Source organism: Variovorax endophyticus, assembly GCF_025376855.1.
GTDB lineage: Bacteria > Pseudomonadota > Gammaproteobacteria > Burkholderiales > Burkholderiaceae_C > Variovorax.
Genome location: NZ_JAHUTH010000024.1, coordinates 1 through 111,641 on the forward strand (window position 1 = coordinate 1; position 111,641 = coordinate 111,641).

108 protein-coding genes, 1 tRNA gene and 1 riboswitch (1 of these 110 running past the window's edge) are annotated in these 111,641 nt (G+C 69.8%); of the genes, 52 read left to right on the forward strand and 57 right to left on the reverse strand.

Annotated features, from left to right (window positions below):
• Positions 1-316: 316 nt before the first annotated feature.
• From KV106_RS27120 to KV106_RS27150, 7 genes are read left to right on the forward strand one after another with little or no spacing between them, the layout of a single operon-like run.
• The gene (locus KV106_RS27120) at positions 317-2,095 is read left to right on the forward strand and encodes a nitrite/sulfite reductase (RefSeq protein WP_261213735.1); all 1,779 of its coding nucleotides are present in this window, start codon (positions 317-319) and stop codon (positions 2,093-2,095) included.
• Positions 2,092-2,487 (forward strand): DUF934 domain-containing protein, encoded by a 396-nt coding sequence (locus KV106_RS27125; protein ID WP_057596678.1) that lies wholly within the window; start codon positions 2,092-2,094, stop codon positions 2,485-2,487. Before KV106_RS27120 ends, KV106_RS27125 begins: the two co-directional genes overlap by 4 nt.
• Positions 2,488-2,514: 27 nt before the next feature.
• Positions 2,515-3,135: a phosphoadenosine phosphosulfate reductase domain-containing protein gene (locus tag KV106_RS27130; protein WP_261213737.1), complete on the forward strand. Its 621-nt coding sequence runs from the start codon at positions 2,515-2,517 to the stop codon at positions 3,133-3,135.
• A gap of 40 nt (positions 3,136-3,175) precedes the next feature.
• On the forward strand, positions 3,176-4,117 hold the full coding sequence (gene cysD / locus KV106_RS27135) for a sulfate adenylyltransferase subunit CysD (RefSeq protein WP_057596676.1): 942 nt from the start codon (positions 3,176-3,178) through the stop codon (positions 4,115-4,117).
• Positions 4,117-5,457 carry a sulfate adenylyltransferase subunit 1 gene (locus KV106_RS27140; RefSeq protein WP_261213741.1) on the forward strand — a complete coding sequence of 447 codons (1,341 nt, stop codon included), beginning with the start codon at positions 4,117-4,119 and terminating at the stop codon, positions 5,455-5,457. The genes cysD and KV106_RS27140 overlap by 1 nt, the downstream gene beginning before the upstream one ends.
• Positions 5,458-5,499: 42 nt before the next feature.
• Entirely contained in the window at positions 5,500-5,829 is a 330-nt protein-coding gene (gene fdxA, locus KV106_RS27145; RefSeq protein WP_057596674.1) for a ferredoxin FdxA, read from the forward strand.
• The gene (locus KV106_RS27150) at positions 5,787-6,857 is read left to right on the forward strand and encodes an NAD(P)/FAD-dependent oxidoreductase (protein ID WP_261213744.1); all 1,071 of its coding nucleotides are present in this window, start codon (positions 5,787-5,789) and stop codon (positions 6,855-6,857) included. The genes fdxA and KV106_RS27150 overlap by 43 nt, the downstream gene beginning before the upstream one ends.
• Before the next feature lie 7 nt (positions 6,858-6,864).
• On the opposite strand, the gene KV106_RS27155 is transcribed toward KV106_RS27150, so the two are convergent.
• Positions 6,865-8,169 (reverse strand): aspartate aminotransferase family protein, encoded by a 1,305-nt coding sequence (locus KV106_RS27155; protein WP_261213746.1) that lies wholly within the window; start codon positions 8,167-8,169, stop codon positions 6,865-6,867.
• Positions 8,170-8,290: 121 nt separating this feature from the next.
• Between KV106_RS27155 and KV106_RS27160 the strand changes: the two genes are divergently transcribed.
• Positions 8,291-9,040: a TetR/AcrR family transcriptional regulator gene (locus tag KV106_RS27160; protein ID WP_261213747.1), complete on the forward strand. Its 750-nt coding sequence runs from the start codon at positions 8,291-8,293 to the stop codon at positions 9,038-9,040.
• Here KV106_RS27160 and KV106_RS27165 read toward each other — a convergent pair.
• Positions 9,027-9,971, reverse strand: a complete 945-nt coding sequence (locus tag KV106_RS27165; protein WP_208509285.1) for a LysR family transcriptional regulator — start codon at positions 9,969-9,971, stop codon at positions 9,027-9,029. The two genes, KV106_RS27160 and KV106_RS27165, sit on opposite strands and share 14 nt — an antisense overlap.
• 85 nt (positions 9,972-10,056) lie before the next feature.
• Here KV106_RS27165 and KV106_RS27170 point away from each other — a divergent pair, with 85 nt between their 5' ends.
• Genes KV106_RS27170 through KV106_RS27180 form a run of 3 tightly spaced genes read left to right on the forward strand, consistent with a single transcriptional unit; the run spans position 10,057 to position 13,252 of the window.
• On the forward strand, positions 10,057-11,058 hold the full coding sequence (locus tag KV106_RS27170) for a Bug family tripartite tricarboxylate transporter substrate binding protein (RefSeq protein ID WP_261213749.1): 1,002 nt from the start codon (positions 10,057-10,059) through the stop codon (positions 11,056-11,058).
• The gene (locus tag KV106_RS27175; RefSeq protein WP_261213751.1) at positions 11,055-12,281 is read left to right on the forward strand and encodes an aromatic ring-hydroxylating dioxygenase subunit alpha; all 1,227 of its coding nucleotides are present in this window, start codon (positions 11,055-11,057) and stop codon (positions 12,279-12,281) included. The genes KV106_RS27170 and KV106_RS27175 overlap by 4 nt, the downstream gene beginning before the upstream one ends.
• Entirely contained in the window at positions 12,278-13,252 is a 975-nt protein-coding gene (locus KV106_RS27180) for a PDR/VanB family oxidoreductase (RefSeq protein ID WP_261213753.1), read from the forward strand. The genes KV106_RS27175 and KV106_RS27180 overlap by 4 nt, the downstream gene beginning before the upstream one ends.
• On the opposite strand, the gene KV106_RS27185 is transcribed toward KV106_RS27180, so the two are convergent.
• Positions 13,249-15,117, reverse strand: a complete 1,869-nt coding sequence (locus KV106_RS27185; protein ID WP_261213754.1) for an adenylate/guanylate cyclase domain-containing protein — start codon at positions 15,115-15,117, stop codon at positions 13,249-13,251. The genes KV106_RS27180 and KV106_RS27185 overlap by 4 nt on opposite strands.
• A 164-nt stretch (positions 15,118-15,281) precedes the next feature.
• Positions 15,282-15,384: riboswitch (TPP riboswitch) on the forward strand.
• Positions 15,385-15,460: 76 nt separating this feature from the next.
• On the opposite strand from KV106_RS27185, the gene KV106_RS27190 reads away from it, so the two are divergent.
• Positions 15,461-16,801 carry a purine-cytosine permease family protein gene (locus KV106_RS27190; protein WP_261213755.1) on the forward strand — a complete coding sequence of 447 codons (1,341 nt, stop codon included), beginning with the start codon at positions 15,461-15,463 and terminating at the stop codon, positions 16,799-16,801.
• On the opposite strand, the gene thiD is transcribed toward KV106_RS27190, so the two are convergent.
• The gene (gene thiD / locus KV106_RS27195; RefSeq protein WP_261213756.1) at positions 16,740-17,594 is read right to left on the reverse strand and encodes a bifunctional hydroxymethylpyrimidine kinase/phosphomethylpyrimidine kinase; all 855 of its coding nucleotides are present in this window, start codon (positions 17,592-17,594) and stop codon (positions 16,740-16,742) included. The two genes, KV106_RS27190 and thiD, sit on opposite strands and share 62 nt — an antisense overlap.
• A 44-nt stretch (positions 17,595-17,638) precedes the next feature.
• On the opposite strand from thiD, the gene KV106_RS27200 reads away from it, so the two are divergent.
• From KV106_RS27200 to KV106_RS27235, 8 genes are all read left to right on the forward strand, one after another.
• Positions 17,639-18,724 carry an FAD-dependent oxidoreductase gene (locus KV106_RS27200; RefSeq protein WP_057596682.1) on the forward strand — a complete coding sequence of 362 codons (1,086 nt, stop codon included), beginning with the start codon at positions 17,639-17,641 and terminating at the stop codon, positions 18,722-18,724.
• A complete protein-coding gene (gene thiS / locus KV106_RS27205) occupies positions 18,721-18,927 on the forward strand; it encodes a sulfur carrier protein ThiS (protein WP_261213757.1) in 207 nt (68 codons plus the stop codon). The genes KV106_RS27200 and thiS overlap by 4 nt, the downstream gene beginning before the upstream one ends.
• Positions 18,928-18,950: 23 nt before the next feature.
• Positions 18,951-19,766: a thiazole synthase gene (locus KV106_RS27210; protein ID WP_093341443.1), complete on the forward strand. Its 816-nt coding sequence runs from the start codon at positions 18,951-18,953 to the stop codon at positions 19,764-19,766.
• Positions 19,767-19,774: 8 nt separating this feature from the next.
• Positions 19,775-20,731, forward strand: a complete 957-nt coding sequence (gene thiE / locus KV106_RS27215) for a thiamine phosphate synthase (RefSeq protein WP_261213758.1) — start codon at positions 19,775-19,777, stop codon at positions 20,729-20,731.
• Between the two features lie 11 nt (positions 20,732-20,742).
• Positions 20,743-22,881 carry a TonB-dependent siderophore receptor gene (locus KV106_RS27220; RefSeq protein ID WP_261213759.1) on the forward strand — a complete coding sequence of 713 codons (2,139 nt, stop codon included), beginning with the start codon at positions 20,743-20,745 and terminating at the stop codon, positions 22,879-22,881.
• 68 nt (positions 22,882-22,949) lie between these two features.
• Positions 22,950-23,025 (forward strand) — tRNA-Asn (locus KV106_RS27225).
• 366 nt (positions 23,026-23,391) lie between these two features.
• Positions 23,392-23,661 carry a hypothetical protein gene (locus tag KV106_RS27230; RefSeq protein WP_057596661.1) on the forward strand — a complete coding sequence of 90 codons (270 nt, stop codon included), beginning with the start codon at positions 23,392-23,394 and terminating at the stop codon, positions 23,659-23,661.
• A 58-nt stretch (positions 23,662-23,719) separates the two neighbouring features.
• Complete coding sequence (locus KV106_RS27235) at positions 23,720-23,944, forward strand: hypothetical protein (RefSeq protein ID WP_057596660.1); 225 nt, start codon at positions 23,720-23,722, stop codon at positions 23,942-23,944.
• A 134-nt stretch (positions 23,945-24,078) separates the two neighbouring features.
• Here the strand turns inward: KV106_RS27235 and KV106_RS27240 are convergent, their stop codons facing one another.
• Entirely contained in the window at positions 24,079-24,312 is a 234-nt protein-coding gene (locus KV106_RS27240) for a hypothetical protein (protein ID WP_057598089.1), read from the reverse strand.
• 564 nt (positions 24,313-24,876) lie between these two features.
• Here KV106_RS27240 and KV106_RS27245 point away from each other — a divergent pair.
• Complete coding sequence (locus KV106_RS27245; protein ID WP_057592465.1) at positions 24,877-25,767, forward strand: peptidoglycan-binding protein; 891 nt, start codon at positions 24,877-24,879, stop codon at positions 25,765-25,767.
• A gap of 62 nt (positions 25,768-25,829) precedes the next feature.
• Here KV106_RS27245 and KV106_RS27250 read toward each other — a convergent pair whose 3' ends face one another.
• Complete coding sequence (locus KV106_RS27250) at positions 25,830-26,234, reverse strand: GFA family protein (protein ID WP_057592466.1); 405 nt, start codon at positions 26,232-26,234, stop codon at positions 25,830-25,832.
• A gap of 95 nt (positions 26,235-26,329) precedes the next feature.
• Between KV106_RS27250 and KV106_RS27255 the strand changes: the two genes are divergently transcribed.
• The 3 genes from KV106_RS27255 (at position 26,330) to KV106_RS27265 (ending at position 30,035) form a co-directional block, all read left to right on the forward strand.
• Positions 26,330-27,292, forward strand: a complete 963-nt coding sequence (locus KV106_RS27255) for a helix-turn-helix transcriptional regulator (protein ID WP_261213767.1) — start codon at positions 26,330-26,332, stop codon at positions 27,290-27,292.
• A gap of 99 nt (positions 27,293-27,391) precedes the next feature.
• The gene (locus KV106_RS27260; RefSeq protein ID WP_057592468.1) at positions 27,392-28,144 is read left to right on the forward strand and encodes a response regulator transcription factor; all 753 of its coding nucleotides are present in this window, start codon (positions 27,392-27,394) and stop codon (positions 28,142-28,144) included.
• Positions 28,145-28,208: 64 nt separating this feature from the next.
• On the forward strand, positions 28,209-30,035 hold the full coding sequence (locus KV106_RS27265) for a sensor histidine kinase (protein ID WP_261213770.1): 1,827 nt from the start codon (positions 28,209-28,211) through the stop codon (positions 30,033-30,035).
• 15 nt (positions 30,036-30,050) lie between these two features.
• On the opposite strand, the gene KV106_RS27270 is transcribed toward KV106_RS27265, so the two are convergent.
• The 5 genes from KV106_RS27270 to KV106_RS27290 all read right to left on the reverse strand — a co-directional run bounded on the left by KV106_RS27270 (position 30,051) and on the right by KV106_RS27290 (position 34,858).
• A complete protein-coding gene (locus KV106_RS27270; protein WP_057592470.1) occupies positions 30,051-30,407 on the reverse strand; it encodes a hypothetical protein in 357 nt (118 codons plus the stop codon).
• 34 nt (positions 30,408-30,441) lie between these two features.
• Positions 30,442-31,917 carry a DegQ family serine endoprotease gene (locus KV106_RS27275; RefSeq protein WP_261213774.1) on the reverse strand — a complete coding sequence of 492 codons (1,476 nt, stop codon included), beginning with the start codon at positions 31,915-31,917 and terminating at the stop codon, positions 30,442-30,444.
• Positions 31,918-32,017: 100 nt separating this feature from the next.
• Entirely contained in the window at positions 32,018-33,367 is a 1,350-nt protein-coding gene (locus tag KV106_RS27280) for an ATP-binding protein (RefSeq protein WP_261213776.1), read from the reverse strand.
• 5 nt (positions 33,368-33,372) lie between these two features.
• Positions 33,373-34,032, reverse strand: coding sequence for a response regulator (locus KV106_RS27285; protein ID WP_057592472.1), 660 nt, complete (start codon positions 34,030-34,032; stop codon positions 33,373-33,375).
• Between the two features lie 55 nt (positions 34,033-34,087).
• Positions 34,088-34,858 (reverse strand): IclR family transcriptional regulator domain-containing protein, encoded by a 771-nt coding sequence (locus tag KV106_RS27290; protein WP_057592473.1) that lies wholly within the window; start codon positions 34,856-34,858, stop codon positions 34,088-34,090.
• Positions 34,859-34,988: 130 nt separating this feature from the next.
• On the opposite strand from KV106_RS27290, the gene pobA reads away from it, so the two are divergent.
• Entirely contained in the window at positions 34,989-36,170 is a 1,182-nt protein-coding gene (gene pobA, locus KV106_RS27295) for a 4-hydroxybenzoate 3-monooxygenase (protein ID WP_261213778.1), read from the forward strand.
• Here the strand turns inward: pobA and KV106_RS27300 are convergent.
• The 3 genes from KV106_RS27300 to KV106_RS27310 are packed head-to-tail and all read right to left on the reverse strand — an operon-like array spanning position 36,140 to position 39,882.
• Positions 36,140-36,568: an SRPBCC family protein gene (locus KV106_RS27300; RefSeq protein WP_057592475.1), complete on the reverse strand. Its 429-nt coding sequence runs from the start codon at positions 36,566-36,568 to the stop codon at positions 36,140-36,142. The genes pobA and KV106_RS27300 overlap by 31 nt on opposite strands.
• Positions 36,569-36,617: 49 nt before the next feature.
• The gene (locus KV106_RS27305) at positions 36,618-37,535 is read right to left on the reverse strand and encodes a helix-turn-helix transcriptional regulator (RefSeq protein WP_261213780.1); all 918 of its coding nucleotides are present in this window, start codon (positions 37,533-37,535) and stop codon (positions 36,618-36,620) included.
• Positions 37,536-37,572: 37 nt separating this feature from the next.
• On the reverse strand, positions 37,573-39,882 hold the full coding sequence (locus KV106_RS27310; RefSeq protein ID WP_261213782.1) for a xanthine dehydrogenase family protein molybdopterin-binding subunit: 2,310 nt from the start codon (positions 39,880-39,882) through the stop codon (positions 37,573-37,575).
• A 258-nt stretch (positions 39,883-40,140) separates the two neighbouring features.
• On the opposite strand from KV106_RS27310, the gene aat reads away from it, so the two are divergent.
• Genes aat through KV106_RS27325 form a run of 3 tightly spaced genes read left to right on the forward strand, consistent with a single transcriptional unit; the run spans position 40,141 to position 42,512 of the window.
• Positions 40,141-40,896, forward strand: coding sequence for a leucyl/phenylalanyl-tRNA--protein transferase (gene aat / locus KV106_RS27315; RefSeq protein ID WP_261213784.1), 756 nt, complete (start codon positions 40,141-40,143; stop codon positions 40,894-40,896).
• On the forward strand, positions 40,893-41,642 hold the full coding sequence (locus KV106_RS27320; protein ID WP_203205672.1) for an arginyltransferase: 750 nt from the start codon (positions 40,893-40,895) through the stop codon (positions 41,640-41,642). The genes aat and KV106_RS27320 overlap by 4 nt, the downstream gene beginning before the upstream one ends.
• A gap of 30 nt (positions 41,643-41,672) precedes the next feature.
• Positions 41,673-42,512 carry an IclR family transcriptional regulator gene (locus KV106_RS27325; protein WP_057592480.1) on the forward strand — a complete coding sequence of 280 codons (840 nt, stop codon included), beginning with the start codon at positions 41,673-41,675 and terminating at the stop codon, positions 42,510-42,512.
• Between the two features lie 97 nt (positions 42,513-42,609).
• On the opposite strand, the gene KV106_RS27330 is transcribed toward KV106_RS27325, so the two are convergent.
• The 7 genes from KV106_RS27330 to KV106_RS27360 all read right to left on the reverse strand — a co-directional run bounded on the left by KV106_RS27330 (position 42,610) and on the right by KV106_RS27360 (position 52,009).
• Complete coding sequence (locus KV106_RS27330; RefSeq protein WP_261213788.1) at positions 42,610-43,785, reverse strand: serine hydrolase; 1,176 nt, start codon at positions 43,783-43,785, stop codon at positions 42,610-42,612.
• 117 nt (positions 43,786-43,902) lie between these two features.
• Positions 43,903-45,441 (reverse strand): 2-isopropylmalate synthase, encoded by a 1,539-nt coding sequence (locus KV106_RS27335; protein WP_057592482.1) that lies wholly within the window; start codon positions 45,439-45,441, stop codon positions 43,903-43,905.
• Between the two features lie 50 nt (positions 45,442-45,491).
• Positions 45,492-47,198, reverse strand: a complete 1,707-nt coding sequence (gene leuA / locus KV106_RS27340; RefSeq protein ID WP_261213790.1) for a 2-isopropylmalate synthase — start codon at positions 47,196-47,198, stop codon at positions 45,492-45,494.
• 224 nt (positions 47,199-47,422) lie between these two features.
• Positions 47,423-48,247 (reverse strand): CDP-diacylglycerol--serine O-phosphatidyltransferase, encoded by an 825-nt coding sequence (gene pssA, locus KV106_RS27345; RefSeq protein WP_057592484.1) that lies wholly within the window; start codon positions 48,245-48,247, stop codon positions 47,423-47,425.
• A gap of 181 nt (positions 48,248-48,428) precedes the next feature.
• Positions 48,429-49,445, reverse strand: a complete 1,017-nt coding sequence (ilvC, locus tag KV106_RS27350) for a ketol-acid reductoisomerase (protein ID WP_057592485.1) — start codon at positions 49,443-49,445, stop codon at positions 48,429-48,431.
• A gap of 146 nt (positions 49,446-49,591) precedes the next feature.
• Entirely contained in the window at positions 49,592-50,083 is a 492-nt protein-coding gene (gene ilvN, locus KV106_RS27355; protein ID WP_012747479.1) for an acetolactate synthase small subunit, read from the reverse strand.
• Between the two features lie 141 nt (positions 50,084-50,224).
• Entirely contained in the window at positions 50,225-52,009 is a 1,785-nt protein-coding gene (locus KV106_RS27360) for an acetolactate synthase 3 catalytic subunit (protein WP_261213797.1), read from the reverse strand.
• A gap of 296 nt (positions 52,010-52,305) precedes the next feature.
• Between KV106_RS27360 and KV106_RS27365 the strand changes: the two genes are divergently transcribed.
• From KV106_RS27365 to KV106_RS27390, 6 genes are all read left to right on the forward strand, one after another.
• Positions 52,306-52,872, forward strand: a complete 567-nt coding sequence (locus tag KV106_RS27365; protein WP_057592487.1) for an RNA polymerase sigma factor — start codon at positions 52,306-52,308, stop codon at positions 52,870-52,872.
• On the forward strand, positions 52,869-53,297 hold the full coding sequence (locus KV106_RS27370; RefSeq protein ID WP_261213800.1) for a DUF3619 family protein: 429 nt from the start codon (positions 52,869-52,871) through the stop codon (positions 53,295-53,297). The genes KV106_RS27365 and KV106_RS27370 overlap by 4 nt, the downstream gene beginning before the upstream one ends.
• Before the next feature lie 138 nt (positions 53,298-53,435).
• A complete protein-coding gene (locus KV106_RS27375) occupies positions 53,436-54,320 on the forward strand; it encodes a DUF3106 domain-containing protein (RefSeq protein ID WP_261213802.1) in 885 nt (294 codons plus the stop codon).
• 12 nt (positions 54,321-54,332) lie between these two features.
• Positions 54,333-54,896, forward strand: coding sequence for an RDD family protein (locus KV106_RS27380; RefSeq protein ID WP_057592490.1), 564 nt, complete (start codon positions 54,333-54,335; stop codon positions 54,894-54,896).
• A complete protein-coding gene (locus KV106_RS27385) occupies positions 54,893-55,300 on the forward strand; it encodes a diacylglycerol kinase (protein WP_057592491.1) in 408 nt (135 codons plus the stop codon). Before KV106_RS27380 ends, KV106_RS27385 begins: the two co-directional genes overlap by 4 nt.
• Positions 55,301-55,331: 31 nt before the next feature.
• Positions 55,332-55,922, forward strand: coding sequence for an LOG family protein (locus KV106_RS27390; protein WP_057592492.1), 591 nt, complete (start codon positions 55,332-55,334; stop codon positions 55,920-55,922).
• 44 nt (positions 55,923-55,966) lie between these two features.
• Here the strand turns inward: KV106_RS27390 and KV106_RS27395 are convergent, their stop codons facing one another.
• Together KV106_RS27395 and KV106_RS27400 are read right to left on the reverse strand one after the other, a co-directional pair.
• Complete coding sequence (locus tag KV106_RS27395; protein WP_013540975.1) at positions 55,967-56,305, reverse strand: P-II family nitrogen regulator; 339 nt, start codon at positions 56,303-56,305, stop codon at positions 55,967-55,969.
• Entirely contained in the window at positions 56,302-57,993 is a 1,692-nt protein-coding gene (locus tag KV106_RS27400; protein ID WP_261213815.1) for an NAD+ synthase, read from the reverse strand. Before KV106_RS27400 ends, KV106_RS27395 begins: the two co-directional genes overlap by 4 nt.
• A gap of 19 nt (positions 57,994-58,012) precedes the next feature.
• Here KV106_RS27400 and KV106_RS27405 point away from each other — a divergent pair, with 19 nt between their 5' ends.
• The 3 genes from KV106_RS27405 (at position 58,013) to KV106_RS27415 (ending at position 60,807) form a co-directional block, all read left to right on the forward strand.
• Complete coding sequence (locus tag KV106_RS27405) at positions 58,013-59,179, forward strand: GNAT family N-acetyltransferase (protein ID WP_261213817.1); 1,167 nt, start codon at positions 58,013-58,015, stop codon at positions 59,177-59,179.
• Between the two features lie 85 nt (positions 59,180-59,264).
• Positions 59,265-60,017 (forward strand): hypothetical protein, encoded by a 753-nt coding sequence (locus tag KV106_RS27410; protein ID WP_261213819.1) that lies wholly within the window; start codon positions 59,265-59,267, stop codon positions 60,015-60,017.
• 121 nt (positions 60,018-60,138) lie between these two features.
• Positions 60,139-60,807 carry a lysozyme inhibitor LprI family protein gene (locus tag KV106_RS27415; protein WP_261213820.1) on the forward strand — a complete coding sequence of 223 codons (669 nt, stop codon included), beginning with the start codon at positions 60,139-60,141 and terminating at the stop codon, positions 60,805-60,807.
• A gap of 33 nt (positions 60,808-60,840) precedes the next feature.
• On the opposite strand, the gene ppa is transcribed toward KV106_RS27415, so the two are convergent.
• A complete protein-coding gene (ppa, locus tag KV106_RS27420; RefSeq protein ID WP_057592497.1) occupies positions 60,841-61,368 on the reverse strand; it encodes an inorganic diphosphatase in 528 nt (175 codons plus the stop codon).
• A gap of 263 nt (positions 61,369-61,631) precedes the next feature.
• Between ppa and KV106_RS27425 the strand changes: the two genes are divergently transcribed.
• From KV106_RS27425 to KV106_RS27445, 5 genes are all read left to right on the forward strand, one after another.
• A complete protein-coding gene (locus tag KV106_RS27425) occupies positions 61,632-64,136 on the forward strand; it encodes a sodium-translocating pyrophosphatase (protein WP_261213822.1) in 2,505 nt (834 codons plus the stop codon).
• Positions 64,137-64,309: 173 nt separating this feature from the next.
• Complete coding sequence (locus KV106_RS27430; RefSeq protein WP_261213824.1) at positions 64,310-65,749, forward strand: TolC family protein; 1,440 nt, start codon at positions 64,310-64,312, stop codon at positions 65,747-65,749.
• Positions 65,750-66,736 carry an HlyD family secretion protein gene (locus KV106_RS27435; RefSeq protein WP_409976565.1) on the forward strand — a complete coding sequence of 329 codons (987 nt, stop codon included), beginning with the start codon at positions 65,750-65,752 and terminating at the stop codon, positions 66,734-66,736.
• 3 nt (positions 66,737-66,739) lie between these two features.
• Positions 66,740-67,924, forward strand: a complete 1,185-nt coding sequence (locus KV106_RS27440) for an ABC transporter permease (RefSeq protein ID WP_261213829.1) — start codon at positions 66,740-66,742, stop codon at positions 67,922-67,924.
• Complete coding sequence (locus KV106_RS27445) at positions 67,924-69,072, forward strand: ABC transporter permease (protein WP_261213830.1); 1,149 nt, start codon at positions 67,924-67,926, stop codon at positions 69,070-69,072. Before KV106_RS27440 ends, KV106_RS27445 begins: the two co-directional genes overlap by 1 nt.
• On the opposite strand, the gene KV106_RS27450 is transcribed toward KV106_RS27445, so the two are convergent.
• Positions 69,069-69,695, reverse strand: coding sequence for a TetR/AcrR family transcriptional regulator (locus KV106_RS27450; protein WP_261213832.1), 627 nt, complete (start codon positions 69,693-69,695; stop codon positions 69,069-69,071). The two genes, KV106_RS27445 and KV106_RS27450, sit on opposite strands and share 4 nt — an antisense overlap.
• A 129-nt stretch (positions 69,696-69,824) precedes the next feature.
• On the opposite strand from KV106_RS27450, the gene KV106_RS27455 reads away from it, so the two are divergent.
• Complete coding sequence (locus tag KV106_RS27455) at positions 69,825-70,676, forward strand: metal-dependent hydrolase (RefSeq protein ID WP_261213834.1); 852 nt, start codon at positions 69,825-69,827, stop codon at positions 70,674-70,676.
• Between the two features lie 10 nt (positions 70,677-70,686).
• Here KV106_RS27455 and KV106_RS27460 read toward each other — a convergent pair whose 3' ends face one another.
• The 8 genes from KV106_RS27460 to KV106_RS27495 all read right to left on the reverse strand — a co-directional run bounded on the left by KV106_RS27460 (position 70,687) and on the right by KV106_RS27495 (position 78,303).
• Positions 70,687-71,274, reverse strand: coding sequence for a hypothetical protein (locus KV106_RS27460; RefSeq protein ID WP_057592504.1), 588 nt, complete (start codon positions 71,272-71,274; stop codon positions 70,687-70,689).
• A 256-nt stretch (positions 71,275-71,530) separates the two neighbouring features.
• A complete protein-coding gene (locus tag KV106_RS27465; RefSeq protein WP_057592505.1) occupies positions 71,531-71,791 on the reverse strand; it encodes a hypothetical protein in 261 nt (86 codons plus the stop codon).
• On the reverse strand, positions 71,778-72,149 hold the full coding sequence (locus KV106_RS27470) for a hypothetical protein (protein ID WP_057592506.1): 372 nt from the start codon (positions 72,147-72,149) through the stop codon (positions 71,778-71,780). The genes KV106_RS27465 and KV106_RS27470 overlap by 14 nt, the downstream gene beginning before the upstream one ends.
• A 17-nt stretch (positions 72,150-72,166) precedes the next feature.
• Complete coding sequence (locus KV106_RS27475) at positions 72,167-73,102, reverse strand: DUF6999 family protein (RefSeq protein WP_261213836.1); 936 nt, start codon at positions 73,100-73,102, stop codon at positions 72,167-72,169.
• Positions 73,089-75,005 carry an iron-containing redox enzyme family protein gene (locus KV106_RS27480; RefSeq protein WP_261213838.1) on the reverse strand — a complete coding sequence of 639 codons (1,917 nt, stop codon included), beginning with the start codon at positions 75,003-75,005 and terminating at the stop codon, positions 73,089-73,091. The genes KV106_RS27475 and KV106_RS27480 overlap by 14 nt, the downstream gene beginning before the upstream one ends.
• A 3-nt stretch (positions 75,006-75,008) precedes the next feature.
• Positions 75,009-75,932 (reverse strand): fatty acid desaturase, encoded by a 924-nt coding sequence (locus KV106_RS27485; RefSeq protein WP_261213840.1) that lies wholly within the window; start codon positions 75,930-75,932, stop codon positions 75,009-75,011.
• Positions 75,916-76,710 (reverse strand): sterol desaturase family protein, encoded by a 795-nt coding sequence (locus KV106_RS27490; protein WP_261213842.1) that lies wholly within the window; start codon positions 76,708-76,710, stop codon positions 75,916-75,918. The genes KV106_RS27485 and KV106_RS27490 overlap by 17 nt, the downstream gene beginning before the upstream one ends.
• A gap of 9 nt (positions 76,711-76,719) precedes the next feature.
• Positions 76,720-78,303: a phospholipase D family protein gene (locus KV106_RS27495; RefSeq protein ID WP_261213845.1), complete on the reverse strand. Its 1,584-nt coding sequence runs from the start codon at positions 78,301-78,303 to the stop codon at positions 76,720-76,722.
• Between the two features lie 166 nt (positions 78,304-78,469).
• Here KV106_RS27495 and KV106_RS27500 point away from each other — a divergent pair, with 166 nt between their 5' ends.
• Both KV106_RS27500 and KV106_RS27505 read left to right on the forward strand, forming a co-directional pair.
• Positions 78,470-79,033 (forward strand): peroxiredoxin, encoded by a 564-nt coding sequence (locus KV106_RS27500; RefSeq protein WP_261213847.1) that lies wholly within the window; start codon positions 78,470-78,472, stop codon positions 79,031-79,033.
• 42 nt (positions 79,034-79,075) lie between these two features.
• Positions 79,076-80,509 (forward strand): aldehyde dehydrogenase family protein, encoded by a 1,434-nt coding sequence (locus tag KV106_RS27505; protein ID WP_261213849.1) that lies wholly within the window; start codon positions 79,076-79,078, stop codon positions 80,507-80,509.
• A gap of 75 nt (positions 80,510-80,584) precedes the next feature.
• On the opposite strand, the gene KV106_RS27510 is transcribed toward KV106_RS27505, so the two are convergent.
• Positions 80,585-81,475, reverse strand: a complete 891-nt coding sequence (locus KV106_RS27510; RefSeq protein ID WP_261213920.1) for a ZIP family metal transporter — start codon at positions 81,473-81,475, stop codon at positions 80,585-80,587.
• 38 nt (positions 81,476-81,513) lie between these two features.
• Entirely contained in the window at positions 81,514-82,164 is a 651-nt protein-coding gene (locus KV106_RS27515) for a superoxide dismutase (protein ID WP_057592514.1), read from the reverse strand.
• A gap of 186 nt (positions 82,165-82,350) precedes the next feature.
• Between KV106_RS27515 and KV106_RS27520 the strand changes: the two genes are divergently transcribed.
• From KV106_RS27520 to moeA, 3 genes are all read left to right on the forward strand, one after another.
• The gene (locus KV106_RS27520) at positions 82,351-83,058 is read left to right on the forward strand and encodes a hypothetical protein (RefSeq protein ID WP_261213851.1); all 708 of its coding nucleotides are present in this window, start codon (positions 82,351-82,353) and stop codon (positions 83,056-83,058) included.
• 113 nt (positions 83,059-83,171) lie between these two features.
• A complete protein-coding gene (moaA, locus tag KV106_RS27525) occupies positions 83,172-84,317 on the forward strand; it encodes a GTP 3',8-cyclase MoaA (protein ID WP_261213853.1) in 1,146 nt (381 codons plus the stop codon).
• Positions 84,318-84,325: 8 nt separating this feature from the next.
• Positions 84,326-85,639, forward strand: a complete 1,314-nt coding sequence (gene moeA / locus KV106_RS27530) for a molybdopterin molybdotransferase MoeA (RefSeq protein WP_261213921.1) — start codon at positions 84,326-84,328, stop codon at positions 85,637-85,639.
• A 7-nt stretch (positions 85,640-85,646) separates the two neighbouring features.
• Here the strand turns inward: moeA and KV106_RS27535 are convergent, their stop codons facing one another.
• Genes KV106_RS27535 through KV106_RS27545 form a run of 3 tightly spaced genes read right to left on the reverse strand, consistent with a single transcriptional unit; the run spans position 85,647 to position 89,158 of the window.
• Complete coding sequence (locus KV106_RS27535; protein WP_261213855.1) at positions 85,647-86,624, reverse strand: Bug family tripartite tricarboxylate transporter substrate binding protein; 978 nt, start codon at positions 86,622-86,624, stop codon at positions 85,647-85,649.
• A gap of 43 nt (positions 86,625-86,667) precedes the next feature.
• Positions 86,668-87,921: a DUF1254 domain-containing protein gene (locus KV106_RS27540; protein ID WP_261213857.1), complete on the reverse strand. Its 1,254-nt coding sequence runs from the start codon at positions 87,919-87,921 to the stop codon at positions 86,668-86,670.
• Between the two features lie 25 nt (positions 87,922-87,946).
• Positions 87,947-89,158, reverse strand: coding sequence for a CaiB/BaiF CoA transferase family protein (locus KV106_RS27545; RefSeq protein ID WP_261213859.1), 1,212 nt, complete (start codon positions 89,156-89,158; stop codon positions 87,947-87,949).
• A 96-nt stretch (positions 89,159-89,254) separates the two neighbouring features.
• Here KV106_RS27545 and KV106_RS27550 point away from each other — a divergent pair, with 96 nt between their 5' ends.
• A complete protein-coding gene (locus KV106_RS27550) occupies positions 89,255-90,238 on the forward strand; it encodes a LysR family transcriptional regulator (RefSeq protein ID WP_261213861.1) in 984 nt (327 codons plus the stop codon).
• A gap of 6 nt (positions 90,239-90,244) precedes the next feature.
• Here KV106_RS27550 and KV106_RS27555 read toward each other — a convergent pair whose 3' ends face one another.
• The 12 genes from KV106_RS27555 to KV106_RS27610 all read right to left on the reverse strand — a co-directional run bounded on the left by KV106_RS27555 (position 90,245) and on the right by KV106_RS27610 (position 101,763).
• Entirely contained in the window at positions 90,245-91,234 is a 990-nt protein-coding gene (locus KV106_RS27555) for an acetamidase/formamidase family protein (protein WP_057592521.1), read from the reverse strand.
• A gap of 25 nt (positions 91,235-91,259) precedes the next feature.
• The gene (locus KV106_RS27560) at positions 91,260-91,973 is read right to left on the reverse strand and encodes an ABC transporter ATP-binding protein (protein WP_261213864.1); all 714 of its coding nucleotides are present in this window, start codon (positions 91,971-91,973) and stop codon (positions 91,260-91,262) included.
• Positions 91,960-92,688 carry an ABC transporter ATP-binding protein gene (locus tag KV106_RS27565; RefSeq protein ID WP_261213865.1) on the reverse strand — a complete coding sequence of 243 codons (729 nt, stop codon included), beginning with the start codon at positions 92,686-92,688 and terminating at the stop codon, positions 91,960-91,962. Before KV106_RS27565 ends, KV106_RS27560 begins: the two co-directional genes overlap by 14 nt.
• The gene (locus KV106_RS27570) at positions 92,685-93,779 is read right to left on the reverse strand and encodes a branched-chain amino acid ABC transporter permease (RefSeq protein WP_261213866.1); all 1,095 of its coding nucleotides are present in this window, start codon (positions 93,777-93,779) and stop codon (positions 92,685-92,687) included. Before KV106_RS27570 ends, KV106_RS27565 begins: the two co-directional genes overlap by 4 nt.
• A gap of 33 nt (positions 93,780-93,812) precedes the next feature.
• Positions 93,813-94,679: an ABC transporter permease subunit gene (locus tag KV106_RS27575; RefSeq protein WP_261213868.1), complete on the reverse strand. Its 867-nt coding sequence runs from the start codon at positions 94,677-94,679 to the stop codon at positions 93,813-93,815.
• 38 nt (positions 94,680-94,717) lie between these two features.
• The gene (locus KV106_RS27580; protein ID WP_057592525.1) at positions 94,718-95,941 is read right to left on the reverse strand and encodes an urea ABC transporter substrate-binding protein; all 1,224 of its coding nucleotides are present in this window, start codon (positions 95,939-95,941) and stop codon (positions 94,718-94,720) included.
• 65 nt (positions 95,942-96,006) lie between these two features.
• A complete protein-coding gene (locus KV106_RS27585) occupies positions 96,007-97,407 on the reverse strand; it encodes an amidase (RefSeq protein ID WP_261213870.1) in 1,401 nt (466 codons plus the stop codon).
• Positions 97,408-97,558: 151 nt separating this feature from the next.
• Positions 97,559-98,971 (reverse strand): amidase, encoded by a 1,413-nt coding sequence (locus tag KV106_RS27590; RefSeq protein WP_261213872.1) that lies wholly within the window; start codon positions 98,969-98,971, stop codon positions 97,559-97,561.
• Positions 98,972-99,032: 61 nt separating this feature from the next.
• Positions 99,033-99,272 carry a hypothetical protein gene (locus KV106_RS27595; RefSeq protein WP_093341346.1) on the reverse strand — a complete coding sequence of 80 codons (240 nt, stop codon included), beginning with the start codon at positions 99,270-99,272 and terminating at the stop codon, positions 99,033-99,035.
• 124 nt (positions 99,273-99,396) lie between these two features.
• Positions 99,397-100,332, reverse strand: a complete 936-nt coding sequence (locus KV106_RS27600; protein WP_261213875.1) for an AraC-like ligand-binding domain-containing protein — start codon at positions 100,330-100,332, stop codon at positions 99,397-99,399.
• 156 nt (positions 100,333-100,488) lie between these two features.
• The gene (rnhA, locus tag KV106_RS27605; RefSeq protein ID WP_057594204.1) at positions 100,489-100,938 is read right to left on the reverse strand and encodes a ribonuclease HI; all 450 of its coding nucleotides are present in this window, start codon (positions 100,936-100,938) and stop codon (positions 100,489-100,491) included.
• A gap of 39 nt (positions 100,939-100,977) precedes the next feature.
• Entirely contained in the window at positions 100,978-101,763 is a 786-nt protein-coding gene (locus KV106_RS27610; RefSeq protein ID WP_261213878.1) for a class I SAM-dependent methyltransferase, read from the reverse strand.
• On the opposite strand from KV106_RS27610, the gene gloB reads away from it, so the two are divergent.
• From gloB to KV106_RS27625, 3 genes are all read left to right on the forward strand, one after another.
• The gene (gene gloB, locus KV106_RS27615; RefSeq protein WP_093341338.1) at positions 101,762-102,541 is read left to right on the forward strand and encodes a hydroxyacylglutathione hydrolase; all 780 of its coding nucleotides are present in this window, start codon (positions 101,762-101,764) and stop codon (positions 102,539-102,541) included. The two genes, KV106_RS27610 and gloB, sit on opposite strands and share 2 nt — an antisense overlap.
• Positions 102,538-104,124 carry a transglycosylase SLT domain-containing protein gene (locus KV106_RS27620; RefSeq protein WP_261213879.1) on the forward strand — a complete coding sequence of 529 codons (1,587 nt, stop codon included), beginning with the start codon at positions 102,538-102,540 and terminating at the stop codon, positions 104,122-104,124. Before gloB ends, KV106_RS27620 begins: the two co-directional genes overlap by 4 nt.
• A gap of 82 nt (positions 104,125-104,206) precedes the next feature.
• Complete coding sequence (locus KV106_RS27625) at positions 104,207-105,973, forward strand: monovalent cation:proton antiporter-2 (CPA2) family protein (RefSeq protein WP_057594208.1); 1,767 nt, start codon at positions 104,207-104,209, stop codon at positions 105,971-105,973.
• 35 nt (positions 105,974-106,008) lie between these two features.
• Here the strand turns inward: KV106_RS27625 and KV106_RS27630 are convergent, their stop codons facing one another.
• The 7 genes from KV106_RS27630 to dnaX all read right to left on the reverse strand — a co-directional run.
• A complete protein-coding gene (locus tag KV106_RS27630; RefSeq protein WP_057594209.1) occupies positions 106,009-106,848 on the reverse strand; it encodes an ABC transporter permease in 840 nt (279 codons plus the stop codon).
• Entirely contained in the window at positions 106,845-107,660 is an 816-nt protein-coding gene (locus KV106_RS27635) for an ABC transporter ATP-binding protein (RefSeq protein WP_057594210.1), read from the reverse strand. The genes KV106_RS27630 and KV106_RS27635 overlap by 4 nt, the downstream gene beginning before the upstream one ends.
• A gap of 74 nt (positions 107,661-107,734) precedes the next feature.
• Entirely contained in the window at positions 107,735-108,769 is a 1,035-nt protein-coding gene (locus tag KV106_RS27640; protein ID WP_057594211.1) for an ABC transporter substrate-binding protein, read from the reverse strand.
• Positions 108,770-108,929: 160 nt separating this feature from the next.
• Positions 108,930-109,322, reverse strand: coding sequence for an MAPEG family protein (locus KV106_RS27645; RefSeq protein WP_261213881.1), 393 nt, complete (start codon positions 109,320-109,322; stop codon positions 108,930-108,932).
• A 49-nt stretch (positions 109,323-109,371) separates the two neighbouring features.
• On the reverse strand, positions 109,372-109,962 hold the full coding sequence (gene recR / locus KV106_RS27650) for a recombination mediator RecR (protein WP_057594213.1): 591 nt from the start codon (positions 109,960-109,962) through the stop codon (positions 109,372-109,374).
• Positions 109,963-109,986: 24 nt separating this feature from the next.
• Positions 109,987-110,319, reverse strand: a complete 333-nt coding sequence (locus tag KV106_RS27655; protein WP_007836669.1) for a YbaB/EbfC family nucleoid-associated protein — start codon at positions 110,317-110,319, stop codon at positions 109,987-109,989.
• 124 nt (positions 110,320-110,443) lie between these two features.
• Positions 110,444-111,641: the 3' portion of a DNA polymerase III subunit gamma/tau gene (gene dnaX / locus KV106_RS27660; RefSeq protein ID WP_261213890.1), read on the reverse strand. It continues 662 nt past the right edge of the window; only the last 1,198 of its 1,860 coding nucleotides appear in the window; the start codon falls outside the window, past its right edge; the stop codon is at positions 110,444-110,446.

Here is a 111,641-nt window from a genome sequence, read left to right on the forward strand (position 1 = left end):
GTTACTTTCTTTTGGCGAAGCAAAAGAAAGTGACTCGCCCGCCGGGGCGAGACCCGGTCAACAGCCTAAAAACAGAACACAACCCCAACCCAAGCCCCACCCCAAAGGCTTCCTAAAATCACCCCTCCCCCCGTACCCGCCCTTATCCAGAATAAGCATCCAACCGCCCGCAAACCCGCATGAACACTGGCGAATAAGCTTATCCGCATAAGGCGCGAACCAAAAAATAGTTTGGTTCCATAAGGCACGCTTTCAGAATCCCGGCTTCTTGCTGGCGCGCTGGACGCACCGCACTTCAAGACAAGACTCACGCACGATGTACCAATACACAGACTTCGACCGCCAGTTCGTTCATCAACGAGCCGCCCAATTCCGCGACCAGCTCGAGCGCTGGCAAAAGGGCCGCCTCCACGAAGACGAGTTCCGTCCCCTGCGCCTGCAGAACGGCTGGTACGTGCAGCGCTACGCCCCGATGCTGCGCGTGGCCGTGCCCTACGGCGAACTCTCGAGCCGCCAGCTGCGCGTGCTCGCGAAGATCGCCCGCGAGTACGACGAGCCCGAGGCCGAGGTCTACAAGAAGGCCATCGAGACCCAGGGCCAGCTCGGCAGCCAGAAGCTGCCCACCCACTACGCCCACTTCTCGACCCGCCAGAACGTCCAGTTCAACTGGATTCCGCTCGCCAAGTCGGCCGACGTGATGGACCTGCTGGCCTCGGTCGACATGCACGGCATCCAGACCAGCGGCAACTGCATCCGCAACATCACCAGCGACGAACGCGCCGGCATCGCGATCGACGAGGTGGCCGATCCGCGCCCCTACGCCGAAATCATGCGCCAGTGGAGCACGCTGCATCCCGAGTTCGCGTTCCTGCCGCGCAAGTTCAAGATCGCGATCACGGGCGCCGACGAGGACCGCGCGGCCACGGGCTGGCACGACGTGGGCCTGAAGCTGGTGAAGAACGAGGCCGGCGCGATCGGCTTCCGCGTGCAGGTGGGCGGCGGCATGGGCCGCACGCCGATCGTGGGCACGGTGCTGCGCGAGTTCCTGCCGTGGCAGCAGATCATGAACTACCTCGAGGCCGTGATCCGGGTCTACAACCGCTATGGCCGCCGCGACAACATCTACAAGGCGCGCATCAAGATCCTGGTGAAGGCCGAAGGCCAGCGCTACATCGACGACGTCGATGCCGAGTACAAGCAGATCCTCGAGCACGACGGCGCGCCGCACACCATCACGCAGGCGGAGTTCGACCGCGTGGCCGCCTCCTTCGTGCCGCCGGAACTGGCCACCCGCGTGCTGCAGAGCGCCGAGAAGACCGACGCCGAGCTGCGCGCCCATGCCGCCGACGACGTGCAGTTCGCTCGCTGGCTCGCGCGCAACGTGGCGCCGCACAAGAACCCGGCCCTGCGCGCGGTCACGCTGTCGTTCAAGCGCCTGAAGCAGGCGCCCGGCGATGCCTCGGCCGACCAGCTCGACACGCTCGCGCAACTGGCCGACCGCTTCTCGGCCGGCGAAGCCCGCGTGACGCACGACCAGAACGTGGTGCTGCCCTGGGTGCATGCCGAAGACCTGCATGCGCTGTGGCTCGCCGCCCGCGCGGCCGGCTTCGCGAGCGCCAACGTGCACCTCTTGACCGACATGATCGCCTGCCCCGGCGGCGACTTCTGCGCGCTGGCCAATGCGCGCTCGATCCCGATCGCCGAGGCGATCACCGAGCGCTACCAGGACCTCGACGAGCTCGACGACATCGGCGAGATCGACCTGCACATCAGCGGCTGCATCAACTCCTGCGGTCACCACCACAGCGGCCACATCGGCATCCTGGGCGTCGACAAGGACGGCAAGGAGTGGTACCAGGTCACGCTCGGCGGCTCCGACGGCTCGGCCCTCAGCGGCGCGCCGCAGGCCGGCAAGGTGGTCGGCCCCTCGTTCTCGGCGGCCGAAGTGCCGGGCGTGATCGAGGCCGTGCTCACGACCTACCGCGACACCCGCGAGAACGGCGAGAACTTCATCGACACGCTGCGCCGCGTGGGACCCGACCCGTTCAAGGCCGCGGCCAACGGTGCGCGGTTCAAGGTGGAGGAAGCAGCATGAACAAGACCCTGAACATCCTGGCGGCCGAGGAGCACGTGGACGACGGCGACCCGAAGGTGCTGCAACTGGCGAACGACGCCGATCCGCTCGCGATCGAGGTCTGCCTGTCGGACATCGAACGCATCGACCTGCACTTCCCGAAGTTCACCGACGGCCGCGCCTACAGCCAGGCCTTCCTGCTGCGTCGCCGCCTGGGCTTCAAGGGCGACATCCGCGCCACCGGCGACGTGCTGATCGACCAGCTGGTGCAGATGGAACGCACCGGCTTCTCGAGCGCCGTGCTCAAGGAAGGCGTGGACGCCTCCGACGCGCAGCGCCAGTTCGACCGCTTCTCGGCCTTCTACCAGGGCGACGCGGTGCAGACCGCGCCGCACTTCGCGGCCGGCAATTGAGTACCTCCTGCAAAGCCTGATTCATCCATGAGCATCGACCTCGCACGCATCAACACCGAACTCGGCCGCAACGCCGAAGGCCTGGTGGACTGGGCCATCGGCCTGGGCCAGAACGCGATCGTCACCACCAATTTCCGGCCCTTCGAGGCCGTGATCCTGCACATGGTGACGCGCGCCAAGCGCGACGTGCCGGTGATCTGGATGGACAACGGCTACAACACCGAGGCCACCTACCGCTTCGCCGACGACGTGACGAAGCAGCTGGGCCTGGACCTGCACATCTACCTGCCGCGCCGCTCGCGCGCGCACCGCGAGGCGGTCGACGGCCCGACGCCGGCGCTCGACGATCCGCGCCACGCCGCCTTCACCGAGGAAGTGAAGCTCGAGCCCTTCGCACGCGCCCTGCGCGAGACGGCGCCCAAGGTCTGGTTCACCGCGCTGCGCGCCACCGACACGGCCGTGCGCGCGCAGATGGAGCCGGTCAGCATCAACCCCGACGGGCTGATCAAGGTCGCGCCGCTCTTGCACTGGTCGTCCAAGGACCTCTACGCCTACTGCGAGGCGCACGGCCTGCCGAACAACTTCGACTACGTGGACCCGACCAAGGGCGAGGACAACCGCGAATGCGGCCTGCACCTCTCGCATTGAACGCACGCTCCACGACACTGAACCTCCAGCGCCCCACCCGATGAACGCCCGTACCGAATCCGAACTGCTGCTGCCGCCGGCGCACCTGTCCAACACGCACCTCGATGCGCTGGAAGAAGAAACCATCTTCATCCTGCGCGAAGTGGCCGCGGCCTTCGAGCGCCCCGCGCTGCTGTTCTCTGGCGGCAAGGATTCGCTGGTGCTGCTGAAGTGCGCCGAGAAGGCTTTCGGCGTCGGCCGCCTGCCCTATCCGCTGCTGATGATCGACACCGGCCACAACTTCCCCGAAGTGACCGACTACCGCGACCGGCGCGCGAAGGAACTGGGCGCCGAGCTGATCGTGCGCAGCGTCGAGGACTCGATGAAGCGCGGCACGGTGCGCCTCGCGCACCCGGGCGAATCGCGCAATGCGCACCAGTCGGTGACGCTGCTCGAGGCGATCGAGGAATTCCGCTTCGACGCGCTGATCGGCGGCGCGCGCCGCGACGAGGAGAAGGCCCGCGCCAAGGAGCGCATCTTCTCGCACCGCGACAGCTTCGGCCAATGGCAGCCCAAGGACCAGCGCCCCGAGCTCTGGACCCTGTTCAACACCCGCCTGGCACCGGGCGAGCACTTCCGCGTGTTCCCGATCTCGAACTGGACCGAACTCGACGTCTGGCAGTACATCGAGCGCGAGCACGTCGGCCTGCCCTCGATCTACTACACGCACAAGCGCGAGGTGGTCGAGCGCCGCGGCCTGCTGGTGCCGGTGACCGAACTGACCCCGCCGCGCGACGGCGAAACCGTGCAGGTGCGCGACGTGCGCTTCCGCACCGTGGGCGACATCACGACCACCTGCCCGGTCGAGAGCCTCGCGGCCGACGCGGGCGACGTGGTGCTCGAAACGCTGTCGGTCGACGTCAGCGAACGCGGCGCCACCCGGATGGACGACATGACCTCCGAAGCTTCGATGGAAAAACGCAAGAAAGACGGTTACTTCTGATGAGCGCGACGACCACTGCAATCCCTGTCACCGCCGATGTCCAGGGCGACACCGGCACCGCGCTGCGCTTCATCACCTGCGGCTCGGTCGACGACGGCAAGAGCACGCTGATCGGCCGCCTGCTGGTCGACAGCAAGACCGTGCTGCAGGACCAGCTCGCTGGCGTGCAGCGCGGCGGCGAGACCGACCTCGCGCTGCTGACCGACGGCCTGTCGGCCGAGCGCGAGCAAGGCATCACGATCGACGTGGCCTACCGCTACTTCTCGACCGCCAGGCGCAAGTTCATCATCGGCGACGCGCCGGGCCACGAGCAGTACACGCGCAACATGGTGACGGCCGCCTCGGCCGCCGACGCCGCCGTGGTGCTGGTCGATGCCACCAAGCTGGCCTGGGCTGCCGAGGTGGAGGACGGCACCGTGGTCAAGCGCGAGCTGCTGCCGCAGACGCGCCGCCACACGCTGCTGACGCACCTGCTGCGCGTGCAGTCGATCGTGTTCGCGGTCAACAAGCTCGACGCCATCGCCGATGCCGGCCTGGCCTTCGAACGCATCTCGGCCGCGCTCAACGCCTTCGCCGAAGCCGCGGGCGTGCAGGTGGCCGCGATCGTGCCGATCTCGGCGCTCAAGGGCTGGAACGTGGCCACGCGCCATGCCGACTGGGTCGGCTACGAGGGCCCGAGCCTGCTCGAGCTGCTCGAACAGCTGCCGGTGACGGCGCAGGACGAATCGGTGCCCTTCGCCTTCCCGGTGCAGTGGGTCGAGAAGTTCTCGTCCTCGGCCGACACCTCGCAGGGCCGCCGCGTGTTCTGGGGCCGCGTGGCCTCGGGCCATGTCGAGCCGGGCCAGCGCGTGACCGTGCTGCCGAGCAACCAGACCGCCACCGTGGCCCAGGTGCTGAGCCACGCGCGCCAGCCGAAGACCGTGCATGCGGGCCACAGCGCCGGCATCGTGCTCGACCGCGAGGTCGACGTGTCGCGCGGCGACTGGCTGCTGGCACCCGAGGCCTTCGAGCCGGTGCGCGAGATCACCGCCACCGTGGCCTGGCTCGACGACGAGCCGCTGGTCGCGGGCCGCGTCTACTGGGCGCTGCAGGGGCATCGCTGGGTCAAGGCCAAGGTCGCGCGCATCGTCGACCGGGTCAACATCACGACGCTCGAATCCGAGCCGGCGACCCAGCTCGAGGCCAATGCCATCGGCGACGTGGTGCTCGCGCTGCAGCAGCCACTGGCGGTGCTGCCGTTCACGCGCTCGCGCGCGCTGGGCTCGCTGGTGCTGGTCGATACGGCCTCGCATCGCACTTCCGCGGCCGTCCTCGTGCAGCCGAATGCCGCAAAGGCCTAAAATCAAGGGTTTTTCCCGACCACAGAACGCATACAACGCCAAATGACCCACGTCGTCTCCGAAGCCTGCATCCGTTGCAAATACACCGACTGCGTGGACGTTTGCCCCGTCGACTGCTTCCGCGAAGGTCCCAACATGCTGGTGATCGACCCGGACGAATGCATCGACTGCGCGGTCTGCATTCCCGAGTGCCCGGCCAACGCCATCTTCGCCGAGGAAGACCTGCCGGCCGACCAGATCGCCTTCATCAAGCTCAATGCCGAGCTGGCCCAGGCCGACGGCTGGAAGAGCATCACCAAGCGCAAGCCCGCCCTGCCCGACGCCGACGAGTGGAAGGACAAGACGGGCAAGATCTCGGAGCTGGTGCGCTGATCCCCTCCCCCGCCCCGATCGAGACCGACGCCCTGATCATCGGCGCCGGCCCGGTGGGGCTGTTCCAGGCCTTCCAGCTCGGCCTGCTCGAGATCTCCTGCCACATCGTCGATGCGCTGCCCGCCGCGGGCGGCCAGTGCGTGGCGCTGTACGGTCACAAGCCGATCTACGACATTCCCGGCACCCCGGTGACCAGCGGGCGCGAGCTCGCGCAGTCGCTGCTGGCGCAGGTGGCACCGTTCGAGCCGGTCTTCCATTTCGGCGAGCAGGTCGCCACGCTCGAACGCCAGGCCGACCAGCGGCTGCTGCTGGGCACCTCGGCCGGCCGCCACTTCCTCGCGAAGACGGTGTTCATCGCGGCCGGCGTCGGCGCCTTCGTGCCCAAGCGCATCGCGCTGGAAGACATCGGCCGCTTCGAGGGCGAGTCGCTGTTCTATCACCCCGACTCGCTCGACCGCTTCGCGGGCCAGGCCGTGGTGGTCAATGGCGGCGACGACACGGCGCTCGAGACTGCGATCGCGCTGACCGCCATCGCCAGGCAGGTCACGCTGGTGCATCGGCGCGACGGCTTCCAGGCCGACGAGGCCACGGTGGCCGCGATGCGCGCGCTGGTGGCCGAGGGCCGGCTGGGCTTCCGGGTCGGCCAGCCCAGCGGCTTCGACGGCCACGTGCTGCGCATCGCCACGCCCGATGCCAGCACGGTCGAGCTGCCGCTCGATGCGCTGGTCGCCTGCCTCGGCATCTCGCCGCGCCTCGGGCCGATCGCCGACTGGGGCTTCGAGCTCGAGCGCAAGCAGGTGCCGGTCGACACCGAGAAGTACCAGACGCGCGAAGCGGGCGTGTTCGCGGTCGGCGACATCAACACCTACCCGGGCAAGAAGAAGCTGATCGTCTGCGGCTTCCACGAGGCCACGCTGGCCGCCTGGGGCGCCGCGGCCCTGGTGTTCCCCGGCAAGGCGATCCCGCTGCAGTACACGACCACCAGCACCCGGCTGCACGAGCTGCTGGGCGTGGCCGGCAAGGCCTGAGCCGCGCTCAGCCCAGCGCGGGCAGCAGCGCGCGGTACTCGGCGATGAAGCCGCCGATGGCGGCCACGTAGCGCTCGATGTCGGCGTCCCCGAGCGGCAGCGACAGCACCACGAAGCCGCGCGGCGAGGTGTAGATGCCCGCGTTCAGCAGGTGGAAGAACAGCAGCTGGCGCAGCCGCCCGTCGACCGCCGCGAGGTCGGCCACGCGCCGCACCTCGCCCTGCAGGAAATGCGCATTCATCAGCGAGCCCACGCCCGTGAACTGCAGCGCCACGCCCTCCTTCGCGCCCAGCGCATTGAGCCGCGCGCGCATCGCCTCGCCGCGCTCGGCCAGCGCGCCGGCCGCCTCGGGCGTGAAGAGCCGGGTCAGGCCCGCCTGGCCTGCCGCCATGGTCATCACGTTGTTGTTGAAGGTGCCCGAGTGCGCGAGCGCGCCGGTGCGCGGGTCGAACTGCGCCATCACGTCGGCGCGGCCGCCGAAGGCGCCGAAGGACATGCCGCCGCCGATGTACTTGCCAAGGGTCGTGAGGTCGGCGCGGATGCCCAGCTGGTTGGCCAGCCCGCGCGGGCCCAGCCGCGAGGTCATGACCTCGTCGAAGATCAGCAGCGCGCCGGCCGCCGTGGCCGCCTCGCGCAACGCCCGCAGGAAATCGGCCTGCCCCGGTATGCAGCCGGCCGCGCCCTGCATCGGCTCGACCAGCACGGCCGCGATCTCCGAGGCCTGCTCGGCGATGCGGGCGCGCGCCGTCTCGGCGTCGTTGTAGGGCAGCACGAGGAAGTCGAAGGGCACGGTGGTGGGCAAGGGCTTGTCGCCGAAGCCCAGCACGCCGCCGTGGTAGCCGCCCGAGAACACCACGATGCGGCGCCGGCCCGTGAAGTGCAGCGCGGCCGTGAGCGCCATCAGGTTGGCCTCGGTGCCCGAGTTGGTGAAGCGCAGTCGCTCGATCTGCGGGAAGCGATCGCGGATGGTCCGCGCCAGCCGGCCCTCGAGCAGGTTGTGGCCCGTCAGGTTGACACCGCCCTGCATCGCCTCGATCACCGCCTCGCGGATCTCCGGGGCCGAGTGGCCGTAGACGCCAGCCGTGTACTCGGCGATGAAGTCGGCATAGCGGTGGCCGTCGGCATCCCATAGCGCCGCCCCCTCGCCGCGCGCGATGGTCAGCGGGAACGGCGCGTAGAACAGCACCGAGCGCGTGTTGCCGCCGGGCATGGACTCGGCATTGGCCTCGAACTGGCGCCGGCTGGCGGGGTTGGCCTCGGTGAAGCGGCGGTGCGCCTCGGCCAGGGCATGGTCGATGGGGGCAAGGGTCATGGCGGCTCCTGGAAAGGGTTGGACGGCTGGAATTGGCGCTTGGCTCAGTATTAATTGTTCGATGCTCAATTTTTCGATGTTTATACAATCAATTCACCGACCGAACAATGGCACCCACCCGATGACCACCGCGCGCAAGAAAGCCGCTCCCCCGCCCCGCACCGCCGGCCGACCCGCGGGCGGCGCCGCGCTGACCAAGGGCCGGATCGCCGAGGTCGCGCTGGCGCTGATCGACGAGGCCGGCCTCGGCGCCTTCAGCCTGCGCGAGGTGGCGGCACGGCTCGGCGTCTACCCGGCCACGGTGCACTGGCACGTGAGCTCGCGCGAGGCGCTGCTGGCCGAGGTCGCGGCCACGGTCATGGCCGACGTGGCGCCGCCCGCCGATGCCGCGCCGCCGGGCTGGCAGGCCTGGATCGCCGAACTGTTCCGCCGCTGCCGCGCGGCCGTGCGGCGCCATCCCAACGTCGCGCAGCTGCTGGGTGCGCAGCTGGTGTCCAACGGCAGCCTGCCGACCGCGCTGGTCGAGGGCGTGCTCACGGCGCTGACCGAGGCCGGCTTCGAGGGCGAGCCGCTGCGCGAGGCCTACAACTGCACGATCGCGGCGATGCTGGGCTTCCTCACGATGGAGTTCTCGCCGCTGCCCTCGGACAACACGCAGACCTGGGCCGAGGAGCTGCGCGAGCGCGTCCACACCATCCGCCCGCTCGACCACCCGGTGCTCTCGCGCAACCTGCCGCTCCTGGCCAACCGCGCCTTCATCGTGCGCTGGGACAACGGCAGCACGGTGCCGCTGGACAGCAGCTTCGAGCGCCACGTCCAGATGACCATCGACGGCCTCGAGGCCTTCGCGCGGCGCGTCAGGCCGACGTAGGCACGGGCATCGGCACCGCATCGGCCTCGCGCCCGATGCGCAGCAGCGCGTCCTTGAGCCACAGCACGCCGGCGTCGGAATTCGAGCGCCGGTTCCAGCACACGACCGAACGGTAGCCCTGCAGCTCGAAGGGCAGCGGATGCACCGCGAGCAGCGCGTCGAAGCGCGCGGCCACGCGCAGCGGCATCACCGCCACGTGGTCGGTCTGCGCCAGCAGGTCGACGATCTGGCCGAAGCTGGTCATGGCCACGCTCATGCTGCGCTGGCGGCCCTGGCGCGCGAGCACCTGGTCGATCAGGTCGTCGAGCGCCGAGCTGCCATAGCCCAGGAACACGTGCGGCGCGGCGCAGAAGTCGTCGAGCGAGGCGGCCTCGCCCAGGGTCGGATGGCCGCGGCGCACCGCGACCACGTAGCGGTCCTCGTAGAGCAGCGCCGATTCGCAGTCGCTCGGCGGCTGCAGCCGCGGCAGCACGGCGACATCGAAATCGCCCTTGCGCAGCCGCTCGGTCAGCGTGAGGAAGGAGCTGGTCTCCCAGTACAGCCGCACGCGCGAACCGCAGGCCACGAGCTCGTTGGCCAGCCGCGGCAGCAGCAGGTGGCTCGCGTAGTCGCCGCCCGAAATGCGGAAGATGCGCTGCGAATGCTCGGGCTGGAAGCGGTCGTCGGGCTCGAGCATGGCCGACAGGTCGGCCAGCACACGCTCGACCTGGCCCGCGAGCGCCGTGGCGCGCGCGGTGGGCTGCACGCCGTGCGCGGTGCGCGTGAACAGCGGGTCGTCGAAGGTCTCGCGCAGCCGGTTGAGCGAGGCGCTCACCGCGGGCTGGCTCAGGAACAGGCGCGTCGCCGCGCGCGACACGCTGCGCTCACGCATCAGCGCATCGAAGGTCCGCAGCATGCCGACGTCGAGGCTGCGGATATCACGTCGGGCCATATCTCATATCCAAAGCTTCGAATTGCCCGGGGCACGGGCGGTACTTATCGTCGGGTCCACAAGTACAGCACGACCTGGAGACACGATGAATCCGTTGCGACCCCAGCCGACGCGCCGACGCGCGCTCGGCCTTCTCGGCGCCGTCATGGCCGGCGCCGCCGGCCCGGCCTTCGCGCAGGCGAGTCCGCCCAACTTCCCGACCCGCGTGGTGCGCATCATCCCCTTCGGCTCGGGCGGCGGGCCGATGGACTCGATCGCGCGCATCTACGCCGAGAAGCTCAAGGCGCGCTGGAACCAGCCGGTGATCGTCGAGCCCCGGCCCGGCGCCAGTGGCACCATCGCCGCCGATGCGGTCGCCAAGGCGGCGCCCGACGGCTACACGGTGCTGCTGACGCTGCCGCTCACGCACATCAACAACGTGGTGCTGCAGCCGCGCCTGCCCTACGACCCGGTGAAGGACTTCGAGCCGCTGTCGCAGCTCGCGACCGGCGGGCCGATGCTGATCGCGCGCGCCTCGGCGCCGTTCTCGAACGTGCGCGAGTTCGTCGCCTACGCCAAGGCGCACCGCGGCATCAGCTACGGCACCTGGGGCAACGGCTCGAACGCCCACCTGTTCGGCGAGCTGCTCGCGCGCCAGGCCGGCATCGACCTGATCCACGTGCCCTACAAGGCCGAGGCGGCCGCGCACAACGACCTGTTCGGCGAGGCGCTGGGCGTGGCCTGGGCCAACCCGGCCACCGCGCGCGGGCTGGCCCAGGCCGGCCGCATCAAGGTGCTGGGCATCACCGGAAGGCGCCGCGTGCGCTCGATGCCCGAGGTGCCGACCTTCGCCGAGCAGGGCTTCGCGGGCTTCGACCTCGACAGCTGGATCGGCGTCTACGCGCCCGCGAAGACGCCGCAGCCGGTGCTCGACGAATGGGTCGCCGCGCTGCAGGCGGTCACGCGCCAGCCCGACGTGCAGGAGCGGCTGGCCGGCTACGGCTTCGAGCCGCTGGGCAGCACGCCGGCCGAGTTCCGCGCCGGCCAGAAAGCCGATTTCCCCCGTGTCGCGGACCTGATCAAGGCCGCAGGAGTCACCCCCGAATGAGCACCGTCCTTCCCTCCTCCTCTTCCACGGCCGAATGGCAGCCGGTCGCCATCGACACCGGCACCGCCTACGGCCGCAAGCCGCCGAGCCACAAGGCCGAGCTGACCGAGGTCGGCGCCGGCACGCCGATGGGCGAGCTGCTGCGGCGCTACTGGCATCCGATCGGGCTGGCCGCCGATGCCAGCGACACGCCGCGCCAGGTGCGCGTGCTCGGCGAGGACCTGATCCTGTTCCGCGACAAGACCGGCCGGCCCGGCCTGGTGCACTGGCGCTGCGCCCACCGCGGCGCCTCGCTCTACTACGGCCGCGTGGAGGAAGGCGGCATCCGCTGCTGCTACCACGGCTGGATGTTCGACGTGCAGGGCCACTGCGTCGACCAGCCCTGCGAGCCCGAGAACGGCGCGCGCACGCGCGGACGCGTGCGCCAGCCCTGGTACCCGGTCGAGGAGCGCTACGGCCTGGTCTGGGCCTACCTCGGCCCGGCCGAGAAGAAGCCGGTGCTGCCGCGCTACGACTGCCTGGAGGTGCTCGACGAGGGCGAGACGCTCGAGGCCGACGACAACAGCATCGGCGGCGGCGGGCCGCGGATCATTCCCTGCAACTGGCTGCAGCACTACGAGAACGTGGCCGACCCCTTCCACGTGCCGGTGCTGCACGGCAGCTTCAGCGGCACCCAATTCGTGGCGCTGATGGGCCAGATGCCCGAGGTGAACTTCGAGAGCACCGAGACCGGCGTGATGATCACCTCGATCCGCCGGCTCGAGGACGGCCGCGTGTTCCGCCGCGTGGCCGGGCCGGTGCTGCCGACCCTGCGCGTGGTGCCGAACCCGCGCGTGGCGGCCTATGGCCGGGTCGAGTCGATCGGCTGGGTGCTGCCGATCGACGACCACAGCTTCCGCATCTACACCGTGGGCCGGGTGAAGCAGCCCGGCGATCTCGCGCGGGTGCGCTCGCGCCTCAACGGCAAGCTGTGGGAGGAGCTCAGCGAGGAGGAGCACCGCCGCTTTCCCGGCGACTACGAAGCACAGGTGAGCCAGGGCGCGATCACCGCGCATTCGGAGGAGCACCTGGCGAGTTCCGACCGCGGCATCGTGATGCTGCGCCGGCTGCTGCAGCGCCAGCTCGACGCGCTGCGCGAGGGCCGCGACCCGGCCGGCGTGAGCTTCGACGCCGACGCGCCGCCGGTGCGCTTCGAGGCCGGCAACTTCCTGCAGGGCGAATGAGCGCGGCCGTCGAACGCATCGCGGTGCGCGTCGCGCGCAAGACGATCGAGGCCGAGGGCATCGCGGGCTTCCGGCTCGAGGCGGCCGGCGGCGGCGCGCTGCCGCCCTTCGAGGCCGGCGCGCACATCGAGGTGCTGCTGCCCGGCGGCCTGGTGCGGCCCTACTCGCTGTGCAACCCGCCCGCGCGGGCGCCCGGCCACTACGAGATCGGCGTGCTGCGCGAGGCGGCATCGCGCGGCGGCTCGCGCGCGCTGCACGAGGCGGTGGCCGAAGGCACGCTGCTGCAGGTCGGCGCGCCGCGTAATCTGTTCGCGCTCGATGAAGGGTCCGATCACAGCCTGCTGCTGGCCGGCGGCATCGGCATCACGCCGCTGCTCGCGATGGCGCACCGGCTCGCGGCGCTCGGCCGCGATTTCGCGCTGCACTGCTGCAGCCGCAGCGCGGCGCGCGCGGCCTACCGCGAGCGGCTGCGGGCGGCGGCCTTCGCCGACCGGGTGTTCTTCCACGACGACGACGGCCCGCCCGCGCAGCGCATCGACCTGGCCGCCACCATCGGCGCACCGGCGCCTGGGCGCCAGCTCTACGTCTGCGGGCCGAAGGGCTTCATCGAAGCGGTGCGCGCCACGGCCCGCGCGCGCGGCTGGCCCGAGGGGCGCGTGCATTTCGAATGCTTCGCGGGCACGCTGCCGCCCGTCGAAGAGGCCGGCAGCTTCGAGGTGCAGCTGCGCAGCAGCGGCCGCGTGGTGCGCGTGCCGGCCGCGCTCAGCGTGGTGGACGCGCTCGCGGCCGAGGGCATCGAGATCCCGGTGTCCTGCGCCCAGGGCGTCTGCGGCACCTGCCTCACGCGCGTGCTCGAGGGCGAGGTCGCGCACCACGACCTGTTTCGCACGCCCGCCGAGCAGGCGGCCAACGACCAGTTCCTGCCCTGCTGCTCGCGCGCGCGCTCGCCACGGCTGGTGCTCGATCTCTAGGGTGCCTCTTTCTCCTCGAGCAGTTCGTGGAGCACCATGCGCGTCTGCCGGCCGCGCAGCGCCACCTGCTCCTCGATGCGGCGCGTGGGCAGCCGCCCCGCGAGCCCCGCATGGGTGGTGTCGGACATCAGCGTGCGCGTGCCCAGCTCCTTGTTGCTGCCCTCGATGCGGCTCGCGGCGTTGATCACGTCGCCGAGCGCGGTGTAGGAGAGCCGGTCGCTGGACCCGAGCACGCCGGCGATCACCACCCCGGTATGCATGCCGATGCGCGTGTGGAAGGGCTGCAGCCCCTCGGCCCGCCAGCGGCGATTGAGCTCGGCCATCTCGGCATGCAGCTCGAGCGCCGCGAGGCAGGCGCGGTACTCCGCATCGGGCAATTCGAGCGGCGCGCCCCACAGCACCATGATGCCGTCGCCCATGTACTTGTCGACCACGCCGCCATGGCGCGCGAACACGCGCTGCGCGAGGTTGAAGTACTCGGTGAGCTGGCGCACCAGCAGGTCGGCCGGCAGCGATTCGGCGATGCTCGTGAAGCCCTCGACGTCGGTGAACATCGCCGTGATGCGGCGCGGCGAACCACCGGGCGCCAGCGCGTGGCCCTCGGCCACGAGCTGGCGGATCAGGTGCACCGGCACGAACTTGCTGAAGGCCCGCAGGCTGCGCGCGGAATCGTCGAGCGCCTGGTTCAGGTGCTGGATCTCGAGCACGCGGCTTGGCTGCTGCGGCAGGTCGTCGAGCTCGAGCCGGCCGATGCGGCGCGCGGTCTGCGACAGGTTCTCGATCGGCGCGGTCACCAGCTTCGACAGCCGCAGCGAGATGAAGAGCGCGAAGGCCAGGAAGGCCAGGGTCAGCAGCAGGCCCCAGCGCACCAGGCGCTCGAGGCCGGCGAGCAGCTCGGCCTCGGGCTCCCAGCTGATCAGTTCCCAGCCCGTGGGGCCGATGCGCGAGGACTCGACCCGGTAGCGCTCGCCCGCATGGGTGACCACGAAGCTCTCGTCCTCGACGTTCTCCGAGATGCCGTGCGCCAGCATGTGGGCATGCACCGCGCCGAGCACGCCGCCCTCGGGCAGGCGCAGTTCGCGCACCGGATCGGGATGGTCGCTGCGCGCCAGCACATGGTGGTCGTCGCTCAGCAGCACGCTCTGGCCCGGGCCGCGGCTGCCGAACTGGCGCACCAGCGTCGACAGGTGGCCCAGCGACAGGTGGCCGACCACCACCAGCGACTGCAGGTGCCGCCCTTCCCCGTCGAGCCGCTCGGCCGGCTGGGCGTAGCTCACGCCGAGCTCCTCGCCGTCGTCGAAACGGAACGGCGGCGTCCACACCGGCGCCTTCCGTGCCAGCGCCTCGCGGTACCAGGCGCGCTCGGTGGCGTCGTGGTCGCTGCGGAAGGATTCGATGCGCGTGGTCGCGAAGCGCTGGCGCGGATCGCCGCCCTCGATGTCGACCGAGCGCTTGTATGCCCAGGTCTCGGTGCTGAAGGCCGGATCGCGCACCACCTGGCGGATCGCCGACACCGGGTAGCGCTCGGCCATCAGCAGATGACCGTCGTCGCTGGCCACGCCGAGGCTGTCGAGCTCGGTCGCTTCCTCGAGCAGGGTCCACAGCATCTCGGCACTGCGCTCGCCGTCCTCGCCCAGCGGATGCAGGCTCGGCGAATCGCCGACGGCATGCACCACCGCCTGGGTCTTGGCGAGGAAGGCCAGCACGTTGTCCTCGACGCGGTCATGGCTCACCTTGTGCGCCGACTCGCCGACGCGCGACACCAGCCGCTGCGCGCCCCAGTAGCCGAGCGCCACCAGCAGCAGCGACTGGACCAGCGCGACGGCGCAGACGATGGTGCCGACGTCGACCCGGAAGCGCCTCATGCGCGTGGCGGCCGAGGCTTTGGCGGCGGAATCCGTGGAGCCCGGGGGCGGCGTTGCTTCTGTCATGCATTCCCTTTCGGCGCGTTCGGAGCGCCTGCATTTGTTGTGGCGCGGATTGTCTTCGGCCGCGCGCATAGCCCCCACGGCCCGGCGGGACTAAAATGGCGCTTCGCTAGGGGTGTTGGGTCGGCTTGCCGACCCGGCTGAGAAAGTCCCTTTGAACCTGATTGAGGTAATCCTCGCGCAGGGAAGCTGGTCCGGCGGCCTGTCACGTTCTCTCGCGTGCCAGCCGCGCCGCTGGAGCCTCGCCCACCTGCCAAACCTTTTGCCCGGAGCAAAACGGATGGCACACGACGACACATCGAATCCTCTCGCCAACGAGGCGCTGACGCCGCTGCCGGCGTCGCAGCGCGTCTTCCGCTGGCACGACCATGCCTCGCTCTGGTTCAGCCTGGGCGTGGGCCTGCTGGTGATGCAGATCGGCGCCTACCTGGTGCCGGCGGTGGGCACGCGCGACGCGGCGATCGCGATCGCGCTGGGTTCCTGCCTCGGCGCCGCGCTGCTGGCCTGGACCGCGCGCCTGGGCTGCGAGAGCGGCCTGGCCAGCGCGGGCCTGATGCATGCCACCTACGGCAGCGCCTTCGCGCGGCTGCCGGTGCTGCTCAACATCGTGCAGCTGGTGGGCTGGACCACCTTCGAGCTGGTGATCATGCGCGAGGGCACGCAGGCCATCGGCCAGTCGGTGGCCGGGCCGTGGCTGGGCAGCGCCTGGGGCGGCGTGGCGGCCACGCTGCTGTGGGGCGCGGTGCTGCTGGCGCTGCTCGCGGGCTCGATGGTGAAGCTGGTGCGGCGCTTCGTGAGCCGCTTCGGGCTGCCACTGGTGGTGCTGTCGCTGCTGTGGCTCAGCTGGCAGTTCGCAACCCAGTTGCATGCCAAGGGCTTCGACGCCTTCTGGTCGCGCCCGGGCGACGGCAGCATGGGCATGTTCGGCGCCCTCGACCTCGTGATCGCGATGCCGGTGTCGTGGCTGCCACTGGTGGCCGACTATGCGCGGCACGGCAAGCGCAGCGCGGGCGGGCTGGGCAGTGCCTTCAGCGGCACCTGGATCGGCTATGCGCTGGCCAACATCTGGTGCTATGCGCTGGGCGTGATGGTGGTCAGCGTGGCCGAGCCCGGCACCAGCCTGGTCACGGCGCTGCTGCTGGCGCAGGGCGGGCTGGTGGCGCTGGGCCTGATCCTGATCGACGAGCTCGACAACGCCTATGGCGACGTCTATTCGGGCTCGGTCTCCACCCACAGCCTGCTGCCGCGCTGGAGCGTGAAGCGCTGGGGCCTGCTGCTGGCCGTGCTGTGCATCGCGCTCGCGCTGGTGCTGCCGATGCACACGCTCGAGCCCTTCCTGCTGCTGCTGAGCTCGGTGTTCGTGCCGCTCTACGGCGTGATCCTCGGGCGGCTGGGCGGCGGCCGCGCGGTGGCGCCGGCCGGCGCGCGCCCCAAGGTCGACCTGGCGGCGGCGCTGATCTGGATCGCGGGCATCGCGGCCTACCACGCGCTCGCGAAATGGGCGCCGCAGTTCGGCTCGGCGCTGCCGACGCTGGCGCTGACCTTCGTGCTGGCCTGGCTCAGCCGGCCGAAGCCCGCAGCGGCAGGCGCTGCGTCGGCACTGGCGCAAAGCCGTGGTTGAGCGGGCCATGACCGGCGCCGACCTGCACATCGACAGCGGCCGCCATCGCGCCGAGGATGTAGGCGCGCGCGCGCTCCACCGCCTCGGGCAGCGCCGCGCCCAGTGCCAGGTGCGCGGCGATGGCCGACGACAGCGTGCAGCCGGTGCCGTGCAGGTTGCGGCTCTCGATGCGGCGCGAGGCCAGGCGCGTGCGCTCGCCACTGGATTGCAGCAGCACGTCGACCACCTCGCTGCCCGGCAGGTGGCCGCCCTTGAGCAGCACGGCGCGCGCGCCGAGCGCCAGCAGCTCGTCGGCCGCGCCGTCGAGCGCGCCGATGCCGTCGATCGCATGGCCGATCAGCAGGGCCGCCTCGTCGAGGTTGGGCGTGATCACCGCGGCGCGCGGGAACAGTTCGCGCACCAGCACCTGCACCGTCTCGGCCGCGATCAGGCGGTCGCCGCTGGTGGCGACCATCACGGGGTCGAGCACCACGTTCGGCAGGCGGTAGTGGTCGATGGCCCATGCCACGACCTCGACCACCTCGGGCGCATGCAGCATGCCGAGCTTGACCGCGTCGACGCCGATGTCCTCGACCACGGCCTGGATCTGCGCCTTGAGGAAGGCCGGCGGCACGCCGTGGATGCCTGTAACGCCAAGCGTGTTCTGCGCGGTGAGCGCGGTGATGGCCGTCATGCCGTAGCAGCCGAGGGCCGCGAAGGTCTTGAGATCGGCCTGGATGCCGGCACCGCCGCCGCTGTCGGAGCCGGCGATCGAGAGCACGCGCGCATAGCGCTGGGTGGGTCCTTGGGTCATGCCGAAAATTATCGACGCGATTCGAAGGTGCAAGGAGCATGGCGATGAAGCTGCCCTTCCGATCGGTGGCGATCCTCGGCGCGGGCCTCATGGGCCGGCTGATGGCCGTGACGCTCGCGCGGGCCGGCTGCCGCGTCGACCTCCACGAGGCCGGCAGTGCCGAGGCCGAAGGCGCGGCGGCGCGCGTGGCCGCGGCCATGCTCGCGCCGCTGGCCGAGTCGGCGGTGGCGCCGGTGCCGCTGGTGCGCATGGGCCACCATGCGCTGTCGCGCTGGCCCGAGCTGCTCGCGCCGCTGGCGCGGCCGGTGTTCTTCCAGCGCGAAGGCACGCTGGTGCTGTGGCACCGGCAGGATGCGAACGAGGCCGCGCGGCTCGCGCGCGTGCTGGCCCACACCGGCACGCAGGTGCCCGAGTTGGCGCCGATGCGCACGCTCGATGGCGCGGGCATCGAGGCGCTCGAGCCCTCGCTGGGCCGGCGTTTCGCCAGCGGCCTGTTCCTGCCCGGCGAAGGCCAGCTCGACAATCGCGCGCTGCTGGCCGCGCTGCTCGCGACGCTGCAGGCCGACGACAAGGTTACGCTGCACTGGCAATCGCCGCGCGCGCCCGAGGACTTCGCGCCCGGCTCGCCGGGCCAGCCCGACTGGCTGATCGACTGCCGTGGCCTCGGCGCCCGGCCGCAATGGAACGCGCTGCGCGGCGTGCGCGGCGAGGTGATCCGCGTGCATGCGCCCGACGTGACGCTGGCGCGGCCCACGCGGCTCGTGCATCCACGCTATCCGCTCTACATCGCGCCCAAGCCCGAAGGCCTGTTCGTGATCGGCGCGACCGAGATCGAATCGGACGACATGTCGCCCGCGAGCGTGCGCTCCACGCTCGAGCTGCTCAGTGCCGCCTACGCAGTGCACAGCGGCTTCGCCGAGGCGCGCATCGTCGAGATCGCGACGCAGTGCCGCCCCACCCTGCCCGACAACCTGCCCGCGCTGCGTCAGCCGCGGCCGCGCGTGCTGCAGATCAACGGCCTGTACCGCCACGGTTTCATGATCGCGCCCGCGCTGCTCGACGCCGCGATGGAGTGGCTCGCGCAGGGCCGCTCGCCGCTCGCGCAAGGCTTCGGCCTGGAGACCCCATGACGACGATGAACATCCTGATCAACGACAAGCCCTTCGCGCTGCCCGAGCACGCCACGCTGACCGACGCACTCGCCGCGCTGAATGCCACGCTGCCCTTCGCGGTGGCCGTGAACCGCGAGTTCGTGCCGCGCTCGGCCTATGCCACGCGCGCGCTGCGGCCCGACGACCGCGTCGAAGTGATCCGCCCCGTGACGGGCGGCTGAACGCATTGATGGAGACAAGACCGATGACCACGACCCCGAACGATCCGCTGGTGCTCTACGGCGAGACCTTCCACAGCCGCCTGCTGCTGGGCACCGCGCGCTACCCCTCGCCCGACCTGCTCGAGGCCGCCGTGAAGCGCGCGAAGCCCGCGATGCTCACGGCCTCGCTGCGGCGCCAGACCGCGAACCAGGGCTCGGGCAACAGCGAGCTCGGCAACGGCTTCTGGGAACTGCTGCGCCGGCTCGAGGTGCCGGTGCTGCCCAACACCGCGGGCTGCCACAGCGTGCAGGAAGTGGTCGCCACCGCGCAGATGGCGCGCGAGCTGTTCGACACGCCGTGGATCAAGCTCGAGCTGATCGGCGACGACTACACGCTGCAGCCCGACACGCTGAACCTGGTCGATGCCGCCTCGCAGCTGATCCGCGACGGCTTCAAGGTGCTGCCCTACTGCACGGAGGACCTGGTGCTGTGCCAGCGGCTGGTCGACGTCGGCTGCCAGGCCGTGATGCCCTGGGCCGCGCCGATCGGCACCGGCCGCGGGCCGGTCAACCCCTATGCGCTGCAGGTGCTGCGCGACCGGCTCGAGGTGCCGATGCTGGTCGACGCCGGACTGGGCCTGCCCTCGCATGCCTGCCAGGTGATGGAGTGGGGCTTCGACGGCGTGCTGCTGAACACCGCCGTCGCGCTCGCGCAGGACCCGGTCGCGATGGCCGGTGCCTTCGCCGATGCGGTGCAGGCCGGCCGGGCCGCGCGCCGTGCCGGCGCCATGGCCGCGCAGGATGCGGCGCAGGCGAGCACGCCGGTGCTGGGCACGCCGTTCTGGCATCACGCGGGATGAGCGACACCATGAACGACAGCCTTCACCTGGACCGCGCGCGCGTCGCGCAGGAGATCGTCGCGGCGCATGGCCTGCGCTTCGGCGCCGCCACCTCGGCCCCCGCGGCCGCGATCGCCTACAGCGCCGACGACGCCATCTACCGCGGCGCGCGACAGGCCTGCGGCGCGCTCGGCTTCATCGACATCGACGCCGAATGCATCGCACGCGCCTGGCGCGCGCAGAGCGAGCGCCTCGGCGGCTTCGATGCGCAGCGCTGGCCCGACGCGCCCGCCGATTTCGGCCTGCGCGAATTTCCGCCGGCGGCGCGCGACAATGCCTTCGCGCCCTGCCCCGAGCAGCTCGGCCTCTATGCCGTGCTGCCCGATGCCGCCTGGGTCGGCCGCATGGCGCGCGCGGGCGTGCCGACGGTGCAGCTGCGCTTCAAGTCCGAGGACGCGGCGGCCGTGGCGCGCGAAGTTCACGCGGCCGTGGCGGCCGTGCAAGGTACCGACGCGCTGCTGTTCATCAACGACCACTGGCGCGTGGCGATCGAGGCGCGCGCCTACGGCGTGCACCTGGGCCAGGAAGACCTCGATGCGCTCGCGCCCGAGGAGCTGCAACGGATCCGCGCCGCCGGCCTGCGCCTGGGCGTCAGCACGCACGGCTATGCCGAGATGGTGCGCGCCGACGCGGTCGGCCCCAGCTACATCGCGATGGGTGCGGTCTACCCGACCACGCTCAAGAAGATGGCGACCGCGCCGCAAGGCGTGGCGCGTCTCGCGGCCTACGCGCGCTTGCTGCGCGGCTATCCGCAGGTGGGCATCGGCGGCATCGACGCGCTGCGCCTGCCCGAGGTGCTCGCCACCGGCGTCGGCTCCGTCGCCGTGGTGCGCGCGCTGGTCGCCGCCGAGGACCCCGAGGGCACGGCCGCGCAATGGATGGCAGCGATCGACGCCCACCGCACCGCATCGGCTGCGAAGCCCTGAACACCGACCGAATGACGCATCCTTCTCTTCTTCTTTCCCGCACCCCCGTCGCCTGCGCGATGGCCGCGCTGCTCGCTGCTCACGGTGCCTTCGCCCAGGCACAGGACACCACCGCGCTGCCGGCCGTGACCGTGAACCCCGCCACGCTCGCGCCGCCGGCCGAGATCAGCGGCTTCGGCGACGTGCCACTGCGCGAGCTGCCGCTGTCGGCCACCGTGATCGACAGCAACCAGCTGCGCGCGAGCGGTGCGCGCCGCCTCGCGGACCTCACGCAGTTCGATGCCTCGGTAACCGATGCCTACAACTCGGCCGGCTACTGGGACTACCTCACGGTGCGCGGCTTCGTGCTCGACAACCGCTTCAACTACCGGCGCGAGGGCCTGCCGATCAGCGCCGAGACCTCGATCCCGCTCGACAACAAGGAGCGCGTCGAGATCCTGCGCGGCACCAGCGGCATCCAGGCCGGCACCAGCGCGCCGGGCGGGCTCGTCAACTACGTGGTCAAGCGGCCGACCGAGCACGACCTGCGCGCGGTGCGCATCGAGACCACCAGCCGCGGCAGCCTGCTCGGCGCTGTCGACCTCGGCGGGCGCTTCGGCGCGCAGCGCGAGTTCGGCTACCGGATCAACGTCGCGGCCGAGAACCTCAAGCCGCTGGTGCACGACCTCGACGGCAACCGCAACCTGTTCTCGCTCGCGGCCGACTGGCGCATCACGCGCGACTCGGTGCTCGAGTTCGAGATCGAGAAGAGCCGCAAGACGCAGCCGAGCCAGAATGGCTACAGCCTGCTGGGTGCCCGGCTGCCGGCGCCGGTCGATCCGCGCATCAACCTCAACAACCAGCCCTGGTCGCAGCCTTCGGAATTCGATGCGCTGACCGGTACCTTGCGCTTCAGCCAGGCCATCGACGGCGACTGGCGCTGGAGCGCGCAGCTCGGCCGGCAACGGCTGCGCACCGACGACCGCCTGGCCTATGCCTTCGGCTGCAACGCCGAGGAGAGCTACGACCGTTACTGCAGCGACGGCACCCTCGACGTCTACGATTTCCGCAGCGAGAACGAGCGCCGCACGCAGACCGCGGGCAGCCTCAACCTCAAGGGCAACGTGATGACCGGCAGCGTGCGGCACGAGCTCGGCATCGGCCTGCTGCAAAGCCGCGTGCGCAACCGCTTCCAGAACCAGGCCTACAACTACGCGGGCACCGGCAACATCTGGGCGACCTCCTTCGTGCCGCCGGCGCCCGACGCCACCACGCCGCAGACCAACCGCGACGAGCGCTCGACCGAGCTCACCCTGCAGGACGCGATTCGCTGGAACGAGCGCTTCACCACCTGGGTCGGCGTGCGCCACACGCGGCTCGACCGCAGCAGCATCGGCAACGACGGCTCGAACCCGACCGGCTACAAGCAAAACGTAACCACGCCGTGGGTGGCCGTGAGCTACGTGTTGCGGCCCGAGCTGCTGGCCTATGCGAGCTGGGGCAAGGGCGTGGAGTCGCAGGTGGTGCCGAACCGTCTCCAATACAGCAATGCCGGGCAGGCGCTCGCGGCGCTCGCCTCGCGCCAATGGGAGCTGGGCCTCAAGGGCGGCAACGAGGCCTTCAACTGGCAGCTCGCGTGGTTCGACATCTCGCGGCCGCTGACCAACCTCGATGCCTGCGGCGAATCGTGCACGGTGCGCAACGACGGCCGCGCCGTGCATCGCGGACTCGAGGCCGGTGCGCAATGGAACCAGGGACCGTGGCGCCTCGGCGGCAGCGTGTCGGTCATCGACGCGAAGCGCCGCGGCAGCACGGCCGATCCCGCGCTCAACGGACAGTCGCCGACCAACGTGCCCAAGCAGGTGCTGCGCGCGCAGCTCGCCTACCGCGTGCCCGCGGTGGCGGGCCTCGAGATCGCGGGACAGCTGTCGTACGAAGGCCAACGCAACGTGCTGCCCGACGGTTCGATCCGTCTGCCGTCGTGGACGCGCCTCGATGCGGTGCTGCGCTACGACACCAAGCTCAACGGCGTGAACACCAGCTGGTCGCTGGCCGTCGACAACGTCTTCGATCGCCGCTACTGGAAGGAATCGCCCTACCAGTTCAGCCACGTCTACCTGTTCCCGGGCGCGCCGCGCACGCTGCGACTGGGCGTAAGCATCGCGCTCTGAACTTTTTTAGCGAAAAGTTGCGTCGGTTTGCCAGACCCTCAAAAACGACGCTATAATCTGAGGCTTGTTCCTCGATAGCTCAGTCGGTAGAGCGCCGGACTGTTAATCCGTAGGTCCCTGGTTCGAGCCCAGGTCGAGGAGCCAAAAACAAGCCGCAAGGCTACTGGATGCCCCGCTACTCACAAGGTAGCGGGACATTTTCCTTTGTGCTCGCGCATCGACCTGCAAACGCGTGCCGAAGAACGAATGCGGCAACACGATCGATGGCCGATCGTACGCATCGCATCCGCTCTTTCTTCATCGCCCGCATGCAGCGCGAAGACGACGCGATCGACGAATCGCGCGGACAAAAAAAAGCCCGGCATCGGACCGGGCTCAAGCCTTCTTGCAGTCAAGCATCAAAGGGACGGGCAACCCGTCAAGGAGAATGGAAAGTGGTGCGCCGCGCGCCTGCCATGGGCCGTAGTTTACTGTATATTTGTACAGTTCTCTCAACCCAGGAGTACCGCCATGCCCCGCATCGAACAACCGGTGGTCGTGCCCAACTACGCGCTGACCGACGCCCTCGCCTGGATCTCGAAATTCGCCCATGCCTGGAAGGCGATCGAGCCCGCGCCCGCCACGCTCAGCATCGACGGCTTCATCATCTGGGGACCGGTGCTCTACGAGAAGCACAGCGCCGAAGATCCGGTGCAGCTCGCGGCAAGACTGTTCGGCAGCTCGGGCCCCTACTTCAGATACCTGTACCCGGGTGCGGCGGCCGCGGCCAACCAGGGATGAGGCGCTCGGCGCACGGGTGCATGCCTTGGAAGACGCGGGAATGTCGGAGAATCGTGCGATGAACTGGCATGCACCGTCCCTCCTGGCCCTCCTGTCGATCCCCTGCGCGCTGGCCATCGCCGGCTGCTCGACGCCCCCGAACGAAGTGATGCAGTTCCGCGAAGGCGTTCTGCGCGCCACCACCTACACGCAGGCGCAGATCTACTGCGACAACAAGAGCCAGAGCCCGCGCTGGCTCGGCAAGGCACCGGCCGAGAGCGGCGTGCTGTTTCGCTGCGAATGACGATGCGATGAGACGGGCCGCGCGCTGAACCGCGGCATCGCGAAGACCAGGCGTCATCGGGCTCGCGTCCACACCCGATCCACCCAGGCCGGCAGGCATCGCGCTTGCCGGCCTTTCGTTTTCCGGCCGTTCGATCAGTGCGCCGTCACGCCGCCGCCAGTCGCATCGCGGCGGGTCTTCGCGTTGTCGATGGTCGCGCTGACCGAGCTGGTGTTGATGGCCAGCGCCACGAGCACGGAGCCGACGAAGGCCGGGTCGGTCGAGCCGCTGAATTCCGCCGCGCCCGCGATCGCCAGGGCCTGCTGCACCTGCTGGCGCGTGAGTTCGGCTGCCGCTTCTCCAACGACGTTCTTCTTGGTGGTTGCCATCTGAAAACTCCTGATTCTGGAAGTGAGGAAAAAAGCAAAACAACGCCAGCCGACTGCGAGCCGCGTGAGATCCATCACGCGCCACAACCCTCCGCCAACGATGAAATGTTAACTGGGCGTCAAAAATAAGATGAAGGTTTTCACTCGAAGCGCTCGGTGAGAGCACCGTCGTCGCGCTCATCTTTTCTGAAGATTTCCGGATGGATAATCGCGCCTCGCTACGCCGGCCGGCGCGTCGCGCAAGCCCCCGGGCCTTGCCGTTCGCGCAGCGCACCAGGCGGCGCGTTTCGAAGATGGGCCACCTTCCAAGAGCCCCCGTTCGAGCCGAGGTCGAGGAGCCGTTTTCCATCCCAGGCCATGCCGGACTCCGCACCGCGGACGACGCGCATGCGCACATGACTTTCGACACTGGCGTACCGGGTGACCGGTCCGTATCGTCGCGCGGTCGCTTGCGACGCGGTATCGAATCGGGAGCTCGTATTGGCCACGCGGTCCCACCTTCGGCTGTTCGATAGGGGCGCCTGCCGCGCGGGCGCCGTGTTGTTTCACTTGATAGATCGGGACATGGCTTTTTCCAAACTTTCTCTCGCAAGCGCACTGGCCGGCCTGCTGGCCCTCTCGGGTTGCCAGACCATGGACATGCAGATGGGCAGCCAATCGGCCAAGACCGTGGCCACGGGCAGCGCGGCCGGCGCCGCCACCTCGGGCGAAAGCAGCGCGCTCGAGCGCTGCGACTCGCCGCTGGGCACCGTCTCGCTGATCGAGAACGTGAATGCCGGCTGGTACACGGTGCTGACCGGCGAATACAAGCTGCCGCCCACCGCCAACCTGCTGCGCCTGCTGGTGCAGCAATCGAACTGCTTCGTGGTGGTCGAGCGCGGCGCGGCCGGCATGAACGCGATGACGCGCGAGCGCGCGCTGCAGCAGTCGGGCGAGATGCGTGGCGGCAGCAACTTCGGCCGCGGCCAGATGGTCGCGTCGGACTACGGCCTGTCGCCCGAGATCGTGTTCAGCAACAGCGACGCGGGCGGCCTCGGCGGCGCGCTCGGCGGACTGGTCGGCGGTGGCCGTGGCCGTGCGATCGCGAACCTGGGCGCGAACCTGCAGACCAAGGAAGCCTCGGCGCTGCTGACCCTGATCGACAACCGCTCGGGCGTGCAGGTCGCGGCGGCGGAAGGCAGCGCCTCGAAGACCGACTTCGGCGGCTTCGCCGACCTCGCCGGCGGCCGCGCGGCCGGTGGCATCGGCGGCTACACGCGCACCCCGCAAGGCAAGGTGATCGCGGCGGCTTTCATGGACGCCTTCAACCAGATGGTCCGTTCGCTGCGCAACTACAAGGCGCAGACCGTGCGCGGCCAGGGCCTGGGTGGCGGTGGCCGCCTCGGCGTGGATGGCGGCGCGGCACCGTCGCAGACCTATGTGCCGGCCGAGCAGCCGGCGCGTCGCCGCAAGTAAGCGCGGCGAGAGACGAGCAGCCCCGCCGCCGCCAGGCCGCGGGGCTTTTTATCGCCCGTCTTTCAGAGATGCCGCGTCTCGGCGGGCGGGTTGAACCAGTTGTTGTTGCGCCCGTCCATGTACATCACGGGCGCGGCCACCAGTTCGTCGGGCGTGGCGTCGTCGAGGCAGCTGACATTGATGCTGACGTACTTGCCACCGACCTCGGCCACGTCGCCGCGGCCGAAGGGCCGCACGCCGCAATGGCGGCAGAACAGGTGGTGCGTGCTGTACGAGCCGAACTGGTAGCTCGACAGCTCCTCCTCGCCACTGACCATCCGGAAGGCCTCGGGCCGCACGATCGCCCCCCAGTTGCGCGCCTTGGCGCAGATCGAGCAGTTGCAGCGGCCGGTGCCGGCCGCGAGATCGATGTCGGCCTGGAAGCGAACCTTGCCGCAGTGGCAGCTGCCGTTGTAGGTCTTGAGCATGGGCTTTTCTCCTGGGGTCTGAGGTGTTGGAAGGCCCGAAGACTAAGGTCCATTGCGGACAGATCCTGTCCTCGATCGCAGGCATCATCGTTTCCATGCTCTCCGCCTCCGCCCGCCTCATCCGCCTGTTGTCGCTGTTCCAGCCCCAGCGCGCCTGGACCGGCGCCGAGCTCGCGCGCCGCCTCGAGATCACCGAGCGCACCCTGCGCCGCGACGTCGACCGGCTGCGCAGCCTCGGCTACACGGTCGATTCCACCTCGGGCGTCGCCGGCGGCTACCGACTGGGCGCGGGCAACAGCCTGCCGCCGCTCCTGCTCGAGGACGAGGAAGCGATCGCGGTGGCGGTCGGCCTGGGCGTGGGCCCGGCCTCCAGCGACGGCGGCAACGACATCGAGAACGCCTCGATGCGCGCGCTGGCCAAGCTCGAGCAGCTGATGCCGCCGCGACTGCGCCGCCGGCTCGACAAGCTGCGCGCCACCGTGGTGCCGGTGCTGCAGAAGCGCTCGGACATCCGGCTCAAGGCGGTGTCGCTGTTCGCCGAGGCCTGCGCCGACCGCGCGCTGCTGCGCTTCGGCTACCGCGACCACCACGAGGTCGTCAGCAGCCGCCGCGTGGAGCCGCACCGCGTGGTACAGACCGGCCAGCGCTGGTACCTGCTGGCCTGGGACACGGACCGCGAGGACTGGCGCACCTTCCGGCTCGACCGCATCGTCGATCCCGAGCCCACCGGCGCGCGCTTCACGCCGCGGCGGCTGCCGCACGGCGACATCGCGGCCTACATGCAGCACGCGCTGCAGATCTCGCCCTACCTGCACCATGCGCGCGTGCTGGTGCATGCGCCCGTGGCCGCGCTCGACGGCCAGTTGTCGTGGGTCGGCGGCGTGCCCGAGGCCGTGGCGCCCGACCGCACGCGCATCCAGACCGCGGCCAATTCGCTCGATGCGCTGGCGGTCTGGCTCGGCTGCCTGGGGCACGACTTCGAGGTCGAGTCGCCGCCCGAGCTCGGCGCGCACCTGCAGCGCGTGGCGTCGAGGCTGGCGCGCATGTCGGCCGCCTGAACGCGCGACCCGCGCCCCTCCCACGTATATAGGATGGGCACGGCGCGCGCCGGCCCCTACGCTGCGGGTCCGCCCACCCGAGGACCGCAGCCCCGCGCCATGGCCATCGACACCGCAGCCGCTCCCCTTCTCTCGACCACGCAGGTCGCGCTGGTCGAGGACGACACCGGCATGCGCGAGCGCCTCGCCCGCGTGATCGATGCCGACCCCTCGCTGACCCTGGCCCATTGCGCCTCGACCGCAACCGAGCTGCTGGCTTGGCTCGAGGACAACCCGGTCGACGTGCTGCTGGTCGACCTGGGCCTGCCCGACATCCCGGGGCTGCAGGTCATCGACCGCTGCCGCGGCATGCAGCCCGCCTGCGCGGTGATGGTGCTGTCGATCTTCGGCGACGAAGCCAACATGCTGCGCGCCTTCGAGGCCGGCGCCAGCGGCTACCTGCTCAAGGACGGCACCGAGCGCGACCTCGCGGCCCACATCCGCCACCTGCGCGCGGGCGGCTCGCCGATGTCGCCGGTGATCGCGCGGCAGCTGCTGCGCCGCTGGCAGGCCCGCACCGACGCCCCCGTGCCTGCCGGCGCCGCCGCGCTGGTCGGGCTGGCCCAGGACACGATCGGCTCGGCCATGGCATCCTCGGCACTCCCTCGCACGCCGCCGGTGCGGCTGTCGCCGCGCGAATCGGAGGTGCTGGACCTCGTCTCCCGTGGTTTCACCTATGCCGAAGTCGGCGCGCGGATGGGAGTCTCGGCTTCGACCGTTCAAACCCATATCCGCAATATCTACGGCAAGCTGGATGTCCACAACAAGTCCGAAGCCGTGTTCGAGGCGCGCAACCTGGGCTGGCTGCCCTGAGCAGCCTGCCGCCGCCTCTTCTTCCGATCTGCGCTTCCTGTTCGCCCTGGTCGCCGCGCTGCTGTTGATCGCAGGCCCGGCCATCGCCAGCAGCACCGCCACGCCCTACACCGTCACCAGCGCCGAGGCCCGCCTCGAACCCGACGGCCTGCCCGCCGAGGAACGCCAAGTGCAGTTGCCGTTCCGCTGGGACCATGCCTTTCCGGGCCGCGGCGGCAAGGCCACCTACCGCATCGCCCTTCCCGCCGCGGCGGCGCCCGCGAGCGAACCGGCCGCGCTGCTGTTCGCGGGCGTGGGCAACCAGGTCGCAATCGAGTTCAACGGCACGCCGCTCGCGGGCTTCGGCACGCTCGGCGATCCGTCCTACGACACCAAGGGCACGCCCTTCGTGCCGGTGGCCGCGTCGCTGCAGCGCACCGGCGCCGCGCAGGAACTGGTGATCCGCACCACCGTGCAACGCCAGCGCGGCGCGGCTTTGGCCACCCTGCAGTACGGCACCGAGCGCGAGCTGCTGCCGCGCTACCGCGGCTACCAGCGCTGGCGCCACACCTCAGTGATCGTCAACGCGGCCGTCCTCGCGCTGATGGGCTGCCTGTCGGGCGCGCTCTGGCTGCGCCAGCGCCATGCGCTCTACGGCTGCTTCGCGCTCGCCGCGCTCTCGGGCCTGCCGCACAACATCGACCGGGTGCGGCCCGACATGAACCTGCCCTGGCCGCTCTGGGGCGTGGTGGTCGCGGTCTGCTATGCGCTGCACATCGGGCTCATCACGCGCTTCGTGCTGCTGGCGCTGCAGCGCGGTTCGGTGGGGCTGGTGCGCGCGCTCTACGCGGCTATGGGTATCGCGATGGCGAGCGCCATCGCGGCCTTCGCGCTGGCCTGGCCGGCGCTGTGGACCGCCGGGCTGGTGCTGCTGAACCTCACCGGCGTGGCCTGCCTGCCGGTGGTGGCGCGCAGCGCCTGGGTGGAGCGCCGACCGATCGCCATGGTGCTGCTGCTGGCGGGCGTGCTCGCGATCCTCGCGGGCATGTACGACCTGCTGCTGATGCGCATGGGCTTCTTCGGTGGCTCCGACACCTCGCAGACGCCGCGCGCGATGTTCTTCTTCGTGCTGATCCTCGCGGGCCTGGTGGTCGACCGCTACAGCCGCACCGTGGCCGACTACGGCGCGCTCAACGCCACCCTGGCCGAGCGGGTGGCCGAGCGCGAGGGACAGCTGCGCGTGGCCTTCGACGCGCTGCGGCTGCAGCAGCAGGAACAGGCCGTGCTGCTCGAGCGCCAGCGCATCATGCGCGAGATCCACGACGGCGTCGGCTCGCAGCTCGTGGGCCTGCTCAACGTCGTGACCCAGCCCGCGCCCGACCGCGCCGTGGTCGAGGAGCACGTGAAGCTCGCGCTCGACGAGATGCGCATGGCGGTCGACTCGCTGCAGCCCACGCACGACGACCTCGCGACCGTGCTCGCCACCCTGCGCTACCGGCTGCAGCCGCGGCTGGACGCGGCCGGCATCGCGCTCGAGTGGGACGTGGGCGTGATACCGCCGGTGGCGCCGTTCTCGGCCCAGGCCGCGCTGCAGTTGCAGCGCATCCTGCTCGAGGCCTTCACCAACGTGCTCAAGCACGCGCGCGCGACGCGCATCGTGCTGCATGCGCGCTGGCAGGCCGAGGCGCAGCCCCCGCACGTGCGCATCGTGCTGACGGACGACGGCATCGGCCCGCGGCCCGCGGACGCCGCGCCGAAGGCCACGGGGCATGGCCTCGCGAACATGCGGGCGCGCGCGCTGAGCATCGGCGCGCGGCTGGTGATAGAGCCGGCCGAGGCGCGGGAGAACGCCGCCGGCGGCACGCGCATCACGCTCGAGTGGCCGGGCGCGCTCGACTGCCCGCGGCACTGAACGCGGCCACCGGGTTCAGCGCAGCGCGAAGGTCAGCGCCACGGCACCGAGCGCCAGCAGCGCCAGGCCCGCGATGAACACCACCTCGCCCCAGGCCTCGAGTCGCGCGCCCGAGCGCCGCATGCGCATCGAGATGAACGACAGCAACGCGCTGGCCAGGAAGACCAGCGCGTCGACCGCGAGCAGCCGATCGATCACCAGCCGCAGATCGTCGCGCGGACCGAGGTGCCCGATGGACATCACGGTCATGCACACGCCGATCATGGTGGCGGAGGTCGGCAGGATGTGGGCCGACAGCCCGTTGGCGGCGCTGTCGGCAGGGTCGAGGTGCTCGGCCTGCGGGGCCGAAGACCGTCGGTGCGGCGGCTTCATCGGTCGTCGCGCGTCGGGGTCCGGCCCGGGGCGGTCAGCCGATGCGCACCGGCACGAAGATCTTGTCGTCGCCGCGCTGGATCAGCAGCGCCACCGACTTGTCGGCCTTCGCGACCACCTCGCGCACCTGCTCCACGGTCTTGGCGGGCGTGCCGTTGATCGCCAGCAGCACGTCGCCGGCCTGCACGCCGGCCATCGCCGACGGGCCGGCCGCGTCCTCGATCAGCAGGCCGGTCTCGACCGCGGCCTCGCGCTTCTCGTCGGGCTGCAGCGGCCGCAGCGCCAGGCCCAGCTTGCCCTGGCCGGTGGCCTTGTCGGCCTTCGCCACCTGGGCCGGCTTGTCGCTGGCATCGCCGAGCTTCGCCGTCAGCTCCTGGCGTTCGCCCTGGCGCCACACCTCGAGCGTGACCTTGGTGCCGGGCGCCTGCTGGCCGATCACCGCGGGCAGGTCGCCCGAGGACACGATGGGCTGGTCGCCGACCTTGCGGATCACGTCGCCGGCCTTCAGGCCCGCCTTGTCGCCGGGGCCGCCCTTCTCGATGTTCGAGACCAGCGCGCCCTCGGGCTTGTCGAGCTTGAAGGAATCGGCGAAGGCCTGGTTCACTTCCTGTACCGCCACGCCGAGGCGGCCATGCACGGCCTTGCCGGTGGCGACGATCTGGTCCTTGACCTGCACCGCCACGTCGATCGGGATCGAGAACGACACGCCCTGGTAGCCGCCGCTGCGGCTGTAGATCTGCGAGTTGATGCCGACCACCTCGCCGCGCGTGTTGAGCAGCGGGCCGCCCGAGTTGCCGGGGTTCACGGCCACGTCGGTCTGGATGAAGGGCACGTAGCTGTCGTCGGGCAGCGTGCGGCCCTTGGCGCTGACCACGCCGGCCGTCACGGTGTTCTCGAAGCCGAAGGGCGAGCCGATGGCCAGCACCCATTCGCCGACCTTCAGGTCCTTGGTGTTGCCCAGCGCGAGCACCGGCAGGTTCTTGGCGTCGATCTTGAGCACCGCGATGTCGGTCTTGGCATCGGCGCCGAGCACCTTGGCGCGGTACTCGCGGCGGTCGGTGAGCTTGACGGTGACTTCCTTCGCGTCCTTCACCACGTGGGCGTTCGTCAGGATGATGCCGTTGGCATCGACGATGAAGCCCGAGCCCTGGGCGCGCACCGGCACGTCGCGCTGCTGCTGGCCGCGCGGGTTCATCTGCCCCTGGAAGCGGCGGAAGAACTGGAACATCGGGTCATCGGGATCGATGCCCTGGATCTGCGCGGCCTGCTCGTCGTCCGAGGCCTTCATGGTGCCGGTGACGCTGATGTTGACCACGGCCGCGCCGTCGCGCGCGGTGATGGTCGAGAAGTCGGGCAGCGTGACCATGGCGGCCGGTGCGGTCGCGGTGGCGTTGGTGGGCGTGCCCACGGCGCGCGCGCTGGTGTAGGCGCCGGCGCCGACGGCGCCGATCACGCCCGCGGTGGCCAGGGCCAGGACCAGGGCACGGGGCGAAGTCAGTCGGGTGTTCATGGATCGGTTCCTTTCATTGCGTCGTGACGCTGATGCGATGGAAGGAATGTCGTTGCGCTGACTTAAGCGCCGCTTAAAGGGAAATTCCGGCGACGCCCCCTCAGGCCCGCGTCGGAAAGCGCACCACCACGCGCAGCCCGCCCAGGCTCGGCGAGGCATCGAGCGCCACGCTCGCGCCATGCAGCTCGGCGATCGACTTGACGATCGAGAGGCCGAGTCCGCTGCCCGGCGCCTGCGGCTCGCCCGAGCGGTAGAAGCGGTCGAGCACGCGCTCGCGCTCGGTGGGCGGCAGGCCCGGGCCGCTGTCGTCGACGCTGAGCTCGACCGCGTCGTCCAGGCGCGCGATCGCGATGTCGACGCGGCCTTCCTCGGGCGTGTACTTCACGGCGTTCTCGAGCAGGTTGCGCAGCAGCATGCGCAGCGCCTCGGACTGACCCTTCACCGTGGCGCCCTCGTCGGCGCGCGCGATGCCGATGTCGATGCGCCGCGCCTGGGCCGCGGCCACGGCGTCCGACACGGCCAGCCGCGCCACCTCCGCGAGTGCCACCGGCTCGGGCGGCGCGCCCGCGGCCATGCTGGCCTCGTGGCGCGCGAGCGCGAGCATCTGCTCGACCAGCCGCGTCGCGCGGTCGATGCCCGCCACCAATCGGCCGATGGCGAGCTCGCGCGCGCCGTCGTCGCTGGCGCGCTGCAGGCCCTGCACCTGCAGCTTGAGTGCGGCCAGCGGCGAGCGCAGCTCGTGCGCCGCGTCGGCCACGAAGTGCTTCTGCGCCTCGAAGGCCTGCCGCACGCGGTCGAACAGCAGGTTGAGCTCCTGCACCAGCGGCCGTACCTCGTCGGGCAGCTTCTCCTCGCTCACGGGCGAGAGATCGTCGGCCTGGCGCGAGGCCACCTGGGTGCGCACGCGCGCCACCGGCGCGAGCGAGCGGCTCACCACCCACCACACGACCAGCATCAGCAGCGGCGCCATCAGCGCCACCGGCGCGACGGTGCGCAGCGCCAGGGTGCCGGCCATGTGCTGGCGCGCCGCCATGTCCTGCGCCACCTGGATCACCAGCCCGCGCGTCTGCATCGAGAACACGCGGTAGGTGGTGCCGCGCGCGCGCACGTCGGCGAAGCCCAGTACCGCGAGCTGCGGCAGCGCGGCCTGGTCGGCCGACTCGAAGATGCGCACGCCGTCGGCGGTCCAGACCTGCACCACGAAATCGAAGTTCTGCTCGGCGCCGCCGAGGCCGCCCACCGCCGCGCTGGGCGGCAGGCCCGCGCGCAGCGACAGCGCCATCTGCTGCATGTGGTAGTCGAAGATCTCGTCGGCCTCCTTGAGCACGGTGCGGTAGGCCACCAGCGCCTGCGCGCCGGCCGCCAGCACGATGGCCGCGAGCAGAAACCACAAGAGGCGCGCGCGCAGCGAGCCGGTCATGCGCGCGATCAGTCCCATCACGCCGCTCATGCCGCTCACGCCTTCGGCACCATGTAGCCAACGCCGCGCACGTTGCGGATCAGCTCCGCGCCGAGCTTCTTGCGCAGGCCGTGCACGTAGACCTCGACCGCGTTGCTGCTGATCTCGTCCTTCCAGCTGTAGAGCTTCTCCTCGAGCTGCGCGCGCGAGAGCACCATGCCGGGCCGCGCCAGCAGCGGCTCGAGCACGGCCCATTCGCGCGCCGACAGCACCACGGGCTGGCCGGCCACGCTGACCTCGCGGGTGGCGGGATTGATGCTCACGCCCATGTGTTCGTAGACCGGCTCGGCGCGCCCGGCCGCGCGGCGCAGCAGCGCGCGGATGCGCGCCAGCAGCTCGTCGAGGTCGTAGGGCTTGAGCACGTAGTCGTCGGCGCCGGCATCCAGGCCCTCGATGCGCTGCTGGATCGAGTCGCGCGCGGTGGCGATCAGCACCGGCATGCGCTGCTTGCGCGCACGCAGGTTGCGCAGCACCTCCAGGCCGTCGCGGCGCGGCACGCCGAGGTCGAGCAGCACCAGGTCGTAGTCCTGGGTGCGCAGCGCCGACTCGGCGCTATCGCCGTCCTTGACCCAGTCGACCGCGTACTGCTCGGCCCGCAGCAGGTCGAGCACGGCTTCGCCGATCATCACGTCGTCTTCGAGGAGCAGCAGTCGCATGGCGGGTTCCTGGAGTTCTGGTTTCGAGGTTCGAGGCGGCCGGATCGGGCGAAGTTCAAAGCAGCGCGCGCACCTCGCGCGCGGCCTCGAACAGCAGCGGCAGCATGTCGCGCCGCACGGCCTCCTCCTGGTAGCGCGCGCCCGACAGCACCACGTTGAGCGCGGCCACCGTGTGGCCCTGCATGTCGCGCAACGGCACGGCCAGCGCCTGCACGCCGAGCTCGTGCTCCTCGCTCGCGAAGCAATGGTCTTCCTTGCGCGCGCGCGTCACCAGCTGGCGCAGCGCGCGCGCCTGGGTGGTGGTCTGCGGCGTGAGTCGCGCCAGGTGGCGGCCCGTGAGCCAGCGCGTGAACTCGGCCGGCGGCAGCGCGGCCAGCAGCACGCGGCCGGTGGAGGTGGCATGGGCCGGCAGCCGCGCGCCCAGGTGCAGGCCGTAGGCCAGCACGCGCGTGGGCGTGCCGTAGCTGCCGCTGCGCGCCACGATCACCACCTCCTCGCCGTCGAGCACCACGGCCGAGAAGGATTCGCCGGTCTGCGCCGCGAGCCGGTTCAGCGTGGGCTGCAGCGCGCGCGGCAGGCGCGACGAGGCCAGGTAGCTGCCCGAGAAGCGCAGCACCTTGGGCGCCATCCAGAAGTAGCTGCCGTCGGTCTCGAGATAGCCCAGGTGCGCCAGGGTCAGCAGGTGCCGGCGCGCCGCGGCGCGCGTGAGGCCGGCGCGTTCGGCCGCCAGGGTGGCGTTGAGGCGCTGGCGCTCGGTGTCGAAACTTTCGAGCACCGCCATTCCCTTGGCGATGCCCTCGATGAAGTCGGCTCTGGCGATGGTCATGAGTGAGGCGAAGCGGGAAGTTGCGCGATCATCGCGCAGCCATTCGCATGATCGCACACAGCCGCATCGCCCGGCATGCCAGGGCGGCGCGCGCGCCCTACGCTTCGCGGAACTTCTCGGAGACAACGACATGCGCACCCAGGTAGCGATCATCGGCGCCGGCCCGGCCGGCCTTCTGCTCGGCCAGCTTCTGTTCAAGGCCGGCATCGACAACGTCATCGTCGAACGCCAGAGCGGCGACTACGTGCTCGGGCGCATCCGCGCGGGCGTGCTCGAGCAGGTCACGATGGACCTGCTGGAGCGTGCCGGCGTCGACGCCCGCGCCAAGGCCGAGGGCCTGCCGCACGGGGGCATCGAGCTGCTGTTCAAGGGCGCGCGCCACCGCATCGACATGCACGGCCTCACGGGCGGCAAGCAGGTCACGGTGTACGGCCAGACCGAGGTGACGCGCGACCTGATGGAAGCGCGCGCGGCCGAGGGCCTGGCCACCGTCTACAGCGCGGCCAACGTGAGCCTGCACGACTTCGATTCACGCTCGCCGCGCGTGCGCTACGAGAAGGACGGCCAGACGCACGAGATCGAGTGCGACTTCATCGCCGGCTGCGACGGCTACCACGGCGTGAGCCGCGCGAGCGTGCCGGCCGATGCGATCCAGACCTACGAGAAGGTCTACCCCTTCGGCTGGCTCGGGGTACTGGCCGACGTGCCGCCGGTGTCGCACGAGCTGATCTACGCCAACACCGAGCGCGGCTTCGCGCTGTGCAGCATGCGCAGCGCCACGCGCAGCCGCTACTACGTGCAGGTGCCGACCGAGGAACGGGTGGAGAACTGGAGCGACGAGGCCTTCTGGAACGAGCTGCGCGCGCGCCTCGACCCGGAAGCGCGCGAGCGGCTGGTGACCGGCCCCTCGCTCGAGAAGAGCATCGCGCCGCTGCGCAGCTTCGTGGCCGAGCCGATGCGCTTCGGTTCGCTGTTCCTGGCCGGCGACGCGGCGCACATCGTGCCGCCGACCGGCGCCAAGGGGCTGAACCTCGCGACCGCCGACGTGGGCTACCTGTCGCGCGCCTTCGAGATCTTCTACCGCGAGCGCTCGGCCTCGGCGCTCGACCGCTATTCCGACCTGTGCCTGCGCAGGGTCTGGAAGGCCGAGCGCTTCTCGTGGTGGTTCACCTCGTTGATGCACCGCTTCCCCGAGACGGGCGCCTTCGGCCAGAAGATCCAGGAGGCCGAGCTCGACTACCTCGTGCATTCGCACGCGGCCTCGACCTCGCTGGCAGAGAACTACGTCGGGCTGCCGCTCGAGGACTTCTGAGCCTCGGCCTCGAGCTTCTTCTTCATCGCGGCCGCGCCCTCGTCCATCATGCCTGCGATGTGGGGCGCGAGTTCGTCGGGCAGCACGTCGGTGATCCAGACGAAGCGCGAGCGCCCTTCGCCCGCGTCGAACACCTGCGCCGACGCATGGTGATGCCGCATGCGGCTGCCCGTGACGGTGTAGGCGATGCGGCGCAGCGACTCGTCGATCGACACCGGCAGCTCGCGCGCCACGCTGCCGTTGGAGAAGTCGAGGACGCGCGCGCCCTCCTCGTCGATGCGGCAGGCCGTGAGGAAGCCCGGCGCGAGCCGCTCGTGCACGGCACGGAAGTCGCGCAGCGCGTCCCAGACCTGCGCCGCGCTCGCGGCGAGTTCGAATTCCCGGTGGATGGTGGCCATGGCGGGCTCCTTCGCGCTCAGGGATGGCGGCCCGCGCGGGCCGGGACTGTCAGTTCGAGTTCGATGGCGTGGTGCATGGCGATGGCTTCCTGGTCGATGAATGGATCAGGCGCTCATCGTCGAGCAAGGCCGCGAGGCGGTCTTGGAGAATCTTGCGGTCGCCGCGCGCGGCACGGCGGAAGTCGCCCGGCGAGACACCGGCGGCGCGCCGGAAGGTGCGCACGAAATTGCTGAGGTCGGCAAAACCCACGTCGAGCGCGATCTCGGTCACGGGACGGTCGCCGTCGGCGAGCAGGCGCGCCGCGTGGCGCAGGCGCGAGCGCACCAGGTACTGGTGCGGCGTCACGCCCAGCACCTGGGAGAACAGCCGCAGGAAATGGAAGGCGCTGAGCCCGGCCTCGGCCGCGGCCTGCTCGAGGCCGATGTCCTCGTGCGAACCCTCGGCGATCCACATCGCGGCATCGACGGCGCGGCGCCGGTCGCGCGCGGGGGCCGCTCCGGGCCGCGGCGCATCGCGCCCTTCCACGAGGTCGACGAAGCGATGGGCGAACTGCATGCCGACCTCGTCGACACCGAGGTCGCTGCGGCCCTCGACCGCGGCCTGTGCGAGCTCGCCGAGCACCATCAGCCCGGGCAGCGGCGGCAGGCCGCCGGCCTGCCAGGTGCCGCGCCCGCCACCGATCAGCTCGACGAAGCCCGGCGAGAGGTGGAAGGCCAGGCACTCGTCGCCGCAGAGGTGGTGGTCGTGGGTGCAGACGTATTCGTCGCCCGGCGCGCCGATGAGCACCGAGCCGGCCACGAGTTCGTAGGCATGGCCGCGCGTGCGGTAGCCGAAGCTGCCCTTGCGCACGTACGAGACCGAATGGCCCTCGTGCATCTCGGCGAAAGGCGGGGCACCGGGGCCTGCGTCGCAGCGGTAGCTCGAGACCCGGATCGGCTCGGTCTGCAGTTCGGTGACCACGAGCATGGTGGTTCTCCCGCAGTACCGGCCGTGCGGCGGGCCCTCAGTCGACCGTCTGCATCGCCTGCCACACGCGCGAGGGGCTCAGCGGCATGTGCAGGCGCGGCGCGCGGGCGGCATGGCCGTTGCGCGCGAAGGCGTCGGCCACGGCATTGACGATGGCCGGCGTGGCACCGATGGTGCCCAGCTCGCCCACGCCCTTGACGCCCAGCGGGTTGTTCTTGCAGGGCGTCGACTCGTCCATCTCCATGTGGAACATGGTGCTGACGATGTCGGCGCGCGGCGCGGCGTAGTCCATCAGACTGCCGGTGACGGGCTGGCCGGTCTCGTGGTCGTACACCACCTGCTCGTAGAGTGCCTGGCCGATGCCCTGCACGGCGCCGCCCTCGAGTTGGCCGCGCACGATCATCGGGTTGACCACGCGGCCCACGTCGTTGACCGAGCTGTAGGCCACCACGCTGATCTCGCCGGTGGGCGGATCGATCTCGATCTCGCAGATGTGGCAGCCGTTGGGCCAGGTCGGGCCGGCCACGGTGCTGGTGGAGTCGACGAAGATCTCGCGCTCGGGCTGCTTGCCCGCGAGCGTGAACAGGTCGAGCTCGAGGTCGGTGCCGATCACGGCGAAGGCGCCGCGGCTGTAGGTCACGTCGTCGATCGCCACCTCGAATTCCTGGGCCGCGAGTTCGCGCGCCTTGTCGATGGTGCGTTCGGCGCCGATGCGCACCGCCGAGCCGCCGGTGAACAGCGAACGCGAACCCGCGCTGCCGAAGCCGTCGCCGCGGTCGGTGTCGCCGAGCACCACGCGCACCTTCTCGATCGGCACGCCGAAGGCGTCGACCGCGAGCTGGGCCAGCGAGGTGGCGATGCCCTGCCCCATGGCATTGACGGCCGAGAACACCTCGATCACGCCGTCGGCCTGCACCGAGACGGTGACGCGTTCCTCGAACACGTTGCCGCCGGTCCACTCGAGGAAGGTGGCGATGCCCAGGCCGCGATGGCGTCCGTTGCGCGCCGATTCGGCCGCGCGGGCCTCGAAGCCGTTCCAGTCGGCCAGGCCCAGCGCCTGATCCATCACCGACTCGAACTTGCCGGTGTCGTAGGTCTGCGCCATCGGGTTCTTGTACGGCATCTGCTCGGGGCGGATGAAGTTGCGCCGGCGCAGCTCGATGCGGTCGATGCCGGTCTGGCGCGCGGCCTCGTCCATCAGCCGCTCGATGGTGAAGATCGCCTCGGGCCGGCCGGCGCCGCGGTAGGCGCCGGTGGGTGCGGTGTTGGTGAGCACCGCCTTGAAGTGGAAGTCGATGGTCTGGATGTCGTAGACGCTGGTCTGCACCCAGGGGCCGATCAGCAGCTGGATCGCGACGCCGGTGCCGGTGGCATAGGCGCCGACGTTGGCCAGCGTCTTGATGCGCAGGGCGAGGATGCGTCCCTTGGCATCGAGCGCGAGCTCGGCCTTGGCCTCGATGTCGCGGCCATGGGCGCTCGAGAGGAATTCCTCGCTGCGGTCGGCCACCCACTTCACGGGGCGCTTCACCTGCAGCGCCGCGAAGGCCACCGCGATGTCCTCGGGGTAGGCCCCGGTCTTCATGCCGAAGCCGCCGCCGACGTCGCCGACCACCACGCGGACCTTGTCCTTGGTCAGGCCGATGGCGGCGCAGATCGAATCGCGCACGCCCGAGGGCATCTGGGTGCTCATGCGGATCGTGAGACGGCCGGTGTCGGCATCGGGCGCCGCGAGCACCGAGCGCGGCTCGATGGTCAGCGCCACCACGCGCTGGTTGACCACGTCGAGCGCCACCACGTGGGCGGCCTTGGCGAAGGCGGCCGTGGCGGCCTCGCTGCTGCCGTGGCGCATCTCGGCCGCGATGTTGCCGCTCGCCGCTTCGCACAGCTGGGGCGCGCCTTCGGCGGTGGCGGCCGCGAGGTCGACCACCATCGGCAGCTCCTCGTACTCGACCATCACGGCTTCGGCCGCGTCGCGCGCCTGCTGCACGGTGTCGGCCACCACCACGGCCACGGCCTCGCCGACGAAGCGCACGCGTTCGTGCGCGATGGCATGGCGCGCGGGGCTGGCGCTGTCGCCCCCATCGGCACGCTTGAAGCCGGCGGCGCCGGGCATCGGCTTGACGCCGGCCGCGGCCAGGTCGGCGCCGGTGATCACGGCGAGCACCCCCGGCAGCGCGAGCGCGGCCGAGGTGTCGACCGAGACGAGGCGCGCGTGGGGGTACGGGGAGCGCAGGAAGACCAGGTGGGACTGGTTCGGCAGGGACACGTCGTCCGTGTAGCGGCCGGCACCTGAGAGAAGACTCTGGTCTTCGAGCCGGCGCACGGCCTGGCCGCTGCCGAAACGCATGGGGTTGGGGTCTGTGGTCAACGTGGTCCTCTTGTACCGGGCCCGCGCACAACGCTGGCGCGCTGGGACCGTCATGGGGTGCTTCTTCGAAGGAAGCTCCGCACTATATGTGAGCTTGGGCAAACGTGTGCGCCTTTGGACGAGTGCATTGCGAGGGCACCAGAAAGGGGCGCCACCAGGGGGGCGCGGCGGCGGGTTGGCCCGGTTTTTCGCCCCTGATACGAAGATGCGCCGCGCAAGCCGTGTATACCTACGGCCATGCGACAACTGCCCTGGCTCGAACCCGGCGATGCCCTGCCCGACCCCTCGACAGCGTGGGGAATCGCCGATCCCGTGCCCGGCCTGCTGGCCGCCGGCGGCTCGCTCGATGTCGATACTCTCTTGCGCGCCTACGGCCGCTGCGTCTTCCCCTGGTTCAGCGAGGACCAGCCGATCCTGTGGTGGAGCCCCGATCCGCGCATGGTGCTGCAGGTGGCCGATTTCCGGCTCCACCGCTCGCTGCGCAAGACGCTGGCGCGCTTCGCGCAGGCGCCGGGCTGCGAGATCCGCATCGACCACGACTTCGCGGCCGTCATCCGGGCCTGCTCGGGCTCGGCCCGCCCGGGCCAGTCGGGCACCTGGATCGTGCCCGACATGGTCGCCGCCTATACCGAATTGCACCAGGCCGGACACGCCCACAGCGTCGAGACCTGGATCGACGGCGAGCTCGCGGGCGGGCTCTACTGCGTGGCGATCGGCGGCGCCGTGTTCGGCGAATCGATGTTCACGCGCCGCCCCGACGCCTCGAAGATCGCGCTGGCGGCGCTGGTGTGCCTGTGCCGGCGCTTCGGCGTGCGGATGATCGACTGCCAGCAGAACACGGCCCACCTCGCGAGCCTGGGCGCGCACGAAATGCCGCGCGCGCGCTTCGTCGAGCACGTGGCCCGGGCCCGGGAAGCGACGGGCCCCGCGTGGCGTTTCGAGCCCGTATACTGGTCCGAACTCCTGTCCGCGCGACCCTCTCACCCGACGTGACGCACCTCAAGGATCTCCCGCTCCACACGCTGCAGTTCTACGCGACCGCGCCCTATCCCTGCAGCTACCTGCCGGACCGCCAGGCCCGCTCGCAGGTGGCCACTCCCAGCCACCTGATCCACAACGACGCGTACTCCGACCTGGTGCTCAGCGGCTTCCGGCGCAGCGGCATGTTCACCTACCGCCCGTACTGCGACGGCTGCCGCGCCTGCGTGCCGCTGCGGGTGCTGGCCAATGCCTTCAAGGCTTCGCGCAGCCAGCGCCGGGCGGTCAAGCAGCACGCCGACCTGCAGGCCCGCGTGCTCAAGCTGTGCTTCGTGCCCGAGCACTACCAGCTCTACCTGCGCTACCAGAACGGCCGCCACGCGGGCGGCGGCATGGACCACGACAGCATCGACCAGTACACCCAGTTCCTGCTGCAAAGCCGCGTGAACTCGCGGCTGGTCGAGTTCCGCGAGACCCTGCCCGACGGCAGCGCGGGCGCGCTCAAGATGGTGTCGATCCTCGACGTGCTCAACGACGGCATCTCGGCCGTCTACACCTTCTACGAGCCCGAGGACGGCATGGCCTACGGCACCTACAGCGTGCTCTGGCAGATCGAGCAGGCGCGCAAGCTCGGCCTGCCCCACGTCTACCTGGGCTACTGGATCGAACACAGCCCGAAGATGAACTACAAGGCGCGCTTCGCGCCCCACGAATTGCTGATCGACGGCCGCTGGCAGCGCGCCAGCGATTTCACAAGATAAAATGGCGCCCGGTCTTCACCGCACAGCGCCATGAGAAAAAACCATTCAGACATTCCGGCCACCCCCGTCATCCAGGTCATCGAACGCATGTTCGCGCTGATCGACGTGCTGGCCTCGCGCGAAGAAGCCATTTCCCTGAAGGAAATCAGCGAAAAGACGGGGCTTCATCCCTCCACCACCCACCGCATCCTCAACGACCTCGCGGTCGGCCGCTTCGTCGACCGTCCCGAGGCCGGCAGCTACCGGCTCGGCATGCGCCTGCTGGAACTCGGCAACCTGGTCAAGGGGCGACTCAACGTACGCGACGCCGCGCTGGGCCCGATGCGCGAGCTGCACAAGCTCACGCAGCAGCCGGTCAACCTCAGCATGCGCCAGGGCGACGAGATCGTGTACATCGAGCGCTCCTACAGCGAGCGCTCGGGGATGCAGGTGGTGCGCGCCATCGGCGGCCGCGCCGCGCTGCACCTGACCTCCACCGGCAAGCTGTTCCTGGCCGCGGACGATCCGCAGCGGGTGCGCAGCTACGCCACCCGCACCGGACTGGCCGGCCACACGCGCAACAGCATCACGCAGTTGCCGGCGCTCGAGCGCGAGCTGTCGAAGGCGCGCCAGTACGGCATCGCGCGCGACAACGAGGAGCTCGAACTCGGCGTGCGCTGCATGGCCGCCGGCATCTACGACGACCAGGGCAAGCTGGTCGCGGGGCTGTCGATCTCGGCACCGGCCGACCGGCTCGACGAAGGCTGGCTGCCGAAACTGCAGGCGACCGCGAACGAGATCTCGGAGGCACTGGGCTTCAAGCAGGGCGTGGCGCCCGCTGGCGGGGCCGTAGCGGCCGCGCCGGGGTCGGCCTCCACCGAGGGCGCCTGAGAGGCGCCTGGCGCCTTCCAGGGGCTTTGACCGCTCTCCTCGCGCGCCCCATGAAAAAAGCCGGCAACCGCCGGCTTTCGTCTTTGGGCGGGCCCGCTCAGCCCGCGATCTGGTACGCCACGGCGCGCGAGGCGGCCGGCGAACCCGGAACCGCATGCGTGGCCTCGACCCAGCGGCGCACGCGCTCGGCGTCGGCGATGCGGCTGAACTTGCCGGCCGAATCGAGGAACACCATGATCAGCTTGCGGCCCGCGACCCGGGCCTGCATCACCAGGCACTGGCCGGCTTCGGAGATGTAGCCGGTCTTCTGCACGCCGATGTCCCAGTCGGGGCTCTTCACGAGGCGGTTGGTGGTGTTGAACTGCAAGGTGCGGCGGCCGACCTCGACCTGGTACTCGGGCGAGGTGGACAGCGAACGCACGGTGGCGTCGGCGTAGGCGGCGTTCACCAGCAGCGCCAGGTCCTGCGCGCTCGACTGGTTGCGGCTCGACAGGCCGGTGGGCTCGACGTAGCGCGTGTCCTTCATGCCGAGCATGCGGGCCTTGGCGTTCATGATGCTCACGAAGGTGCTCAGGCCGCCGGGATAGGTGCGGCCCAGCGCGTGGGCGGCACGGTTCTCGCTCGACATCAGCGCCAGGTGCAGCAGTTCGCCGCGCGTGAGCGTGGTGCCGACCGTCAGGCGCGAGCTGCTGCGCTTCTCGGTGTCGACGTCGTCCTGGGTGATGGTGATGAGCTCTTCGTTCGGCAGCTTGGCCTCGCTGATCAGCAGGCCGGTCATGAGCTTGGTGAGCGAGGCGATCGGCAGCACGGCGTGGTCGTTCTTGCTGAACAGCACCTCGTGCGTGTCCTGGTCGACCACCAGCGCGACGCTCGACTTGAGCTCGAGCGCGTCGTCGGTGGTATGCAGGCCGGCCATCTGGCCGAAGGACTGGCGCGGCGGCGCCTCGACACGGACCACCGAGCGGCGCTGCACGGCCACCACGGTCTTGCCGTTCTTCTTCTGCAGGGTGGCCACCACGTTGCGGCCACCGCGGACCACCTTGTCGGCCTTGTCTTCACGGCCGCCACGCTTGGCAACCTTGGACGACGCGGCATTGCGCTTCACCTCGACCGGCGCGGCGCCGCGGGCTTTCTTCGAGACGGCCGCCGTCTTGGCGGGGGCGGCCTTTTCTTTCTTGGCGGCGTGGGCGCCGGACAACAAAAAAGCCGTCGCGCAGAACGCGACGGCGAGGGTGCGAAGGCTTGAAACGCGGTGGAGACGGGCTTCGGGCATGTACAAAATCTCCAGCGGCAGGAATGAGGACCGCAGTGTATCGAAATCAAAAAAGGCACGCAATATCAGCTACTTGCATCCTTTTCTTCATTCGAATACCAAGGATCGCCCGAAAACCTAACCTTGTGCCGCCACTCTCTCAGCTTGGCTCTGTAACTTGTTGAGCGCACTCAAATAAGCCTTTGCCGACGCTACAACGATGTCGGGATCCGCCCCGACGCCGTTGACCACCCGCCCCGCGTTTTGTAACCGGACTGTAACTTCTCCCTGGCTTTCCGTCGAGCCACTGATGGCATTGACCGAGTAAAGAACCATCTCGGCGCCGCTCTTGACGTGCGATTCGATGGCCTTGAGGGAAGCATCGACCGGGCCATTGCCGTCCGACTCGCCCGTGACTTCCTTGCCATGGACGGTGAAGACGACCTTCGCCTGGGGGCGTTCGCCGGTTTCGCTGTGCTGAGCGAGAGAAACGAAAGCAAACTGTTCGCCAACGTTCGCACCCTCCTCCGCGCTGACAAGCGCGAGGATGTCCTCGTCGAAAATTTCGGACTTGCGGTCGGCCAGCTCCTTGAAGCGCAGGAAGGCGGCGTTGATCTCGCCCTCGCTCTCCATGGTCACGCCGAGTTCCTGCAGCCGCTGCTTGAAGGCGTTGCGGCCGCTGAGCTTGCCCAGCACGATCTTGTTGGCGCTCCAGCCCACGTCCTCGGCCCGCATGATCTCGTAGGTGTCGCGCGCCTTGAGCACGCCGTCCTGGTGGATGCCCGAGGCATGCGCGAAGGCATTGGCGCCCACCACGGCCTTGTTGGGCTGCACCACGAAGCCAGTGGTCTGGCTGACCATGCGGCTCGCGGCCACGATGTGCTGGGTGTCGATGTTCAGCGCGAGGCCGAAGTAGTCCTTGCGGGTCTTCACGGCCATCACGATCTCCTCGAGCGAGCAGTTGCCTGCGCGCTCGCCGAGGCCGTTGATGGTGCATTCGACCTGGCGCGCGCCGCCGATCTTCACGCCGGCCAGCGAGTTCGCCACCGCCATGCCGAGGTCGTTGTGGCAATGCACCGACCAGATCGCCTTGTCGCTGTTGGGAATGCGCTCGCGCAGCGTCTTGATGAAGTTGCCGTAGAGCTCGGGGATCGCGTAGCCCACGGTGTCGGGCACGTTGATGGTGGTCGCGCCCTCGGCGATCACGGTCTCGAGCACGCGGCACAGGAAGTCGGGATCGCTGCGGTAGCCGTCCTCGGGGCTGAACTCCACGTCGGCCACCTGGTTGCGCGCGAAGCGCACGGCGAGCCGGGCCTGCTCGTGCACCTCGTCGGGCGACATGCGCAGCTTCTTCTCCATGTGCAGCGGCGAGGTCGCGATGAAGGTGTGGATGCGGCCGCGCGCCGCGCCCTTGAGCGCTTCGGCGGCGCGCGCGATGTCGCGGTCGTTGGCGCGCGAGAGGCCGCACACCGTCGAATCCTTGATCGCGTTGGCGATCGCCTTCACTGCCTCGAAGTCGCCATTCGAGCTGGCCGGGAAGCCGGCCTCGATGACGTCGACCCGCAGCCGCTCGAGCTGCTTGGCGATGCGCATCTTCTCGTCGCGCGTCATCGAGGCGCCGGGCGACTGCTCGCCGTCGCGCAAGGTGGTGTCGAAAATTATGAGTTGGTCGGTCATCGTGGTTCTCCTTCGTTTCTGGCCACCTGGCGCATCGGGCGGGATGGGGTTCAGACGGTCGCGGTCTCTGATTGTGCGCTGTGCGCGCCATTGCCCCTGGCGCGCTCCACGCCCGAGACGATCGCCTTCAGCGACGCGGCGATGGTGTCCTCGTCGATGCCCACGCCGAACAGCGTGCGCGATTCGTCCACGCGCAGCTCCAGGTAGGCCACGGCCTTGGCATCGGCACCGGCGCCGATCGCATGCTGGTGGTAGTCGATGACACGCACCGCATGGCCGGTCGCGGCGCTCAGCGCGTGCGTGAAGGCATCGATCGGGCCGTTGCCGCGGCCTTCGATGGCCACGGTCTCGCCGTTCCAGGCCAGGTCGCCGCGCAGAAGCACCGAGGCGTTGACGCCGCCCTTGCCCTCCTCCTGCAACACACGGTGCTGGAGCGCCTGTACCGACTCGATGCCGTACTCGCGCACGAACAGCTGCCACAGGTCCGCGGCCGTGAGCTCCTTGCCCGCGACGTCCATCACGCGCTGCACCGTCTGGCTGAACTCCATCTGCAGGCGGCGCGGCATCTCGATGCCGTACTCGCTCTCGAGCAGGTAGGCGATGCCGCCCTTGCCCGACTGGCTGTTGACGCGGATCACGGCCTCGTAGCTGCGGCCGACGTCCTTCGGATCGATCGGGAGGTAGGGCATGTCCCAGATGTCGCCGTCCTTGCGCGCCGAGAAGGCCTTCTTGATCGCATCCTGGTGCGAGCCCGAGAACGAGGTGTAGACCAGGTCGCCCACGTAGGGATGGCGCGGATGCACGGGAATCTGGTTGCAGTGCTCGACCGTGGCGCGGATCTCGTCGATGTTCGAGAAGTCGAGCTCTGGCGAGACGCCCTGCGTGTAGAGATTGAGCGCCACGTTGACGAGGTCGAGGTTGCCGGTGCGCTCGCCGTTGCCGAACAGGCAGCCCTCGATGCGGTCGGCGCCGGCCATCAGCGCGAACTCGCCGGCGGCGGTGCCGGTGCCGCGGTCGTTGTGCGGATGCACCGAGAGCACGATCGCATCGCGGCGCGCGAGGTTGCGGTGCATCCACTCGATCATGTCGGCAAAGATGTTCGGCGTGGAGTGCTCGACCGTCGAGGGCAGGTTGACGATGCACTTGCGCTCGGGCGTCGGCGCCCAGACCGCAGTGACCGCGTCGACCACGCGCTTGGAGAACGCGAGGTCGGTGCCCGAGAACATCTCGGGCGAGTACTGGAAGGTCCAGCGCGTGTTCGGCTGTTTCGCGGCCATCTCGTTGAACATGCGCGCATGCGAGGCGGCGAGCTCGACGATGCCGTCCTCGTCCATGCCGAGCACCACGCGGCGCATCACGGGCGCCACGGCGTTGTAGAGATGGACGATGGCGCGCGGGACGCCCTGCAGGGCCTCGAAGGTGCGGGCGATCAGGTGGTCGCGCGCCTGCGTCAGCACCTGGATCGTCACGTCGTCGGGAATGCGGTCTTCCTCGATGAGCTTGCGCACGAAATCGAACTCGACCTGCGACGCGGAGGGAAAGCCGACCTCGATCTCCTTGAAGCCGATGGCGACCAGGGTCTCGAACATGCGCATCTTGCGCGTGATGTCCATCGGCTCGACCAGGGCCTGGTTGCCGTCGCGCAGATCGGTCGACAGCCAGATCGGCGCCTTGGTCAGCACGGCATCGGGCCAGGTGCGGTCCTTGAGACCGATGGGCGCGAAGGCACGGTATTTGGCTTGAGGTTGCTTCAACATGTCGATTTCTCTGCTGTGATGGTTGGTGATCAACCAGCAACCCCAAAAACAAAACGGCCCGTTGCTGGTGCGAACGGGCCGTGGTGATGGATTTGCGCGTGCGCTACCGTCTCCGCCCGTGAGGGAGAGCTAGTAGGGCCAGCAGCGAAATCATCTTCGTCATGAGGGTTGCGAATTTAGCACAGCCTTCGCGGCTTTGTGAAGACTGTGTCCCGATGCCTGTCTCAGTTGTGCAATCCGCGCTCGTCGGGTTCCTCGGTCGAGGTGCTGATCACGCTGGTCTGCTGCCCCTTGGCCTTGCGCCACGCATAGACCACGTAACCGCTCAGGCCGTAGACCACGAACAGGCCGAACAGCACCGTCGGCGGATGGATGTTGATGACCGCGATGCCGAGCGCGATCAGCACGATCACGGCGAAGGGCACGCTCTTCTTCATCTGCACGTCCTTGAAGCTGTAGAACGGCGCGTTGGTCACCATCGTGAGGCCCGCGTAGAGCGTGAAGGCGAAGGTGATCCAGGTGATCTGGGTCCACGAGAGGTACAGCACCTCGCCGCCGCGCTTGCCCCATTCGGTCATGAGCCAGATGAAACCGGCCACCAGCGCCGCGGCCGCGGGCGACGGCAGGCCCTGGAACCAGCGCTTGTCGACCACGCCGGTGTTGACGTTGAAGCGCGCGAGCCGCAGCGCCGCGCAGGCGCAATAGACGAAGGCCGCGATCCAGCCCCACCGGCCCAGGCCCTTGAGCGACCACTCATAGGCGATCAGCGCGGGCGCGGCGCCGAACGAGACCATGTCGGACAGCGAGTCCATCTGCTCGCCGAACGCGCTCTGCGTGTTGGTCATGCGCGCCACGCGGCCGTCGAGGCTGTCGAGCACCATGGCCGCGAAGACGCCCAGCGCAGCGAGGTCGAAGCGCGCGTTCATCGCCATCACGACCGAATAGAAGCCGCCGAACAGCGCGGCCAGAGTGAACAGGTTCGGCAGGACGTAGATGCCCTTTCGCCGCTTGCGCGGCTGGACCTCGTCGGGGACGGTGTCGTCATGCATTGGATAGGTCTCCGTCCCTCATGGGCATTGTCGGCTCAGCTATCTCTTCGATAGCAATTCGGTCACTGGGTCGCATCCCCGGAAGTGTAGTTCAGGGGCACGCCCGCCCTCCAAGCAAAAGGGCCACCGCGAGGGTGGCCCTGGGGGAATCGGGCACCGGAGCGCCCTGCTCGCCTGGAGATCAGTTGCGGGTCTGGTCGACCAGCTTGTTCTTCTTGATCCAGGGCATCATCGCGCGCAGCTTCTCGCCGACGACTTCGATCTGATGCTCGGCATTCAGGCGACGGCGGCTGATCAGCGCGGGCTGGCCTGCGGCGGCTTCGAGCACGAAGCTCTTGGCGTATTCGCCGGTCTGGATGTCGCGCAGCACTTGCTTCATGACCTTCTTGGTCTCGTCGGTCACGATGCGCGGGCCGGTGACGTACTCGCCGTATTCGGCGTTGTTCGAGATCGAGTAGTTCATGTTGGCGATGCCGCCTTCATAGATCAGGTCGACGATCAGCTTCAGTTCGTGCAGGCATTCGAAGTACGCCATTTCGGGCGCGTAGCCGGCTTCCACCAGCGTCTCGAAACCAGCCTTGATCAGCTCCACCGTACCGCCGCACAGCACCGCTTGTTCGCCGAACAGGTCGGTCTCGGTTTCTTCGCGGAAGTTGGTCTCGATGATGCCGGCCTTGCCGCCGCCGTTGGCGGTGGCGTAGCTCAGCGCGAGGTCACGCGCCTTGCCGGTCTTGTCCTGGTGCACGGCCACGAGGTGGGGCACGCCGCCGCCTTGCGTGTAGGTGCTGCGCACGGTGTGGCCCGGGGCCTTGGGAGCGACCATCCACACGTCGAGGTCGGCGCGCGGCTGCACGAAGCCGTAGTGCACGTTGAAGCCATGCGCGAAGACCAGCGAAGCGCCTTCCTTGATGTTCGGCGCGACGTCGTTCTTGTAGACGTTGGCGATCTGCTCGTCGGGCAGCAGGATCATGACGACGTCGGCGGATTTCACGGCATCGGCCACTTCGGCGACCTGGAGGCCGGCCTTGCCGACCTTGTCCCACGAAGCGCCACCCTTGCGCAGGCCGACCACGACCTTGACGCCGCTGTCGTTGAGGTTCTGCGCGTGCGCGTGGCCTTGCGAGCCGTAGCCGATGATGGCCACCGTCTTGCCCTTGATCAGGCTCAGGTCCGCGTCCTTGTCGTAATAAACCTTCATGATGTTCTCCAGATAGATATGCGAGTTGCAGTGTGTTGTGCCGTTCGTCCTGAGCCTGTCGAAGGGCTCAATGCAGTCCCCGCTCGCGCGGAGGCTTCGACAAGCTCGGCCCGAACGGACGGCGACCGAGCTCCGTTTTCATCGGGTCAGACCCGCAGGATGCGTTCGCCGCGGCCGATGCCGCTGGCGCCGGTGCGCACGGTCTCGAGGATGGCGCTGCGATCGATCGCCTCGAGGAAGGCGTCGTTCTTCCCATGGTCGCCGGTGAGCTCGATGGTGTAGCTCTTGTCGGTGACGTCGATGATGCGGCCGCGGAAGATCTCGGCCATGCGCATCATCTCCTCGCGCTCCTTGCCCACCGCGCGCACCTTCACCATCATGAGCTCGCGCTCGGTGTAGGCGCCCTCGGTCAGGTCGACCACCTTGACCACCTCGATCAGGCGGTTCAGGTGCTTGGTGATCTGCTCGATCACGTCGTCCGAACCGGCGGTGACGATGGTCATGCGCGACAGACTCGCATCCTCGGTGGGCGCGACGGTCAGCGATTCGATGTTGTAGCCACGGGCCGAGAACAGGCCCACCACGCGGGAAAGAGCGCCAGGCTCGTTTTCCAGCAGAACGGCAATGATGTGTTTCATGTGTGCGTGACTCCTCTTTTCGCCAGCGCGGAAGCTTTCGCTTTCGCCGCCCTCCCCCGCGCACGGTAATGCGCGGGCTCGGCGGGCAATAGATTCGTCAGTGAAAGGTTGAGAAACGAACGGTCGAAAACGGGCCGCGGATCAGAGATCCTCGGAGCCCAGCAGCATCTCGGTGATGCCCATTCCGGCCTTGACCATCGGGAACACGTTCTCGGTGGGGTCGGTGCGGAAATCCATGAACACGGTGCGGTCCTTGAGCTTGCGTGCCTCGCGCAGCGCGGGCTCCACGTCCTGCGGACGCTCGATCAGCATGCCGACGTGGCCATAGGCCTCGGCGAGCTTCACGAAGTTGGGCAGCGCATCCATGTAGCTGTGGCTGTAGCGGCCGGAGTACTCGATCTCCTGCCACTGGCGCACCATGCCGAGGTAGCGGTTGTTCAGCGAGCAGATCTTGATCGGCGTGTTGTACTGCAGGCAGGTCGACAGTTCCTGGATGCACATCTGCACCGAGCCTTCGCCCGTGATGGTGAACACTTCCGCATCGGGCTTCGCGAGCTTGATGCCCATGGCGTAGGGGATGCCCACGCCCATGGTGCCCAGGCCGCCCGAGTTGATCCAGCGGCGCGGCTCGTCGAAACGGTAGTACTGCGCGGCCCACATCTGGTGCTGGCCGACGTCGGACGTGATGTAGGTGTCCGTGTCCTTGGTCATGTTCCACAGCGTCTCGACGACGAACTGCGGCTTGATCACGTCCTTGTTGCCCCGGTCGTACTTGAGGCAGTCGCGGTCGCGCCAGCCCTCGATGGTCTTCCACCAGTTGGCGAGCGCGCCGGCGTCGGGCTTGGTCGTGCTCTCGCGGATCATCGAGATCAGCTCGGTGAGCACGTCCTTCACGTCGCCCACGATCGGGATGTCGACCTTCACGCGCTTGGAGATGCTCGAGGGGTCGATGTCGACGTGGATGATCTTGCGTTCGTTCTGCGCGAAGTGCTTCGGGTTGCCGATCACGCGGTCGTCGAAGCGCGCGCCCACGGCCAGCAGCACGTCGCAGTTCTGCATCGCGTTATTGGCCTCGATGGTGCCGTGCATGCCCAGCATGCCGAGGAACTTGCGGTCGCTCGCCGGATAGGCGCCCAGGCCCATCAGCGTGTTGGTGACCGGGTAGCCGAGCATGTCGACCAGCGTGCGCAGCTCGTTGGTGGCATTGCCCAGCAGCACGCCGCCGCCGGTGTAGATGTAGGGGCGCTTGGCGCTGAGCAGCAGCTGCAGCGCCTTGCGGATCTGGCCGCCGTGGCCCTTGCGCACCGGGTTGTACGAGCGCATCTCGACCTTCTCGGGGTAGCCGGCGTAGGCCACCTTCTTGAACGAGACATCCTTGGGCACGTCCACCACCACCGGGCCCGGACGGCCGCTGCGTGCGATGTGGAAGGCCTTCTTCATCGTCATCGCCAGGTCCTTCGGATCCTTGACGAGGAAGTTGTGCTTGACGATCGGGCGCGTGATGCCGACCGTGTCGCATTCCTGGAAGGCATCCAGGCCGATCGCCGCCGTGGGGACCTGGCCCGAGATGATCACCATCGGGATCGAGTCCATGTAGGCCGTGGCGATGCCCGTGACCGCATTCGTCAGGCCCGGGCCCGAGGTGACCAGCGCCACCCCCACCTCGCCGGTGGCGCGCGCATAGCCGTCGGCCGCGTGGACCGCCGCCTGCTCGTGGCGCACCAGCACGTGCTGGATGGTGTCCTGCTTGTAGAACGCGTCGTAGATGTAGAGAACCGCGCCGCCGGGGTAGCCCCAGACGTACTGGACGCCTTCGGCCTGCAGTGCCTTGACCAGCACTTCGGCGCCCATGAGTTCTTGCGAGTGATTGCCGGCGCCGGAGGACGCGGCTGCTGCGGAAGCGAGTTCCGCCTTCGAGATTTCCATGATCAACCTTTGGAGTTTTTTCGGGAACGAAAAACCTTGGGTGCCCCTTGCCAACCCTTGTGGGGCCGCGCCAGGACTTGAGGCCAAAGCCATGGGCGGACTGATTGTTCCGCCGGACCGTGACCCGTTTGCCTTTTGACTTGCGGCCGCGATTATGACACCGACGCGGCCTTCCGCCGAGCCCGTATCGCCCCGCAACACGATTCGTCAGGAGCGGCGGGCATAATTCGCGGCCAACAACGAGGCATTCCCGCCCGACATCCATTCCCACGCGGCGCCCGGCGCCCCTCTGACGCTTGGCCACCGAACAAGAACTCTCCGATTTCCTGAAAAGCGTCGAACGACGCGCTTTCAAGCGGTCGGTCTATCACGTGCGAGACGAGGAAGCGGCGCTCGACATCGTGCAGGACAGCATGATGAAGCTGGCTCAGCACTACGGCGACAAGCCCGTCGCCGAGCTGCCGATGCTGTTCCAGCGCATTCTTTCGAATTGCACGCTCGACTGGTTCCGCCGCCAGAAGACCCGCCGCGCGCTGTTCTCGAACCTCAGCGACTTCGAGGCCATCGACGACGACGGCGATTTCGACCTGCTCGAGAACTTCGCCTCCGAGACCGACTCCAGAGAGACCGAGAGCGCCGAGGACACCACGCGCCGGGCACAGGTCCTGCATGAGATCGAAGAACAGATCGCGGCATTGCCGGGCCGTCAACGCGAGGCTTTCCTGATGCGTTACTGGGAAGAAATGGACGTCGCTGAGACGGCCGCCGCCATGGGCTGCTCCGAGGGCAGCGTCAAAACCCATTGCTCGCGCGCCGTCCACGCTCTGAGCAAGGCGCTCAAAGCCAAGGGAATTTCGCTATGAATACTAAGGTTCCTCTTTCTTCCGTCGCCGAAAACGAGTTCGGTCAACGCGTGGCCGCGCGCCTGTCGGCGGGCAACCAGGCGTTGCCGCACGACATCGGCGAACGCCTGCGCGTGGCGCGTGCGCAAGCCGTGGCCCAGCGCAAGCAGGCACCGCAGCTGCGTGCGGCGCCCGCGGTGGTGCAGTCGGGCAGCACCGCCGTCCTGGGCGGCGGTGGCTGGGGCTGGTGGACCCGAATCGGCACCGTGGTGCCGCTCGTGGCACTGGTGGCCGGCCTGATCACCATCAGCGTGATGCAAGACGAGGACCGCGCCAGCGAGTTGGCCGAGGTCGATTCCGCACTGCTCACCGGCGACCTGCCGCCAGCCGCCTACACCGACCCGGGCTTCGCGCAGTTCCTCAAGTCCGACGGCGCCTCCGATTGACGGCAAGCGGCCTTGCCGCTTCCGTCCTGGCTCCTCCTGCTCCTCCCCCACGCCTCCCTCCGACCGATCACCCGAATGCCACGCCGCACCCAGCCCCCCGCGATTTCGCCCCGCTCCTCGCGCTCGTGGTCGCAAGGCGTGGCGGCTCGCTTCGCCGGGGCCGGCATCGTGGCCGCCGCGGCGCTGGGACTGACGATCGCGGTCGCGCAGACCACGCCCGTGCGCTCGGAAGCGGTCCGCGCCGATACGCCCAAGGCAACGACCACCGGCACCATGGCCGCGTCCGCCGCCGCCAAGCCCGCGCAGCTCACCAAGCCGCTGTGGGCCGAGCTCACCGCCGAGCAGCAGCAAGCGCTGCAACCGCTGGCTCCGCACTGGAACACGCTCAACGTCGGCCAGAAGCGCAAGTGGCTCGCGCTGTCGCGCAACTACGCCTCGCTGCCGGCCGAGGACCAGATCACGCTGCGCAGCCGCATGATCGAATGGGCCGCGCTCAGCAACCAGCAACGCGTCCAGGCCCGGCTGAATTTCGCCGAGGTCAAGCGCGTGCCGGCCGACGAACGCAAGGCCAAGTGGGAGCAGTACCAGGCGCTGAGCGAAGAGGAAAAGCGCAAGCTCGCCGAACGCGCGCCGGCCAAGCCCAAGGGCGCAGCCATCCCGGTGCGGCCGGTGTCCTCGCAGAAGCTCGTCGCCGTTCCGGCCGTCACTTCGACCGGCCAGCACACGCCCCGCATCCAGCTCGCGCCACCCGCGGCGCCCGCAACCCCAGCCATCGTGCCGGCGGCAGCCGTCGTCGCGAATCCGCCGGCGACCGTGCCCGGCACCGCCGCAACCGCGACGGCCACCACCGCACCCGCAGCGCCTTCCGTCGCGCCCCCTGCCACCTATACGCCTCAGCCGGTGCCGGCCGAAGCCCAGGTGCCGTCTCCGTACACTTCACCGTCCGGTCCGTCGACTTCGGTATCCTCCACACCGTCTTCCACTTCCGCGGGGCGCGCGGTCGATCAATCGCCCGCCCCCTGACCCAAGGTCTCGATGGTTTCCAGCCCTTCCGAAATTTCGGAGTCGGATTCGCCTGCCCCTGCCGCATCTGACGCTTCCCTTTCCATCGCACAAGCCCCGGGACTCTGGCGCCGCATGGCCTGCTGGCTCTACGAAGGCATGCTGCTGTTCGCCGTGGTGTTCGTCTCGGGCTGGCTCTTCAGCACGCTGGGCCAGATGCGCGACGCCATGGACGAGCGGCGCCACCTGCTCCAGGCCTTCCTCTTCATCGTGTTCGGCGTCTACTTCGTCTGGTTCTGGGCCAAGGGCCAGACGCTGGCGATGAAGACCTGGAACATCCGCATCGTCGACGCGCACGGCCACCCGGTCACTCAGCGCCGCGCGCTCGCGCGCTACCTGCTGAGCTGGATCTGGTTCCTGCCGCCGCTCGCCGCCATCGCGCCCTTCAAGCTGTCGGGCCCCGAAGTCACGGTGCTCGTCTTCGGCTGGGTGGCCATCTGGGCCCTGCTGGCGCGCTTCCATCCGCAACGCCAGTTCTGGCACGACGCCTGGGCCGGCACCCGGCTCGTCACCTCCAAGCCCATGAGCCGCCGATGAGCGCCCTGCCCGAACTTCCCGATCCCGCCGTCAATCCGCAGAAGGCCCGCAAGGGCTTCGATCGCGTCTGGCACGCCACGCTGATCTCGCTGCATGGCCTGCGCGCCGGCTGGGGCGAGCCGGCCTTCCGGCAGGAAGCCATCCTGTCGATGGTCATGATCCCCGCCGCCTTCTGGCTCGGCCGCAGCTGGGTCGAGATCGCCCTGCTGGCAGGCAGCGCGGTGCTGGTGATGATCGTCGAACTGCTCAACACGGCCGTGGAAGCGGCCATCGACCGCATCGGCCCCGAATGGCACGACCTCTCCAAGCGCGCCAAGGACATGGGCAGCGCCGCGGTGCTGCTGTCGCTATCGCTGTGCACCTGCATCTGGGCGGCAGCCCTGTGGACGCGCTTCGTGTCATGAGCGGGCCCGCCGCGCGAGGCATGATCGGGGGATGACCCCTGAATTTTCGATTTGCGTGTATTGCGGCTCGCGCCCCGGCGAGCGTCCCGAGTTCACAGAAGCCGCCACGGCGGTCGGCCGCTGGATCGGCCAGCAGCGTGGCCAGCTGGTCTACGGCGGCGGCCGCACCGGCCTGATGGGCACGGTGGCCGAGGCCACGCGCGCCGCGGGCGGACGCGTGGTCGGCATCATCCCCAAGGCGCTGGTCGACAAGGAACTGGCCAACCCGCTGTGCGACGAGCTGCACGTGGTCGACACCATGCACGAGCGCAAGGCGATGATGGGCGAGCGCGCCGACGCCTTCCTGGCCATGGCCGGCGGCATCGGCACCTTCGAGGAGCTGTTCGAGATCTGGACCTGGCGCCAGCTCGGCTACCACGACAAGCCGGTCGGCATCCTCAACAGCGCGGGCTACTACGACAAGCTGCTGGAATTCCTTGCCCAGAGCGTGCGCGACGGCCTGATGGGCGACTGGCAGATGAGCCTGGTGCGCACCGGCACCGAGGCCGAGCCGCTGCTCGCGGCGCTGCGCGCCGAGGTGCCGCGCCATCCGCGCGACGACCGGCTGGCCGAGAACCTCTGAACCTCTTGTGAAAGGCCGGCGAGCGCCGGCCCCTGCGGTTCAGCTCAGACCGCGTTCTCGTTCTCTTCGCCGGTACGGATGCGCACGATGCGCTCGACGGCCGTGACGAAGATCTTGCCGTCGCCGATCTTGCCGGTGCGCGCCGAGTTCACGATGGCCTCGATGCAGCGCTCGACGTCGCCCTCGTTGACGACGACCTCGACCTTCATCTTCGGCAGGAAGTCGACCACGTACTCGGCGCCGCGGTACAGCTCGGTGTGGCCCTTCTGGCGGCCGAAGCCCTTGACCTCGGTCACGGTGAGTCCGGTGACGCCCACTTCGGCCAGGGCCTCGCGTACGTCCTCGAGCTTGAAGGGTTTGACGATGGCGGTGATCTGCTTCATGGTTTGCGTGCTCCGGCGGTTTCGTTGAATTTGCTGGTGATAGGGTAACGCCAATCCTTGCCAAAACTGCGGTGCGTCACCCGGATGCCTACCGGCGCCTGGCGCCGCTTGTATTCGTTGATCTTGATGAGCCGTGCCACCCGCTCGACCACCGCGCGGTCGTAGCCCGCGGCAATGATCTCGTCGATGCCCTCGTCGTCCTGCATGTAGCGTGCCAGGATCGCGTCGAGGATGTCGTAGGGCGGCAGGCTGTCCTGGTCGGTCTGGTCGGGCCGCAGCTCGGCGCTCGGGGGCCGCGTGATGATGCGCTCGGGGATCGGCTCCGTGCCGGTGCCATAGGGATCGTGGGCATTGCGCCAGCGCGCGAGCGCGAACACGGTCGTCTTCAACAGGTCCTTGATGACCGCGAAGCCGCCCGCCATGTCGCCGTAGAGCGTGCAGTAGCCGGTGGCCATCTCGCTCTTGTTGCCCGTGGTGAGAACGATCGAGCCGAACTTGTTCGACAACCCCATCAGCAGCGTGCCGCGGATGCGGGCCTGGATGTTCTCTTCGGCCGTGTCCTCGGGCCGGCCCGCGAAATCGGGGGCCAGCGCCGCCTTGAACGCCTCGAAGGTGGGCCGGATCGAGATCTCGTCGTAGCGCACGCCCAGGCGCCCCGCCATGTCGCGCGCATCGATCCAGCTGATGTCGGCCGTGTAGGGCGAGGGCATCATCACCGCGCGCACCTTGTCCTTGCCGAGCGCGTCGACCGCGATCGCGAGCACCAGCGCCGAGTCGATGCCACCCGACAACCCGAGGATCGCGCCCGGAAAACCGTTCTTGCCGACGTAGTCGCGCACGCCGAGCACCAGCGCATCCCAGAGCTGGGCCTCGGCGTCGCGCGGCGCGGCGATGGGCTCGGCCAGGAAGCGCACGCCCTGCGACGGTGCACGCTCGAGCTCGGCCAGCACCAGCTTCTCCTCGAAGCCCGGCGCCTGTATGGCGAGCGCGCCATCGGCCTGCAGCGCGAACGAGGCGCCGTCGAACACCACCTCGTCCTGCCCGCCCACGAGGTGGGCATAGACCAGCGGCAGCCCCACGGCGCGCGCGCGATCGGCCATGCGCGCCACGCGCTCGCCCTCCTTGCCCACGTGGTAGGGCGAGGCATTGATGACGGCCAGCACCTCGGCGCCGGCGGCGCGTGCCAGCTCGGCCGGCGCGTCGAACCAGGCGTCCTCGCAGATCAGCAGGCCGACCGACACGCCGCCGGCCTCGAACACGCAGGTGCCCTGCCCCGGCGCGAAGTAGCGGCGCTCGTCGAACACCTGGTAGTTGGGCAGCTCGCGCTTGGCGTAGGTCTGGAGGATGCGGCCTTCCTTGAGCACGCTGGCCGCGTTGTGGCGCAACTGCACCGACACGGAGCGCCCGCGCAGGCTGCCGCCGCTCGGATGCCCCACCACCACGACCATGTCTTTGAGGTCGGCCAGAGCGGCGGCGATGCCTTTCACGGCATCATCGCAAGCTTCGGTGAAGGCCGGCCGCAGGAACAGGTCCTCGGCCGCGTAGCCGGCGATCGAGAGTTCGGGCGTCAGCAGAAGGCGAGCGCCCTGGGCATGGGCCTCGCGCGCGGCCGCCACGATTTTTCGGGCATTGCCGGGGAGATCGCCCACCACGAAATTGAGTTGCGCGATGGCGAGCTTGAGCGTCATACGGAAGGAAGAAACAGGCTTGAACGATTATGTCATTCGGGTTGTCGCGTCGCCGTCGGACGTGAGCCCGCAGGCCTGGAACGCGCTGCTCGCCGCGCAGGCCGAACCCTCGCCCTTCATGCGCCACGAGTACCTGGCCGCGCTGCACGAGAGCGGCAGCGCCACGCCCGAGAGCGGATGGACGGCCCAGTTCTTCACCCTCTGGCGCGGCGACACACTCGAGGCCGCCTGCCCGGTCTACGTCAAGGACCATTCCTATGGCGAGTACGTGTTCGACTGGGCCTGGGCCAACGCCTACCAGCAGCACGGCCTGGCCTACTACCCGAAGGCGACGGTCGCGGTGCCGTTCACGCCCGTGCCCGGCGCGCGCCTGCTCGCGCGCGACGCGGCCGGCCGCGCGCTGCTGGCCCAGGCGCTGGTGGCCTGGTGCAAGGAGAGCGAGCTCTCGTCGCTGCACCTGCTGTTCGGTGCCGAGGCCGACATCGAGGCCTGCACCGAGGCCGGGCTGATGCTGCGGCACACGGTGCAGTTCCATTGGCAGAACCCGGCGCCCGGCTACGCGGACTTCGAGGCTTTCCTCGCGAGCCTCGCGCACGACAAGCGCAAGAAGATCCGCCAGGAGCGCCGCAAGGTCGCCGATGCCGGCGTGAGCTTCCGCTGGTCGCGCGGGGCCGACATCACGCGCGCCGACTGGGACTTCTTCTACCGCTGCTACGCGCGCACCTACCGCGAGCACGGCAACCCGCCCTACCTCACACGCGACTTCTTCCATCGCATGGCCGACACGCTGCCCGAGGCCTGGCTGCTGTTCGTCGCCGAGCGCGAGGGCAAGCCGATCGCCGCCAGCCTGATCGCGCTGGCCACCGACGATGGCACCGGCCGGCCGCTCGTGGCCTACGGTCGCTACTGGGGCGCGGTCGAGCGCGTCGACTGCCTGCACTTCGAGGCCTGCTACTACCAGCCGCTGGCCTGGTGCATCGCGCACGGCGTGCAGCGCTTCGAGGGCGGTGCGCAGGGCGAGCACAAGATGGCGCGCGCCCTGATGCCCGTGAAGACCACCAGCGCCCACTGGCTCGCGCATCCGGCCTTCGCCGACGCGGTCGAGCGCTTCCTCGAGCGCGAGGGCGAAGGCATCGAGAACTACATGGACCACCTGGGCGAGCGCAGCCCGTTCAAGGCCGCCTGAAAGCGACGGCGGGCCCGCGTCAGGCCACGGCCAAACACGGCTGCTATAAACCCCGGCAGATCGCCAACAACAAGGGGAAAAAGTCATGCCATTCGTCGGCCTGGGTCTGCACATCCTGATCGCGCTGTTCTTCGCGGTGCACGCGATGCGCCACAGCAAGCAGATGTACTGGCTGTTGATCCTGTTCAGCTTTCCGCTGCTGGGCAGCATCGTCTACTTCGTGGTCGAGTACCTGCCCGCCTCGCGCATGCAGCGCACCGCGGGCAAGGTCGCGAGCGCGGCCATCGGCTTCATCGATCCCGAGCGCGAATACCGCGCGGCCGAGCAGGCCTACGACCTCGCGCCCACGGCGCAGAACAAGCTGCGCCTCGCCAAGGCCGCGCTCGACCGCGGCCAGGCCGGCGAGGCGGTCGGGCACTACCGCGATGCGCTCAAGGGCCCGCTGGCCTCCGATCCCGAACTTCAGTTCGGCCTCGCGAGCGCGCTGCTGGCCGCGGGCGGTCCCGGCGCGGGTGGCGAAGCGATGCAGGCGCTGCAAAGCCTGCGCTCGACCCGCGACGACTACCGCAAGGACGAGGTCGCGCTGCTGGTGGCCCGCGCCCTGGCCGCCGAGGGCCGCAACGACGAGGCGCGCCAGGCTTTCGAATCGACCCTGAGCCTCTACAACACCGTCGAGGCGCGGGCGCGCTACGTGGCCTGGCTCGCGCAGCAGGGCGACGGCGCCGCCGCGCAGCGCCAGTGGGACGAGCTCCAGCAGGCCGCGCGCCACTGGAACTCGCACGCCCGCTCGGTCAACCGCGAATGGATGCGGCTGGCCGGCGACGCGGCCCGCGGCTGAGGTCGAGCCCGAGGCTCCGACCAAGGGCATAGCCGGCCCTGCCGTTCGGCAGATCGACAGCGGCCGGCGCGGGAACGAGCATGCGGCCATCGCGCAAGCCCGGCGCGCAGGAGAGCACCGCATGCCCGCATCGATCCGCCCCCTCTTCCCCTGGGCGCTGGCCCTGGGCCTCGCGGCCCTCGCCTGCGTCCCGGCCCATGCCGCCAGCTTCGACTGCGCCAAGGCCTCGAACCCCACCGAGAAGACCATCTGCGCCACGCCAGCGCTCTCGCTGCAGGACGAGAGCATGGCCGACCTCTATCGCAAGCAGCTTGCGACACCGGACGCCGGCCAATGGGCCGCCTATCTGAAGCGCGACCAGCGCGACTGGCTCGCGGTGCGCAACCGGCACTGCAAGGCCGACGTGAAATGCCTGCGGGAGGACTACGAGCGGCGCATCCGCTACCTGGTGGAGCCGCTGCTGCACTGGACCGGCCGCTACGTGGAGGGCCGCTGTCCGAAAGACGGGCGCTTCCTGGACGTGACGCCATCGGACGACGGCGGGCTCGACATCGAGCTCTACATCTGCCCCGATGCGCGCGGCAACATGCTGCTGCAAGGCCGTGGCCGGCTCGACGAGCGGCAGCGGCTGGTGGTGCCGTTCGGCGGGCGTTGCACCCGCACCCTGCAATTCGGCACCGACCGCATCGTGGTGACCGACACGCCCGCGGGCGCCGCGGAATGCGCGAGCCCGTCGACGGCCGGCACCTTCGTGCGCGATGCGCGCCGGTCGCCGTTCGAGCAGGAGTGACTGCCCCGGAGCGACCGACACGCGCCTATCGCATCACTTCTTGTACGCGGCGATGCCGTCGAGGATTTCCTTGCGGGCGGCGTCGATGCCTTCCCAGCCCAGCACCTTGACCCACTTGCCGGCCTCGAGGTCCTTGTAGTGCTCGAAGAAGTGGCTGATGGCCTTCAGGCGCATCGGGTTCACGTCGTCCACCGATTTCCAGTGGCTGTAGATCGGCAGCACCTTGTCGGTCGGCACGGCCAGCACCTTGCCGTCCACGCCGGCTTCGTCTTCCATCATCAGGATGCCCAGCGGGCGGCAGGGCACGACCACGCCCGGCAGCAGCGGGTACGGCGCGATCACCAGCACGTCGACCGGGTCGCCGTCGCCCGACAGGGTCTGCGGCACGTAGCCGTAGTTGGCCGGGTAGTACATGGCCGTGGTCATGAAGCGGTCGACGAAGATCGCGCCCGATTCCTTGTCGACCTCGTACTTGATCGGGTCGGCGTTCATCGGGATTTCGATCACGACGTTGAAGTCGTCGGGAACGTTCTTGCCGGGGGAAACTTTGTCGAAGGCCATGTCGTTATCGAGTAGTTGAAAAGTATGAGAGGGATGCGGACAAACCCGAAGTTTACTTTCCGTGTCATGGACCCGTCGCACGCGATTTCGTTTTTGCCTGTAAATTGCAGCCGTTGGCCAATCGGCTCCGCACCCCGGCTCCCCGGGATGCAGCGAGCTTCGAGGAAGCAACGCGGCGGAAATCTCGACTCCCGCGCGTTGCACGCAACGGATCCTCGCGCTTTCCGTCTCCACGTCACAACGAACGAATGGAGAAGCAACGCATGAATGGCAACACCCCTCTCATCCTCGCCATCGTCTGCGGCCTCGTGGCCGTGGCCTACGGCATCTGGGCCCGAAGTTGGATCCTCGCCAAGGACGCGGGCAACGCGCGCATGCAGGAGATCGCGGCGGCGATCCAGCAGGGCGCGGCGGCCTACCTGGCCAAGCAGTACCGCACCATCGCCATCGTGGGCGTGGTGCTCGCGATCCTGATTGCCCTGTTCCTCGACCTCACGACCGCGGTCGGCTTCGTGGTCGGCGCGGTGCTCTCGGGCGCCTGCGGCTTCATCGGCATGAACGTCTCGGTGCGCGCCAACGTGCGCACCGCGCAGGCCGCCACCCAAGGCATCGGCCCGGCGCTCGACGTGGCCTTCCGCGGCGGCGCCATCACCGGCATGCTGGTGGTCGGGCTGGGCCTGCTGGGCGTCTCGATCTTCTACTGGTTCCTGGCCTCCAGGGGCCTGCCGAGCGGCAACCATGCGCTGGCGGCGCTGCTCAATCCGCTGATCGGCTTCGCCTTCGGCTCCTCGCTGATCTCGATCTTCGCGCGCCTCGGTGGCGGCATCTTCACCAAGGGCGCTGACGTCGGCGCCGACCTGGTGGGCAAGGTCGAGGCCGGCATCCCCGAGGACGATCCGCGCAACCCCGCGGTGATCGCCGACAACGTGGGCGACAACGTCGGCGACTGCGCCGGCATGGCGGCCGACCTGTTCGAGACCTACGCGGTGACGCTGATCGCGACCATGGTGCTCGGCGCGCTGATGGTCACGGCGGCGCCGGTCAACGCGGTGCTCTATCCGCTGGCGCTGGGCGGCGTATCGATCGTCGCGTCGATCATCGGCTGCTTCTTCGTCAAGGCCTCGCCGGGCATGACCAACGTGATGCCGGCGCTCTACAAGGGCCTGGCGGTGGCGGGCATCCTGTCGCTGATCGCTTTCTGGTTCGTCACCAGCTGGCTCATCCCCGACAACGCGCTCGGCGCCGGCGGCAGCCAGCTCAAGCTGTTCGGCGCCTGCTTCGTGGGCCTGGCGCTGACGGCGGCGCTGGTGTGGATCACCGAGTACTACACGGGCACGCAATACAAGCCGGTGCAGCACATCGCGCAGGCCTCGACCACGGGCCACGGCACCAACATCATCGCGGGCCTCGGCGTGTCGATGCGCTCGACGGCCTGGCCGGTGATCTTCGTGTGCGTCGCCATCCTGGCCTCGTACGCGCTGGCCGGCCTGTTCGGCATCGCGGTGGCCGCGACCTCCATGCTCAGCATGGCCGGCATCGTGGTGGCGCTGGACGCCTACGGTCCGATCACCGACAACGCCGGCGGCATCGCCGAGATGAGCGAGTTGCCCGCGAGCGTGCGCGACATCACCGACCCGCTGGACGCGGTGGGCAACACCACCAAGGCCGTGACCAAGGGCTATGCCATCGGTTCGGCCGGCCTCGCGGCGCTGGTGCTGTTCGCCGACTACACGCACAAGCTCGAGAGCTTCGGCCTGAACATCAGCTTCAACCTCAGCGACCCGATGGTGATCGTCGGCCTGTTCATCGGCGGCCTGATCCCCTACCTGTTCGGCGCCATGGCGATGGAGGCCGTGGGCCGCGCGGCGGGCTCGGTGGTCGAGGAAGTGCGCCGGCAGTTCCGCGACATCCCCGGCATCATGGAAGGCACCGCCAAGCCCGAGTACGGCAAGGCCGTGGGCATGCTGACCGGCGCGGCCATCAAGGAGATGATGATCCCCTCGCTGCTGCCGGTGCTGGTGCCGATCGTGGTCGGCCTGCTGCTCGGACCGAAGGCGCTCGGCGGCCTGTTGATGGGCACCATCGTCACGGGCCTGTTCGTCGCCATCTCCATGTGCACCGGCGGCGGTGCCTGGGACAACGCCAAGAAGTACATCGAGGACGGCCACTTCGGCGGCAAGGGCAGCGACACGCACAAGGCCGCCGTCACCGGCGACACCGTGGGCGACCCCTACAAGGACACGGCCGGCCCGGCCGTGAACCCGCTGATCAAGATCATCAACATCGTGGCCCTGCTCATCGTGCCGCTGGTGGTGAAGTTCCATGCCGGCGATGCGACGGCCGCCGTGCCGCCCCCGGCACCGGTCGCCGCCATGGCCCCGGCCGCGGTCAGCACCCCGGCCGGTGCCGTGGCCTCGGGCGCGGTGACCGCGGCCGAAGCCGCCGCGGTCAAGGTCGAGAACGGCGTGGTCAAGTTCTACTTCGCCACCGGCAGCGCCGAGGTCGCGCCCAATGCCAGGGAAGCACTGGCCGACGTGATCAAGGCGGTGCAGAGCGGCAACACGGTGCTGGTGAGCGGCTACCACGACGCAACCGGCGACGCCGCGAAGAACGCCGAGCTCGCCAAGCAGCGCGCGATGGCGGTCGGCGATGCGCTCAAGGCCGCGGGCGCGCCCGAGGACAAGATCGAGCTCGCCAAGCCCGAGCAGACCCAGGCCGACGGCCCCGCGGGCGAGGCGCGGCGCGTCGAGGTGAAGGTGAAGTCCTGAGGCTGGCGCCCGACTGAAACGCCATTCCGCACGGGGCGACGCTGCATCGGCGTCGCCCCGTTTTTCTTGCGCGCCGGAAAACGCACGCCATCGAAGCGAGGTGCGCGCGCCACGTTTCGCGTGACCGGGCCGCGCCGGCCCGCTACGCTTGCGCGCCAGGCATTTCGAATCCGATGACACACCTTCACCTTCGCAACGCCCTCCTCCAGGCCCTGGCGCCGCTGCTGCTCGCGGCCACCGGCGGCACGGCCTTCGCACAGGCGCCTTCGCCAGCCGACGACGTCACTGCCCTGAGCTTCGATGCCGCGCGCGCGCGCATGCTCGACCGCTCCGACAAGCTGGCCGCCGCGCGCGCCGCGGTCGAGGCCAAGCAGTTGCAGAGCGATGGCCTCAAGCGGCTGGGCGGCCCGGTGGTCAGCGTGTCGGGCCTGGCCTATGCGTACAACGCCAACCTGAACCTCGACCTCGATCCGCTCAATCAGAAGCTCGGCCAGATCGGGCAGGCGCTGCCGCCCTCGATCCAGAGCTTCATCGCGCGCGTGCCGATACCGCAACTGCCCAACAGCTACACCCTGAACCGGCACGACACCGGCTCCAACGCCTCGGTGTCGGCGGTCTGGCCGATCTACCTGGGCGGCGCCACCGATGCGGTGCGCGGCTTCGTCTCGGCGCAGACACGCGAGGCCGAGGCCGATGCCGAACAGGCGAGCCACGAGGTCGACACGCTGCTGGTGCAGCGCTACTTCGGCGCCCAGCTCGCGCAGCGCGCGGCGCAGTTGCGCGCGCAGGCCGAGCGCACCATCGCGCAACACGACGCGGCGGCGCAGAAGATGCTCGCGGCCGGCGTGATCTCGCGCGTCGAACGGCTGCAGGCCGGCGCGGCCTACGAGGAGGCGCGCCGCAACGCACGCAAGGCCGAGAACGACGCCGCGCTCGCGGCCGTGGCACTGGCGCGCACGGTGCGCGCCGAGGGCCGCGTGGCGCCGCAGACGCCGCTGTTCGTGATCAGCGCGCCGGTCGAGCCGCTGGGCTGGTTCATCGATTCGGCGCTCAACCGCCACCCGGGCCTCGAGAAGGTCGCGGCCAAGAAATTGCAGGCCGAGCAATTGCACGAGGGCGAGGAAGCGCTGCGCCGCCCGCAGGTGATCGCCTTCGGCACGCGCCAGCTCAAGAGCAGCAATGCCGACTGGGTCGCGGGCCTGGGTGTGCGCTGGACCCTGTACGACTCGGTCGACCGCGATGCGCTCTCGGCCGCGTCGCAAAAGCAGGTCGAGCAGGCCGAACGCACCGGCGCGCAGGCGCGCAGCGACATCTCGCTGCTGGTGGAACGCAACTGGCGCGCGCTCGACAACGCGCGCCGCCAGTACCTCGAGATGCAGGCTTCGGTGGAACTGGCGCGCGAGGTGCTGAAGCTGCGCACCTCGGGCCTGCGCGAAGGCACCAGCACCACGCTCGACCTGATCGACGCCGAGACCAACCAGGCCAAGGTGCTGACCGAGCGCGCACAGGCCGCCAACGAGTACGTGCAGGCGCTGGCCCAGCTTCTCGAGAGCGCGGGCTTGTCCGACCGCTTTTCCGACTACATCGCGCGTGCCGACGTGAAGGTGAACTGAATGATGAGTGCCAAGACCCGCAAACTGATCGCGATCCTGGCCGCGCTGCTCGTGCTGGCGCTGCTGGCCTGGGGCTTCTGGCGCGCCTCGCGGCCCGCGCCCGAGGTGTTCCAGGGCCAGATGGAGGCGCGCGAGACCGACGTGGCCGGCAAGGTGACGGCGCGCGTGGCCGAGGTGCTGGTGAAGGAAGGCGACCGCATCCAGGCCGGCGCGGTGCTGGTGCGCATGGACAGCCCCGAGGTGCGCGCCAAGCTCGCGCAGGCCACCGCCGCCGAGCAGGCCGCGCAGGCCGTGGCCCAGAAGGCGCAGAACGGTGCACGGCCGCAGGAGATCGAGATGGCGCGCATGCAATGGCAGCGCGCCGAGACCGCGGCCCAGCTCGCGCAGACCTCGTTCCGTCGCGTCGACGGCCTCGCGCGCGAAGGCCTGGTGGCCGACCAGAAGCGCGACGAGGCCGAGGCCAACTGGAAGGCCTCGCGCGACGCGGCGATCGCCGCCAGGGCGCAGTACGACATGGCGCGCGCCGGCGCGCGTCCCGAGGACCAGGCCGCGGCCAGCGCGCAGGCGCGCCAGGTCGCCGGCGTGGTCGCGGAAGCGGAAGCCGCCAAGGCCGAGACCGAGCTGCGCAGCCCGGTCGCCGGCGAGGTGGCCAAGGTGCTCGCCAAGGTCGGCGAACTCTCGCCGCAGGGCGTGGCGGTGGTCACGGTGGTCGACCTGGCCGACCAGTGGGTGGTGCTCAACGTGCGCGAGGACCGGCTGCCGCGCTTCGCGATGGGCAGCGAGTTCGAAGCCCGCCTGCCCGCGCTGGCCGAGGACCGGCGCACGGCGCGCTTCAGGGTCTACTACAGCGGCGTGCTGCCCGACTTCGCGACCTGGCGCGCCACCCGCGGCGGCGCCGGCTTCGACGTGCGCACCTTCGAGGTCCGTGCGCGGCCGCTGCAGCCGATCGAGGGCGCGCGGCCTGGCATGAGCGTGCTGGTCGACTAGCACATGAGCCTTCGCGGCTTCTCCACCGCCAGCGCACGGCGCGAGTTCGCGCTGCTGCGCGCGCGGCCCTGGGACCTGGCAATGATCACCTGGGTGCCGCTGCTCGCGGTACTCCTGATCTGGTGGATCTTCTCGGCCGGCCTGCCCGAGCGCTTGCCGATCGGCGTGCTCGACCAGGACCGCTCGGCGCTGTCGCGCCAGATCGTGCGCTTCCTCGATGCCACGCCGGGCCTGCGCGTGGTGCAGCGCTTCGACGACGAAGGCGCGATGGCGCGCGCGCTCACCAGCGGCGCGGTCGATGCCGCGGTGCAGCTGCCGCGCGATCTCAACCGCGAGGTCAAGCAGGGCCGAGCAGGCCAGGTCGTGCTGCTGCACAACGCCCAGCTCGGCACGCATTCGAGCCTGATCCAGCGCGACGTGCGCACGGTGGTCGCCACGGTCTCGGGCGGGGTCGAGCTCGCGGTGCGCAACAAGCGTGGCGAATCGATGATCGCCGCGCGCGCGACCATGGAGCCGCTGAAGGCCGGCACCGTCGCGCTCTTCAACACCTCGGGCGACTACGAGCAGTTCCTCGGCGCCGCGCTGATCCCGGCGCTGCTGCACATCCTCGCGATGACCGCCGGCGCCTGGGCCGTGGGCCGCGAGCTGCGCGACCGCAGCATCGGCGGCTGGCTCGGCGCCGCGCCGCGCTGGCACGAGGCGCTGGCCGCACTCGCGGGCAAGCTCGCGCTGCCGTTCGCGAGCCTGTCGCTGGTCGGCATCACCGCCATGCTGTGGATCACGACCGGGCGTGGCTGGCATCCGGTGGGCTCGCTCGGCTGGACGCTGTTCGCGCTGGTGGTGTTCCTCGCGCTGTCGATCGCGCTCGGCGGCTTCGTCGCGGCGCTCACGCGCTCGCTGCGCACCGCGCTGTCGGCCACCGGCTTCATCACCGCGCCGGCCTTCGCGTTCGGCGGCGTGGGTTTCCCGCTGGTGGCCATGCCCGCGCTGGCGCAGCTGTGGGCCGCGCTGCTGCCCTACACCCACTACGTCCGCGTGCAGATGGAGCAGCTGCAGATGGGCGCGCCGCTGGCCTATTCGGCCGCGACGCCGCTGTGGATGGTGGTCGGCACCGCCGTGCTGCTGGCCGCGACGGCCACCGCGCTGGGCCGCGCGGCGCGCGCGCCCGATTCGTGGGGCGGCCGCTGATGGACCACCACCGCGCCCTCGCCCGCTTCGGCGCCGCCTGGAGCGACACCGCGCTGGCCGTGCTGCGCGACAAGGGCGTGCTGCTGATCATGCTGCTGGCGCCGATCATCTACGGCTTCTTCTACCCCTGGCCCTATGGCACGCAGGCCGTGACCCGGGTACCGGTGGCGGTGGTCGACCAGGACCACACCGGTCTGTCGCGCCAGATCGCGCGCTTCGCGATGGCCAATCCGCGGCTGGACGTGCGCCTGGTCACGGCCGATGTGCACGAGGCGCAGCAGGCCCTGTGGCGCGGCGAGATCGAGGGCTATGCATTGCTGCCGGCCGACCTCAAGCGCAGCGTGCTGCGCGGACTGCCGGCGGTGGTGAGCATCGAGGGCAACGGCGCCTATGCGCTGCTCAACAAGGCGGTGCTCTACGGCTTCTCGGAAGCGGTGGGCACGGTCTCGGCCGGGGTCGAGATCCGCAAGCTGCAGGCCGGCGGCCAGAGCGCCGTGCAGGCGGCGCGCAGCCGCAGCCCGCTGGTCACGCAACTGGTGGCGCTGTTCAATCCCACCGAGGGCTACGGCAGCTACGTGGTGCCGGCAGTGGCGCTGCTGATCCTGCAGCAGACGCTGCTGATGGGCACCGCCATGCTGGCCGGCACCTGGGCCGAGGCGCGGCGGCTGCGCGCCTCGATGAGCGCCTGGCTGGGCCGGCTGGCGGCGCTGTCGGGCTTCGGCGTGCTCAGCGGGATTTTCTATTTCGGCTGGGTGTTCTTCCTGCAGGACTACCCGCGCGGCGGCAACCCCTTCGGCGCGCTGATGCTGCTGGCCTTCTACGTGCCCGCGATCTGCACGCTGGGCCTGCTGCTGGGCTGCTGGTTCCGCGACCGCGAACGGGCGCTGCAGGTGTTGCTGTTCACGGCCCTGCCGATGGCTTTTCTCTCGGGCTTCTCGTGGCCGGTCGAGGCCCTGCCCGCCCCGCTGCAGGCCCTGCGCTGGCTGTTCCCGAGCACGGCCGGCATCCAGGCCTCGCTGCGGCTCAACCAGATGGGCGCGCCGCTGCACGACGTGCTGCCGCACCTGGGCGTGCTGCTGGCCCTGCTGCTGGCCGGCCTGCTGACGCTGTGGCTCGCGGCGACGCCGCGGCGCAGGGCCGCAGCCTAGCGCTGGCTCTCCGCCGCCACCGCGCGCACCAGCCGCGTGGCCGGCGCGACCAGCTCGCGCAGGTCGCCCGCGCGCTCCTGCTCGATGGCCTGCAGCACCAGCTCGTTGATGCCGCCGACCACCGTCATCGCCATCTCGCTCGTCAGGTGCGCCTGCGGGCCCGGGCCGGTCGTGCCGCTGCTGTTGATCGCGGCCTGGATGAAGTTCGCGATCTCGTCGTTGACCCGTCGCCGCGCCACCAGCCCAGGCATGCCCAGGCCCAGGATCTCGACGAACAGCGTGCGCAGCAGCACCGGGTCCTGCGCCAGATAGTCGAAATAGGCCGTGATCGCGCGCTCCACCTGGGCATGCCAGGGCTGCACCGGGTCGAAGGCCTCGCTGACCGCCTGCAGCGCCAGGTGGCTGGCCGCCTCGTAGAGCGCGATCAGGCATTCGGTCTTGGTCGCGAAATGCTCGTAGAAGGTGCGGCGCGACACCGCGGCCTCGCGCACGATGTCGGCAATGGTGGTGTCGGCGTAGCCCTTGGCGGCCACCGCGCGGGCCATGCCCTCGAGCAGCCGGTGGTAGTGCTCGTTGCGCGATTCGGCCGGAGTCTGGGAGGTGTTGTCGGTGACGGCACTCATGAACGGAACATTTTCCTACGCGCTGGTACTTGACAGTACCAAGCACCCGGAGGCACCATGCAGGCATTACGGTACGCATCTGTACCACACCCCTTGCCACCACCATTCCGATTCACGAGGATTGTCTTCATGAGCACCGAACTCGTCGTCCGCCGCCTTCTGATCGACCTCCAGGCCCCGTTTGCCCGCGACTGGTGCGGCGGCGATGCATTCTCCACCGCCTTCTTCAACGCCCTGTCGATGAGTTTTCCCTTCGGCGAGCAGTTCTTCATCGACGCGGTGCGCGACGCCGTCGCCACCCTGCCGCCCGAGACGCAGGACAAGTACCGCGCCGAGGTGCGCGGCTTCATCGGCCAGGAGGCGACGCACCGGCGCATCCATTCGCTGTTCAACGCCCACCTCGAGAAGCAGGGCCTGGTCGACCGCTGGACCGAGCGCGCGAGCAAGCGGCTGTCGCTGATGGAAGGCGCCGACCCGCGCCATGCGCTCGCGGTGACGGCCGCCACCGAGCATTTCACGGCCATGTTCGCCGAGTGGCTGCTCGCGCATCCGCAGATCCTCGACGGCGCCGAGCCGCGGCTGCGCACGATGTGGCTGTGGCACAGCGCCGAGGAGCTCGAGCACAAGAGCGTGGCCTTCGACGTCTACCGGGCCGCGGGCGGCTCCGACGAATGGCGCACGCGCTGGTTCCGCCGCGTCACGCTGATGTTCCTCGGCGACCTGATGCACCAGACGCTGGCCAACCTGCGGCACGAGAAGCAGCTGTGGAAGTGGTCGACCTGGAAGAGCGCCGCGCGCATCCTGCTCGCGCGCGACGGGCTGCTGCGCGGCAACTACGCGATGTGGCGCCGCTACCTGCGCGCCGATTTCCATCCCACCCAGCAGGACAGCAGCCTGTCGGAGCGCTGGCTCGTGGACAACCGCGCGGCCTACGTGCCGGTCGGCGCGGCCGCGGCGCAGCCGGAAGCCACCGCGGCCTGAGCGCGGCCCTTCAGAAGAAGCTGGTGCGGTGCTGCGGCACTGTGCCGCTCGCCTGTTGCTGCGGATCGACGCGCAGCGGCACCTCGTGCAGGGTGTCGAAGTCCGAGGGCGCATCGGGCACGCGCATCACGGCCTCGAGCTCATGCATCGAGGCCACCCAGCGGCCGGCCGGCGACTCGGCCGGCTCGTCGTTGGCGAAGGTGCCGTCGCGGATGTAGAAGGTCTCGCCCTCGGGGCGCTCGCCGTGCAGCTCGACCAGGCGCGCGATCGAGAAGTTGTAGGTCACCAGCTTCTCGCGCGTCAGGCGGTCCTTGCCGCCGCAGTTGAACGAGCCCTCGGCCGCGATCACGATGCAGGAACCGTCCACGCTGCTGTCGGTGCCATGGCCCGAGCGCCAGATGGCGTTGGGCAGCCGCACCCGCACCTTGTCGATGACCAGGTCGCGCTGCTTGTTGAGGCTGCCCAGCGGCGGCACCAGCGAACGCAACTGCCGCAGGCGCTCGGCGAAGTTGTCGTCCATCACGAATTCCACATGGTGCGACGCGCTGCCCGAGGACCGCTTGACCACCTGCATGACGACGTGACGCGGTTTAGCCACGGCAGCTTCCTTTTGCGCGCGCGGACCGCCGCGTTGCGCCAAAAGCATTCATTGCCTTGCTGCAAATCATCTGATGTCGGCCTGAAATTAGAACTTTTATACCAATGCAATTACATGCATCAATTGTTTCTAACTGTATAACTATTGCAGCCAACTTGGAAGCCGGACGACGGTATCCCCGCACGGGCATGTCGCCAACGCGTCGCCCCGCCGTGCTAGACGAGACGCGCCGAATAACGCCCTTGCGGGCGTTGCGTCATTCGGGCGACGACGGCGCGGCCGCGGCGGCTTCCAGCGCCTCGTCGAGCGCCTTGCAGGACGGCGCGCAGACGGTCTGGGACTTGCCGAGCACCTGGCGGGTGCGCAGTTGCGAGCGCACGCGGTGCTTGCCGCACATGAAGCACGACATGGTGGCGCCGCTGAACGACGCGGAGGCGCGGAACGGGGACCCCGGCGTCTTCGACTTGTAGCGCAGGCCGTCTTCCAGGACGGCAGTCTTCACCTCAGCCTTGGCCATCGGTTTCTTCCTTCTTCTTCGGTTCGGGGCGGCGCATGGCGCGCGCAATCGCTTCCCTGGCGCGGGTCTCGGCCGCCAGCGAGGCGTCGAGCGCGGAGCGGCACAGGCCGGCGTGCTGGTAATTGAGGTTCTCGTACACCTCGGCGGCGGCCGGATAGGCATCGAGCAGGCGACTGAGGTCGGCGCCCGATTCGACGTCTTCGAACTCGTGCACCAGGTGCGCGACCACCGAGCGGTACTGCTCGGCACCGACGGGCACCTTGCTGTGATCCAGCCGCTCGAGCAACTGGGCCAGCACATGGGTCACCGACAGATCGGTCTTGGGGGACGGAGTGTGGGTCGTGTTCATGGTCTGCATCTGGGGACAGCATACCCCTATGCAAGTGGCGGGGTGTCGGCCGAAGCCCCTTCCCCGGCCGGGACGAAGCCGGATTCGCCGCCTTCGCCGTGCCTTGCGGCCTTCATGCGCTGCAGCAGGCTGTGCAGCATTTCGGTCGAGAGGCCATGGATCACCAACCGGTGCCCGGCCCGCAGGGTCGACAACGGCACCAGCGGGTGCTTGTTGTTGACCAGGATCAGGTGCTCGGGCGCCGCGAGGATGGTGGCGGCATAGATGCCGATGGTTTCATCCAGTTGCAGCGAGTTGGCGGCGCGCCAGAAGTCGTTGTCGGTCAGCATCAGCTGGTAGAGCGGCGTGAACAGCTCGATGGCGCTTTGCAGGTCCAGGAAGTTGAGCCGGCCGCGCGGCATGTCTTCCAGCCGCAACGCGGGCTCCCGGATCATCGAGAAATCGGGTGCCTCCGCCTTGCCCAGCGCCAGCCCGCGGTCGCGCAGCGCCTGGTTCAGCCGGATCACGAAATTGAACAGGTTGAGGTCGTGCTTGAGGAACATGTCGTCCTTCAGCGCCTCGATGTCCGGCGGCTCCAGCGGCGAAGTGGCGACCGGCGCCGGCGAATTGCGCCCGATGAAGGCCAGCACCTGCGAGCCCAGGTGGAAGTGCCGCAGGATCAGCCAGTTGGCCTCGGGCGACACGAAATGCCGCAACCCCCAGGCCAGGATGCGGTGCAGCAGCCGCGAGTGCGACCAGTTGCGCGGGACGAACACCTTCACCACCTGGATCAGGACGATGGTGGCGCGCGCGATCGGCCGCAGGAATGGCAGCAGGTACTGCCGCGAGCCCGAGCTCGAATCGGCGAGCCAGGCCGCCTTGACCTCGTCGGGCAGCGGCGTGCTCTGGTCGAGGTAGAGCGCCAGCCAGGGGCTGGGGTCGCGCTCGTCGTGCCCGCGGGCCAGGAATTCAGGCGTTCGCATGGGAAATCCGCTCGGTGATGTGCTGGAACTGCATCAGGTAGAGGGCGGCCGTGTGGCGCGCCGTGTCGGCGATCTGGCGCGCGGCGCGGGCCTGGCCCTCGACGGCCATCACCATCTCGACCGCGAGCAGCCAGCGGTTCAGGTGGTTCTCGTCGTTGTGGCCGTGGTATTCGAGGAAGCGGAAGGCATCGGGCGGCAGCCGCAGGCTGGCCTTGAGCAGCGGCAGCAGCGCCGGCACGATGCGCTGGCCCGTGCCCTCGATGATGTAGATCGCGCCCAGCAGGCCGATCGGGTCGCGCGTGGCGGCCAGCGCATGCAGGTAGGCGTTGAGCGCCTCGCCGCCCGGGTTGCGGCGCAGGTCCTCGATGCGCTCGACCGTACCGCCGGCCTTGCGGTAGTCGCTGAACAGGATCTGGAAGTCGTTCTGCTCCTCGCCCGCGTGCACGCCGATCAACGACGACAGCGCCTGGTACGGCTCGCTCAGCGAGGCCGCGCCCTCGCGCATCCAGAGGCTGCCTTCGCGCACCTGCGGCACCCACTGCTCCATCCAGTTCAGGTAGTCGGGCACGGCGAAGCGGCGCTCGCGGATCTGCCGCACGAGCGGCGTGCGCCAGACGCGCGAGCGGTAGTCGTGCCAGATCGCGGCCAGCTCGGTCAGCAGCGCGCCCAGGCCCTCGGGCGCGGCGGCCGGGTCGTGCGGCGGCGCGATCACGAGCTCGTCGTCGGCCGTGGCTGCAGCGGCGCGCGGCGCCACCGTCACGGGCGACGCCTCCACCGCTTCCACCTCGAACAGCATGTAGGCCGCCATGAAGCGCCCCGACTCCGGCACGTAGCAGAAGACCTGCTCGCCGGGCTTCAGCGCGCGGGTGTGGAGGAACTCGGCCAGCATCACCAGGATCGACGCCGCCCCGGTGTTGCCGCGCCAGGCGAGGTTGCTCCACCAGCGCTCGCGCGGGATCGACAGCTCGGCCTTGGCCATCAGGTCCTCGACCACCGGGATGAACTTCTCAGACGAGTAGTGGCAGAGGAAATGGTCGACGCGCTTCGGATCGACCCAGCCGTTGCGCACCAGCCCCGCGTACTCGTGAATGCCGATGTCGAACAGGTGCGGCAGCAGCCGGATGTCCTGGCGCAGCGACAGCGCACCGGCCGCCTCGGCCTCGGACCAGGAGGCGAAGTCGAGGTGGCCGCGCGCGCGGTCCTCGGTCAGGCCCAGCTGCATGCAGACCGGGTAGTCGCCCGAGAACGAGCGCTGGTGCACCCACTTCAGGCGCAGCCGCAGGCCCGGCGAGCCGGCCAGCGCGGGCGCGCCATCGGACAGCAGCAGCGCCCCGGCGCCGTCCGACAGCATCCAGCGCAGGAAGTGCGAGTCGAAGTCGGTCTCGTAGCCGCGCGCCGCGAAACGCGAGCGCTTGAACAGCCGCGAGGGCATCTCGCTGGCCACCGCAAGCGCCGAACGGTGCGCGCCCAGCTCGATGCCCTGCGCCGCGGCCTGGATCGCCGACACGCCGGCCGCGCAGATGCCGTGCACCGCGAGCGTCTCCATCGGCGCCGCGGCGAGCTCGCCCTGGATCATGTTGGCGAAGCCGGGCATCAGCGTGTCGCCGCCCGAGGAGCCGCTGGCCAAGAGCGACACGCGCGACAGCTCGGCGCCGCCGCGGCGCAGGCAGTCGCGGATCGCGCCGGCCGCCATCTGCGCGTTGGTGTGGCGCGTCGCGCCTTCGGCATCGATCGCGTAGTGGCGCGTGCGGATGCCGTTCTCGGCCAGGATGCGGCGCTTGATGCGCTCGGACATCCGGTTGAGCGGCGCGATGAAGTCGTCCATGCGCTCGTTGGGCACGGGGTCGCCCGGCATGAAGTAGCCGGCGCTTTCGAGGTAGACGCGTTGGAAGGGAACTGGCATGTGTCAGGAAGTGAAGGAATCGCCCGGCATCAGCGGTCGGCTGCGCCATCGCGGCCAGAGCGCGCCGAGCACGAACACGCGCGCCATGTACGGCACCAGCCCGCCCTCGTTGAGCGACGGATCGACCCGCGCGCGGTAATGCGTGCGATGCAGATGCGTGAGCTCGGACCAATGGGCATGCGGGTTCTCGTGGTGCGCCGTGTGGAGCCCGATGTTGAACAGCAGCGGATTGACCCAGCCCTCGAAATTGCGCGCGTAGTTCAGCGGGGTACCCGGGGTATCGCCGCGCGCCCCTCGTTCGGGCCGGCGCCCGTCGGCATGCGCATGCTGTAGATAGTTGGTGGCCAGCAGCCAATGCAGGCCGTGCAGTTGCGGCAGGATCACGAACACCAGCGCCTTGCGCCAGTCGAGCGCGAGCAGCACGGCCCAGCTCGCGAGCCACAGCGCGTACTGCGCCATGCAGTAGCGCCAGGCCCCGCGCCGATGGCGATACAGCCGCCCCAGCCACGCGATGAACAGCGGGAACAGCACCCACACCGCCTGGAACGGATGCAGCAGGTAGCCGCGCAGGTGGTTGGTGTCGCCGCCGAAGCGGTAGGTGCGCGCCACGTCCTTCGGGCCATGGCGATGGCGGTGATGGTTCGCCACGTGCGCGGGCCAGAACACGAAGGTCGGATGGCCCTGCAGCAGCGTGATCCAGAAGTCGGTCAACCGGTTCATGCGCCGGCCGCGCCACATGCGCAGGTGCACGTGGTTGTGGTGGATCACGCCGACGCCGAGCGTGAGGAACAGCATCGGCGCATAGAGCCAGAGGCTGAACCCATGCACCCATTGCCAGGCGGCGAGCGCCGGCAAGGCCGCCAGATAGAACAGGCTCTGCCAGTCGCGCCAGTGACGCAGCCGCGGCATCTCAGGCCGGCCTGCCATCGTGCGTGGCCGCACGGCCGCGCTGCCTGTCGCGAAAGCCCCGGAACAACGGCTCGGCCGCGTCGGCCGCGATGCGGGTGCCGAACAGCCGGTCCATGAAGGTGAACTGGAAGCCGTAGTTGCCGTTGTGGCAGGCGTGGTGCAGGTGATGGCGCCGGCTGGCCGCGAACCAGTGGCTGTACGACACGCGCGGGAAGAAGTCGTAGTTCGAATGCCCGACGCTGTTGAAGAACAGGCTGAACACCGGCACCGAGGCCAGCGACCAGAAGCTGAAGTCGTGCAGCACCATCGGCAGCAGGATCACGTTGCCGAGCATCGCGGCCTCCAGCGGATGGAAGCTGTAGGTGGCCCAGGGCGTGGTCACGAAGGAACGGTGGTGCGGCCCGTGGAAGCGCCGCAGCCAGCGCGTGTGCAGCAGCCGGTGGTTGAGCCAGAAATGCACGTCGTTCCACAGCGCGAGCACCACGATCTCGGCCACGACCTGGCGCCAGCCCGCATCGGGATCGAGCCCCGCCCAGCCCAGCTGCAGCAGACCCCAGGGAAACACCATGCCGAGCCCGAAGATCAGCACCGAGATGCCCGACTGCGTGAGCTCGCGCCGCAGTTGCCCGGGCTGCAGCGGCCGCGGGTCGAGCACCCGGCCGATGCCCAGCGCCGGCAGCACGCGCCGGGTCAGCAGGGCATTGAGCGCGCCAAAGCCGAGGTAGATGCCGCCGAAGAACAGCAGCCCCCACAGCATCACCTGCGGGGCGGAAAGGGACGTGAAGGTCTGCGCCATCCCCCGAGGCTACAGCAGCATCTCGGGCACGATCGGGGCGATCAGCATGTTGTAGAAGCGCTGGAAGAAATCCGACTCGGGCTCGGCGGTCAGGATCAGCTCCTTCTCGCCATCGGTCGTGAGCCATTCCAGGGTGCCCGTGCCCTTGGCCAGCCGCAGCCGGTAGGAGTTCTGCAGCTTGCTGATGTTGATCACGCGCAGCATCTCGCGCGCGAGCTGCGGGCTGTCGGCCACCACGCCCATCTCGGTGTTCTGGCTGGCCGAGCGCGGGTCGAGGTTCATCGAGCCGATGAAGATGCGGCGCTTGTCGATGGCCGCGGTCTTGGCATGCAGCCGGCCCAGCGACTTTCCGAACATGCCGAAGCGCTCGCCCGCGCTGGTGCGCTTGGGGCTCAGCTCGTAGACGTCGGCACCGCTGCGCAGCAGCCGCTCGCGATAGCGCACGTAGCCGGTGTGCACCAGCGGCTCGTCGTTGGCGGCCAGCGAGTTGGTCAGCAGCGTGAGCTTGACCTTGCGCTTCGTGAGCTCCTCGAAGGCCGCCATGCCGCGCTCGCCCGGCACCAGGTAGGGCGAGGTCAGGTCGACCTCGCTCTGCGCGTCGAGCATCAGGGTCCAGACCTTCATCGTCACGCTGGTGGCGATGGCCTCCTCGGCGGTCATGGTGGTCGGCTTGGTCGGCGGATCGGCGATGGCCCGCGCCTCGCCCCACAAGAGGCCCATGCGGCCCGCGTCGAGCTCCTCGGCGATCGGCCCGTAGCCGAGGATGTCGACCGGCGGCAGCACGATCCTCGGCGGCGGCGCGGCCATGCCGATCCAGGCGTCGAAATCGGCGGCCGCCGGCGCACGGCCACCCTCGCCCGTCACGATCTCGGCCACGGGCCAGACCTGCCGGCTGTTCCAGTAGGTGTCGAAGATCGATTCGAGCTGCGGCACCACCTTGCCGACCACCAGCGCATCCATGTCGATGAAGTTCTGCGCCTCGCTGAGCACGAAGTACTCGTCGGCGATGTTGCGCCCGCCCACCACGGCCATCGCGCCGTCGGCGATGAACAGCTTGTTGTGCATGCGGTGGTTGAGCCGCGCGATCTCCAGCGGCGAGGCCGCGAAGCGCGACAGCAACCCGCCGCCGCGCCCGCAGCAGAAGGGGTTGAACAGCCGCACCTGCACGTTGGGCACGGCGGCCAGCGCCAGCAGCAGTTGCTGGCTCTTCATGGTGTAGAGGTCGTCGACCAGCAGGCGCACCTGCACGCCGCGCGCGGCGGCCTCGCGCAGCGAACGCAGCAGCAGCCGGCCGGTGGCGTCGTTCTCGAGCTGGTAGTACTGCACCACGAGCGAACGCTGGGCCCGCTGCGCGAGCTGGATGCGCGCGTCGAGCGAATACACGCCCAGCGGCATCAGCCGGAAGCCCGAGTGCTCGCCGGGCGGCGTCGAGGCCTCGGCGATCCTCGCCAGCCGGGTCGAGGGATCGAAGGCCGCGGCATGCTCGGCGGGCCGTTCGCGCGCGGGCGGCAGCGCACCGCAGGCGGCGAGCGCCGCGGCCACGCCGAGGGCGTACACGAGGCGCAGCGCGCGCCGGATCCAGGCATTCGTCATTTCTTCCGTCCTTCCCCGCCATCGGCGCGATGAGCGCGCTCCCCGGGACCGCATCTTCCCTCTTTTCGAGCGCGGCCCCTGCAGCGGGTACGGCGCGCACGCCACGCCGGTTTCGGCGGCGGCATCGTCCTAGAATCCGCCCCCACAGCGACCGGAGCACACCGCCATGCAACTTCCGACCTTCTCGCGCGCGGCATTCGGAACCCTCACCCTGGCCGCGGCGGCGCTCTGCGCACCCGCCCACGCCGCGCTCGACATCGGCGACCCCGCGCCCCGCTTCACCGCCACCGCCGCGCTCGGCGGCAAGACCTTCCGCTACTCGCTGGCCGATGCGCTCGCCAAGGGCCCGGTGGTGCTGTACTTCTTTCCGGCCGCCGACTCGAACGAGTGCTCGATCGAGGCCCATGCCTTCGCCGAGGCCATCGACCAGTTCGCGGCCCTGGGCGCGACGGTGATCGGCGTCTCGGCCGACGACATCGACACGCTGTCGAAGTTCTCGGTCAAGTCCTGCCAGAGCCGCTTTCCGGTGGCCTCCGACGAGTCGAAGAGCGTGATCCAGTCCTTCGATGCGGTGATGCAGACCCGGCCCGACTTCGCAAACCGGCTGTCGTACGTGATCGCGCCCGACGGCAAGGTCGCCTCCTACTACCAGAACCTCAATCCCGACAAGCATGTCGAGCGCATGCTCGATGCGGTGAAGGCGCTGCCCAGGGCCGCGGCCGGGCGCTGACCGCCGCGCGGGGTTTCGCCGCTTCGCGCAGAATCCCGGCCCATGCAGCTCAACTTCATCGCCAACGCCGACGTTCCCTCGGCCTCCGGCCGCACCCTCCCCGTCATCGACCCTTCCGACGGCCAGCCCTACGACGAAATCCAGCGCAGCAATGCCGCCGACATCGACAGCGCGGTGCGCGCCGCGCGCGACTGCTTCGAGGGCGTGTGGCACAAGGTCAGCGCGGCCGACCGCGGCCGGCTGCTGTTCAAGCTCTCGCAGAAGATCGCCGAACACGTCGACGAGCTCGCGGCCATCGAGCAGCGCGACTGCGGCAAGCCGGTGAAGCAGGCGCGCGCCGATGCGCTCGCGCTGGTGCGCTACTTCGAGTTCTATGCCGGTGCCTGCGACAAGCTGCACGGCGAGACCATCCCCTACCAGGACGGCTACAGCGTCTTCACCTGGCGCGAGCCGCACGGCGTGACCGGCCACGTGATCCCGTGGAACTACCCGATGCAGATCTTCGGGCGCAGCGTGGGCGGCGCGCTCGCGGCCGGCAACGTCTGCGTGGTCAAGCCGGCCGAGGACGCCTGCCTGTCGCTGATCCGCGTGGCCCAGCTCGCGGCCGAGGTCGGCTTCCCGGCCGGCGCGCTCAACATCGTCACGGGCTACGGCCACGAGGTGGGCGACGCGCTCGCGCGCCACGAGGGCATCGACCACATCAGCTTCACCGGCAGCCCGAAGATCGGCACCTTGATCCAGCAGGTGGCGGCCGAGCGCCATTGCCCGGTCACGCTCGAGCTCGGCGGCAAGAGCCCGCAGATCATCTTCGCCGACGCCAACCTCGACGCCGCGATCCCGGTGCTGATCAACGCCATCGTGCAGAACGCCGGCCAGACCTGCTCGGCCGGCTCGCGCGTGCTGGTCGAGCGGGCCATCTACGAACCGCTGCTCGAACGCCTGGGCCATGCCTTCGAGGCACTGCGCGTGGGCCCGGCCGCGATGGACCTCGATGTCGGCCCGCTGATCCGACAGACCCAGCAGCAGCGCGTGTGGGACTTCCTCAGCGACGCGCAGGTGGCCGGCATCCCGATGGTGGCGCAGGGCATCGTGGTCGACGAAGCGCCCGAGACCGGCTTCTACCAGGCGCCCACGCTGCTGCGCGACGTGCCGGTGACCCACCGCCTCGCGCAGGAGGAAGTGTTCGGCCCGGTGCTCGCCGCCATGGCCTTCGCCGATGAAGACGAAGCGGTGGCGCTCGCCAACGCCACCCAGTTCGGCCTGGTCGCCGGCATCTGGACCGAGAACGGCGCGCGCCAGTTCCGCATGGCCAAGCGCGTGCGCAGCGGCCAGGTGTTCATCAACAACTACGGCGCCGGCGGCGGCGTCGAGCTGCCCTTCGGCGGCGTCAAGTCCTCGGGCTACGGCCGCGAGAAGGGTTTCGAGGCGCTGTACGGCTTCACCACGCTGAAGACGGTGGCGGTGAAGCACGGCTGAGATCGCCTCCCTTCAGGAAAAAACGCGGCGGACCGCCAGGCCCGCCGCGTTTTTTTTCTTGCGCGCCGAAGCGGCTCAGCCCAGCGCCGTGTCGAGCAGCATCATCAGCACGAAGCCGACCATCAGCCCGCCGGTGGCGAAGGCCTCGTGCCCCTTGCGGTGCGATTCCGGAATAATCTCGTGGCTGATCACGAACAGCATCGCGCCCGCCGCGAAGCCCAGGCCCCAGGGCAGCAGCATCGCCGAATGGCCGACCACGGCCGCGCCGAGCACCGCACCCAACGGCTCGACCAGGCCCGAGGCCATGCCGATCAGCACGGCGAAAGTGCGGCTGTAGCCCGCGGCCAGCAGCGCCACCGCCACCACCAGGCCCTCGGGCACGTCCTGGATCGCGATGCCGGTGGCCAGCGCGTCGGCGCGCAGCCCATTGTTGGCGGCGTAGCCGACGCCGATCGCCAGCCCCTCGGGCACGTTGTGCAGCGCGATCGCGAAAACGAACAGCCAGGTGCGCCGGATCTGGCGCGCCGCCTGCCCTTCGCGGCCCTTGATGAAATGCTCGTGCGGCAGCACGCGGTCCATCACCATCAGCGCGATGCCGCCGAGCAGGATCGCGCCGCCGATCACGCCGCCGGCGGCCCAGTCGCCGCCGCCGAAGACGCCGATCGACTTGGCCGCCGCGAGGCCCGGAATGATCAGCGAGAAGGCGCAGGCCGCGAGCATCACGCCGGCGCCGAAGCCGAACAGCGTGTCCTGCACGCGGTCGGGCAGGCGCTGCGAGAAGATCACCGGCGTGGTGCCCAGCGCCGTGGCGAAGGCCGCCACCGAGCCGCCGAGGAACGCGTTCCAGACCACCGGGTCGGCGGTCACGAAACGCCAGAAGTGCGCCACCACGACGACCGCGCCGGCCGCCACGATCGCCAGCCCGAGCCATTCGCGCGCGCTGCGGGCGGGACGCGGGCCGTGCATGGCGGGAGCCGCTGCCGGTTGCTCGGAGCTGTCGGGGTTCATGCGCCGGAATTTCCGCCGCGCAGCGCCGCGGCATGACGACGGGCCACCTCGGCCCAGTTCACGACGTTGTAGAAGGCCGCGATGTATTCGGGGCGACGGTTCTGGTACTTGAGGTAGTAGGCGTGCTCCCACACGTCGAGCCCGAGGATCGGCACGTTGCCCGAGCCGATGCCGCGCATCAGCGGGCTGTCCTGGTTGCCGCTGCTCTCCACCGCCAGCTTGCCGGCGGGCGTGACCGTGAGCCAGGCCCAGCCGCTGCCGAAGCGCGTGAGCGCGGCCTTGGTGAAGGCTTCCTTGAAGGCCTCGAAGCCGCCGAGGTCGGCATCGATGGCCTTGGCGAGCTCGCCTTCGGGTGCACCGCCGCCGCCCTGGCCCACGGGCGCCATCACGGTCCAGAACAGGCCGTGGTTGGCGTGGCCGCCGCCGTTGTTGCGCACCGGCGCGCGCAGGGCTTCGGGCAGTTGCTCGACGCCGGCGATCAGCGCCTCGACCGGCTGGCCTTCGTGCGGCGTGTCCTTCAGCGCGGCATTGAGGTTGTTGACGTAGGTCTGGTGGTGCTTGCCGTGGTGGATTTCCATCGTCTGCGCGTCGATATGGGGCTCGAGCGCGTCGAAGGCATAGGGCAAGGCGGGAAGAACGTAGGGCACGATGACAAAGCTCCTGGTTGAAAGAAGCCCTTTGCGTCGTCCATTCGCTACGTACTCAGGCGCACAAATGATAATTGTTCGCATTGTCTATGTCCAGACAGGCTGCATGGGAATGGCGAGAACCCGCCAGGCGGGGGGCGGCCGATACACTGGCCGAGCCGTCGCCGCCTGCGCAAAGAACGCCCGATGAACGCTCCACGCCCCCTGCCCTTCGTCCGCCTCCTTCCCGTGCTCGCGCTCGCCGCCGCCGGCCTCGTTCGCGCCGAGTTCGCCTCGCCGCCGCCCGGCGAATACATCTACCAGGGCGGCAACGGTGCGCTGCGCATCAAGCCCAACGGCCACTTCGACATCACCACCATCGGCGCCAACGCCCACACCTGTGCCCTCGACGGCACGCTGGCGCGCGGCACGGCGAAGCTCGACGACTCGAGCTGCGTGGTGAACTTCAGCGTCGACGGCGGCACCGTCAAGGTCGGCACCAACGGCGCCGACCAGTGCCGCGACAACTGCGGCGCCCGCGCCACCTTCGAGGGCACCTACACGCGGCCGGCCCCGGCCTGCACCGACCGCGCCGTGGCCGCCTCGCGCCAGGGCTTCAAGCGCCGCTACGACGCGCGCGACTACGCCGCCGCCCTCACCACGCTGGCGCCGGTGCTCACCGAATGCGACAAGACCCTGGACTGGATCAGCAAGGGCTGGATGCGCAACGATCTCGCGCTGACCCAGTACAAGCTCGGCGACCGCGCCGCCTGCCTGCAGACCCTGGCGCCGCTGGCCGAGAGCGCGGGCAAGAGCGACGAGAAGATCCAGGAGGAGTACCCGCCGGCCGACGCCGAGATCTACCTGCCCGTGGTGCGCGCCACCCGCACCAACCTCAAGCTCTGCCGCGGCTGAACCGGGCCCGAATCGCCGAAGCTTGACCGCGGGCAAGGTCCGCGGCGGCGCGATCCAGTAGCCTGCGCGGCACGGGCCCTTGGCCCATGGCGCAAAATCGGAGCTTCCGCCCCATGAACAACCGCAGCAGCCACAGCACCGTCATCCCGATCGCCGAGATCGGCCGCCAGCGCGCGGCCCTCGCCGTGCCCGGGATCGCGCTGCCCGCCACCGGCGCGCTGCACGACCGCCTGGGCCGGCCGCTGACCGACCTGCGCATCAGCGTGACCGACCGCTGCAACTTCCGCTGCAGCTACTGCATGCCGAAGGACGTGTTCGACAAGGACTACCAGTACCTGCCGCACAGCGCGCTGCTGAGCTTCGAGGAGATCACGCGGCTGGCGCGCCAGTTCGCCGCGCACGGCGTGCGCAAGATCCGGCTGACCGGCGGCGAGCCGCTGCTGCGCAAGAACATCGAGGGCCTGATCGAGCAACTGGCCGCGCTGCGCACGCCCGCGGGCGAACCGCTCGAGCTCACCCTCACCACCAACGGCTCGCTGCTCAAGCGCAAGGCCGCCGCGCTCAAGGCCGCCGGCCTGCAGCGCGTGACCGTCAGCCTCGACAGCCTCGACGACGCCGTGTTCCGCCACATGAACGACGTCGACTTTCCCGTCGCCGACGTGCTCGCCGGCATCGAGGCCGCGCATGCCGCGGGCCTGGGCCCGATCAAGGTCAACATGGTGGTCAAGCGCGGCACCAACGAGCAGGAGATCCTGCCGATGGCGCGCCACTTCCGCGACCGGCTCGACGGCCGGGTCGTGCTGCGCTTCATCGAGTACATGGACGTCGGCGCCACCAACGGCTGGCGCATGGACGAGGTGCTGCCCTCGGCCGAGGTCGTCGCGCGCATCGGCGCCGAATTCCCGCTGCGCCCGCTCGAGGCCAGCGTGGCCGGCGAGACCGCCCAGCGCTGGGCCTATGCCGACGGCCGCGGCGAGATCGGCGTCATCAGCAGCGTCACGCAGGCCTTCTGCCGCAACTGCAGCCGCGCGCGGCTGTCGACCGAGGGCAAGCTCTACCTGTGCCTGTTCGCGAGCGCCGGCCACGACCTGCGCCCGCTGCTGCGCGGCGGCGCCAGCGACGAGGAGATCGCCTCGGCCATCGGCCATGTCTGGCAGGGCCGCGCCGACCGCTACTCGGAACTGCGCGCGCTGCGCGGCCCCGACGACGGCGGCGCCCAGGCGCAGCGACGCGTCGAGATGAGCTACATCGGCGGATGAGCGCACCGATGGGCCGCATCGCCGACATCGCCGCCGGCCTTGCCTGCCACGACCCCCAGGACCTCGGCGTCGACGGCGTGCGCGGCTTCATCGAGCGGCTGGTCGAGGGCGCCGTCGTCGCGCAGCGCGAGCAGCTCGGCCTGCGCCAGGCGCTCGGCCGGGTGCTGGCCGAGGACATCGTCTCGCCCGTCAGCGTGCCGCCGCACGACAACTCCGCCATGGACGGCTTCGCCTTCGACGGCGCGCTGCTGCGCGACGACGCGCCCAGCGATGCCTCGGTCTCGCTGCGCATCGTCGGTACCGCGCTGGCCGGTGCCACCTGGCGCGGCGCGCTGGCCGCGGGCGACGCGGTGCGCATCATGACCGGCGCCGTCATGCCCGCCGGGCTCGACACCGTGATCCCGCAGGAGTTCTGCCGCGTCGAGGACGATCGCCTGAGCTTCCCCGCGCGCGTGGTGCGCCGCGGCGACAACCGGCGCCTCACGGGCGAGGACCTGATGCAGGGCCAGCCCGCGCTGCGCCGCGGCCAGCGGCTGTCGCCGGCCGCGCTCGGCATGGTCGCGAGCCTGGGCCTGACCGGCGTGCCGGTGCTGCGGCGGCTGCGCGTGGCCTGCCTGTCGACCGGCGACGAGATCCTCGAGGTCGGCGACGCGCCGCGCGAGGGCGCGGTCTACGACAGCAACCGCTACACCGTCACCGCCCTGCTCGAGCGGCTGGGCTGCGAGGTCATCGATCTCGGCCTGGTGCGCGACGATCCCGCCTCGCTGGCGGCCGCCGTGCAGCGCGCGGCGCGCGAAGCCGATGCCATCGTCACCAGCGGCGGCGTCAGCGCCGGCGCGGCCGACCACACGCGCGACGTGATGCAGCAGCTCGGCGACATTGCCTTCTGGCGCGTCGCGATGCGTCCGGGCCGGCCGATGGCCGTGGGTCTGATCCCGCGCGAGCCCCAGGGCCACGAATCGGCCGTGCTGTTCGGCCTGCCCGGCAATCCCGTGGCCGTGATGGTCACCTTCCTCGCCTTCGTGCGGCCCGCGCTGCTGCGCATGATGGGCTGCCATGCCGCGGCCGCCGCACACCCGCCGCTGCTGCGCGCGCGCAGCCTCGGGCCGATCCGCAAGAAGCCGGGCCGCACCGAGTACCAGCGCGGCTTCGTGCAGTCGGTGCCCGGCGCGCTGCCCGAGGTGCGGGTGGCGGGCAACCAGGGCTCGGGCGTGCTCAGTTCGATGGTCGAGGCCAACGGACTCGTGGTGCTGCACCACGACCAGGGCCCGGTGGCCGCGGGCGACGAGGTCGACGTGATGATGTTCGACGGGATCGTCTAGGGCCTTTTCACTCGGCCGTGATGTTCGCGGCCTTGATGATCTGGGCCCACTTGCGCGTCTCGCTGCCGATGAACGCGCTGAACTCGGCGGCGCTGCCGCCACGCAGTTGCAGTCCCGCCGCCTCGGCCTTGCGGCGCACGTCCGCGTCGGCCACTGCCGCGTTGATCTCGGCATTGAGCCGCTCGACCACCGCCGCCGGCGTGCCCGCGGGCGCCAGCATGCCGTACCAGCCGTAGCCCACGACCGAGGGCAGGCCCTGCTCGCGCAGCGTGGGCGCGTCGAGGTACAGCGGCGAACGCTCCTCGTTGGCCACGCCCAGCACCCGCAGCTTGCCGGCCTGGATGTGCGGCACCGCGGTCGAGATGGCGGTCAGCGTGGCGTCGATGCGCCCGGCCAGCAGCTCGGTGTAGGCCGGTGCGTCGCCGCGGTACTGCACCACCACGCCCTTGGCGCCCGCGGCGCGCAGCAGCAGCTCGGCCGTCAGGTGCGGCGCGGAGCCCGCGCCCGGCGAGCCGAAGGTGGCGCCACCGGGCTGCGCCTTCGCATGCTTCACGAATTCCGCCAGCGTGCGATATGGCGCCTGGGCATTGACCACCAGGAACAGCGGGGCGATCGCGGTGCTGGCGATGGCGGCGAAGCTCCTGTGCACGTCGTACGGCAGGTCCTTGTACAGCGCCTCGCCGATGGCGATCGGCGCGGCCGCATGCAGCAGCGTGTAGCCGTCGGGCGGCGCCTTGGCCACGAAGTCGTTGGCGATGCGCGTGCCCGCGCCCGCCTTGTTCTCGACCACGATGCCCTGGCCCAGCCGGCGCCCGAGGAAGTCGCCGAGCACGCGCGTGAGGATGTCGTTGGAGCCACCCGCGCCGTAGGGCGAGATCATGCGGATCGGCCGCGCGGGCCAGGCCTGCGCGGAAGCCGGCGCGCTCCAGGGCAGCGCCAGGCCGGCGGCCGCGGCGAGAAGATGGCGGCGGTTCAGGGTCGTCATGCGTGTCGTCTCCATTTTTCTAAGTGTGTTCGTTCGTCGCGTCTCAGGCCTGCCGGATCGGCGGATAGTCGAAGCGCAGCGCCAGGTGGTCGGCATGCGGCTGGTAGAGCCGCAGCACGACATAGAAGCGCTCGTCGCGCGGCGCCGGCAGCCAGTTCGCGCCCGGCCCCGGATCGTCGGCCTGCAGCCGGATCGCGAGGCTGCCGTCGGCCTCGTGGCGCAGGCCCGGCGTGCGGTCGCCGATCGAGTAGCGCGCGATCGGGTTGGCCACGAACAGGCAGTCGCTGCGACGGTACATCGTGAGCGACCAGAAGGCGCCCACCTTCGGGGCCCGCCCCGGCGCGAAGCGCAGCTCGTAGCGCCGCGATCCATCGAGCGGCTCGCCCCACGCGTCGACCTCCGCCGTCGGGTACATCGCCTCGTCGATGCCGAGCGCACCGATGAAGTTGCGCGCGATGCGGGAGCGCGTCAGCAGATCGTCGCCCCAGTGCGTACGCACCGTGACCGGGATGGCCCAGCCGCCGCCCAGGTCGTGCGGCTGGCCGGCGTTGCGCAGGCCTTCGTAGACGGCCGGCAGCGCGGCCTCGAGCGCACCGGCCGCGGGCGGCCATGCGAGCCGCTCGCCCTCGGGCACCGGATTGCGCCGCAGCGCGGCGTCCACGACCTGGCGATACAGGTCGGGCGCGGGAATGCGCGTGTCGCGGCCGTCGAGCACGGTGTCCACGCGCATCGCCGCGTCGGTGCCATCGAGTCGCACGAGCCGCAAGCCCGCCTGCAGCGCGCGCACGCGCTCGGCATCGGCGCCGTCGTCCTCCACGAGGATGCGGCCGATCAGCCAGACGTCGTCGCCGGCCGCGCGGATCGTGTGCGTGACGCCCGCGGGCACGGTGCCGCGCCAGCCCGGTCCATGGACCAGCGTGCGCTGCGCCCGGTTGCCGGTGGTGCGCCGCCCCACGTAGGCGAAGGGGTTGGTCCAGGCATCGAGCAGCCCCAGCGTCCAGTAGCGCTCGCCCATGTCGGGCGACTCGATGACCACCGGTCCCTCGGAAAGATCGAGCCAGGCGTTGCTGTAGACGGTGTCGTTGTTCGGGCTCACCACCTCCCGGTCCTCCGGCCCCAGGCGGCGGTGCGTGTGGGTGAACTGGTTGACCCAGCGCATCCCGGTGCCGGGCTCCGTCGCGGCGAAGCCCAGCCGCGGATGGCGGCGCGCGGTGGTCGCGGCGCGCATGCGCATCATCTCGAACAGCGGCAGCGTCTGGACGACGGCGGCTTCGCCTTCTTGCGTGAACGTGTCCATGGCGTTTTCCTCTCTCATCCGGCGCTCAGGCCACGGCGCCGTCGCGGCGCAGCTCGGCGATTTCCTGCGCGCCGAAGCCCAGCGCGCCCAGCACCTCGTCGGTGTCGGCGCCGCAGGCGGACGCGGCGCGCGGCCGGGCGCGCGGGGCGTCGCCCAGGCTGTAGGGCAGCGCCAGCGAGGGGTAGCGGCTGCCGTCGGCCGCGACCGCGTCGACCAGCATGCCGCTGGCCTGCACGTCCTCGCTGTCGAGCACCTGCCGGTAGCTGCGCACCGCGCCGACGACGATCTGGTTGCGGCTCAGCAGCGCCACGCACTCCTCGCTCGTGAACGCGGACAGGCATTCGCGCAGCACCGCGCGCAGTTCGGTGCGATGCCGCACGCGCAGCGCGTTGCTGCGAAAGCGCGGATCGTCCGCGAGCGCCTCGCGCCCCACGACGCGGCAGAAGCGCGCCCAGTGCTCGTCCGCATAGGCCGACAGCACGATGTGTCCGTCGCGCGTGGGCACCACCTCCGCGGCCGGCGCGTTGTTCGGCTGGCCGTCGCCGATGCGCGTCGGCTCGGGCGCGCCGCCCAGGTAGTCGCACCAGGTGGTGGCCTGCAGGTGCAGCGCCACCTCGAGCAGCGAGGTGCGCAGCGTCTCGCCCCGGCCGGTGCGCGTGCGCCCATAGAGCGCCGCCAGCACCGCCTGCGCGCCCAGGTGCCCCGCGGCCGCGTCGATGACCGGCACGCCCACCTTCTGGGGCAGCCGGTCCGGCTCGCCCGTCACCGACATCAGCCCGCTCTCGGCCTGCGCGGCCACGTCGTAGCCGGGACGCGCGCTCGAGGGCCCGCGGTTGCCGAAGCCCGAGATCGAGAGGTAGATCAGCCTCGGGAAGCGCTCGCGCACCGGCTCCGGCCCGAAGCCCAGGGCTTCCACCGCGCCCGGGCGCAGGTTCTGGATCAGCACGTCGCTGCCCTCGATCAGCCGCCACGCGACCGCGCACCCGGCCTCGCTCTTGAGGTCGAGCGCGATCGAGCGCTTGCCGCGGCTGTAGGCCCGGATCATCGACTCGCCGTAGCGCCCGATGTGGCGCGCCTGGTCGCCCGCGATCGGCTCGATCTTCACCACCTCGGCGCCCAGCTCGGCCAGCACCATCGCCGCGCCCGGGCCGGCGATGTACTGTCCCATGTCGATCACGCGTACGCCCGAAAGCGGTGCCGCCGGACCGGTTGTCTCTGTCGTTGTCTCGGTATTCATCGGCCCGGACCTTATCCCCTTCCCCTATTCTTGAAAATTCGATAATCGTGAGGGAGCGATCACGATCAGCTATCGCCTCCGACACCGGGACCGCCCATGGACGCCAAGACCCACCATCTCGTGCGCAAGCTTCGCCTGAGGCACCTCGAACTGCTCGCCGCGCTCTCCGAGACCGCCACCATGCGCGGCGCGGCGGCGCGGCTGCACCTGAGCCAGCCCGCGATCAGCAAGATGCTCGGCGAGATCGAGGGCTGCTTCGGCGCGCGGCTGTTCGAGCGCAGCCACCAGGGCATTCACGCCAACGCGCTGGGCGCGAGCGCGGTGTTCCGCGCGCGGGCGGTGCTCAACGAACTCTCGCGTGCCACCGAGGACGTCGACGCGCTGCAGGGCGGCGCCGCGGCGGTGCTGCGGGTCGGCGCGCCCTCCGTCACCGCCACCATTCCGGCCGCCATCGCCGAGCTGCGCCGGCGGCTGCCGGGCACCGCCGTGCTGCTGCGCGAGGGCCGCGTCCACGAACTGATCGAGCGGCTGCTCGAGGGCGAGCTCGACTGCGTCTTCGGCGCCATCACGCCCGAGCTGTCAGCGAGCGACATCGCGCCGCGGCTCGAGCCCGTGGTGCTGCTCGAGGACGAGCTCTGCGTGCTCGCCTCCACCGCGCGCGGCGACCAGGACGACGGCGCCCGGCGCAAGCTGCGCTGGGCCGACCTGGCCCAATCCTCCTGGGTATTGCCGCCACGCGAGACGCTGGTGCGTCAGGCCTTCATGACGGCCTTCCTCAACGACGGCGCGACGCCGCCGATGCCGGTCGTCGAGGCCCTGTCGTCGGTCACGGTCGGCGCGGTGCTGCGCCGCGATCCGTCGCTGCTGTGCGCGGTGCGGCTGGAGCATGCGATCGACGAGATCGCGCGCGGCGGCGTGCGCCGGCTCGCCATCGCGCCGAAGGTGAGCCTGCCGTCCTTCGGCCTGTTCTTCCGCCGCGACGGCATGGAGCGCCCGCCGATCCTCGCCGAGTTCGCCGAGGCGGTGCGGCGCGCGGCCGCGACGATGGCGCCGAAGCGGCGCGCCAGGCCCGCGGCCTGAGGGGACTCAGGGCGCCAGATACTCCTTCGAGATCCCCGCCCCCACCGTGTACTTCGGATCCACGAAGTTGCCCAGCCGCACCTTGCCGCACTGGCTCAGCATCATGTAGGCGTCCCAGCGGTCGTAGCCGTACTCGGCCTCCATCCACAGCACCAGTTCCTTGTAGGCGATGCGGGTGGCGTCCTCGAGCGGGCGGGCGCTGCCGATGGCCATGATCATGGCCTCGGTCTCCAGCCGCGGCCACTCGAGCTTCCAGCCCTTGATCAGGTCGACGCGGATGGTCGTGAGGCTCGGGTACTCGACCGCGGTGCCGCAGACCTCGCCGTCGCCCTGGCAGGCATGGGCGTCGCCGATGAACAGCCGCCCGCCCGGCGTGCGCACCGGCAGGTAGGTGATGCTGCCCGGGCCCATGTCGGGCAGGTCCATGTTGCCGCCGTGCTGGTCGGGCGTGAGGCTGTTGATGGAATCGAGCTCGGGCGAGCAGCTGAGGGTGCCGATGTGCGGGCGGTACGGCAGCGTGACGCGCTTGCTCCAGTACACGCCCTCCTCGTCCACGTCGATCTTGCGCACGGTCTCGGGCAGCGGCTGGTTCAGCAGCGCGGTGAAGGCGGTGCCGCTCAGCGCGCCGAAGTCCGGGATCATGCAGCAGGTGCCGCGCGGATTCGGACCGCGCGGCGCCATCGATTCGATGTGCACCGCGATCGCGTCGCCGGGCTCGGCGCCCTCGACCATGATCGGACCGTTCTGCGGGTTGACGAAGGGCATGGTCAGCACCTTCGAGGGCAGGTCCTGCTCGGTCCTGACCTTGCCGTCGAAGGCATCGCGCGTCTCGACCACGATGCGGTCGCCGGGCTTCACCGTCAGCACGGGCTGGGTGTAGGGACCGATGGTGAAGTGGTAGGTGCCCTGCTTCGCCTCGGTGAGTTCGTGGGTGGCCACGCTGCGCGCACGGCCCTCGCCGCGCGTCTGCATGATCGATCGTTCGAGCCAGCTCATGGAATGGGTCTCCTTGTGGGTTGCTTCACAGCGAGAGGTGCTCGCGCACCGCCTGCGCGTTCATGGCGCCGGGCTCGATGCGCCCGACGATGCGGCCCTTCTCCATCACGTAGGCGCGCTCGCCCACGTCGAGGATGGTGTCGAGGTTCTGCTCGACGAACAGGATGGTGGTGCCGAGGTCGCGGCGGATCGCGCGCAGCACGTCGCAGATCAGCTGCACGATCGAGGGCTGGATGCCCTCCGAGGGTTCGTCGAGCAGCATCAGCGCCGGGTTGCCCACCAGCGCGCGGCCGATGGCGAGCTGCTGCTGCTCGCCGCCCGACATGGTGCCCGCGAGCTGGTCGCGCCGCTCGGCCAGGCGCGGGAAGTACTGGTAGACCAGCTCGGGCTGCTTGCGGCCGCGCGGGCCGCCGATCAGTTCGCCCACCATCAGGTTCTCGGCCACCGTCATGCGCGGGAACACCTCGCGCCCCTGCGGGACATAGCCGATGCCCAGCCGCGCGCGCGCATCGCTGGACAGCGTCTCGATGTCGCGCCCCAGGAAGCGGATGCCGCCGCCGCGCGTGCGCAGCAGGCCCATCAGGCAGCGCATGGTGGTGGTCTTGCCCACGCCGTTGCGCCCGATCAGCGCCACGATCTCGCCCTTGCCCACCGCCAGGTCGACGCCCTGGAGGATCGGCGTGGCGCCATAGCCGGCCTGCAGGCCGCGGATCTCGAGCACGGTCTCAGTGGTGTTCATGCGTCTTCCCCAGGTAGATCTCGGCCACGCGCGGATCGGCGATCACCTCGGCGATCGAGCCCTCGGCGAACACCTTGCCGAAGTGCAGCACGGTCACGCGCTGCGCGATCTGGCGGATGAAGGCCATGTCGTGCTCGACCACCAGCACCGTCATGCCCTCGGCATTGAGCTTCTGGATCAGCTCGCCGGTCTTGAAGGTCTCCTCGGGCGACAGCCCGGCCGTGGGCTCGTCCATCAGCAGCAGCACCGGCTTGAGCGCCAGCGCCATGCCGATCTCCAGCCACTGCTGCTGGCCGTGCGCCAGCTCGCCCGCGGGCTTGTCGGCATCGGCCGCGAGGTCCAGCAGCTCGAGCAGCCGGTCCTCCTCGCGCCGCAGCTCGGCCAGCCGCGCATGGTGCTGCAGCGCGATGTGGATGTTCTGCCGCACCGGCAGCTCGCGGAACACGCTGGGCGCCTGCATCTTGATGCTCATGCCCTGCTGCACGCGCTGGTAGGGCCGCTCGCCGGTCACCTCGCGGCCCTGGAACTCGATGCGGCCCTCGCTCGCTTCGTGGGTGCCGACGATCAGCTTGAACAGCGTGCTCTTGCCCGCGCCGTTGGGCCCGATCAGGCAATGGATCTCGCCGCAGCGCACCGAGAGGTCGACCTCCGACACCGCCGCATGGCCGCCGAAGCGCTTCGACAGGCCGTGGGTCTGCAACAGGACATCGCTCATGCGCGCACCTCCGCGGTCGTGGCTTCGGGCAGCTTCGACGGCGCCGCGGGCTTGGTGGCACCGCGCCGCGCGAACAGCCGCCGCGCCACGTTCGCCACGCCGATCACGAAGCCCTGCGGCGCCACCATCACGGTGCACAGCAGCATCGCGCCCATCAGCAGCAGCGCCGCCTGCTGGCTGTAGACCGTCAGCGCCTGGAAGGCCCAGAGCACCAGGAACGAACCGACCAGCGTGGCCGTGATGTCGCCGCGGCCCGAGAACGCGACCCAGACGATCGGCATCGCCGCGGCCGGCAGGCCGATGCTCGCGGGCGTGATGAACTGGCCCCAGGAGGTGTAGAGCACGCCGCTCAGGCCCGCCAGCGCGGAGCCGATCACGAAGGTGGCGAGCTGGTACTTGCGCACGTCGTAGCCGAGCAGCTCGGCGCGCTGCGGATCCTCGCGCACCGCCACCACCACGTTGCCGAAGCGCGAGTTCAGCAGGATGCGCAGGCCCAGGTAGACCACGAGGATCAGCGCCACCACCAGGTAGTACAGCGCCACGCCCTCGAAGAACAGCGGCTCGCCGCCGAACCACGGGATGTTCAGCGGCGCCATGTCCTTCATGCCGTTGAAGCCGTTGAGCCGCGCATTGCCGATGTGCCATTCGGGCCCGGCCGTCTGGCCGAGGAAGAAGGCCAGCACCAGCGTGGCCGACAAGGTGACGATGCCGAAGAACACGCCGCCCACGCGGCCCCAGATCATGAAGTAGCCGAGCACCGCCGCCGCCAGCGCGGCCAGGCCGAGGGCCAGCGCCAGCGCGAGGAAGGTGGTGCCCGACTCGCCGCCCAGGTTGGTGGCCAGCACGCCGTAGCCGTAGCCGGCCACGCCGAAGAAGAAGGTCTGGCCGAAGGACAGCATGCCGCCGTAGCCCCAGACCAGGCACAGGCCCATGGCCATGAAGGTCCAGGTCAGCAGGTAGGCCATGTTGCCGACGTCGTAGGAATCGGCGACGGCCGGGTACGCGAGCACCAGGACCAGCACGGCGAGGAAGGGAAGCCAGAAGACGCGGCTGGCGCCCAGCGTCTGCGGCCCGTTGATGAGTTGGAACATGCGAGAAGGACTCCGTGCAGGGGAAGACGCCGTTCAGCGGGTGCGCCGGGCCAGCCAGCCCGACACCCCTTCGGGCAGGATGCGGATCACCACGATCACCGCCAGCAGCATTCCGATCTGACCCACGATCTGGCCGCCCCAGCCGTTGAGGCCGGTGCGGATGACCGCGAGCAGGACGCCGGCCGGCGCGGTGCCCAGCAGCACGTTGGCGCCGCCCACCACCACCGTGACGAAGCTCTCGACCAGGAAGGCCGCGCCCATGGTCGGGATCAGGGTCATGGTCGGCGCATAGAGCGCGCCGCACAGCCCCGCGAGGCCGGCGCCGATGCCGAAGCTCAGCGCGTACACGCGGCCCACGCGCACGCCGGTGGCCTGCGCGATCGAGGCGTTCTGCATGGTGGCGCGCGCATGCACGCCGAAGCGGGTGCGCATGAAGACCAGGTAGATGCCGCCGAGCACCGCCACCGCGGCCGCGAACAGCACCAGCCGGTAGACCGAGAAGCTGTAGCCGCCCACGCTGAAGCTGCCCTCGGGCGTGCCCACGCCCGCGAGCGTGGAGCCGAACACCAGCAGCATGCCCTGCGTGACGATCAGGCTCAGGCCGAAGGTGGCGAGCAGCGAGTCGAGCGGCCGCTTGTAGAGCTTGCGCACCAGGCTCCACTCCACGGCCATGCCGATCAGGCCGGCCGCGAGCGTGCCGCACAGCTGCGCGAGCGGCAGCGGCAGCCCGCCGTGCACCAGGCCCACGGTGACGTAGGCGCCGCACATGATGAACTCGCCGTGCGCCATGTTGATCACGCCCATCATCCCGAACACCACGGCCAGGCCGGCCGCCGATAGGATGAGGAACGCGAACACGTCGGCGAACTGGTAGAGGAAGGAGAAGATTTCGGCGAACACCGCGGCTCCCGGTCAGTGGCTGGCTGCTGCAAACGCGCTCAGGACTTCTTCGGCAGGTCCGAGGGCGTGTACTGCTTGCGGTCGTTCTTCTTCGTCAGGTCGCAGCCGATCTGGCCGAGCCAGTAGGGCTGGATGGTCCCGTAGTCCTTGAGCACCTTCACCGCATGCTTGTCGTCGACCGAGATCAGCCGCATCTGGTGCGACACGTGCTGGCTCTTGGGATCGATGCAGACCTTGCCCTCGGCGGCCTCGATGCAGGCGTCGCCGGCGGCGATCACCTTGCGCAGGTCGGCCAGCTTGGTCGACTTGGCCTTCTCGACCAGCGTCTTGTACATGTAGAGCGCGTTGTAGGCGTTGTAGCCCATGTCGTTGATGTAGGGCTCGTTCGGGAACTTGGCATGCCAGCGCTTCTTGAACTCGGTGGCCGCGGGCGTGTCGATCTCCTCGAACCAGTTGGCCGTGGCATGCATGCGGTTGAGCGCGGGCGGCGCGAAGCGCTTGTGCTCGAAGCCCAGCATCACCTTCACCGACGAGCCCATCGGCAGGTTCAGCTTGGCGGCCGCGGCCTGCTCGAAGAAGGAGTCCTGCGCCGCGCCCACGTTGAGCATCAGCAGCCAGTCGGGCTTGGCCTTCTGGATGTTCTGGATCGTCTGCGCGAACTGCGACACGCCCAGCGGGATGAACTCCTCGCCCACCACGGTGCCGCCCAGGTCCTTGAGGATGGTGCGGTTCCACTCGGCGGAGATCTGGCCGAAGTTGTAGTCGGCCGCCACCACGTAGACCTTCTTGCCGAAGGTCTGGACCATGTAGGGGATCAGCGTGGAGAACTGCTGCTCGGGCACCGCGCCCATGCTGATCATGTTGGCGTCGCACACGCCGCCCTCGTACTGGTTGGTATAGAAGTACGGCGTCTGCGTGCGGTCGACGATCGGGCGCACCGCCTCGCGCGAGGCCGAGGTGATGCCGCCGATCAGCAGGTCGACCTTGTCCTTGCTCAGCAGGCGCCGCGTGAACTCCTGGTAGCGCGCGTTGTCGCCCTGCGGATCGAGGTGGATCAACTCGATCTGCCGGCCCATGATGCCGCCGGCCTTGTTGATCTCCTCCACGGCCAGCAGCGAGCCGTTGAGCTTGGGCTTGCCGAGCACGGCGAGGTCGCCCGAGACGTCTTCCATCAGGCCGATCTTCAGCGGATCGGCGGCCATCGCCGAGGTGGCCAGCGCCAGCGTGCAGCCCAGGGAGAGAAGCGCATTGCGTAGTGTCATGGTGGTGCTTTCGAGGGAAGAGAAAAAGAACGAGGGAGAACGAGGAAAGGGGAAGCCCGCGGCGCTCACAGCGCGGGATGGCGGCGGTGCCAGTCGGTGAGCTGCTGGAAGGCCGCGCCGGCGCGCACCAGCAGCGCCTCGTCGAAGTGGCGCGACACGAACTGGAAGGCCACCGGCATGCCCGCGGGCGTGAAGCCGCCGGGCAGCGTGATCGTGGGGCTGCCGGTCATGTCGAACGGGCAGGTGTAGCGCAGCATCGCGGCCATCAGCTCGGCGTCGACACCCATCTGCGCCATGCGCTCCATGGTCGGCGAGGCGATGCCGGTGGCCGGGATCAAGAGCAGGTCGATGTCCTCGAACATCGCGCGCACGCGGCCGCTGAAGTCGTGGCGGTGCAGCACGATCTTCTGGTAGTCGGTGCCGCTTTGCGCCAGGCCCAGCTCGATCAGGCCGGCCACGGCCGGGCCGTACATCTCCTTGCGCGCCGGATAGGTCTTCTCGTGCACCACCGCGGCCTCGATGCCGCACAGCGGGAACCAGTCGGCCAGCGCCTGCGCCGGATCGGGAAGGCGCACCTCGCGCAGTTCGCCGCCCAGCGTCTTCACCGCGGCAACCGCGGCATCGAAGACCTCGCGCGTCGGCGCGTCCACGCCCTCGGTGGCCCAGCGCAGGTCGATGCCCACGCGCAGCCCGGCCAAGCCCCGGCCGATGTCGGCCAGGTAGTCGGGCACCGGCAGCAGGCTGGCGGTGGGATCGTTCGCGTCGGCGCCCGCGATGGCGCCGAGCATCGCGCCGGCATCGGCGGCGCTGCGCGTCATCGGGCCGATGTGGTCGAGCGTGGCGGCGAGCTCGAAGGCGCCGTGGCGGCTCACGCGGCCCCAGGTCGGCTTCAGGCCCGTGAGTCCGTTGGCGGCCGAGGGAAAGCGGATCGATCCTCCCGTGTCGGTGCCCAGCGAGCCGTAGCACAGGCCCGCCGCGGTGGCCACGCCCGAACCGCTCGAGGACACGCCCGGCCAGTGCGCCGCGTTCCATGGGTTGACCGGCGGCGACACGCTCGGATGGTGGTCGGCATAGGCGCTCTCGGTGAGCTGCAGCTTGCCGAGGATCGGCGCGCCGGCCTCGCGCAGCTTGCGCACCACGGTGCCGTCGACCTCGGGCACGAAGTCCTGGTAGAGCGTCATGCCGGCGGCCGTGGGCACGCCCGCGGTCCAGCACAGGTCCTTCACCGCCACCGGCACGCCGTGCAGCGGGCCGCGCGATTCGCCGCGCGCGATCTCGGCGTCGGCGCGTTTGGCCTCGGCCAGCGCCGAATCGGCCATCACGCGCACATAGCTGCGCAGGCCGCCGTCGACCTGCCCGATGCGGTCGAGCTGGGCCTGCGTGACCTCGACGCTCGAGAGTTCCTTCGACTGGATCAGGCGGCCGACTTCGAGCAGTTCGAGGTAGTGCAGATCGGTGTTCGGCATGGTGTGGAGGCTCCGTTCGTTGGGGATGGAAAAGGGGGCGGCCTGTAGGAAGACGCCGACATCGAAGGTATAGAAGCGCCGCCTTCGCGGCTTGGCTCGCAGCGCCATCGCGATGTGCTGGCGCGGCCAGTCGGTGGGTGGGTTGGCGCTTTCAGGCCAGCGCGGGCGCGCGGCGGTGGAAATCGGTGGCCTGCTGGAACGCATGGCCCGCGCGCAGCAGCGCGGCCTCGGCGAAGGGCCGGCCGATCAGCTGCATGCCGATCGGCAGGCCGTCGGGATCGAAGCCGCAGGGCACGTTGAGCGAGGGCAGGCCCGTGAGGCTGGCCACGCCGGTGAACTGCATGATCGCGGACAGCATGTCCTCGGGCCGGCCCGGCTCGATCTCCACGCTGGTTTCGCCGATGCGCGTGGCCGCGAAGGGCAGCGAGGGACAGACGAACACGTCGACGCGGCGGAAGGCCTCGAGGAACTCGGCGCGCAGCAGCGCGCGGTAGCGCTGCGCCTGCAGGTAGTGGGTGGCCAGCAGCATCTCGCCGGCCTCGAGCAGGGTGCGCACGTCGTCGCCGTAGTCGCCGGGCCGCTCGCGCAGGCTGCGCTGGTGGTAGGTGCTGGGCTCGGCCGACTCGATGGTGAGCTGGGCCGAGATGTTGCCGTGGATGTGGCCGATGTCGACCTCGACCACCTGCGCGCCGAGTTCGACGAAGGCCGCGATCGCGGCCTTCACGGCGTCGTGCACCGGTGCCTGCAGGTGCTCGAAGAAGTAGCCCGGCACGATGCCGATGCGCAGGTGGCGGCAGCCGCCCTCGAGGTCCTGCAGGTAGTCGTCCGCCGCGCGCGGCGCGCTGGCCGCATCCTTCGGATCGAAGCCCGCGATGGCGCCGAACATCAGCGCGCAGTCCTCCACGCTGCGGGCCATCGGGCCCACCGTGTCCATGCTCCAGGCCAGCGGGATCACGCCGTGGTTGCTGACCCGGCCATAGGTGGGCCGCAGCCCGACGATGCCGTTGATGGCCGAGGGCAGCCGGATCGAGCCGCCGGTGTCGGTGCCGATGGCGCCGAAGCACAGGCGCGCGGCCACCGCCACGGCCGAGCCGCCGCTGGAGCCGGCCGGGAAGCGCTCGGTGTCCCAGGGGTTGCGCACCGCGCCGTAGTGCGGGTTGGCCGAGGTGCCGCCCCAGGCGAACTCGTGCATGTTGGTCTTGCCGATGAACAGCGCGCCGGCCTGGCGCAACCGCGTGGCGACAGTGGCGTCGGCCTCGGGCACCCAGTCGGCCAGCAGCTTGCTGCCGGCCGTGGTGCGGCTGCCGCGCAGCGCGACGTTGTCCTTGAGCGCCAGCGGCACGCCATGCAGCGGGCCGAGCTCGTGGCCCGCGGCCGACAGCATCTCGGCCGCGCGCGCGACCTGCAGCGCCTGTTCCTCGAACACGGTGATGAAGGACCTGAGCACGCCGTCGTGGGCACGGATACGCGCGAGCGAGGCCTCGACCAACTCCACCGGCGAGACCTTGCGCGCGCGCACCAGGCGCGCGGCTTCGGCCAAGCCCAGGTTCGCGATGTCGTTCATCGAAGTACCTCCGTGCTTCGCACTGCGGTGCGAGCTTGCTTGGGGCGGCCCGGCGCGGCGCTCATGCGCCCTCCTCCGGCAGCTCGTGCGCATGCGTGAAGGCCGTGACCGGCATCAGCGCCTGCCGCGCGGGATCGCTCATCTGCGCGCTGAGCGCATTGGCGGCGGGAATCCAGGCCTGCAGCACGGCATCGACCGCGGCCAGCCGCTCGGGGCTCAGGTCGAGGCCGGCGCAGCGCGCCAGCGCGGCGGTGTCGATCGCCGGCGGGGCATCGGAGGGGGCGGATGAGGGGGAAGGCATCGTCGTTTCCTTGCGTGAAGCGCCCGTCTGGGGGCTGGCTTCACGATAGGCAACGACGCGGTTCGCGGCTTGGCTGCGCCTGCCATCGCGATGGGCTGGAACCGCCAGCCACGGAGTGCCGCGCTCAGTGGCGGCGCAGCAGGGTCTGCGGCGTCACGCCGTAGGCCTTCTTGAACACGCGGCAGAAATGCGAGAGGTCGCTGAAGCCGTGCTGGAACGCGGCCTGCGTGACCTGCCGCACCCGGCCTTCGCTGAGCGCCGCGTGGCTGGCCTCGAGCCGCTGCTTCCACAGGTGCTGGATCGGCGTGCTGCCGTATTCGGCGAACACGCGCGCCAGCGTGCGCGCCGACACGTGCTGCGCCGCGGCGATCTGCTCCACGTCGAGCTCGCAGTCGTCGAGGTGCGCGGCGATGTACTCGCGCGTGCGCTGGTAGAGCTGGGCATGCGAGGACAGCGCGGCCTCGGCGCCGTCGCTCTGCACCTGCAGCACGGCCGAGAGCATGTCGAGCATCGAGCCCGCGAGGCTGGCCTCCATGGCCTCGCTGCCCGAGAGCTCGAGGCTCGCCGCCTCGCGGATCATGTGGCCGAGCAGCCGCGCCGTGGGATGGCCCTCGGCCAGGTGCATCGCCGTGAGGTTGTGGGCCTCGGGAAAACGGCACAGCAGTTGCCGACGCGGAATGCGAACCAGCAGCGTGGACTCGGGCGCGAGGTCGAAGCTGAAGGGCCGCGCGGCGTCGTAGAGCACGATGTCGCCGTTGCGCTGCACCACTTCCCGCCCCGACTGCGAGAGCACGCCGTGGCCCGACACCATCAGGCTCAGCATGAAGTCCTCGTTGGGACCGCTGCGCAGGTGCTGGGCATCGCGCTCCCAGACATGGCGCGGCGAGGACATCTCGGCCAGCGCGAGCTTGCCGAGCGAGCGCAGCCTGAAGCGCGCGTTGAAATGCTCGCGGTCGGGCACCACGCTCTTGGCCGGGATCAGGTGCTGGCACACCACGTCGCTCCAGTACGCAAAGCGCTGGGCGTCGTCGACCGTGTCGGTGGAGTAGTCGAGGTGCATGCTGCGAGCGAAGGGTTGGAAACCATCTCTCGATGGCCGTCGCAACGCCTCAAGCAACATCCATGCCCTTGCCGAGGCCTGCTCGCGCACTCTAGCGTGCGGGCCTCGCTTCCCTCTGAGGGCTGACCCGTAGTCTCCGCGTGTTCAGCCGCCCGTTCAGCCGCGGCCAAGCGCCTTGTCCACGCCCTTGTTGGCGAGCATGTCGGCGCGCTCGTTGCCCGGGTCGCCCGAATGGCCCTTGACCCAGCGCCACTCGATGGCGTGGCCGCCCTCCTGCACCAGCTTGTCCAGCCGCTGCCAGAGCTCGACGTTCTTCACCGGCTGCTTGGTCGAGGTGAGCCAGCCCTTGGCCTTCCAGCCGCGGATCCACTCGGTGATGCCCTGGCGCACGTACTGGCTGTCGAGGTAGAGCGTGACCTTGCAGGGCCGCTTGAGCGCGGCCAGGCCTTCGATCACGGCCGTGAGCTCCATGCGGTTGTTGGTGGTGTTCAGCTCGCCGCCGAACAGCTCCTTCTCGGTGGGGCCCGACTTGAGCCAGGCGCCCCAGCCCCCGGGGCCGGGATTGCCCTTGCAGGCACCATCGGTGTAGATCACGACTTCGTTCAAGCTCTCTGTTCCTTCATTTCTTCACTGTCGATATTCACGTCATTCGCGGTCGGCGCGGCGTCCCTGCCGGTGCACCTTGCCCGCGATCGGCACCGGCGCCGTGGCGCGGGCGCTGGCGCGGCGCCACTCGGGGCTCAAGAGGCGCATGCCGCGCACGCGCTTGACCGCCACCAGGAAGTAGGCCGCGCCGAAGATCGGCCACCAGCGCTCGCCGGCCACGTCCATCCAGCGGCTGCGCTCGAGCCAGGCCTCGCTGCGCGCGGCCGGCCGGTAGACGCCGAAGCGCCCCGACTCGACCTCGAAGCTCAACAGGCGCAGCCAGTCGCGCATGCGCCAGTAGCCGATGAACTCGCCGCCCTCGGGCAGGAAGAGTTCGCCGAAGCCCAGGCGCCGGTACAGGTGCGCGCGGCGCTGCCGCATGCCCCAGAGGCTGGTCGGGTTGAGCCCGCAGATCACCACCCGGCCTTCGGGCACCAGCACCCGCTCGACCTCGCGCAGGGTGGCGTGCGGGTCGGGGCTGAGCTCGAGCGCATGCGGCAGCACCACCAGGTCCAGGCTGTTGGCCGCGAACGGCAGGGCCGCGAAATCGGCCAGCAGCACGGCCTGCGGCGCCTGCGCCAGGTGCGCCGGGTCGTCGAGCGCCAGCCAGCGGTGCGGCATGCGGTTGGCGCGCAGGCCCTCGACCTGGGCCGCCCCGAGCTGCAGCGCGTGGTAGCCGAAAACGTCGGCCACGGCCTGGTCGAACTGGGCTTGTTCCCAGGCGAGAAGGTAGCGTCCGGGGGGGGTCGCGAACCACTCCTGCAAACCTATAATTTGACCGCTCATGACCCTCGTTCCGCTGCCCGCCTTCGCCGACAACTACATCTGGATGCTGCAGGACGGGTCCAACGCGATCGTGGTGGACCCGGGCGATGCCCGGCCGGTGCTCGACGCACTGGCAAGCGGCAAGCTGCAACTGGCCGCGATTCTAGTCACGCACCATCACGCCGATCACACGGGCGGCGTGGCCGAGCTGCGCGCCGCCACCGGCGCCGCGGTGTGGGGTCCCAGGCACGAGCGCATCCCCGAGCCCTACGCACCGCTGGTGCAGGGCGACCATGCCGACGCGCTGGGCCTGCGCTTCGAGGTGATCGACGTGCCGGGCCACACGGCCGGCCACATCGCCTACTTCCTGCCCGCGGCCGAGGGCCGCGCGCCGCTGCTGTTCTGCGGCGACACCCTGTTCTCGGGCGGATGCGGGCGCCTGTTCGAGGGCACGCCCGCGCAGATGCTGGCCTCGCTCGACGCGCTCGCCGCGCTGCCCGGCGACACCCGTGTCTGCTGCGCCCACGAGTACACACTTTCTAACCTGCGCTTCGCCCAGGCGGTGGAACCCGGCAACACCGACCTGACTCAGTACCGGGCGCATTGCGAAAGCCTGCGCGCCCAGGGCGAGCCCACGCTGCCGTCGCAGCTGGCCCTCGAACGCCGGATCAACCCCTTTCTTCGCAGCCGCGAAGCCACTGTCCTTCGAGCGGTGCGCGCGCACGCCGAGCTGTCCCCCGACGCGGGCGAAGCCGACGTGTTCGCCGCGCTGCGCCAATGGAAAAACGACTTCCGATGAAACTCACCGCTGCCGCCTGCCTCGCAGGCATCCTGTTGCTCGCCGGCTGCGCGGGCACCGGCACCCCCTCCTCCTCGTCTTCCTCCTCCCCCTCCTCTTCCCCCACCGCCGGCGGCACCGGCTCCCTCGCCGCCAGCCGCGCCGCGCCCATCTACCCGAGCGGCCAGCTCGCACCCATCGCCAGCAGCGAGGCGCGCTCGCAGAGCGTGGTCACGCTGGCCCCGCCGGCCGACATGTGGGACCGCATCCGCCGCGGCTTCAAGATGCCCGACCTCGACAACGACCTCGTGCGCGACCGCGAGCAGTGGTATGCGAGCCGGCCCGACTACATCCAGCGCATGACCGAGCGCTCGAACAAGTACATCTTCCACATCGTCGAGGAGCTCGAGCGGCGCAACATGCCCACCGAGCTGGCGCTGCTGCCCTACATCGAGAGCGCCTTCAACCCGCAGGCCGTGTCGAGCGCGCGCGCCGCCGGCATGTGGCAGTTCATGCCGGCCACCGGCACCGACTTCGACCTCAAGCAGAACATCTTCCGCGACGACCGCCGCGACGTGGTGGCCTCCACGCGCGCCGCGCTCGACTACCTGCAGAAGCTCTACAACATGTTCGGCGACTGGCAGCTCGCGCTGGCCGCCTACAACTGGGGCGAAGGCAGCGTGAGCCGCGCCATCGCCAAGAACCAGCGCCTGGGCCTGCCCACCACCTACAGCGACCTCACGATGCCGGCCGAGACCCGCATGTACGTGCCCAAGCTGCAGGCGGTGAAGAACATCGTGGCCAACCCGCAGGCCTTCAACGCCGAACTGCCGGTGATCGCCAACCACCCCTACTTCCAGACCGTGCCGCTCACGCGCGACCTCGACGTGGAACTGGCCGCCAAGCTCGCCGACGTGCGCATCGAGGACTTCCGCGCGCTCAACCCGGCGGCCCACAAGCCGGTGCTGATCGCCGCGGGCACCTCCGAGATCCTGCTGCCCTGGGACAACGCCGCCGTGTTCCAGCGCAACTTCGACGCCTACACGCAGGGCCAGTACGCGAGCTGGACCGCCTGGGTCGTGCCCAACACCATGACGGTGGCCGACGCCGCCCAGCGCGCCGGCATGAGCGAGTCGGACCTGCGCGCGCTCAACAACGTGCCGCCGCGCATGCTGATCAGGGCCGGCTCCACGTTGATCGTGCCGCGCGGCGCGCGCGTCAAGGAGGACGTGGCGGCGGTGGTGGCCGACAGCGGCCACCTGAGCTTCCAGCCCGAGATCGTCACGCGCCGTACCACCGTCAAGGCCGGCCGCAGCGACAGCGTGGCGAGCATCGCGCGCCGCTACAACCTCAAGCCCGCGAGCGTCGCCGAGTGGAACGACGTCAAGCCCAACCATGCCTTCAAGCGCGGCATCAGCGTGGTGGTCTACCTGCCGGTGCGCGCCGCCCCGGCCGCGCGCGTCGGCAGCGGTGCCGGTCCGCGCGGACGGCCGGTCGCGCAGGTCAAGCGCGGCAGCAACGTGAGCAAGGTGCCGGCCAGCGCCTCGAGCAAGCAGGTGGTGCGCGAGAAGCGCGGCGGCACGCCCTCGAAGAAGAAGCGCTGAAGCAGCGCCCGGGCGGCGGCAGGGCCGGTGCATCGCCTTTCGCGGCGCCGGCCACGAACGAATAAATCAGGAGGGCCATGCCATGGCAGTGGAAGGAAGCGCGGGCGATCTCGTCAAGGTCGTGACGCTGTTGGGGGCCGCGGTGGTCGCGGTGCCGCTGTTCAAGCGCATCGGGCTCGGCTCGGTGCTCGGCTACCTGGCCGCGGGGCTGGCCATCGGCCCGTTCGGCTTCGGCCTGTTCACCGATCCCCAGACCATCCTGCACACGGCCGAACTCGGCGTCGTGATGTTCCTGTTCGTGATCGGCCTCGAGATGCGGCCCTCGCACCTGTGGAGCATGCGGCGCGACATCTTCGGCCTCGGCAGCCTGCAGGTGGTGGTCTGCGGCTTCCTGCTGACCGGCGTGGGCATGGCCTTCGGCTTCCCGCTCGCCGTGTCCTTCGTCTGCGCGATGGGCTTCGTGCTGACCTCCACCGCCATCGTGATGCAGCTGCTCGGCGAACGCGGCGACATCGCGGCGCCGCGCGGCCAGAAGATCGTCGCCGTGCTGCTGTTCGAGGACCTGCTGATCGTGCCGCTCTTGGCCATCGTGGCCTTCATCGCGCCGCCCGACGCCACGCAGCACGCCGTCGAGGCCGGCTCGCGCTGGATCGGCGTGGGCATCGCGCTGGCCGCGCTCGCGGCGCTGGTGGCGGCCGGCATCTGGCTGCTCAACCCGCTGTTCCGCGTGCTCGCCAACTCGAAGGCGCGCGAGGTCATGACCGCGGCCGCGCTGCTGGTGGTGCTGGGCGCGGCGCTCTTGATGCAACTCGGTGGCCTTTCGATGGCCATGGGCGCGTTCATCGCGGGCGTGCTGCTGTCCGAATCCACCTTCCGCCACCAGCTCGAGGCCGACATCGAGCCCTTCCGCGGCCTGCTGCTCGGGCTGTTCTTCATCGGCGTGGGCATGTCGCTCGACCTCGCGGTGGTGGCGCGCAACTGGCAGCTGATCCTGGCCGGTGTGCTGTCGATGATGGTGGTGAAGTCACTGTGCATCTACGCGGTGGCGCGGCTTGCGAAGAGTTCGCGCGCCGACGCGCTCGACCGCGCGGTGCTGATGGCCCAGGGCGGCGAATTCGCCTTCGTGCTGTTCTCCTCCGCACTCGCCGCGGGCGTGATCAGCCCGGTGGTCAACGCCAACATGACGGCGGTGGTGGTGCTCTCGATGGCGCTCACGCCGCTGGTGGTGCTCGCGCACCGCCGCTTCGCGCCGGCCGCGGCCGAGTCGATGGACGGCATCGACAAGGCCGAGGACCTGGTCGGCAACGTGCTGGTGATCGGCTTCGGCCGCTTCGGACAGATCGCGGTGCAGGGCGCGCTGGCGCGCGGTGCCTCGATCGCGATCATCGACACCGACACCCAGGTGATCCGCGATGCCGCCCTGTTCGGCTTCAAGGTCTACTACGGCGACGGCTCGCGCGCCGACGTGCTGCATGCCGCGGGCGCCCACGGCGCGCGCGTGATCATGGTCTGCGTGAACGACAAGGCCGCCACCACGCGCATCGTCGAGCTGCTCAAGGCCGAGTTCCCGCATGCGCAGCTGCTGGTGCGCGCCTACGACCGCGAGCACATGCTCGAGATCGGCAAGCTCAACGTCGACTTCCAGATCCGCGAGACCTTCGAATCGGCGATGGCCTTCGGCCGCCAGGGCGTGCTGGCGCTCGGCGCCTCCGACACCGAGGCCGACGAGGTGATCGACGAGCTGCGGCGGCGCGACGCGGAGCGCGTGGTGCTCGAGATGGCCGGCGGCATCTTCGCGGGCCGCGCGCTGGTGCAGGTGAACACCGAGGCGCACGGCAAGAACGCCTGAGCGCACCCGAGCTCGTTCTCGGGCCGCCGCGCGGTTCAGAGCTTCTCGGTCTCGCCGCTGCGCGGCTGCCACTTCATGAGCCGCTTCTCGATCAGGCCCACCAGCGCATCGAGCGCGAGCGCGAAGGCCGTCAGCACCACGATGCCCGCGAACACGGTGTTGACGTCGAAGGTGCCCTCGGCCTGCAGGATCAGGTAGCCGACGCCGCGCGCCGAGCCCAGGTACTCGCCCACCACGGCGCCCACGAAGGCCAGGCCCACCGAGGTGTGCAGGCTCGAGAACACCCAGCTGGTGGCGCTCGGCAGGTAGACGGTGCGCAGCAGCTGGCGCTGGTTGGCGCCCAGCATGCGTGCATTGGCGAGCACCACCGGGCTCACCTCGCGCACGCCCTGGTAGACGTTGAAGAACACGATGAAGAACACCAGCGTGACGGCCAGCGCCACCTTGCTCCAGATGCCGAGGCCGAACCACAGCGCGAAGATCGGCGCGAGGATCACGCGCGGCATCGAATTGGCGGCCTTGATGTAGGGATCGAGGATCAGGCTCGCGGTGGGCGCGAGCGCGAGCCACAGCCCGCAGCCCAGGCCCAGCACGGTGCCGATGCCGAAGGCCAGCACGGTCTCGAGCAGCGTGGTGCCCAGGTGCAGGTAGATGTCGGCATTGCCCTTGAGCCCGTCGGGGAACAGCGGGTTGGCCGGCACCTCGAAGGGCAGGAACCAGCTCCAGATGCGCCCGGCCACCTGGATCGGCTCGCCGAGGAAGAAGGCCACCTGCTGGTTGCGCGAGGCCAGGTGCCAGCCCACGAGGATCACGACCAGCAGCACCAGCTGCCAGAAGCGCGCGTTGCGTTCGTTGAGGGCCAGGCGCGACATCATGCGGCCTTCTTCAGTTGCTGCGCGTAGCCCTTGAGCACCTCGTCGCGCAGCACCTCCCAGATCTGGGTGTGCAGCTCGACGAAGCGCGGCTGGGTGCGCACCTCGGCCACGTCGCGCGGGCGCGGCAGGTCGATCTCGAATTCGCCGATCGGATGGGTCGCGGGTCCGGCCGAGAGCACCACCACGCGGTCGCTCATCGCGATCGCTTCGTCGAGGTCATGGGTGATGAACAGCACGGCCTTCTTCTTCGCGCTCCACAGGTCGAGCACCTCGTTCTCCATCAATTGCCGGGTCTGGATGTCGAGCGCGCTGAAGGGCTCGTCCATCAGGATGATGTCGGGATCGAGCACCAGCGTCTGCGCTAGCGCCACGCGCTTGCGCATGCCGCCCGAGAGCTGGTGCGGATAGCGGTCGCCGAAGCCCGCGAGGCCCACGCGCGCGAGCCAGGCCTCGGCTTCGCGGCGCGCTTCGGCATCAGGCACGCCGCGGTACTGCAGCCCGACCATCACGTTGTCGATGGCGCTGCGCCAGGGCATCAGCGCCTCGGTCTGGAACATGTAGCCCGCGCGCGCATTGATGCCCGAAAGCGGCTGGCCGAACACCTTGACCGTGCCGGACGAGGGCTGCAGCAGCCCCGCGCCGATGTTGAGCAGGGTCGACTTGCCGCAGCCCGTGGGACCGACCACCGACACGAACTCGCCGGCGCGCACGCGCAAGGTGGTGTCGGCCACCGCGGTGTAGCGCTGGCCGGGGTCGTCCTTCGAATGGAAGATGCAGCTGATCGAGAGGAGTTCGAGTGCGTGGTCGGACATGGCGGAACTGGATGGCTGGCGATGCGCGTCCCCCAGAAAAAACCCGGCCGAAGCCGGGTCGCGGGACATCGAGGTCAGGCCTTGAACCTGTCCTTCGCTCGCCGTGCGAAATCGTTGGTGTAGGTTTTCGCCAGGTCGATCTTGTCGGCCTTGACGGAGGTGTCGAAGCTCGCGATCGCGGCCAGCGCGGTCTTGGGTCCCTCGGACGGCACGATGCCGTCGGGCGCGATCGATTCGCGCACCTTGTCGAACGAGGCGAGGTAGAGCGCGCGGTCGCCGAGCAGGTAGGTCTCGGGCACGGTCTTGATGATGTCGCCCGGGCCCGCGGTCTGCAGCCACTTGAGGCCGTGCACGATCGCGTTGGCCAGCGCCTGGCAGGTGTTGGGGTTCTTCTGCACGAAGTCGACCGGCGCATAGAGGCAGGCGGCCGGCATCGGCCCGCCGAACACCTGCTGCGTGCCCTTGAGCGTGCGGGTGTCGCTGATGATCTTCACGTCGCCCTTCTGCTCGAGCATGGTCATCACGGGGTCGGTGTTGCTGATGGCGTCGATCTGGCCCGAGCGCAGCGCGGTGAGCGCGCCGGCGGCGACGCCCACGCCGATGTAGCTCACGTCGCTGGCCTTGAGGCCGCCGCGCGAGAGCACGAGGTTGGCCACCATGTTGGTCGACGAGCCCGGCGCCGAGACGCCGATCTTCTTGCCCTTGAGGTCGGCGATGCCGGCATAGCTCGACATGTTCTTGGTCGATACGCCCATCGCGATCTGCGGCGCGCGGCCCTGCAGCACGAAGGCCTGGAAGAACTGGTTCTTGGCCTGCAGGTTGATGGTGTGCTCGTAGGCACCCGAGCACACGTCGGCCGAGCCGCCGACCACCGCCTGCAGCGCGCGCGCGCCGCCCGCGAAGTCGGAGATCTCGACGTCGAGCCCCTCGGCCTTGAAGTAGCCGAGCTGCTCGGAGATGGTGAGCGGCAGGTAGTAGAACGCCGCCTTGCCGCCGACCGCGATCGAGATCTTGGTTTTCTCCAGCTTCGGCTGCGCGAACACCCGCGGCAACGCGATGGTGGCGGCGGCGATGGCCGAGGCGGAGATGAGGGTGCGGCGGTGAAGCATGGAACGTGGCCTGCGGCGGCGTCTGGTGGCTCTGGAATTCGTCGAAACTGAATCGAGCTTAGGGGCGCGCGCAGGGTCGCTGCATCGGGGTCATCCCGTGCGGGTTTTCACGTAAGCATGAAGGCCTCTCACAGAGTGAAAAAGGCCACTCTCAGCCGCGCTATTTCGCGAGGAACAGGATCGCGATATTGACCAAGAAGGCGGCCGCCCAGACCGCGCTGCGCAGCGCCGGAATGCCCTGGATGTAGAGCGCGAGATAGGCCACGCGCAGCAGCACGTAGGCGATCGCGAGGCGGTCGATCCACAGCTGCGCGGCGCCGAGCTGGTGCGCGATGATCACCGCGCCGATGAAGAAGGGCAGCCCCTCGAAGCTGTTGGCCTGCGCGGCGTTGGCGCGCGCGCGCCAGCCCGCCTGCCTGGCGGCCCAGTCGCGCGGCTGCGCGTTGTCGCTGGGCCGGAAGGCGCCGGCCTTGGCGATCCAGGCCGCGAGGTACGGCAGGCCGCAGGCGATGAAGACGCACCAGTAGGCGACGGTGAGCAGCGACAGGGTCATGGTGTCTCCGGAATCTCTTGGATGCGCGGCGGCGGTGGCCGCCGCGGGATCAGCGCCGGTCGACCAGCGCGTGCGCGATGGTGCCGAGGTCCACGTACTCGAGCTCGCTGCCCGCGGGCACGCCGCGCGCGAGCCGCGTGACGGTGAGGCCGCGCTGGCGCAGCGCATCGCCGATGACATGCGCCGTGGCTTCGCCCTCGGCCGTGAAGTTGGTCGCGAGGATCACCTCGGCCACCGTGCCATCGAGCGCGCGCTCGAACAGCTTCTGCAGGCCCAGGTCCTTGGGACCGATGCCGTCGAGCGGGCTGAGCTTGCCCATCAGCACGAAGTAGTAGCCGCGAAAGGCGTTGGTGCGCTCGAGCGCGGCCTGGTCGGCCGGCGTCTCGACCACGCAGAGCTTGGTCGGGTCGCGCCGCACGTCGAGGCAGACATTGCACACCGGCATCTCGGTGAAGGTGTTGCAGCGCTCGCAATGGCGCACCTGACCCGCCGCCTGCTGCAGGGCGCGCGCGAGCAGCTGCGCGCCCTCGCGATCGTGCTGCAGCAAGTGGAAGGCCATGCGCGAGGCCGACTTGACGCCCACGCCCGGCAGGCGGCGCAGCGCATCGACGAGCGCGTCGAGGGAACCGGCGTCGGACACGTCAGCCTTGGTGGCGCGGCGGCATCAGAACGGCAGCTTCATGCCCGGGGGCAGGCCCGGCATGCCGGCGGTCAGCTTGCCCATCTTCTGCTCGCTGGTCTCCTCGGCCTTGCGCACGGCGGCGTTGAAGGCAGCGGCCACGAGGTCCTCGAGCATGTCCTTGTCGTCGGCCAGCAGGCTCGGGTCGATGGTGATGCGCTTGACGTCGTGCTTGCAGGTCATCACGACCTTCACGAGGCCGGCGCCCGATTCGCCCTCGACCTCGATGTGGGCCAGTTCTTCCTGGGCCTTCTTGAGGTTGTCCTGCATTGCCTGCGCCTGCTTCATGAGGCCGGCCAGTTGTCCTTTGTTGAACATCGTTGGTCCTGTGGATCGGTTGGGTGGATGGGAAAGGATAAGAGATGGAAGCGCAGCTGGCGGCGAAGCCTCGCCGCCGCAAGGGCCACGGCCGATTGTCGCCGCTGCGCGTGGCCCGCCGCGCTCAGGCCGGTTTGAGCGAGCCCGGGACGATCCTCGCGTCGAAGTCGCGCATCAGGGCCTGGATCTCGGGATCGCTGCGGATCGCCTCCTCGGCGATGCGCTGGCGCTCGTCGGCGGCGGCCTTGTTGCGGCGTGCCGGGCTGTCGACCACACCGCCGACCTCGATCGCGAGCTTGACCTCGTGGCCGATCGCGGCCAGCGCGGCGATCAGCTTCTCGCGGCTGGAGGGCTGGTTGAGCGACTCGCGCTCGATGCGCAGCAGCCACTGGTCGGTGTCGCGCGCCACCAGCTGCGACTGCAGCGCCAGTTCGCGCGTGAGCGCGGCGATGCTCTCGGCCGCGATCAACTGCGTGACGGTGGCGAACCAGAAATCGCCCTCCTCGCTCGGCGGGATCGGCGCGGCGGGTGCCTGGGCACCGTCGCGCGGCGTGTCGCGCGCGCCGGGCGGCGGCTGCACGCGCATCGGCACGGCGACCACCTGGGCGGGATCGGGTTCGGGCACGTCCTCGGGCGGACGCGCCTCGGGGCGGCGCACGGGCTGGTCGACGACCGGCAGGCGGTGGCCCGCGGGGGCGGCGGTCGACGGTTGCGCAGGTGCGGCAACGGGCGCCGGACGCGGCACTTCGGCCGACATGCTGCGCACCGGGATCGGCCGCGGCGGCTGCGCGGGGGCGGCAACGGGTGCCGGCGCCGCCGCCGGGGCGTCATTCAGAGTTTTTTTTTCCGCGGAGGCCGAGCCGGCCGCGTTCTGCGCAGGCTTGAACGCCAGCAGCCGCAGCAGCACCATCGTGAGCGCGGCGTATTCGTCGGGCGCGAGGCCGAGCTCGCCGCGGCCGTGCAGGCACAGGCTGTAGAGCAGTTGGGTCTCGTCGGCCGGCATCAGCAGCGCTAGCCGCGCGGTGTCGGCCGCGTCGGGGTCGGTGCTGGACGTGGCAGCCTCGGCGCGCGAAGGCACGGCCTGCAGCACCGCCATGGCCTGCAGCACCGCCGTCATTTCCTCGAGCGTGGAAGCGGCCGACATGCCGTCGATGCGCAGCGCCTCGGAGGTCTCGACCACGGTCTTGCCGTCGCCCTGCGCGAGCGCCTCGATCAGGCGGAACACATGGCCGCGGTCGACGCTGCCGAGCATCTGGCGCACGCCGGCCTCGACCAGCTCGCCGTTGCCGAAGGCGATCGCCTGGTCGGTCAGCGAGAGCGCG

Coding starts and splice junctions, on each gene's coding strand:
- KV106_RS27180 (WP_261213753.1), top strand. CDS start 12,278: ATGAGCGCGGCCGTCGAACGCATCGCGGTGCGCGTCGCGCGCAAGACG.
- thiE (WP_261213758.1), top strand. CDS start 19,775: ATGAACGACAGCCTTCACCTGGACCGCGCGCGCGTCGCGCAGGAGATC.
- KV106_RS27200 (WP_057596682.1), top strand. CDS start 17,639: ATGAAGCTGCCCTTCCGATCGGTGGCGATCCTCGGCGCGGGCCTCATG.
- KV106_RS27390 (WP_057592492.1), top strand. CDS start 55,332: ATGACCCCTGAATTTTCGATTTGCGTGTATTGCGGCTCGCGCCCCGGC.
- KV106_RS27520 (WP_261213851.1), top strand. CDS start 82,351: ATGAACGCTCCACGCCCCCTGCCCTTCGTCCGCCTCCTTCCCGTGCTC.
- pssA (WP_057592484.1), bottom strand. CDS start 48,247: ATGCATGACGACACCGTCCCCGACGAGGTCCAGCCGCGCAAGCGGCGA.
- KV106_RS27185 (WP_261213754.1), bottom strand. CDS start 15,117: ATGAGGCGCTTCCGGGTCGACGTCGGCACCATCGTCTGCGCCGTCGCG.
- KV106_RS27190 (WP_261213755.1), top strand. CDS start 15,461: ATGGCACACGACGACACATCGAATCCTCTCGCCAACGAGGCGCTGACG.
- KV106_RS27410 (WP_261213819.1), top strand. CDS start 59,265: ATGCCATTCGTCGGCCTGGGTCTGCACATCCTGATCGCGCTGTTCTTC.
- KV106_RS27540 (WP_261213857.1), bottom strand. CDS start 87,921: ATGGACACGTTCACGCAAGAAGGCGAAGCCGCCGTCGTCCAGACGCTG.
- KV106_RS27310 (WP_261213782.1), bottom strand. CDS start 39,882: ATGCGTTTCGGCAGCGGCCAGGCCGTGCGCCGGCTCGAAGACCAGAGT.
- KV106_RS27580 (WP_057592525.1), bottom strand. CDS start 95,941: ATGACACTACGCAATGCGCTTCTCTCCCTGGGCTGCACGCTGGCGCTG.
- KV106_RS27500 (WP_261213847.1), top strand. CDS start 78,470: ATGCAACTTCCGACCTTCTCGCGCGCGGCATTCGGAACCCTCACCCTG.
- KV106_RS27645 (WP_261213881.1), bottom strand. CDS start 109,322: ATGACCCTGTCGCTGCTCACCGTCGCCTACTGGTGCGTCTTCATCGCC.
- KV106_RS27630 (WP_057594209.1), bottom strand. CDS start 106,848: ATGATGTCGCGCCTGGCCCTCAACGAACGCAACGCGCGCTTCTGGCAG.
- KV106_RS27360 (WP_261213797.1), bottom strand. CDS start 52,009: ATGGAAATCTCGAAGGCGGAACTCGCTTCCGCAGCAGCCGCGTCCTCC.
- KV106_RS27220 (WP_261213759.1), top strand. CDS start 20,743: ATGACGCATCCTTCTCTTCTTCTTTCCCGCACCCCCGTCGCCTGCGCG.
- ppa (WP_057592497.1), bottom strand. CDS start 61,368: ATGGCCTTCGACAAAGTTTCCCCCGGCAAGAACGTTCCCGACGACTTC.
- KV106_RS27565 (WP_261213865.1), bottom strand. CDS start 92,688: ATGAGCGATGTCCTGTTGCAGACCCACGGCCTGTCGAAGCGCTTCGGC.
- KV106_RS27125 (WP_057596678.1), top strand. CDS start 2,092: ATGAACAAGACCCTGAACATCCTGGCGGCCGAGGAGCACGTGGACGAC.
- leuA (WP_261213790.1), bottom strand. CDS start 47,198: ATGTTGAAGCAACCTCAAGCCAAATACCGTGCCTTCGCGCCCATCGGT.
- KV106_RS27505 (WP_261213849.1), top strand. CDS start 79,076: ATGCAGCTCAACTTCATCGCCAACGCCGACGTTCCCTCGGCCTCCGGC.
- KV106_RS27545 (WP_261213859.1), bottom strand. CDS start 89,158: ATGAATACCGAGACAACGACAGAGACAACCGGTCCGGCGGCACCGCTT.
- KV106_RS27275 (WP_261213774.1), bottom strand. CDS start 31,917: ATGAACACCCGACTGACTTCGCCCCGTGCCCTGGTCCTGGCCCTGGCC.
- KV106_RS27635 (WP_057594210.1), bottom strand. CDS start 107,660: ATGTCCGACCACGCACTCGAACTCCTCTCGATCAGCTGCATCTTCCAT.
- moaA (WP_261213853.1), top strand. CDS start 83,172: ATGAACAACCGCAGCAGCCACAGCACCGTCATCCCGATCGCCGAGATC.
- KV106_RS27170 (WP_261213749.1), top strand. CDS start 10,057: ATGAATCCGTTGCGACCCCAGCCGACGCGCCGACGCGCGCTCGGCCTT.
- KV106_RS27550 (WP_261213861.1), top strand. CDS start 89,255: ATGGACGCCAAGACCCACCATCTCGTGCGCAAGCTTCGCCTGAGGCAC.
- cysD (WP_057596676.1), top strand. CDS start 3,176: ATGAACGCCCGTACCGAATCCGAACTGCTGCTGCCGCCGGCGCACCTG.
- aat (WP_261213784.1), top strand. CDS start 40,141: ATGCGACAACTGCCCTGGCTCGAACCCGGCGATGCCCTGCCCGACCCC.
- KV106_RS27165 (WP_208509285.1), bottom strand. CDS start 9,971: ATGGCCCGACGTGATATCCGCAGCCTCGACGTCGGCATGCTGCGGACC.
- KV106_RS27255 (WP_261213767.1), top strand. CDS start 26,330: ATGCTCTCCGCCTCCGCCCGCCTCATCCGCCTGTTGTCGCTGTTCCAG.
- thiS (WP_261213757.1), top strand. CDS start 18,721: ATGACGACGATGAACATCCTGATCAACGACAAGCCCTTCGCGCTGCCC.
- KV106_RS27620 (WP_261213879.1), top strand. CDS start 102,538: ATGAAACTCACCGCTGCCGCCTGCCTCGCAGGCATCCTGTTGCTCGCC.
- KV106_RS27325 (WP_057592480.1), top strand. CDS start 41,673: ATGAGAAAAAACCATTCAGACATTCCGGCCACCCCCGTCATCCAGGTC.
- KV106_RS27230 (WP_057596661.1), top strand. CDS start 23,392: ATGCCCCGCATCGAACAACCGGTGGTCGTGCCCAACTACGCGCTGACC.
- KV106_RS27175 (WP_261213751.1), top strand. CDS start 11,055: ATGAGCACCGTCCTTCCCTCCTCCTCTTCCACGGCCGAATGGCAGCCG.
- KV106_RS27625 (WP_057594208.1), top strand. CDS start 104,207: ATGGCAGTGGAAGGAAGCGCGGGCGATCTCGTCAAGGTCGTGACGCTG.
- KV106_RS27435 (WP_409976565.1), top strand. CDS start 65,750: ATGATGAGTGCCAAGACCCGCAAACTGATCGCGATCCTGGCCGCGCTG.
- KV106_RS27300 (WP_057592475.1), bottom strand. CDS start 36,568: ATGGCCACCATCCACCGGGAATTCGAACTCGCCGCGAGCGCGGCGCAG.
- KV106_RS27210 (WP_093341443.1), top strand. CDS start 18,951: ATGACCACGACCCCGAACGATCCGCTGGTGCTCTACGGCGAGACCTTC.
- ilvC (WP_057592485.1), bottom strand. CDS start 49,445: ATGAAGGTTTATTACGACAAGGACGCGGACCTGAGCCTGATCAAGGGC.
- KV106_RS27455 (WP_261213834.1), top strand. CDS start 69,825: ATGAGCACCGAACTCGTCGTCCGCCGCCTTCTGATCGACCTCCAGGCC.
- KV106_RS27330 (WP_261213788.1), bottom strand. CDS start 43,785: ATGCCCGAAGCCCGTCTCCACCGCGTTTCAAGCCTTCGCACCCTCGCC.
- KV106_RS27480 (WP_261213838.1), bottom strand. CDS start 75,005: ATGCCAGTTCCCTTCCAACGCGTCTACCTCGAAAGCGCCGGCTACTTC.
- KV106_RS27245 (WP_057592465.1), top strand. CDS start 24,877: ATGGCTTTTTCCAAACTTTCTCTCGCAAGCGCACTGGCCGGCCTGCTG.
- KV106_RS27490 (WP_261213842.1), bottom strand. CDS start 76,710: ATGGCGCAGACCTTCACGTCCCTTTCCGCCCCGCAGGTGATGCTGTGG.
- KV106_RS27260 (WP_057592468.1), top strand. CDS start 27,392: ATGGCCATCGACACCGCAGCCGCTCCCCTTCTCTCGACCACGCAGGTC.
- fdxA (WP_057596674.1), top strand. CDS start 5,500: ATGACCCACGTCGTCTCCGAAGCCTGCATCCGTTGCAAATACACCGAC.
- KV106_RS27595 (WP_093341346.1), bottom strand. CDS start 99,272: ATGCCTTCCCCCTCATCCGCCCCCTCCGATGCCCCGCCGGCGATCGAC.
- KV106_RS27570 (WP_261213866.1), bottom strand. CDS start 93,779: ATGTTCCAACTCATCAACGGGCCGCAGACGCTGGGCGCCAGCCGCGTC.
- KV106_RS27140 (WP_261213741.1), top strand. CDS start 4,117: ATGAGCGCGACGACCACTGCAATCCCTGTCACCGCCGATGTCCAGGGC.
- KV106_RS27250 (WP_057592466.1), bottom strand. CDS start 26,234: ATGCTCAAGACCTACAACGGCAGCTGCCACTGCGGCAAGGTTCGCTTC.
- KV106_RS27560 (WP_261213864.1), bottom strand. CDS start 91,973: ATGAACACCACTGAGACCGTGCTCGAGATCCGCGGCCTGCAGGCCGGC.
- KV106_RS27610 (WP_261213878.1), bottom strand. CDS start 101,763: ATGAGCGGTCAAATTATAGGTTTGCAGGAGTGGTTCGCGACCCCCCCC.
- KV106_RS27590 (WP_261213872.1), bottom strand. CDS start 98,971: ATGAACGACATCGCGAACCTGGGCTTGGCCGAAGCCGCGCGCCTGGTG.
- ilvN (WP_012747479.1), bottom strand. CDS start 50,083: ATGAAACACATCATTGCCGTTCTGCTGGAAAACGAGCCTGGCGCTCTT.
- KV106_RS27130 (WP_261213737.1), top strand. CDS start 2,515: ATGAGCATCGACCTCGCACGCATCAACACCGAACTCGGCCGCAACGCC.
- moeA (WP_261213921.1), top strand. CDS start 84,326: ATGGGCCGCATCGCCGACATCGCCGCCGGCCTTGCCTGCCACGACCCC.
- KV106_RS27380 (WP_057592490.1), top strand. CDS start 54,333: ATGGTTTCCAGCCCTTCCGAAATTTCGGAGTCGGATTCGCCTGCCCCT.
- KV106_RS27465 (WP_057592505.1), bottom strand. CDS start 71,791: ATGGCCAAGGCTGAGGTGAAGACTGCCGTCCTGGAAGACGGCCTGCGC.
- KV106_RS27280 (WP_261213776.1), bottom strand. CDS start 33,367: ATGAGCGGCGTGATGGGACTGATCGCGCGCATGACCGGCTCGCTGCGC.
- KV106_RS27510 (WP_261213920.1), bottom strand. CDS start 81,475: ATGCACGGCCCGCGTCCCGCCCGCAGCGCGCGCGAATGGCTCGGGCTG.
- thiD (WP_261213756.1), bottom strand. CDS start 17,594: ATGACCCAAGGACCCACCCAGCGCTATGCGCGCGTGCTCTCGATCGCC.
- KV106_RS27155 (WP_261213746.1), bottom strand. CDS start 8,169: ATGACCCTTGCCCCCATCGACCATGCCCTGGCCGAGGCGCACCGCCGC.
- KV106_RS27585 (WP_261213870.1), bottom strand. CDS start 97,407: ATGCCGAACACCGATCTGCACTACCTCGAACTGCTCGAAGTCGGCCGC.
- KV106_RS27450 (WP_261213832.1), bottom strand. CDS start 69,695: ATGAGTGCCGTCACCGACAACACCTCCCAGACTCCGGCCGAATCGCGC.
- KV106_RS27440 (WP_261213829.1), top strand. CDS start 66,740: ATGAGCCTTCGCGGCTTCTCCACCGCCAGCGCACGGCGCGAGTTCGCG.
- KV106_RS27600 (WP_261213875.1), bottom strand. CDS start 100,332: ATGCACCTCGACTACTCCACCGACACGGTCGACGACGCCCAGCGCTTT.
- pobA (WP_261213778.1), top strand. CDS start 34,989: ATGCGCACCCAGGTAGCGATCATCGGCGCCGGCCCGGCCGGCCTTCTG.
- KV106_RS27485 (WP_261213840.1), bottom strand. CDS start 75,932: ATGGCAGGCCGGCCTGAGATGCCGCGGCTGCGTCACTGGCGCGACTGG.
- KV106_RS27370 (WP_261213800.1), top strand. CDS start 52,869: ATGAATACTAAGGTTCCTCTTTCTTCCGTCGCCGAAAACGAGTTCGGT.
- gloB (WP_093341338.1), top strand. CDS start 101,762: ATGACCCTCGTTCCGCTGCCCGCCTTCGCCGACAACTACATCTGGATG.
- KV106_RS27305 (WP_261213780.1), bottom strand. CDS start 37,535: ATGCTCGTGGTCACCGAACTGCAGACCGAGCCGATCCGGGTCTCGAGC.
- KV106_RS27160 (WP_261213747.1), top strand. CDS start 8,291: ATGACCACCGCGCGCAAGAAAGCCGCTCCCCCGCCCCGCACCGCCGGC.
- KV106_RS27235 (WP_057596660.1), top strand. CDS start 23,720: ATGAACTGGCATGCACCGTCCCTCCTGGCCCTCCTGTCGATCCCCTGC.
- KV106_RS27535 (WP_261213855.1), bottom strand. CDS start 86,624: ATGACGACCCTGAACCGCCGCCATCTTCTCGCCGCGGCCGCCGGCCTG.
- KV106_RS27385 (WP_057592491.1), top strand. CDS start 54,893: ATGAGCGCCCTGCCCGAACTTCCCGATCCCGCCGTCAATCCGCAGAAG.
- KV106_RS27395 (WP_013540975.1), bottom strand. CDS start 56,305: ATGAAGCAGATCACCGCCATCGTCAAACCCTTCAAGCTCGAGGACGTA.
- KV106_RS27400 (WP_261213815.1), bottom strand. CDS start 57,993: ATGACGCTCAAGCTCGCCATCGCGCAACTCAATTTCGTGGTGGGCGAT.
- KV106_RS27285 (WP_057592472.1), bottom strand. CDS start 34,032: ATGCGACTGCTGCTCCTCGAAGACGACGTGATGATCGGCGAAGCCGTG.
- KV106_RS27495 (WP_261213845.1), bottom strand. CDS start 78,303: ATGACGAATGCCTGGATCCGGCGCGCGCTGCGCCTCGTGTACGCCCTC.
- KV106_RS27475 (WP_261213836.1), bottom strand. CDS start 73,102: ATGCGAACGCCTGAATTCCTGGCCCGCGGGCACGACGAGCGCGACCCC.
- KV106_RS27335 (WP_057592482.1), bottom strand. CDS start 45,441: ATGACCGACCAACTCATAATTTTCGACACCACCTTGCGCGACGGCGAG.
- KV106_RS27415 (WP_261213820.1), top strand. CDS start 60,139: ATGCCCGCATCGATCCGCCCCCTCTTCCCCTGGGCGCTGGCCCTGGGC.
- KV106_RS27270 (WP_057592470.1), bottom strand. CDS start 30,407: ATGAAGCCGCCGCACCGACGGTCTTCGGCCCCGCAGGCCGAGCACCTC.
- KV106_RS27425 (WP_261213822.1), top strand. CDS start 61,632: ATGAATGGCAACACCCCTCTCATCCTCGCCATCGTCTGCGGCCTCGTG.
- KV106_RS27240 (WP_057598089.1), bottom strand. CDS start 24,312: ATGGCAACCACCAAGAAGAACGTCGTTGGAGAAGCGGCAGCCGAACTC.
- KV106_RS27555 (WP_057592521.1), bottom strand. CDS start 91,234: ATGAGCTGGCTCGAACGATCGATCATGCAGACGCGCGGCGAGGGCCGT.
- KV106_RS27290 (WP_057592473.1), bottom strand. CDS start 34,858: ATGACCATCGCCAGAGCCGACTTCATCGAGGGCATCGCCAAGGGAATG.
- KV106_RS27655 (WP_007836669.1), bottom strand. CDS start 110,319: ATGTTCAACAAAGGACAACTGGCCGGCCTCATGAAGCAGGCGCAGGCA.
- KV106_RS27640 (WP_057594211.1), bottom strand. CDS start 108,769: ATGCTTCACCGCCGCACCCTCATCTCCGCCTCGGCCATCGCCGCCGCC.
- KV106_RS27120 (WP_261213735.1), top strand. CDS start 317: ATGTACCAATACACAGACTTCGACCGCCAGTTCGTTCATCAACGAGCC.
- KV106_RS27470 (WP_057592506.1), bottom strand. CDS start 72,149: ATGCAGACCATGAACACGACCCACACTCCGTCCCCCAAGACCGATCTG.
- KV106_RS27445 (WP_261213830.1), top strand. CDS start 67,924: ATGGACCACCACCGCGCCCTCGCCCGCTTCGGCGCCGCCTGGAGCGAC.
- KV106_RS27430 (WP_261213824.1), top strand. CDS start 64,310: ATGACACACCTTCACCTTCGCAACGCCCTCCTCCAGGCCCTGGCGCCG.